The 111,581-nt window shown below is 68.9% G+C and carries 106 protein-coding genes, 1 tRNA gene, 1 other RNA gene and 2 riboswitches (2 of these 110 cut by a window edge); of the genes, 50 read left to right on the top strand and 58 right to left on the bottom strand.

The window, feature by feature from the left end; all coding sequences use genetic code 11:
• The 3 genes from ACTIEF_RS08625 to ACTIEF_RS08615 form a co-directional block, all read left to right on the top strand.
• On the top strand, positions 1 to 382 hold the 3' portion of the coding sequence (locus tag ACTIEF_RS08625; protein WP_439471722.1) for a tryptophan-rich sensory protein. The gene continues 173 nt to the left of window position 1, outside the view; 382 of the gene's 555 nt are visible here — the last part of the coding sequence; the start codon falls outside the window, past its left edge; its stop codon occupies positions 380 to 382.
• A gap of 186 nt (positions 383 to 568) precedes the next feature.
• Positions 569 to 1,138 (top strand): elongation factor P, encoded by a 570-nt coding sequence (efp, locus tag ACTIEF_RS08620; protein WP_439471721.1) that lies wholly within the window; start codon positions 569 to 571, stop codon positions 1,136 to 1,138.
• A 175-nt stretch (positions 1,139 to 1,313) separates the two neighbouring features.
• Positions 1,314 to 2,120, top strand: a complete 807-nt coding sequence (locus ACTIEF_RS08615) for an inositol monophosphatase family protein (protein WP_439471720.1) — start codon at positions 1,314 to 1,316, stop codon at positions 2,118 to 2,120.
• A gap of 198 nt (positions 2,121 to 2,318) precedes the next feature.
• Here ACTIEF_RS08615 and recN read toward each other — a convergent pair whose 3' ends face one another.
• A complete protein-coding gene (gene recN / locus ACTIEF_RS08610; RefSeq protein WP_439471719.1) occupies positions 2,319 to 4,019 on the bottom strand; it encodes a DNA repair protein RecN in 1,701 nt (566 codons plus the stop codon).
• Between the two features lie 144 nt (positions 4,020 to 4,163).
• The gene (locus ACTIEF_RS08605; RefSeq protein WP_439471910.1) at positions 4,164 to 5,021 is read right to left on the bottom strand and encodes an outer membrane protein assembly factor BamD; all 858 of its coding nucleotides are present in this window, start codon (positions 5,019 to 5,021) and stop codon (positions 4,164 to 4,166) included.
• A 207-nt stretch (positions 5,022 to 5,228) separates the two neighbouring features.
• Here ACTIEF_RS08605 and ACTIEF_RS08600 point away from each other — a divergent pair, with 207 nt between their 5' ends.
• The 10 genes from ACTIEF_RS08600 to ychF all read left to right on the top strand — a co-directional run bounded on the left by ACTIEF_RS08600 (position 5,229) and on the right by ychF (position 15,818).
• Positions 5,229 to 6,164, top strand: coding sequence for a ribose-phosphate pyrophosphokinase (locus ACTIEF_RS08600; RefSeq protein ID WP_439471718.1), 936 nt, complete (start codon positions 5,229 to 5,231; stop codon positions 6,162 to 6,164).
• An 86-nt stretch (positions 6,165 to 6,250) separates the two neighbouring features.
• On the top strand, positions 6,251 to 7,450 hold the full coding sequence (locus ACTIEF_RS08595; protein ID WP_439471717.1) for a hypothetical protein: 1,200 nt from the start codon (positions 6,251 to 6,253) through the stop codon (positions 7,448 to 7,450).
• Between the two features lie 162 nt (positions 7,451 to 7,612).
• Positions 7,613 to 8,692: a hypothetical protein gene (locus tag ACTIEF_RS08590; protein WP_439471716.1), complete on the top strand. Its 1,080-nt coding sequence runs from the start codon at positions 7,613 to 7,615 to the stop codon at positions 8,690 to 8,692.
• A 139-nt stretch (positions 8,693 to 8,831) separates the two neighbouring features.
• The gene (locus ACTIEF_RS08585) at positions 8,832 to 9,509 is read left to right on the top strand and encodes a 50S ribosomal protein L25/general stress protein Ctc (protein WP_439471715.1); all 678 of its coding nucleotides are present in this window, start codon (positions 8,832 to 8,834) and stop codon (positions 9,507 to 9,509) included.
• Between the two features lie 77 nt (positions 9,510 to 9,586).
• On the top strand, positions 9,587 to 10,204 hold the full coding sequence (gene pth, locus ACTIEF_RS08580; protein ID WP_439471714.1) for an aminoacyl-tRNA hydrolase: 618 nt from the start codon (positions 9,587 to 9,589) through the stop codon (positions 10,202 to 10,204).
• 41 nt (positions 10,205 to 10,245) lie between these two features.
• Positions 10,246 to 10,632 (top strand): hypothetical protein, encoded by a 387-nt coding sequence (locus ACTIEF_RS08575; protein WP_439471713.1) that lies wholly within the window; start codon positions 10,246 to 10,248, stop codon positions 10,630 to 10,632.
• Positions 10,633 to 10,714: 82 nt separating this feature from the next.
• Positions 10,715 to 12,793, top strand: a complete 2,079-nt coding sequence (locus ACTIEF_RS08570; RefSeq protein WP_439471712.1) for a TonB-dependent receptor family protein — start codon at positions 10,715 to 10,717, stop codon at positions 12,791 to 12,793.
• Positions 12,793 to 14,148 carry a PepSY-associated TM helix domain-containing protein gene (locus ACTIEF_RS08565; protein ID WP_439471711.1) on the top strand — a complete coding sequence of 452 codons (1,356 nt, stop codon included), beginning with the start codon at positions 12,793 to 12,795 and terminating at the stop codon, positions 14,146 to 14,148. The genes ACTIEF_RS08570 and ACTIEF_RS08565 overlap by 1 nt, the downstream gene beginning before the upstream one ends.
• A gap of 14 nt (positions 14,149 to 14,162) precedes the next feature.
• Positions 14,163 to 14,645: a copper chaperone PCu(A)C gene (locus ACTIEF_RS08560; protein ID WP_439471710.1), complete on the top strand. Its 483-nt coding sequence runs from the start codon at positions 14,163 to 14,165 to the stop codon at positions 14,643 to 14,645.
• Positions 14,646 to 14,723: 78 nt separating this feature from the next.
• Positions 14,724 to 15,818 (top strand): redox-regulated ATPase YchF, encoded by a 1,095-nt coding sequence (ychF, locus tag ACTIEF_RS08555; protein ID WP_439471709.1) that lies wholly within the window; start codon positions 14,724 to 14,726, stop codon positions 15,816 to 15,818.
• On the opposite strand, the gene ACTIEF_RS08550 is transcribed toward ychF, so the two are convergent.
• Positions 15,815 to 16,303 carry a hypothetical protein gene (locus ACTIEF_RS08550; RefSeq protein ID WP_439471708.1) on the bottom strand — a complete coding sequence of 163 codons (489 nt, stop codon included), beginning with the start codon at positions 16,301 to 16,303 and terminating at the stop codon, positions 15,815 to 15,817. The genes ychF and ACTIEF_RS08550 overlap by 4 nt on opposite strands.
• Positions 16,304 to 16,432: 129 nt before the next feature.
• Here ACTIEF_RS08550 and ACTIEF_RS08545 point away from each other — a divergent pair, with 129 nt between their 5' ends.
• Positions 16,433 to 16,696: a hypothetical protein gene (locus tag ACTIEF_RS08545; protein ID WP_439471707.1), complete on the top strand. Its 264-nt coding sequence runs from the start codon at positions 16,433 to 16,435 to the stop codon at positions 16,694 to 16,696.
• 71 nt (positions 16,697 to 16,767) lie between these two features.
• Here ACTIEF_RS08545 and ACTIEF_RS08540 read toward each other — a convergent pair whose 3' ends face one another.
• Both ACTIEF_RS08540 and ppdK read right to left on the bottom strand, forming a co-directional pair.
• Positions 16,768 to 17,295, bottom strand: coding sequence for a porin family protein (locus ACTIEF_RS08540; protein WP_439471706.1), 528 nt, complete (start codon positions 17,293 to 17,295; stop codon positions 16,768 to 16,770).
• 188 nt (positions 17,296 to 17,483) lie between these two features.
• Complete coding sequence (gene ppdK, locus ACTIEF_RS08535; RefSeq protein WP_439471705.1) at positions 17,484 to 20,174, bottom strand: pyruvate, phosphate dikinase; 2,691 nt, start codon at positions 20,172 to 20,174, stop codon at positions 17,484 to 17,486.
• 255 nt (positions 20,175 to 20,429) lie between these two features.
• On the opposite strand from ppdK, the gene ACTIEF_RS08530 reads away from it, so the two are divergent.
• The 3 genes from ACTIEF_RS08530 to ACTIEF_RS08520 all read left to right on the top strand — a co-directional run bounded on the left by ACTIEF_RS08530 (position 20,430) and on the right by ACTIEF_RS08520 (position 25,055).
• Positions 20,430 to 21,509 (top strand): site-specific DNA-methyltransferase, encoded by a 1,080-nt coding sequence (locus ACTIEF_RS08530; protein ID WP_439471704.1) that lies wholly within the window; start codon positions 20,430 to 20,432, stop codon positions 21,507 to 21,509.
• A gap of 181 nt (positions 21,510 to 21,690) precedes the next feature.
• Entirely contained in the window at positions 21,691 to 22,806 is a 1,116-nt protein-coding gene (locus ACTIEF_RS08525) for a glycosyltransferase family 4 protein (RefSeq protein WP_439471703.1), read from the top strand.
• Between the two features lie 101 nt (positions 22,807 to 22,907).
• Complete coding sequence (locus tag ACTIEF_RS08520; protein ID WP_439471702.1) at positions 22,908 to 25,055, top strand: amylo-alpha-1,6-glucosidase; 2,148 nt, start codon at positions 22,908 to 22,910, stop codon at positions 25,053 to 25,055.
• A 223-nt stretch (positions 25,056 to 25,278) separates the two neighbouring features.
• Here the strand turns inward: ACTIEF_RS08520 and ACTIEF_RS08515 are convergent, their stop codons facing one another.
• Complete coding sequence (locus ACTIEF_RS08515; protein ID WP_439471701.1) at positions 25,279 to 26,307, bottom strand: A/G-specific adenine glycosylase; 1,029 nt, start codon at positions 26,305 to 26,307, stop codon at positions 25,279 to 25,281.
• A gap of 21 nt (positions 26,308 to 26,328) precedes the next feature.
• On the opposite strand from ACTIEF_RS08515, the gene ACTIEF_RS08510 reads away from it, so the two are divergent.
• The 4 genes from ACTIEF_RS08510 to smc all read left to right on the top strand — a co-directional run bounded on the left by ACTIEF_RS08510 (position 26,329) and on the right by smc (position 31,717).
• Complete coding sequence (locus tag ACTIEF_RS08510) at positions 26,329 to 26,883, top strand: DUF721 domain-containing protein (protein WP_439471700.1); 555 nt, start codon at positions 26,329 to 26,331, stop codon at positions 26,881 to 26,883.
• Between the two features lie 96 nt (positions 26,884 to 26,979).
• A complete protein-coding gene (locus tag ACTIEF_RS08505; protein ID WP_439471699.1) occupies positions 26,980 to 27,621 on the top strand; it encodes a thioredoxin domain-containing protein in 642 nt (213 codons plus the stop codon).
• 9 nt (positions 27,622 to 27,630) lie between these two features.
• Positions 27,631 to 28,263, top strand: coding sequence for a thioredoxin domain-containing protein (locus tag ACTIEF_RS08500; protein WP_439471698.1), 633 nt, complete (start codon positions 27,631 to 27,633; stop codon positions 28,261 to 28,263).
• A gap of 13 nt (positions 28,264 to 28,276) precedes the next feature.
• Positions 28,277 to 31,717: a chromosome segregation protein SMC gene (smc, locus tag ACTIEF_RS08495; RefSeq protein WP_439471697.1), complete on the top strand. Its 3,441-nt coding sequence runs from the start codon at positions 28,277 to 28,279 to the stop codon at positions 31,715 to 31,717.
• A gap of 32 nt (positions 31,718 to 31,749) precedes the next feature.
• Here the strand turns inward: smc and ACTIEF_RS08490 are convergent, their stop codons facing one another.
• Entirely contained in the window at positions 31,750 to 32,469 is a 720-nt protein-coding gene (locus tag ACTIEF_RS08490) for a WecB/TagA/CpsF family glycosyltransferase (RefSeq protein WP_439471696.1), read from the bottom strand.
• A 49-nt stretch (positions 32,470 to 32,518) separates the two neighbouring features.
• Between ACTIEF_RS08490 and ACTIEF_RS08485 the strand changes: the two genes are divergently transcribed.
• Positions 32,519 to 32,995 carry a hypothetical protein gene (locus ACTIEF_RS08485; RefSeq protein WP_439471695.1) on the top strand — a complete coding sequence of 159 codons (477 nt, stop codon included), beginning with the start codon at positions 32,519 to 32,521 and terminating at the stop codon, positions 32,993 to 32,995.
• A gap of 43 nt (positions 32,996 to 33,038) precedes the next feature.
• Here the strand turns inward: ACTIEF_RS08485 and ACTIEF_RS08480 are convergent, their stop codons facing one another.
• The 13 genes from ACTIEF_RS08480 to rnpB form a co-directional block, all read right to left on the bottom strand.
• Entirely contained in the window at positions 33,039 to 33,440 is a 402-nt protein-coding gene (locus tag ACTIEF_RS08480) for a hypothetical protein (RefSeq protein WP_439471694.1), read from the bottom strand.
• A gap of 374 nt (positions 33,441 to 33,814) precedes the next feature.
• Positions 33,815 to 34,927, bottom strand: a complete 1,113-nt coding sequence (locus ACTIEF_RS08475) for a mechanosensitive ion channel family protein (RefSeq protein ID WP_439471693.1) — start codon at positions 34,925 to 34,927, stop codon at positions 33,815 to 33,817.
• 52 nt (positions 34,928 to 34,979) lie between these two features.
• Positions 34,980 to 36,068: an undecaprenyldiphospho-muramoylpentapeptide beta-N-acetylglucosaminyltransferase gene (gene murG / locus ACTIEF_RS08470; protein WP_439471692.1), complete on the bottom strand. Its 1,089-nt coding sequence runs from the start codon at positions 36,066 to 36,068 to the stop codon at positions 34,980 to 34,982.
• 9 nt (positions 36,069 to 36,077) lie between these two features.
• On the bottom strand, positions 36,078 to 37,259 hold the full coding sequence (gene ftsW, locus ACTIEF_RS08465; RefSeq protein WP_439471691.1) for a putative lipid II flippase FtsW: 1,182 nt from the start codon (positions 37,257 to 37,259) through the stop codon (positions 36,078 to 36,080).
• Entirely contained in the window at positions 37,256 to 38,695 is a 1,440-nt protein-coding gene (gene murD / locus ACTIEF_RS08460; protein ID WP_439471690.1) for a UDP-N-acetylmuramoyl-L-alanine--D-glutamate ligase, read from the bottom strand. The genes ftsW and murD overlap by 4 nt, the downstream gene beginning before the upstream one ends.
• Before the next feature lie 222 nt (positions 38,696 to 38,917).
• Entirely contained in the window at positions 38,918 to 40,027 is a 1,110-nt protein-coding gene (mraY, locus tag ACTIEF_RS08455) for a phospho-N-acetylmuramoyl-pentapeptide-transferase (protein ID WP_439471689.1), read from the bottom strand.
• A gap of 8 nt (positions 40,028 to 40,035) precedes the next feature.
• Positions 40,036 to 41,460 carry a UDP-N-acetylmuramoyl-tripeptide--D-alanyl-D-alanine ligase gene (locus tag ACTIEF_RS08450; RefSeq protein ID WP_439471688.1) on the bottom strand — a complete coding sequence of 475 codons (1,425 nt, stop codon included), beginning with the start codon at positions 41,458 to 41,460 and terminating at the stop codon, positions 40,036 to 40,038.
• Positions 41,453 to 42,910 (bottom strand): UDP-N-acetylmuramoyl-L-alanyl-D-glutamate--2,6-diaminopimelate ligase, encoded by a 1,458-nt coding sequence (locus ACTIEF_RS08445; protein ID WP_439471687.1) that lies wholly within the window; start codon positions 42,908 to 42,910, stop codon positions 41,453 to 41,455. The genes ACTIEF_RS08450 and ACTIEF_RS08445 overlap by 8 nt, the downstream gene beginning before the upstream one ends.
• Positions 42,907 to 44,514, bottom strand: a complete 1,608-nt coding sequence (locus tag ACTIEF_RS08440; RefSeq protein WP_439471909.1) for a peptidoglycan D,D-transpeptidase FtsI family protein — start codon at positions 44,512 to 44,514, stop codon at positions 42,907 to 42,909. Before ACTIEF_RS08440 ends, ACTIEF_RS08445 begins: the two co-directional genes overlap by 4 nt.
• Before the next feature lie 110 nt (positions 44,515 to 44,624).
• Positions 44,625 to 45,062 carry a cell division protein FtsL gene (gene ftsL / locus ACTIEF_RS08435; protein WP_439471686.1) on the bottom strand — a complete coding sequence of 146 codons (438 nt, stop codon included), beginning with the start codon at positions 45,060 to 45,062 and terminating at the stop codon, positions 44,625 to 44,627.
• Positions 45,059 to 46,012 carry a 16S rRNA (cytosine(1402)-N(4))-methyltransferase RsmH gene (gene rsmH / locus ACTIEF_RS08430; protein ID WP_439471685.1) on the bottom strand — a complete coding sequence of 318 codons (954 nt, stop codon included), beginning with the start codon at positions 46,010 to 46,012 and terminating at the stop codon, positions 45,059 to 45,061. The genes ftsL and rsmH overlap by 4 nt, the downstream gene beginning before the upstream one ends.
• Positions 46,009 to 46,491, bottom strand: a complete 483-nt coding sequence (locus tag ACTIEF_RS08425) for a division/cell wall cluster transcriptional repressor MraZ (RefSeq protein WP_439471684.1) — start codon at positions 46,489 to 46,491, stop codon at positions 46,009 to 46,011. The genes rsmH and ACTIEF_RS08425 overlap by 4 nt, the downstream gene beginning before the upstream one ends.
• Before the next feature lie 415 nt (positions 46,492 to 46,906).
• Positions 46,907 to 47,286, bottom strand: an RNA gene (rnpB, locus tag ACTIEF_RS08420) — RNase P RNA component class A.
• Between the two features lie 80 nt (positions 47,287 to 47,366).
• Between rnpB and ACTIEF_RS08415 the strand changes: the two genes are divergently transcribed.
• Positions 47,367 to 47,573 (top strand): hypothetical protein, encoded by a 207-nt coding sequence (locus ACTIEF_RS08415; RefSeq protein WP_439471683.1) that lies wholly within the window; start codon positions 47,367 to 47,369, stop codon positions 47,571 to 47,573.
• Between the two features lie 83 nt (positions 47,574 to 47,656).
• Here the strand turns inward: ACTIEF_RS08415 and ACTIEF_RS08410 are convergent, their stop codons facing one another.
• From ACTIEF_RS08410 to sppA, 3 genes are all read right to left on the bottom strand, one after another.
• The gene (locus ACTIEF_RS08410) at positions 47,657 to 48,418 is read right to left on the bottom strand and encodes an N-acetylmuramoyl-L-alanine amidase (RefSeq protein WP_439471682.1); all 762 of its coding nucleotides are present in this window, start codon (positions 48,416 to 48,418) and stop codon (positions 47,657 to 47,659) included.
• 13 nt (positions 48,419 to 48,431) lie between these two features.
• Complete coding sequence (locus tag ACTIEF_RS08405) at positions 48,432 to 48,752, bottom strand: hypothetical protein (protein WP_439471681.1); 321 nt, start codon at positions 48,750 to 48,752, stop codon at positions 48,432 to 48,434.
• 105 nt (positions 48,753 to 48,857) lie between these two features.
• Positions 48,858 to 50,639, bottom strand: coding sequence for a signal peptide peptidase SppA (sppA, locus tag ACTIEF_RS08400; RefSeq protein ID WP_439471680.1), 1,782 nt, complete (start codon positions 50,637 to 50,639; stop codon positions 48,858 to 48,860).
• A 224-nt stretch (positions 50,640 to 50,863) separates the two neighbouring features.
• Here sppA and panD point away from each other — a divergent pair, with 224 nt between their 5' ends.
• Both panD and ACTIEF_RS08390 read left to right on the top strand, forming a co-directional pair.
• Positions 50,864 to 51,220: an aspartate 1-decarboxylase gene (gene panD, locus ACTIEF_RS08395; RefSeq protein WP_439471679.1), complete on the top strand. Its 357-nt coding sequence runs from the start codon at positions 50,864 to 50,866 to the stop codon at positions 51,218 to 51,220.
• 56 nt (positions 51,221 to 51,276) lie between these two features.
• Positions 51,277 to 51,552, top strand: coding sequence for a hypothetical protein (locus ACTIEF_RS08390; protein WP_439471678.1), 276 nt, complete (start codon positions 51,277 to 51,279; stop codon positions 51,550 to 51,552).
• 186 nt (positions 51,553 to 51,738) lie between these two features.
• Here ACTIEF_RS08390 and ACTIEF_RS08385 read toward each other — a convergent pair whose 3' ends face one another.
• Positions 51,739 to 52,548: an SIMPL domain-containing protein gene (locus tag ACTIEF_RS08385; RefSeq protein WP_439471677.1), complete on the bottom strand. Its 810-nt coding sequence runs from the start codon at positions 52,546 to 52,548 to the stop codon at positions 51,739 to 51,741.
• A 219-nt stretch (positions 52,549 to 52,767) separates the two neighbouring features.
• Between ACTIEF_RS08385 and ACTIEF_RS08380 the strand changes: the two genes are divergently transcribed.
• Positions 52,768 to 52,840: transfer RNA gene (locus ACTIEF_RS08380), tRNA-Ile, on the top strand.
• 661 nt (positions 52,841 to 53,501) lie between these two features.
• On the opposite strand, the gene ACTIEF_RS08375 is transcribed toward ACTIEF_RS08380, so the two are convergent.
• Both ACTIEF_RS08375 and ACTIEF_RS08370 read right to left on the bottom strand, forming a co-directional pair.
• Complete coding sequence (locus tag ACTIEF_RS08375) at positions 53,502 to 54,989, bottom strand: hypothetical protein (RefSeq protein WP_439471676.1); 1,488 nt, start codon at positions 54,987 to 54,989, stop codon at positions 53,502 to 53,504.
• Between the two features lie 15 nt (positions 54,990 to 55,004).
• Positions 55,005 to 56,489, bottom strand: coding sequence for a tetratricopeptide repeat protein (locus ACTIEF_RS08370; RefSeq protein ID WP_439471675.1), 1,485 nt, complete (start codon positions 56,487 to 56,489; stop codon positions 55,005 to 55,007).
• Positions 56,490 to 56,766: 277 nt separating this feature from the next.
• On the opposite strand from ACTIEF_RS08370, the gene ACTIEF_RS08365 reads away from it, so the two are divergent.
• From ACTIEF_RS08365 to ACTIEF_RS08340, 6 genes are all read left to right on the top strand, one after another.
• Entirely contained in the window at positions 56,767 to 57,267 is a 501-nt protein-coding gene (locus ACTIEF_RS08365; RefSeq protein ID WP_439471674.1) for a GAF domain-containing protein, read from the top strand.
• 182 nt (positions 57,268 to 57,449) lie between these two features.
• Positions 57,450 to 58,127: an SDR family NAD(P)-dependent oxidoreductase gene (locus tag ACTIEF_RS08360; protein ID WP_439471673.1), complete on the top strand. Its 678-nt coding sequence runs from the start codon at positions 57,450 to 57,452 to the stop codon at positions 58,125 to 58,127.
• A 10-nt stretch (positions 58,128 to 58,137) separates the two neighbouring features.
• Positions 58,138 to 58,959: an HpcH/HpaI aldolase/citrate lyase family protein gene (locus ACTIEF_RS08355; protein ID WP_439471672.1), complete on the top strand. Its 822-nt coding sequence runs from the start codon at positions 58,138 to 58,140 to the stop codon at positions 58,957 to 58,959.
• Positions 58,960 to 59,050: 91 nt separating this feature from the next.
• Positions 59,051 to 60,169 carry a beta-ketoacyl-ACP synthase III gene (locus ACTIEF_RS08350; RefSeq protein WP_439471671.1) on the top strand — a complete coding sequence of 373 codons (1,119 nt, stop codon included), beginning with the start codon at positions 59,051 to 59,053 and terminating at the stop codon, positions 60,167 to 60,169.
• A gap of 116 nt (positions 60,170 to 60,285) precedes the next feature.
• A complete protein-coding gene (locus tag ACTIEF_RS08345) occupies positions 60,286 to 62,490 on the top strand; it encodes a TonB-dependent hemoglobin/transferrin/lactoferrin family receptor (protein ID WP_439471670.1) in 2,205 nt (734 codons plus the stop codon).
• Between the two features lie 48 nt (positions 62,491 to 62,538).
• Positions 62,539 to 63,552: a DUF6607 family protein gene (locus tag ACTIEF_RS08340; protein WP_439471669.1), complete on the top strand. Its 1,014-nt coding sequence runs from the start codon at positions 62,539 to 62,541 to the stop codon at positions 63,550 to 63,552.
• A 52-nt stretch (positions 63,553 to 63,604) separates the two neighbouring features.
• On the opposite strand, the gene ACTIEF_RS08335 is transcribed toward ACTIEF_RS08340, so the two are convergent.
• The 9 genes from ACTIEF_RS08335 to petA form a co-directional block, all read right to left on the bottom strand.
• On the bottom strand, positions 63,605 to 65,239 hold the full coding sequence (locus ACTIEF_RS08335; RefSeq protein WP_439471668.1) for a DUF4166 domain-containing protein: 1,635 nt from the start codon (positions 65,237 to 65,239) through the stop codon (positions 63,605 to 63,607).
• Complete coding sequence (locus ACTIEF_RS08330; RefSeq protein ID WP_439471667.1) at positions 65,236 to 65,664, bottom strand: thiol-disulfide oxidoreductase DCC family protein; 429 nt, start codon at positions 65,662 to 65,664, stop codon at positions 65,236 to 65,238. Before ACTIEF_RS08330 ends, ACTIEF_RS08335 begins: the two co-directional genes overlap by 4 nt.
• A gap of 70 nt (positions 65,665 to 65,734) precedes the next feature.
• On the bottom strand, positions 65,735 to 66,124 hold the full coding sequence (locus tag ACTIEF_RS08325; RefSeq protein ID WP_439471666.1) for a RidA family protein: 390 nt from the start codon (positions 66,122 to 66,124) through the stop codon (positions 65,735 to 65,737).
• A complete protein-coding gene (locus ACTIEF_RS08320; RefSeq protein WP_439471665.1) occupies positions 66,121 to 67,743 on the bottom strand; it encodes a M28 family peptidase in 1,623 nt (540 codons plus the stop codon). Before ACTIEF_RS08320 ends, ACTIEF_RS08325 begins: the two co-directional genes overlap by 4 nt.
• A 91-nt stretch (positions 67,744 to 67,834) precedes the next feature.
• Positions 67,835 to 69,484 (bottom strand): M28 family metallopeptidase, encoded by a 1,650-nt coding sequence (locus ACTIEF_RS08315; RefSeq protein WP_439471664.1) that lies wholly within the window; start codon positions 69,482 to 69,484, stop codon positions 67,835 to 67,837.
• Positions 69,485 to 69,560: 76 nt separating this feature from the next.
• A complete protein-coding gene (locus ACTIEF_RS08310; RefSeq protein ID WP_439471663.1) occupies positions 69,561 to 70,148 on the bottom strand; it encodes a DUF1579 domain-containing protein in 588 nt (195 codons plus the stop codon).
• A gap of 142 nt (positions 70,149 to 70,290) precedes the next feature.
• Positions 70,291 to 71,169, bottom strand: a complete 879-nt coding sequence (locus ACTIEF_RS08305) for a cytochrome c1 (RefSeq protein ID WP_439471662.1) — start codon at positions 71,167 to 71,169, stop codon at positions 70,291 to 70,293.
• An 8-nt stretch (positions 71,170 to 71,177) separates the two neighbouring features.
• Positions 71,178 to 72,476, bottom strand: a complete 1,299-nt coding sequence (locus tag ACTIEF_RS08300) for a cytochrome b (RefSeq protein ID WP_439471661.1) — start codon at positions 72,474 to 72,476, stop codon at positions 71,178 to 71,180.
• A 17-nt stretch (positions 72,477 to 72,493) separates the two neighbouring features.
• The gene (gene petA, locus ACTIEF_RS08295; RefSeq protein WP_439471660.1) at positions 72,494 to 73,033 is read right to left on the bottom strand and encodes a ubiquinol-cytochrome c reductase iron-sulfur subunit; all 540 of its coding nucleotides are present in this window, start codon (positions 73,031 to 73,033) and stop codon (positions 72,494 to 72,496) included.
• A gap of 196 nt (positions 73,034 to 73,229) precedes the next feature.
• Here petA and ACTIEF_RS08290 point away from each other — a divergent pair, with 196 nt between their 5' ends.
• From ACTIEF_RS08290 to ACTIEF_RS08280, 3 genes are read left to right on the top strand one after another with little or no spacing between them, the layout of a single operon-like run.
• A complete protein-coding gene (locus ACTIEF_RS08290; protein WP_439471659.1) occupies positions 73,230 to 73,679 on the top strand; it encodes a tRNA (cytidine(34)-2'-O)-methyltransferase in 450 nt (149 codons plus the stop codon).
• A gap of 45 nt (positions 73,680 to 73,724) precedes the next feature.
• Positions 73,725 to 74,525 carry an aspartyl/asparaginyl beta-hydroxylase domain-containing protein gene (locus ACTIEF_RS08285; protein WP_439471658.1) on the top strand — a complete coding sequence of 267 codons (801 nt, stop codon included), beginning with the start codon at positions 73,725 to 73,727 and terminating at the stop codon, positions 74,523 to 74,525.
• Positions 74,513 to 75,478, top strand: a complete 966-nt coding sequence (locus tag ACTIEF_RS08280) for an aspartyl beta-hydroxylase (RefSeq protein ID WP_439471657.1) — start codon at positions 74,513 to 74,515, stop codon at positions 75,476 to 75,478. Before ACTIEF_RS08285 ends, ACTIEF_RS08280 begins: the two co-directional genes overlap by 13 nt.
• On the opposite strand, the gene ACTIEF_RS08275 is transcribed toward ACTIEF_RS08280, so the two are convergent.
• Positions 75,479 to 76,735 carry a dipeptidase gene (locus ACTIEF_RS08275; protein ID WP_439471656.1) on the bottom strand — a complete coding sequence of 419 codons (1,257 nt, stop codon included), beginning with the start codon at positions 76,733 to 76,735 and terminating at the stop codon, positions 75,479 to 75,481.
• Positions 76,736 to 76,834: 99 nt separating this feature from the next.
• On the opposite strand from ACTIEF_RS08275, the gene hemF reads away from it, so the two are divergent.
• Complete coding sequence (gene hemF, locus ACTIEF_RS08270; protein ID WP_439471655.1) at positions 76,835 to 77,722, top strand: oxygen-dependent coproporphyrinogen oxidase; 888 nt, start codon at positions 76,835 to 76,837, stop codon at positions 77,720 to 77,722.
• Here hemF and ACTIEF_RS08265 read toward each other — a convergent pair whose 3' ends face one another.
• Both ACTIEF_RS08265 and ACTIEF_RS08260 read right to left on the bottom strand, forming a co-directional pair.
• Positions 77,723 to 80,203, bottom strand: coding sequence for an ATP-binding protein (locus tag ACTIEF_RS08265; protein ID WP_439471654.1), 2,481 nt, complete (start codon positions 80,201 to 80,203; stop codon positions 77,723 to 77,725).
• Between the two features lie 36 nt (positions 80,204 to 80,239).
• Entirely contained in the window at positions 80,240 to 80,929 is a 690-nt protein-coding gene (locus ACTIEF_RS08260) for a glutamine amidotransferase-related protein (RefSeq protein ID WP_439471653.1), read from the bottom strand.
• A 131-nt stretch (positions 80,930 to 81,060) separates the two neighbouring features.
• Between ACTIEF_RS08260 and ACTIEF_RS08255 the strand changes: the two genes are divergently transcribed.
• On the top strand, positions 81,061 to 81,363 hold the full coding sequence (locus ACTIEF_RS08255) for an antibiotic biosynthesis monooxygenase family protein (protein WP_439471652.1): 303 nt from the start codon (positions 81,061 to 81,063) through the stop codon (positions 81,361 to 81,363).
• On the opposite strand, the gene rlmJ is transcribed toward ACTIEF_RS08255, so the two are convergent.
• Positions 81,360 to 82,178, bottom strand: a complete 819-nt coding sequence (rlmJ, locus tag ACTIEF_RS08250) for a 23S rRNA (adenine(2030)-N(6))-methyltransferase RlmJ (RefSeq protein ID WP_439471651.1) — start codon at positions 82,176 to 82,178, stop codon at positions 81,360 to 81,362. The genes ACTIEF_RS08255 and rlmJ overlap by 4 nt on opposite strands.
• Before the next feature lie 72 nt (positions 82,179 to 82,250).
• Here rlmJ and ACTIEF_RS08245 point away from each other — a divergent pair, with 72 nt between their 5' ends.
• From ACTIEF_RS08245 to ACTIEF_RS08235, 3 genes are all read left to right on the top strand, one after another.
• On the top strand, positions 82,251 to 82,595 hold the full coding sequence (locus ACTIEF_RS08245) for a hypothetical protein (protein ID WP_439471650.1): 345 nt from the start codon (positions 82,251 to 82,253) through the stop codon (positions 82,593 to 82,595).
• Positions 82,592 to 83,581 carry a DNA topoisomerase IB gene (locus tag ACTIEF_RS08240; RefSeq protein ID WP_439471649.1) on the top strand — a complete coding sequence of 330 codons (990 nt, stop codon included), beginning with the start codon at positions 82,592 to 82,594 and terminating at the stop codon, positions 83,579 to 83,581. The genes ACTIEF_RS08245 and ACTIEF_RS08240 overlap by 4 nt, the downstream gene beginning before the upstream one ends.
• A gap of 75 nt (positions 83,582 to 83,656) precedes the next feature.
• A complete protein-coding gene (locus ACTIEF_RS08235; protein ID WP_439471648.1) occupies positions 83,657 to 84,052 on the top strand; it encodes a hypothetical protein in 396 nt (131 codons plus the stop codon).
• Here the strand turns inward: ACTIEF_RS08235 and ACTIEF_RS08230 are convergent.
• The 6 genes from ACTIEF_RS08230 to ispH all read right to left on the bottom strand — a co-directional run bounded on the left by ACTIEF_RS08230 (position 84,049) and on the right by ispH (position 91,018).
• On the bottom strand, positions 84,049 to 84,429 hold the full coding sequence (locus ACTIEF_RS08230) for an opioid growth factor receptor-related protein (RefSeq protein ID WP_439471647.1): 381 nt from the start codon (positions 84,427 to 84,429) through the stop codon (positions 84,049 to 84,051). The genes ACTIEF_RS08235 and ACTIEF_RS08230 overlap by 4 nt on opposite strands.
• Before the next feature lie 88 nt (positions 84,430 to 84,517).
• A complete protein-coding gene (tdh, locus tag ACTIEF_RS08225) occupies positions 84,518 to 85,570 on the bottom strand; it encodes an L-threonine 3-dehydrogenase (RefSeq protein ID WP_439471646.1) in 1,053 nt (350 codons plus the stop codon).
• Positions 85,570 to 86,760: a glycine C-acetyltransferase gene (locus ACTIEF_RS08220; RefSeq protein ID WP_439471645.1), complete on the bottom strand. Its 1,191-nt coding sequence runs from the start codon at positions 86,758 to 86,760 to the stop codon at positions 85,570 to 85,572. The genes tdh and ACTIEF_RS08220 overlap by 1 nt, the downstream gene beginning before the upstream one ends.
• A gap of 94 nt (positions 86,761 to 86,854) precedes the next feature.
• Complete coding sequence (locus ACTIEF_RS08215; protein WP_439471644.1) at positions 86,855 to 87,772, bottom strand: DUF4232 domain-containing protein; 918 nt, start codon at positions 87,770 to 87,772, stop codon at positions 86,855 to 86,857.
• A gap of 84 nt (positions 87,773 to 87,856) precedes the next feature.
• A complete protein-coding gene (locus ACTIEF_RS08210; RefSeq protein ID WP_439471643.1) occupies positions 87,857 to 89,971 on the bottom strand; it encodes a phosphocholine-specific phospholipase C in 2,115 nt (704 codons plus the stop codon).
• 75 nt (positions 89,972 to 90,046) lie between these two features.
• Entirely contained in the window at positions 90,047 to 91,018 is a 972-nt protein-coding gene (gene ispH, locus ACTIEF_RS08205; RefSeq protein ID WP_439471642.1) for a 4-hydroxy-3-methylbut-2-enyl diphosphate reductase, read from the bottom strand.
• A gap of 149 nt (positions 91,019 to 91,167) precedes the next feature.
• Here ispH and ACTIEF_RS08200 point away from each other — a divergent pair, with 149 nt between their 5' ends.
• From ACTIEF_RS08200 to gcvPB, 7 genes are all read left to right on the top strand, one after another.
• Positions 91,168 to 91,857: a Tat pathway signal sequence domain protein gene (locus ACTIEF_RS08200; protein WP_439471641.1), complete on the top strand. Its 690-nt coding sequence runs from the start codon at positions 91,168 to 91,170 to the stop codon at positions 91,855 to 91,857.
• Positions 91,858 to 93,660: an arginine--tRNA ligase gene (argS, locus tag ACTIEF_RS08195; protein ID WP_439471640.1), complete on the top strand. Its 1,803-nt coding sequence runs from the start codon at positions 91,858 to 91,860 to the stop codon at positions 93,658 to 93,660. It begins immediately after the preceding gene.
• A 33-nt stretch (positions 93,661 to 93,693) separates the two neighbouring features.
• Complete coding sequence (locus ACTIEF_RS08190) at positions 93,694 to 94,701, top strand: adenosine deaminase (protein WP_439471639.1); 1,008 nt, start codon at positions 93,694 to 93,696, stop codon at positions 94,699 to 94,701.
• A 36-nt stretch (positions 94,702 to 94,737) separates the two neighbouring features.
• Positions 94,738 to 94,834, top strand: a riboswitch (glycine riboswitch).
• 4 nt (positions 94,835 to 94,838) lie between these two features.
• Positions 94,839 to 94,918, top strand: a riboswitch (glycine riboswitch).
• 57 nt (positions 94,919 to 94,975) lie between these two features.
• Positions 94,976 to 96,091, top strand: a complete 1,116-nt coding sequence (gene gcvT / locus ACTIEF_RS08185; protein WP_439471638.1) for a glycine cleavage system aminomethyltransferase GcvT — start codon at positions 94,976 to 94,978, stop codon at positions 96,089 to 96,091.
• Positions 96,092 to 96,100: 9 nt separating this feature from the next.
• Complete coding sequence (gcvH, locus tag ACTIEF_RS08180) at positions 96,101 to 96,466, top strand: glycine cleavage system protein GcvH (protein WP_439471637.1); 366 nt, start codon at positions 96,101 to 96,103, stop codon at positions 96,464 to 96,466.
• A 71-nt stretch (positions 96,467 to 96,537) separates the two neighbouring features.
• Positions 96,538 to 97,884, top strand: coding sequence for an aminomethyl-transferring glycine dehydrogenase subunit GcvPA (gene gcvPA / locus ACTIEF_RS08175; protein WP_439471636.1), 1,347 nt, complete (start codon positions 96,538 to 96,540; stop codon positions 97,882 to 97,884).
• 14 nt (positions 97,885 to 97,898) lie between these two features.
• Entirely contained in the window at positions 97,899 to 99,467 is a 1,569-nt protein-coding gene (gene gcvPB / locus ACTIEF_RS08170) for an aminomethyl-transferring glycine dehydrogenase subunit GcvPB (protein WP_439471635.1), read from the top strand.
• Between the two features lie 36 nt (positions 99,468 to 99,503).
• Here the strand turns inward: gcvPB and ACTIEF_RS08165 are convergent, their stop codons facing one another.
• Positions 99,504 to 100,109 (bottom strand): TetR/AcrR family transcriptional regulator, encoded by a 606-nt coding sequence (locus tag ACTIEF_RS08165; RefSeq protein ID WP_439471634.1) that lies wholly within the window; start codon positions 100,107 to 100,109, stop codon positions 99,504 to 99,506.
• A gap of 71 nt (positions 100,110 to 100,180) precedes the next feature.
• On the opposite strand from ACTIEF_RS08165, the gene ACTIEF_RS08160 reads away from it, so the two are divergent.
• Both ACTIEF_RS08160 and ACTIEF_RS08155 read left to right on the top strand, forming a co-directional pair.
• Positions 100,181 to 101,104, top strand: coding sequence for an SDR family oxidoreductase (locus tag ACTIEF_RS08160; protein ID WP_439471633.1), 924 nt, complete (start codon positions 100,181 to 100,183; stop codon positions 101,102 to 101,104).
• A 126-nt stretch (positions 101,105 to 101,230) separates the two neighbouring features.
• Positions 101,231 to 101,701, top strand: coding sequence for a DUF6789 family protein (locus ACTIEF_RS08155; RefSeq protein WP_439471632.1), 471 nt, complete (start codon positions 101,231 to 101,233; stop codon positions 101,699 to 101,701).
• Between the two features lie 60 nt (positions 101,702 to 101,761).
• On the opposite strand, the gene ACTIEF_RS08150 is transcribed toward ACTIEF_RS08155, so the two are convergent.
• From ACTIEF_RS08150 to ACTIEF_RS08095, 12 genes are all read right to left on the bottom strand, one after another.
• Entirely contained in the window at positions 101,762 to 102,280 is a 519-nt protein-coding gene (locus tag ACTIEF_RS08150; protein ID WP_439471631.1) for a F0F1 ATP synthase subunit B, read from the bottom strand.
• A 1-nt stretch (position 102,281) separates the two neighbouring features.
• On the bottom strand, positions 102,282 to 102,839 hold the full coding sequence (locus ACTIEF_RS08145; RefSeq protein ID WP_439471630.1) for a F0F1 ATP synthase subunit B family protein: 558 nt from the start codon (positions 102,837 to 102,839) through the stop codon (positions 102,282 to 102,284).
• Between the two features lie 88 nt (positions 102,840 to 102,927).
• Entirely contained in the window at positions 102,928 to 103,152 is a 225-nt protein-coding gene (locus ACTIEF_RS08140; RefSeq protein WP_029416762.1) for a F0F1 ATP synthase subunit C, read from the bottom strand.
• Between the two features lie 53 nt (positions 103,153 to 103,205).
• Entirely contained in the window at positions 103,206 to 103,991 is a 786-nt protein-coding gene (locus tag ACTIEF_RS08135; RefSeq protein ID WP_439471629.1) for a F0F1 ATP synthase subunit A, read from the bottom strand.
• Positions 103,992 to 103,994: 3 nt separating this feature from the next.
• The gene (locus ACTIEF_RS08130; protein ID WP_439471628.1) at positions 103,995 to 104,249 is read right to left on the bottom strand and encodes an AtpZ/AtpI family protein; all 255 of its coding nucleotides are present in this window, start codon (positions 104,247 to 104,249) and stop codon (positions 103,995 to 103,997) included.
• A gap of 691 nt (positions 104,250 to 104,940) precedes the next feature.
• Positions 104,941 to 105,795 (bottom strand): class I SAM-dependent methyltransferase, encoded by an 855-nt coding sequence (locus tag ACTIEF_RS08125; RefSeq protein WP_439471627.1) that lies wholly within the window; start codon positions 105,793 to 105,795, stop codon positions 104,941 to 104,943.
• Between the two features lie 57 nt (positions 105,796 to 105,852).
• Positions 105,853 to 106,320 (bottom strand): hypothetical protein, encoded by a 468-nt coding sequence (locus tag ACTIEF_RS08120; protein ID WP_439471626.1) that lies wholly within the window; start codon positions 106,318 to 106,320, stop codon positions 105,853 to 105,855.
• 79 nt (positions 106,321 to 106,399) lie between these two features.
• Positions 106,400 to 108,310 (bottom strand): 1-deoxy-D-xylulose-5-phosphate synthase, encoded by a 1,911-nt coding sequence (gene dxs / locus ACTIEF_RS08115; RefSeq protein ID WP_439471625.1) that lies wholly within the window; start codon positions 108,308 to 108,310, stop codon positions 106,400 to 106,402.
• 166 nt (positions 108,311 to 108,476) lie between these two features.
• Positions 108,477 to 109,031, bottom strand: a complete 555-nt coding sequence (locus ACTIEF_RS08110) for a demethoxyubiquinone hydroxylase family protein (RefSeq protein WP_439471624.1) — start codon at positions 109,029 to 109,031, stop codon at positions 108,477 to 108,479.
• A gap of 3 nt (positions 109,032 to 109,034) precedes the next feature.
• Complete coding sequence (locus tag ACTIEF_RS08105; RefSeq protein ID WP_331046552.1) at positions 109,035 to 109,904, bottom strand: polyprenyl synthetase family protein; 870 nt, start codon at positions 109,902 to 109,904, stop codon at positions 109,035 to 109,037.
• A 41-nt stretch (positions 109,905 to 109,945) separates the two neighbouring features.
• Entirely contained in the window at positions 109,946 to 110,296 is a 351-nt protein-coding gene (locus ACTIEF_RS08100) for a tRNA-binding protein (protein WP_439471623.1), read from the bottom strand.
• Positions 110,296 to 110,541, bottom strand: a complete 246-nt coding sequence (locus tag ACTIEF_RS08095) for an exodeoxyribonuclease VII small subunit (protein WP_439471622.1) — start codon at positions 110,539 to 110,541, stop codon at positions 110,296 to 110,298. The genes ACTIEF_RS08100 and ACTIEF_RS08095 overlap by 1 nt, the downstream gene beginning before the upstream one ends.
• Positions 110,542 to 110,667: 126 nt before the next feature.
• Here ACTIEF_RS08095 and ACTIEF_RS08090 point away from each other — a divergent pair, with 126 nt between their 5' ends.
• On the top strand, positions 110,668 to 111,581 hold the 5' portion of the coding sequence (locus ACTIEF_RS08090) for a hypothetical protein (protein WP_439471621.1). The gene runs 58 nt beyond the window's last position; only the first 914 of its 972 coding nucleotides appear in the window; the start codon lies at positions 110,668 to 110,670; its stop codon lies beyond the right edge, outside the window.

The following is a 111,581-nucleotide window of genomic DNA, read 5'->3' as shown; positions in this document are numbered from 1 at the left end:
AGACCTGCGCAGCGGCGCCCGACCGGTGACCGACCGTCCGCGCGGGGCCATGAGCATGATTGTGCCGGCCGTCTTCTCCGCCACCAGCCTGTCGGCGGTGCGGGTATGGAACGCCCCGTCCCAGCCTCGCCGCAACGCCGCCCTGACCCTGTGGGCCGCGACCCAGGCTGTGAACGCCCTGTGGCTGGCCGCGCGGCCAGCCGGGCGGGTCCTGCAGATCGGAGCGGCCATGGCTTCGGCCGGGCTCGCCGCCGCCTTCGCCCACGAGGCGCGCCGTCTGGACCCCGACGCCGGCAAGCTGGCCGCCCCCATCGGCGGCGGCACCCGGGTGCTGAACGCCATCGACCGCAAGGTCGATGAGAACCGGGCGACGGTGCATTAGCCGCGAGGGGTGGTTGAAGAGTGAGTAGTGAGCGGTGAGTAGACGGAGTGGCGGAGGCCGCGTCCCTTTTCCTACTCCCTCTTCACTCCCCGACCGCCCCAGCTTGCCGTAAGCCCCGGCTTCCTTTACGGACTGCGCCCGCTCGCGCGCGCCGCAAGGGCTGCGCCTCAAACCCTTCGAGACAACATGGCCAAGATTAACGGCAACACCATCAAGCCCGGCATGGTCCTGCAGCACAACGGCGGCCTGTGGGTCGTCACCAAGGCCAGCCACGTCAAGCCCGGCAAGGGCGGCGCCTTCGCCAACGTCGAGGCCAAGAACCTCGAGACCGGCAACAAGCTGAACGAACGCTTCCGCTCGGAAGACAAGGTCGAGCGCGTGACCCTCGAACAGAAGGACTTCTCCTACCTGTTCGACGGCGGCGACAACCTCGTCTTCATGAACGACGAGAACTACGAGCAGATCGAACTGCAGAAGGACTGGGTCGGCGACGAACGCATCCCCTACCTGCAGGAAGGCATGAAGGTCGTCATCGAAATGCACGAGGACCGTCCGATCGGTCTGTCGCTGCCGGAACAGGTGACGCTGGAAGTCGTCGAGACCGAGCCCACCGTGAAGGGCCAGACCGCCTCGTCGTCCTACAAGCCCGCGATCGCCAACAACGGCGTCCGCATCATGATCCCGCCGTACATGTCGGCCGGCGAGAAGATCGTCGTCGATACCTCGACCGGCGAATACGTCCGCCGCGCGGACTAAGGCGTGGCGAGTGGCTAGTGGCGAGTGACTAGAGTGTTCGCGCCCGTAGCACTCGCCAGCGCCTCAGGCGTTGAAACTAACCACTAGCCACTAGTCACTTTGCCCCGCAGGGGCCCCACTTCTCCGCTTGTCCGGGCCGCGGCCTTTTCAGGACAACCGGACCAGGAGATTCCCGATGGCCCTCGCCTCCGCCCTGCTCACCGTCATGATGGACGCGGTTCGCAAGACCGCTCGCCCGATGCTGCGCGACTTCGGGGAGGTCGCAAACCTCCAGACCTCGCGCAAGGGCCCCGGCGACTTCGTCACCGCCGCCGACATCAAGGCCGAAGAGACCCTGTTCGAGCTGCTGACCAAGGCCCGTCCGGGCTATGGCTTCCTCGGCGAGGAACGCGGCTTCATCGAGGGCACCGACAAGTCGCACCGCTGGATCGTCGATCCGATCGACGGCACGACCAACTTCATCCACGCCATGCCGCATTTCGCGATCACGGTCGGCCTGGAGCGCTTCGCGCCGGACGGCTCGTCCGAGATCGTCGCCGCCGTGACCTACAACCCGGTCATGAACGAGATGTTCTGGGCCGAGAAGGGCAAGGGCTGCTACCTGAACGACGGTCGCATCCGCGTGGCGGGCCGCAAGGATCTGTCGGAAAGCCTGATCGGCACCGGCCTGCCCTTCATCGGCAAACAGGGCCACGCCCAGTCGATCAAGGACATCCACGCCGTCGGCCAGCGCGTCGCGGGCGTCCGCCGCCTCGGCTCGGCCGCCCTGGACTTCGCCTGGGTCGCCGCGGGCCGCTACGACGCCTTCTTCGAGCGCAACCTGCAGGCCTGGGACGTGGCGGCGGGCATTCTGCTGGTCACCGAGGCCGGCGGTCTGGTGACGACCATCGACATCGACGGCGATCCGAAGAACGGCAAGCAGGTGCTGGCCGCCAACCCGGACATCCACACCGCCCTGCGCAAGGTGCTGCAGGGGGCTTGAGGCCTGTTTCCTTCTCCCGATGGGAGAAGGTGGCCCGAAGGGCCGGATGAGGGTCGGCTGTTGAAGTCGGCGTGAGCCGGCAGATCGGGACGGTGACGCGGCTTTCGCCGAATGCCGATAGTCGACCCTCACCCTTTCGCGCAGCCACTCGCTACGCTCGCGGGCGCTCAAGCCCTCTTCCATCGGGAGAGGGAGCAGCTACCCGATCAGCGCCCGCGCCGCGGCTCGCGCTTCATCGGTGATCATCGCGCCGGACAGCATCCGCGCGATCTCTTCCAGCCGTTGGGCCTCATCCAGCGTGTCCACCGTCGTGGCGGTCAGGCCGCCGATGTCGGACTTGCGGACCTTCCAGTGGGCGTGGCCGCGGGCGGCGACCTGCGGGCTGTGGGTGACGACCAGCACCTGGGCGCCCTGCGACAGGCGTTTCAGGCGGGCGCCCACGGCCGAAGCGACCGCGCCGCCCACGCCCTGATCGACCTCGTCGAAGATCATCACCGGCTGGCGCTGGTCCTCGCGGCCCGCCAGAGCCGCCTTCATGGCCAGGGCGAAGCGGGCCAGTTCGCCGCCTGACGCGATGGCGTCGAGCGGGCCGAAGGGGGTTCCGGCATTGGTGGCGATCTCGAAGCGGACAGTCTCGACGCCCAGAGGGCCGCGACGGCCGTCAGCCACCGGTTCGAAGGCGACGCGGAAGCGGGCGCGCTCCAGCTTCAGCGGGCCAAGCTCCTCCATCACCGACGCCGTCAGCCGCTCGGCGGCGGCTTCCCGCGCCGAGGTCAGCAGGGTGGCGGCGATATCGTAGGACTCGCGGGCGGCGGAGGCCTCGCGCTCGGCGGCGGTGATGGCGTCGGCGCCATCCTCGATCAGGCGCAGCTGCTCGCGGAAGCGTTCGCGCAGGACCGGCAGCAGCTCGACGGAGGTGTTGAGCTTGCGGGCGGCGGCGCGCAGGGCGAACAGCCGCTCCTCGGTCTTGTCCAGACGGCCCGGCTCGAAGTCGAAGGCGTTTGCGGCGGCGTCGACGCAGGCCAGGGCCTCCTCAGCCTCCACCAGGGTGCGGTCGATGGCCTCTGCGGCGGCGGTCAGCTTGAGCAGCAGCGGGTGGTCGCCCTCGGCGCCCGACTGGGCCGCGCGGGTGCGGGCATGCTCGACCGCGCGCAGGGCCGCCGACAGGTTGCGGGACAGCTTGTCCCCGCCCAGCGAGGCGCGGGCGTCGGTCAGGTCGGCCATGGCCTTTTCCGCCGCGCCCAGCAGGGCCCGCTCGCCCGCCAGCTCGGTCTCTTCCTCAGCGCGGGGATCCAGGGCGTCGAGGTCGGCGAGGTTGAGGGTCAGTTCCTCGGTATGGGCGGCGGCGTCAGCAGCGGCGGCGCGCAGCTCCGAGACCTTGCGCTCGGCGGTCTTCAGGGCCTCGGCGGCGCGGGCCACGCCGTCCAGCTGCGGCGACAGGCCGCCGTAGGCGTCCAGCAGGGCGCGGTGGGTCTTCCAGTCCAGCAGGCCGACCGTCTCGTGCTGGCCGTGCACCTCGACCAGGGCCTGGCCGATCTCGCGCAGGGCGGTGACGCCCGCGGGCTGGTCGTTGACGAAGGCGCGGCTGCGGCCGTCGGCGGCGACGGTGCGGCGCAGGATCAGGTCCTCGCCCGGCGCGACCTCGAAGCCCTTGTCGGCGATCAGCTCGATCAGGGCGGGATCATCGGGGGCGGTGAAGACGGCGGTGGCGCTGGCCTGCTTGGCCCCGGCGCGGACCAGCCCGGCGTCGCCGCGCGCGCCCAGCGCCAGACCCAGAGCGTCCAGGATGATCGACTTGCCCGCCCCGGTCTCACCGGTCAGCACGGTCAGGCCGTCGCGGACCTCTAGGTCCAGCACGTCCACCAGAACGATGTCGCGAATCGATAGCGCGGTCAGCACGACGGGGCTCCTTGCGGAGACAACAGGCCGGAAACGCGGTCAGACATCTGGGGCAAGGCGAATCGTTTTCTCAGGCGACGCCGGAGAATGCGGAGCAACCACCCCCGGGGACAACCCCGGGAATAGCGGAACAAATCGAAAACGTCAGCCCGGGATCAGACGACGCAGCCAGCTTTCGCGCTGGCCGGTCGGGGCGACGGTCGGCTGCGAGCCTTCGTCCGACAGCAGGGCGTAGGCTTCGGCGTACCAGGGGCTGCCCGGATAGTTGAAGCCGAGCACCGAGCCGTTGCGCATGGCCTCGTCCTTCAGGCCCAGCATCAGATTGACCTCGACCATGCGGTAGAGGGCTTCCGGCGTGTGCGAGGTGCGCTGGAAGGCCGGGCTGTCGATGACGGTCTTGTAGCGGTTCAGGGCCGCCAGCGGCTGGTTGGCGCGCTGGTAGTAGCGGCCGATGGCCATTTCCTTGCCGGCCAGCTGGTCGTTGACCATGTCGATCTTGACCGTGGCGTCGATGGCGTAGGACGTGCCCGGATAGCGCCGGGCGACGTCACGCAGGCCGTCCAGCGCCGCCTGGGCGTAACCCTGGTCGCGGCCCACGTCGGTGATCTGTTCGAAATTGCAGATGGCCTTCATGTAGAAGGCGTAGGGCGCGCTCGGATTGCCCGGGAACAGGGCGATGAAGCGGTCCGCGGCGGCGACCGCCTCCTGATAGTGGTTATCCTGATAGTAGGCGTAGATCTGCATCAGGATCGCGCGGCGCGACCATTCCGAATACGGGTGCTGACGCTCCACTTCCTGGAAGTAGTCGACGGCGTCGGCCCAGCGCTTGGACTGCAGGCGCTGATAGCCGGTGTTGTAGAGCGCCTCGACCGGGCGTTCCTCATAGGCCAGACGCGGGCGATTGCCGCCGCGGTTACAGCTGGCGACGACCATGGCGGACAGGGCGACGGTCGCCAGAACAAGTCCGGTGCGAATCTTCGAAGCAGGCAAGGACGACCTCAACATGACAGGCCGGCGGGCGCTCACCCGTCGGCACCCCCGGAATTCAGACGCGATCTCTACACCAGCGGATCGGTGTGCGCCAATGCAGCACGAACGGTCGAGAAATTCGTCCGCGCGCCTTGTGGCTGAGCCGTCCCCTGATATGTAGCGCGCCAACGCGACGGCGGCATTGTCAGCCGCGCGATGACGGCGAAAGGATGACCGGACATGAAGCTGCTCTCTGGCAACTCGAACCGGACCCTGTCTGCGGCCATTGCGGCCCACCTGGACATGCCCCTGACCAAGGCCCAGGTGAAGCGGTTCGCCGACAATGAGGTCTTCGCCATGATCGAGGAGAACGTCCGCGGCGAGGACGTCTTCATCCTTCAGTCGACCAGCTATCCGGCCAACGACAACCTGATGGAAATGCTGATCATGACCGACGCGCTGGTGCGCGCCTCGGCCCGGCGCATCACGGCGGTGGTCCCCTACTTCGGCTACGCCCGGCAGGACCGGAAGACGGACGGTCGGACCCCGATCTCGGCCAAGCTGGTCGCCAATCTGATCACCCGCGCCGGCGCCGACCGGGTCCTGACCATGGACCTGCACGCCGGCCAGATTCAGGGCTTCTTCGACATCCCGACCGACAATCTGGTGGCGACGCCGGTGCTGGCCCGGGACATCAAGGAAAACTACCCCAAGGGCGACGATCTGATGATCATCTCGCCCGACGTCGGCGGCGTGGTGCGCGCCCGCTCGCTGGCCAAGCGCCTCGACGCCGATCTGGCCATCGTCGACAAGCGCCGCCCCAAGGCGGGCGAGAGCGAGGTCATGAACATCATCGGTGATGTCGAAGGCCGCCGCTGCATCCTGTTCGACGACATCGTCGATTCGGGCGGCACCCTGGTGAACGCCGCCAAGGCGCTGATCGACAAGGGCGCAACCGAGGTCTCGGCCTACATCAGCCACGGCGTCCTGTCGGGCCCGGCGGTCCAGCGCGTCAACGACGGCCCGCTGAAGGAACTGGTCATCACCGATTCGATCGAGCAGCCGGACGAGGTTCTGGCCTGCTCCAAGATCCGCCGCGTGTCGGTCGCGCCGCTGATCGGCGAGGCCATCCGGCGCATCGCCAACGAAGAGTCGGTCTCGAAACTGTTCGACTGATCCGGACGGATCGCGGGAACGTCCTTGGTCCGGCCTCATTAGGCCCTGAAGATTCGGCGCGGGGCGTCGATGCTGAAGGAGACCTGATGAGTTCGGCCAACCGGAGCCGCGGCCTTGCCGTGGCCGCCCTCGCTGTCGCCGCCCTGCTGGCGGGCTGCGCCTCCCAATCCGCCGCCGAAAAGGCCGCCGAGGCCGAGGCCGCGCGCGTCGCCGCCGAACTGGCCGCCCGCACGCCGCCGCCGATCAGCCTGAACCAGAGCGTCGCCGAGGCGGCCTCCATCTATGTCAGCTTCACCCGCGACATGGCGGCGATGGAAGGCGGCTTCCAGAACGCCGAGGCCATTCAGGCCGCCATCCGCCAGGGCACGGCCTACGATCCGGTCCAGCTGTCGCGCGGTCTGGTCGCCTATGCCTCCATCGTGGCGCTGCAGTCGCCGGAGTTCGTGCAGGGGGTGCGCCAGTACGCCGTGGACCGGACCACGCGCGAGCAGCTGGCCGCCAATATCGCCGCCGATCCCCGCTGGGCGTCGCACCTGCCGGGCGCCGACGCCGCGGCGGGGATGATCATCACCACCCTGCGCGGCGACATCGACGCCCTGTCGCGGGCCGCCAATCTTATCGAGAACGACGCCTACGCCATTCAGGCCCGCTATGACGTGCGCCGCCCGTGGGGCGTGGCCCCGGTCGCCAATCGCGAGGCGCGGCTGGCCGAGGCCAAGGCGCGCTCGACGCAGGCCATGCTGCCTTCCGCCGAGGACGCCGCCCGCCTGCTGCGCGCCGCGCACAGCGGGACCGGGCTGACCGTGTCGAGCACCCGGCTGCGCGAGCCGCCCTATCCGCCCGTGGTCGAGCAAGCTCTGGCCCTGGCCGCCCTGGCGGCGCTGGGCGAGGCGGGCGACGCCGCGCGCGGGCGCACCGACGCCCTGCAGAACGAGACCGTCAGCCAGACCTGCCTGACGGAATCCAAGCTGAACCTGTTCCAGTGCCTGGCCGCCTCGCGCCCCAGCTATGAGGACATGTTCTGTCTGGGCCGCCACATCGTGCGCGATCTGGCCACGTGCACCCGCGGCGCCGCCCAGCCCGCCGCACTGATCATGGTCACCGCCCCGGAGGTCAGCGCCGTGCAGCCGCCGCAGATCACCGTCGCACCGCTTGAACAGCCCGCTCCGCCGGTACGGACGCCGGTGACGACGGCCCCCACGCCGACGCCCGCGCAGCCCCCGGTCCACTCCCCTGCCCGACCCGCCCCCAGCGCCACCGAGCGGCTGAATACCGGTCCTGGTTAAAACTCCCGAACCGGGAGAATCATCTCCTTGTGATGTCCAACTTCCGGCAACGCTGGGATTAACGCTCGGCGAACCCTTTTCGCCGCGATATAGATGGCAGTCTGTGGTCAGCGCCCTGCCGGAGGGGCGCGAGGGTCGGGGTTTTCCATGTTCAAAGCTCAAATGCGCCGCGGGCTTACGCTTGCCGCCGTCGCCGCAGCCGCCGTGCTCGCCAGCTGCGCCACCGATGAGCCTGCGGCTCCGCCCGCGCCGCCGCCCCCTCCGCCGCCGCCGCCCGCCGTCTCGCTGAACGAGGGCGTGGCTCAGGCCGCCTCGATCTATGTCGCCTTCATGCGCGACGTCGGCACCATCCCGCCCGGCGGCTTCACCGACGCCGAGGCCATCCAGGCCGCCATCCGCAAGGGCGCGGCCTATGAGCCCTCCCAACTGTCGCGCGGCATGATCGCCTATGGCTCGATCCTGGCGCTGCAGTCGCCGGAGTTCGTGCAGGGCGTCCGCACCTACGCCGTCGAACCGGCGATCCGTCAGGAAATGATCGCCCGCCTTATCGCCGATCCGGCCGCCGCCGCGACCCTGCCGGGCGCCGACGCCGCCGCCGGCCTGATCGTCGAGACCCTGGGCCGCGACGTCGCCGCCATGCACGCCATCGCCGAGGGCGTGGAGGGCGACGCCTACACCATCCAGGAGCGCCGCGACCCCCGCCGCCGCTGGGCCACGACTCATATTCCGAACCGCGAGGCCCGCCTGCAGGGCGCCAAGACCCTGTCGGTGGCGCAGATGCTGCCCTCGGCGGAAGAATCGGCCCGCCTGTTCACCGCCGCCAATACCGGTTCGGGCCTGGGCCTGAGCTCGGGCCGTTCCGGTCCGCCCTATACGCCCGCCGTGGTCCGTTCGCTGGCCCTGGCCGCCCTGGCCGCCCTGGGCGCCGGCGGCGAGGATTCGCGCGCCAGCACCGAAGCCATGACGGTGGATCAGAACAGCGAGTTCTGCCTCAACATGTCCAAGCTGATGCTGTTCCAGTGCCTGGCGGCCTCGCGCCCCAGCTATGAGGACATGTTCTGCGTCGGTCGCCACATCGCCCGCGACCTGTCGACCTGCACGGCCCAGAACATCACGCCGCCCCCGGCTGAACTGGCTCCGACGGCCGTCGCCGGGACCGAGGGCCCGGTCCAGTCCCCGGTCGCCGCGGAGGCCGCCGCGGCCTCCACCTCGGCCACGGCGTCGCTGAACAGCGGCCGCTGATCCGACTAAGAGTCCGACAGCGGTTGCGTCCCGGGGCGCTTGCGTGTAATAGCCCCCGCTCCTGATTTCGAGGGTTCATACCCCCGCCGCGCAGGCCACGGTTGGCGCGGCGTTTCTGTTGTTATTTGAGGCGAGCCAGATGGCCGAGATCATCCTGAACGTGGACGTCCGCGACGGCGTCGGCACCGGTGGCGCCCGCGCCGCCCGTCGCGCCGGCATGGTGCCCGGCATCCTGTACGGCGGCGACAAGGCCCCCGTCGCCATTTCGGTGAACGAGAAGGACTTCCGCAAGTCGCTCTACACCGGCAAGCTGCTGGGCCACCTGGTGACCCTGAAGTACGGCGAAGAGACCCAGCCGGTCATCGCCCGTGACGTGCAGTTCGACCCGGTGTCGGACCGCCCGCTGCACTTCGACCTGATGCGCGTCGACGCCAAGCAAACGATCAAGATCGAAGTGCCGGTGCACTTCATCAACGAAGATCAGTGCAAGGCCTTCCGTCAGGGCGGTTCGCTCGAGATCGTCCGTCACTCGGTCGAGATTTCGGTGCAGGCCGACCACATCCCGGAAGACCTGGTGGTCGATCTGGCCGGTCACAAGCTGGGCGACACCATCCGCTTCTCGGACATCAAGGTCCCGAAGGGCGTCGAGCCGACCATCACCGACCGCGATTTCGTGATCGCCTCGATCAAGACCTCGTCGGCCGCCATCTCGGCCGCCGCTGACGAAGCCCACGACGCTGAAGTGGCCGCTGAAGCCGCCGCTGACGAAGTCCCCGCCTCCGAGCAATCGGAAGAAGGCGAAACGACCGAAGGCTAAACCGCCCTCGATCGACTGTTTCTGGAGCGGCCCCTTCCGTTTACGGATGGGGCCGTTTCCTTGTCTGGACCACAGCCATGATCATCATCGCCGGCCTGGGCAACCCCGGCCCGAAATACGAGAAGAACCGCCACAACATCGGCTTCATGGCCGTCGACGAGATCGCGCGCCGCTGGTCGTTCGGTCCCGAGAAGGCCAAGTTCCAGTCGGTCATCCGCGACGGCGAGGTCCAGACCGCGAATGGGACGGTGAAGGTGCTTCTGATGAAGCCCCAGACCTATATGAACGAGAGCGGCCGGGCCGTGGGCGAGGCGGCGCGCTTCTACAAGATCAAGCCGTCCGAGGTGATCGTCTTCCACGACGAGATCGACCTGGCTCCCGGCCGCTTCCGCATGAAGACCGGCGGCGGCGCGGCGGGCCAGAACGGCGTGCGCAGCCTGATCAGCCATGTGGGCGCCGACTTCCGCCGGGGCCGCATGGGCGTGGGCCATCCGGGCGAGAGCCATCTGGTCATGCCGCATGTGCTGGGCGACTTCGCCAAGGCCGATCAGGCGTGGCTGCAGGCCATGCTGGACGCCTGCGCCGACGCCCTGCCCTTCGCCCTGGCCGGTGACGACGAACGCTATCAGGGCGAGGTCATGCGCCTGGCCCCCGCGCCGAAATTCAGCCCGCGTCAGACGGCGAGAGGCGAATAGCCACGCTTCCCGTCCGGGCCGATCTCCGCTAGAGCCGTCCCGTGACCCGTCCTCAGACCGAAAACTGGTCGATCTGGCGCGCGCTGGCCCTCATGGCCGCGACGTTCGCCATCGTGCTCGGGACCCTGCTGCCCTACGCCGCCATGGCCGCCGCCCGTCCGGGCGACACCCTGGTGCTGTGCTCCAGCGAGGGACCGCAGACCATACGGATGGATGCGGACGGCCAGCCGGACCGCTCGGTGCCGCCGCCCAAATGCGCCGCCTGCGTCATGGCTCCGGCGGCGGTTCTGCCGACCCCGCCCCTGCCCCAGCCCTGCGCCGCGCCCACGGTCACACCGGCCTCGACCTTCACCGCCCTGATCGCCAGCCCGCCGCCGCCCGCGCGCGGCCCGCCGCGACCGCCCTCGACCGCCCCACCCCTCGCCTGAACCAGACCCGGCGCTGACCCGCGCCTGACCCCGCGCGCCGTCCGGCGACGCGGGCCGTTTCTCTGTTTCAGGATTTCAGTTCATGTCCCTTCGGACCACCGCGGTGCCCTGCGCCCTGCTGCTCGCCGCTATCTCGGCTCCCGCCCATGCCCAGACTGTTGATCAGGACGCCGCCGTCCTCGACACGGTCATCGTCACCGCCCGTCGCAACCCGGAAGACCCCGCCGTCGTCGCCCAGGCCCGCGACCAGCTGTCCCGCACCCCCGGCGCCGTGGCCGTGGTCTCGGCGGAAAGCTACGCCAACCGCTTCGCCCAGACCTTCGCCGACACCCTGCGCAACGTCCCCGGCGTGCTGGCGCAGAAGCGCTATGGCGAGGAGGCCCGCCTATCGATCCGGGGCTCGGGCCTCGCTCAGGGCTTCCACCAGCGCGGCGTGCTGTTCGCCCAGGACGGCGTGCCGTTCGCCGACGCCGACGGGTTTTCCGACTTCCAGGGCGTTGACCCGCTGAGCGCCCGCTACATCGAGATCTATAAGGGCGCCAACACCCTGCGCTTCGGCGGGGCCCAGTTGGGCGGGGCCATCAACCAGATCACGCCGACCGGAAACACCGCCGTCGACGATACGGTGCTGCAGCTGGAAGGCGGGTCCTTCGACAGCCTGCGCGGCAGCGTGCAGCTGGCGCGCAGGTCCGGCGACTGGGATGTGTTCGCGGCCGTCTCGGCGATGGAATCCGAAGGCTATCGTGACCACAGCGAACAGAGCCAGGCCCGCCTGACCCTGAACCTCGGTCGGTCCTTCGGCGAGGACCGCGAGGTGCGGCTGATCTATCAGGCCGCCGACATCAAGCAGGACATCCCCGGCTCGCTCTCGCTGAGCGACGCCCTGAACGACCCGGAGAAGGCCAATCCCGGCGCGATCAGCGGTGATCAGGCGCGTGACCTGACCCTGAAGCGGCTGACCCTCCAGACCCGCTGGCGGCTGAACGAGTCCACCGTCTTCGAAGGCGCGGTCTGGGGCTGGGAGAAGGAGCTGTGGCACCCAATCTTCCAGGTGCTGAACACCAACAGCGAGACGGTCGGCCTGTTCGGTCGCTTCGACTGGGCCGGTCAGGTGGCCGGCATGCGCGCCGACCTCTTCTATGGCCTCAGCTATCGCGACGGTCAGGTCGACGGCCAGCGCTACGTCAACAGCGGCGGCCAGGCGGGCGCCCTGACGGCGAACAATCTGCAGAAGGCGACCGGTCTGGACGTCTTCGCCGAGGGCCGTCTGTTCGTCACGGACCGGTTGGCGCTGGTGGCGGGCGGCTCGTTTGGTCGGGCGACGCGAGACTATGTGGATCGCGTCAACGCCGCCAACAACGACGGCATCGACTATGAGTGGTTCTCGCCCCGTCTGGGCCTGCTGTGGGAATCCGAAGACGGCGCGCAGGTGTTCGCCAACGTGACGCGGTCGGTCGAGCCCCCGGCCTATGGCGCTCTGGTTCAGGCCCCGCTGGTCGGCTTCACCCCGGTGAAGGTGCAGGACGCCTGGACCGCCGAGATCGGCACACGCGGCCGTCGTGGGGCTCTGGCGTGGGACGTGACCGCCTATCGCAGCGAGATCGACGGCGAACTGCTGAACTTCGTCACCGGCCCGAACATCCCCGCCGCGACCTTCAACGCGGGCGAGACGGTGCACCAGGGCATCGAGGCCGGTCTGGACTGGCGCCTGCCGTTGGAACTAGCCGAGGGCTCGCTGCTGCTGCGCCAGACCTATGCGTGGAGCGACTTCCGCTTCGTCAATGATCCCCGCTGGGGCGACAACCGCCTGCCGGTCGCGCCGGAGCATGCCTATCGGGCAGAGCTGGCCTGGCGTCATCCGTCCGGCGTGACCGTGACCCCCTCCGTCGAATGGCGGATCAGCGACGCCTGGGTCGACTATCAGAACACGCTGAAGGCGCCCGGCTATACGCTGCTGGGCCTGAACGCGAGCTGGGCGGTCAAGGACGGCATCACCCTGTTCGTGGATGGCCGGAACCTGACGGACGAGCGGCATGTGAACGAGTTCTCGGCCATCACGGACGCCCGGGTTCCCCCACTCCCCGCGACGCCGGTCTCGACCGTCGTGTTCAACCCCGGCGAGGGACGCGCTGTCTTCCTCGGCCTGCGCCTGGCCCTCTGATGGGCGCGAAGCAATCGAAAGGGGCGTCGGACATCCTGTCCGGCGCCTATCGCGCAGTCTGGCGCTGGCATTTCTACGCGGGCCTGCTGGTCCTGCCGGTGCTGATGCTGCTGGCCCTGACCGGCGCCGCCTATCTGTTCAAGGATGAGATCGATCAGGCCGTCTACGGCCGGATGATCGATGTGCCGGTGGCGGCGCAACAAGCCTCTCCGGACGTCTGGCTCGCCGCGGCGGCCGAGGCCGGCGGCGGACGCGCCGCCAGCCTCCTGATGCCCGAGCGTCCGGACCAGGCCATCCGCGTCCGCGTGGACCAGCCGGACGGCCAGCGCCGCACCGTCTTCGTCGATCCCTACACCGCCCGGGTCACCGGGGTGACCGGCTTCGGCGGGGTGATGGAGACGGTCAAGGGCCTGCACTCCCTGACCCTGTTCGGTCCGGCGATGAACATCCTGGTCGAGATCGTGGCGGGCTGGACCATCGTCCTGTTCGCCACGGGGCTGTACCTGTGGTGGCCGCGTCGGCGGGCGGCGGGCGTGGTCCGCCTGACCTCCACCGATGCGCGCCGCCGTCCCTTCTGGCGCGACCTGCACGCCCTGACCGGCTTCTATGTCGGCGGGGTGGTGCTGTTCCTGGCCGTCACCGGCCTGTTCTGGTCGGCGGTCTGGGGCGACCGGATTATGGATGCGGTCAAGGCCGGGGGCCTGGGCCGTCCCGCCGCCCCGGTCGCGGGCGCCTGGCAGAGGGCCGAGCACGCCGACCATCCGGACGGCGCGGGCTGGACGATGCAGGGCATGGTCCTGCACGCCGACGGCCATCACACGCAGGGGCCGCTGTCCGGCGTCCTCGCCCGCGTCGAGGCCGAGCAACTGGCCCGTCCCTACACCCTGGCCATCCCCGCCGATCCGACCACGACCTGGACCGCCACGGCCCAGGTCCGGCGGGTTCAGGACAGCCGCGCCCTCTACATCGATCCCGCGCAGGACACGGTCGTGGCCGACATCGGCTTCGACCAGTTCGGCGCGGGGGCCAAGGCCGTCGAATGGGGCGTCTACACCCACCAGGGCACGCAGTTCGGCCAGATCAACCGCTGGATCATGCTGCTGGGCTGTATCGGCGTCTGGGTGCTGGCGATCAGCGGGGTGGTGATGTGGTGGAAGCGTCGTCCGCCGAAACTGTCCGCCCGCCGCCTCGGCGCCCCTCCCGCCCCGACCGGCCTGCGCGCCCGGATCGCGGTTCTGGCCATCGTCATTCCGCTGTGCATCCTCTATCCGTTGACCGGACTGAGCCTTATCGCGGCTCTCCTGATCGACCTGACCTTCCGCCGGCTGACCCGCGTTCAGCCCGCGCTTTCGTGAAAGCGACCTCCGCCGTGAGACTCCTCCCCCTGACCACCATGGCCGCCCTGACCTCGCTGGGCGCACTGGCCGCGCTGGCCGCCTGCGGGCCTTCCACCGCGCCGCAGACCGGCCCGGCGGCCACCGTCGCCGTCGCCGACGCCCTGTGCCGCCCCACGCCCAACGGACGGCACGCCACCGCCTGCTATGTCACCCTGACCGCCAATACCGACGACCGCCTGGTCTCGGTCTCCAGCCCGCGCGGCGACCGGGTCGAGATCCACGAGAGCAAGCTGGAGAACGGCATGATGGTCATGACCGAGCTGCGCGCGGGTCAGCCCCTGCCCGCCGGCCAGAAGGTCGAGCTGAAGCCCGGCGGCAACCACATCATGCTGCTGGGCCTGACCGAGCCTTTGGCCACCGGCCAGACCGTAGACCTGACCCTGAGCTTCGCCAACGCCCCCGCGGTCGAGGTCACCGCCCCGGTCGCCCACCCGCCGGTCGAGGGCGCCAACTGACATCGTTCGACGCGCGAGCCTGACAAACCGGTCCGGACCGGTTAAAGGCTCGCGCTCACTCGAAAGCTCCAGAAGACCATGGCCCTGAAAGTCGCGATCGTCGGCCTGCCCAACGTCGGCAAGTCCACCCTGTTCAACGCCCTGACCAAGACGGCGGCGGCCCAGGCGGCCAACTATCCGTTCTGCACCATCGAGCCGAACACCGGCGACGTGGCCGTGCCGGAGCCGCGCCTGAACGCCCTGGCCGAGATCGCGGGCTCCAAGGAAATCATTCCGTCGCGCATCACCTTCGTGGACATCGCCGGCCTGGTGCGCGGCGCGTCCAAGGGCGAGGGTCTGGGCAACCAGTTCCTGGCCAACATCCGCGACTGTGACGCCGTGGCCTTCGTCGCCCGCTGCTTCATCGACGACGACATCACCCACGTCGAAAACCGCATCGACCCGATCAGCGACCTCGAGATCATCGAGACCGAGCTGATGCTGGCCGACCTCGAAAGCCTCGAGAAGCGCTACGCCAACGTCGAGAAGCGCGCCAAGGGCGGCGACAAGGAGATGCAGACCACCCTGCGCCTGATCAACCTGGCCCTCGAACAGCTGCGCGCCGGCAAGCCCGCCCGCGTCGCCGAGGTGTCCAAGGAGGACGAGAAGGCCTGGCACATGCTGCAGCTGCTGACCTCGCTTCCGGCCCTCTATGTCGCCAACGTCGACGAAGGCTCGGCCGACAAGGGCAATGAGCTGTCCGATCTGGTCGCCAAGCGCGCCGCCGCCGACAACGCCAAGTCGGTCGTCATCTCGGCCAAGATCGATTCCGAACTGGCGGTGCTGGACGCCGAGGAACAGGCCGAGTTCCTGGAGGGTCTGGGTCTGGAAGAGCCGGGCCTGAACCGCCTGATCCGCGAGGCCTACGCCCTGCTGGGCCTGCAGTCCTATTTCACGGTCGGCCCGAAGGAAGCGCGCGCCTGGACCATCCACATCGGCGACACGGCCCCGCAGGCCGCCGGCGTGATCCACACCGACTTCGAGAAGGGCTTCATCCGCGCCGAGACCATCGCCTTCGAGGACTATGTGGCCTTCAAGGGCGAGGCCAAGGCCCGCGAAGCCGGCAAGCTGCGCGCCGAAGGCAAGGCCTACGTCGTCAAGGACGGCGACGTGATGAACTTCCTGTTCAACTAACGGGACGCCGGCTCGGCACTCGGCTCGGTCTTCACTGGGCAACGGGCCAGCAGCACCACCGCCTCATTGCGGTTCAGCCAAGTCAGGCGCAGCACGTCGTCCTGCACCGACAGGCGCACAAGCTCGCTCGCCGTCTCGCCCTCGGCGGTGCAGGACAGGGCGACGTCATAGCCGTCGACCACCTGGGTGATGCGGTTGATGTCGCAGCTGTTCTCATAGCCCTCGAAGCGGAAGGGCGTGATGGTGATCGGCTGCTCCGCCCCGGTCGTGTTCGCGCACCAGTCAGCCTTTCCGGCCCAGCGGCCGACGAAGGTGGCCGGACCCGCGCCGGGCATGGCGGGGCCGATGCCCGGCGGCGACGGCGCGGGCGGGGCCACCTCGGAACTCTCCACGGGGGCGGCGGGCTCGGTCGGCGGATTGACGGCCTGCCGCTCGCAGGCGGCGACCAGCAGCACGACGGACAAGGGGATCAGGGCGCGGATCATGCCGGGTGAACGCCGTGCATCCACAGAGGGCTCCACACTCGCGTCGATCACGAAATCGCGGTCACGCTTGCATCGCGCCCGTGTTTTTGCGACCGGTTCGCCAGTGTCGAGAACAAGGGGGCGTCCCGCATGGCTCAGAACACCAATCCGTGGAGCAAGGCCATCGATCCGTTGGCCGAAGATATCGCGACCGTGCTCAAGAGCATGGGCGGATCCGCGCACCAGAAGGACGTGGTCCAGTGCGTGGCCGCGATGAAGCGCCAGCGCGGCGAAACCGTCGCCCAGGACCTGGCCTCGCGGATCGTCGAAGTGTTCGAACGCTATCGCGACCTGTTCTTCCGCCCCTTCGGCGAAGGCTCGATGCGGTGGGCGCTGCAGCCCGGCGTCGCCTGATCTGACCCTCCGGATATGAGAAAGGCCCGCCGGTCTCCCGGCGGGCCTTCTTGTCGGCGGCCAGGGCGCGCTTAGAAGCGACGCACGAAGCTCACGCCGTAGGTGTCGGCTTCACCCCCGTTGTCACCGCGGAAGTCGCGGCGCGTCCAGTCGGCGCGGACGCCGTTCTGACCATCGAAGAAGTAGTTGGCGCCGACGCCGTAGTTGACGCTCTCACCGTCGTTGGTGGCCTGCACGCCGGCGACGTCAGCCTTCACCTGGGTGGTGCCGTAGCCGAGGCGGCCGAACAGTTCGAAATTCTCGTTCACCGGCAGCTTGGCGACGCCATAGACGGCGGCGTCATACTGGTGCTCCAGCGAGCCTTCCAGACCGGCGACGGTGATGTGGTCATCCTTGACGCCGAACGAGGCTTCGCCTTCGACGCCGAGGTTACGGGTGAAATCGTAGCCGACCCGGCCCGTGATGGCGCCGAGGTTGCCGTTGTCGCCGTCGAAATAGGTGTAGCCGGCCGAACCGGTGATCCGCGAAGCGGGTTCCTGAGCCATCGCCGGAGCGGCGATCAGAGTAACGGCGGCGGTCGCGAGAAGAATGTTACGCATGGTTTCTGTATCCTCTAGATGCGGTGACTTCTGCGGTCACCGGCCCCATCCAGCGGACTACAAAATGGGTCGGGATCGGGCGAGTTCCAGAGCCGCCCGATGACTTCCCAAAGACTGTGCGATTGCAGGCACAGACAGCGATATGCCAATCTTGGCCTTATCGTGTTCTCATTCTGGCAGTTCGAAAACTATCGATCCTTTTCACGCTCGGTCCCGGCCCGCGCGTGCAGGGCGGCCTGGGCCGCGGCCAGACGGGCGATCGGCACGCGATAGGGCGAGCAGCTGACATAGGTCAGGCCCACCTCTTCGCAGAAGGCGATGGACGACGGGTCGCCGCCGTGTTCGCCGCAGATGCCCATCTTGATGTCGGCGCGCACCGCCCCGCCCCGCTCCTTGGCGATGCGGATCAGGTCACCGACGCCGTCGCGGTCCAGCCGGACGAACGGGTCGGTCTCGAAGATGCCCTTGTCCATATAGGCCTGCAGGAAGCGGCCGGAGTCGTCGCGGCTGATGCCGAACGTGGTCTGGGTCAGGTCATTGGTGCCGAAGCTGAAGAACTGGGCGTGTTCGGCCAGGTCCCCGGCGCGCAGGGCGGCGCGGGGCAGTTCGATCATGGTGCCGACCAGATAGTCGACCGTGTCGCCCGCCTCCTCGAAGACGGTCTTTGCCGTCCGGTCGGTCAGCTCGCGCAGGTATTTCATCTCCAGACCCAGAGCGACCAGCGGGTGCATGATCTCCGGGATCGGGGCCAGACCAGATGCTTGCTTCACGTCCAGCGCGGCTTCCAGCACCGCCCGGACCTGCATCTCGTAGATTTCCGGATAGGCCACCCCCAGACGGCAGCCGCGGTGGCCCAGCATCGGGTTGGTCTCGTGCAATTCCTTGGCCCGGCGCTTCAGCTTGGCCGCATCCAGCCCCGAGGCGTCGGCGAGGGCGTCGATGTCCTCTTCCGTGTGCGGGATGAACTCGTGCAGGGGCGGATCAAGCAGGCGCACCGTCACCGGCAGGCCCGACATGATGGTGAACAGCTCGACGAAGTCCGCCTTCTGGAACGGGGCGATCTTGGCCAGGGCCGCGCGACGGCCCTTCTCGTCGTCGGCCAGGATCATCTCGCGCACGGCGGCGATCCGGGTGTCGTCGAAGAACATGTGCTCGGTCCGGCACAGGCCGATGCCCTCGGCGCCGAAGCCGCGCGCGGTGCGGGCGTCCAGCGGGGTCTCGGCGTTGGCGCGGACGTTCAGGCGACGGACCTTGTCGGCCCAGGCCATCAGGGTCTGGAAGTCGCCGGTCAGTTCCGGCTCGATCATAGCCACGGCGCCGTCGAGGACTTCGCCCTTCGAGCCGTCGATGGTGATGATCTCGCCGGCCTTGAAGGTGCGGCCACGCGCGGTGAAGGTCTCGGCCCTGTCGTTGATCGACATCTCGTTGATGCCACAGACGCAGGGGCGGCCCATGCCGCGCGCGACCACCGCCGCGTGGCTGGTCATGCCGCCGCGCGCCGTGACGATGCCCTTGGCGGCGTGCATGCCGTGGATGTCTTCCGGGCTGGTCTCCTCGCGCACCAGGATGACCGCCTCGCCCAGCTGGGCCAGACGCTCGGCCTCATCGGCGTCGAAGACGATCTTGCCAGTCGCCGCGCCGGGGCTGGCGGGCAGGCCCGCGGCCACCACGGTGCGGCTGGCGTTCGGGTCCAGCGTCGGGTGCAGCAGCTGATCCAGGGCGGCGGGCTCGACGCGGCTGACCGCCTCTTCCTCGCTGATCACGCCCTCGGCGGCCAGCTCGACCGCGATCTTCAGCGCCGACTTGGCCGTACGCTTGCCGTTGCGGGTCTGCAGCATCCAGAGCCGGCCCTGTTCGACCGTGAACTCGATGTCCTGCATGTCGCGGTAGTGGCTCTCCAGCCGGTTCACGACCTCGACGAACTGGCCGAAAACCTCCGGCATGGCCTCTTCCATCGAGAGGGCCGTCTCGCCCATCTCCTCGCGGCCCGCCCTGGTCAGCGACTGCGGCGTGCGGATGCCCGCCACCACGTCCTCGCCCTGGGCGTTGATCAGGAACTCGCCGTACAGCTTGGCCTCGCCGGTCGACGGGTTGCGCGTGAAGGCCACGCCGGTCGCCGAGGTCTCGCCCATGTTGCCGAACACCATCGACTGGATGTTCACGGCCGTGCCCCAGCTCTCGGGGATGTCGTGCATGCGGCGATAGAATTTGGCCCGGTCGTTCATCCAGCTGGCGAAGACGGCGCCGACGGCGCCCCACAGCTGGTCATGCGGGTCCTGCGGGAAGGGGTGGCCCAGACGATCCTCGACCACGGCCTTGTAGTCGGCGACGACCTTTTCCCAGTCCCTGGCGGTCAGGTCGGTGTCGACGGTGACGCCCAGACGATCCTTGTGATCGTCCAGCACGCCCTCGAAATCATCGTGGCCCAGGCCCAGCACCACGTTCGAATACATGGTGATGAAGCGGCGGTAGCTGTCGAAGGCGAAGCGGCGGTCGCCCGACAGGGCCGCCAGACCTTCGACCGTCTCGTCGTTCAGGCCCAGGTTCAGGACCGTGTCCATCATCCCCGGCATCGAGGCGCGGGCGCCCGAGCGGACCGAAACCAGCAGCGGGTTCTTCGCGTCGCCGAAGATCTTGCCGACAATGCCCTCGACCTTGGCCAACCCGGCCTTCACCTGATCGGCGAGGTCGGCGGGATAGCTCTGGCCCTGCGCATAATAGTGGTTGCAGGCCTCGGTGGTGATGGTGAAACCGGGCGGCACCGGCAGCCCCAGCGCCGACATCTCGGCCAGGTTCGCGCCCTTGCCGCCGAGAAGATTCTTCATCGAAGCGTCGCCGTCGGCCGAACCGCCGCCGAAGCCGTACACCCACTGTGTCATCAGTAGCCCCTGAACCGTGGTGATTGCGCGGCGGATTCGCTCCGCTCGCTGTGTATCCGCCCCGCTTACCTCTCTCGGAGCGGCAAGGCGACCCTGAGCGCGTAACAAAACGTGAGCAGGTGTGACGGTTCCACCTCCCTTGGCGAGCCGAGCCTCATTTTCAGGAGACCGACGACGAAGGCGCGAGGCCAGTTACCCCGCCTTAACCGTAAGGATTCACCATGCCCGCTCTCATCTGTGCGGGGCCGCGTTTCCATGTCCGAACTGAAGACCGACGTCATCCACCGGGGCGATTGCATCGAGGTGCTGCGTTCGCTGCCCGACGCCTCGGTCGACATGGTCTTCGCCGACCCGCCCTATAACCTCCAGCTGGGCGGCGACCTGCTGCGTCCCGACAATTCCAAGGTCGACGCGGTCGATGACGACTGGGACAAGTTCGGCAGCTTCGCCGAGTATGACGCCTTCACCCGCGCCTGGCTGAAGGAATGCCGCCGCGTGCTGAAGCCGGAAGGTTCGATCTGGGTGATCGGCAGCTATCACAACGTCTTCCGCCTCGGCACGGCGATCCAGGACCTCGGCTTCTGGGTCCTGAACGACATCATCTGGCGCAAGTCGAACCCGATGCCGAACTTCAAGGGCACCCGGTTCACCAATGCCCATGAGACCCTGATCTGGGCCGCCCGCAGCCGCGAGCAGAAGCGCTACACCTTCAACTACGACGCCCTGAAGGCCTTCAACGAAGACACCCAGATGCGCTCGGACTGGACGCTGGCGCTTTGCACCGGCGAGGAGCGCATCAAGGACGCCGACGGCAAGAAGGCCCACCCGACCCAGAAGCCCGAGGCCCTGCTGCACCGGGTGCTGCTGTCGGCGACCAAGCCGGGCGATGTGGTGCTGGATCCCTTCTTCGGCACCGGCACCACCGGCGCCGCCGCCAAGCGTCTGGGCCGCCACTACGTCGGCATCGAGCGCGACGAGACCTACGCCAAGGTCGCCGAGAAGCGCATCAAGGCCGTCATCCCCGCCGCGCCGGAAGACCTGGCCGTCATGGGCTCCAAGCGCAGCGAGCCCAAGGTGCCGTTCGGCGCCCTGGTCGAGGCCGGCCTGCTGCGCCCGGGAGACCGCCTGTACTGCCCCAGGGGCGAGCGCGAGGCCCGCGTCCGCGCCGACGGCTCTCTGGTCTCCGGCTCGCTCAGCGGCTCGATCCACAAGCTCGGCGCCCTGTTCGAGAACGCCCCGGCCTGCAACGGCTGGACCTACTGGCGCTTCAAGTCGGACCAAGGCCTGCGCAGCATCGACGCCCTGCGCGCCGAAATCCGCGCCGGGATGCAATAAGCCTCGGCCTCCGGGCCGACGTTAACAAATTCAATGCGATGCAGCCGCTCATGTCGGCCAGCCGACACACTGTCGCAGCTGTAACCGCCTAGATTTCAAAATGAAATTCCGCTTTCGCGGAACTTCGCACCTGCAGCAATGTTAGCGAGTCCGACGTCGAATGGGCGTACGGAGCATCGCCATGAAGATCGCGCAGGTCACCCCTCTGTACGAGGCCGTTCCCCCTCGGCTCTATGGAGGCACGGAGCGGGTCGTGGCGCATCTGACCGACGCCCTGGTCGATCTGGGCCATGACGTCACCCTGTTCGCCTCCGCCGAGGCCGAGACCCGCGCCCGCCTGATCCCGGTGCGCGATCAGGCGATCCGGCTGGACCCCGCGCCGCTGAAGTCCGACCTGGCCGCCCACATGACGATGCTGTCCGAGGTGCTGAAGCGCGCCGACGACTTCGACATCATCCATTTCCACACCGACATGATCCACTTCCCGTTCTTCGAGCGGTTCGCGGACAAGACCCTGACCACCCTGCACGGGCGGCTCGACCTGAAGGACCTGCCCGGGGTCTATGAGCGCTGGCCGCAGTTCGGGCTGGTGTCGATCTCGGACGACCAGCGCCGCCCCCTGCCCTTCGCGGGCTGGAAGGCGACCGTGCACCACGGCATGCCGTCGGACCTCTATACGTTCAGCCCGAAGTCGGAGGGCTACCTCGCCTTCCTAGGCCGCATCTCCCCGGAGAAGCGGCCGGATCGGGCCATCGAGATCGCCACCAAGCTGGGCAAACCCCTCAAGATGGCGGCCAAGGTCGATGCGGCGGACAAGGCCTATTGGGAAACCGTCATCAAGCCCATGGTCGACGGCAACCCGCTGGTCGAGTTCGTCGGCGAGATCGGCGACCACCAGAAGTCCGCCTTCCTGGGCGGCGCCGAGGCCCTGCTCTTCCCCATCGACTGGCCCGAGCCCTTCGGCCTGGTGATGATCGAGGCCATGGCCTGCGGCACGCCCGTCGTCGCCTTCCGCTGCGGCTCGACGCCCGAGGTCATCGAGGACGGCGAGACCGGCTTCCTGGTCGAGACCATGGAGCAGGCCGTTGCCGCCGCCGGCCGCGCCCACCTGCTGGACCGCGAAGCCATCCGCGCCCGCTTCGAGCTGCGCTTCTCGGCCACCGCCATGGCCCGCCGCTATCTGGACGTCTACGGCGACCTGCTGGCCCGCCGCCCCTTCGCCGAAGCCCCGCTGGCCGATGTGGTGACGCCGCTGCGCCCGCTGGAAGAGGAACGCAGTTTCGCGGCCACAGCCTGAACCCGCGCCGGGTTCGTCCATTACCGTACCAAGCGGGCCATCAAGCGTCCGCATTCGGGAGGAAGGCTCAGGACTGACCTGAACCGCCGTCGAGGAGCCTCATGGACGACGCCTATTCGGTGCAAACGACCGCGGCTGACAGCGGCGAGGTCGACGGCCTCGAGCAGCTGATGGCGCTGAAGGACGCCGACACCTTCTGTGTCGCGGACCACTGGGGCGACCTCAGGGGCGGGGCTGACGGCCTGTTCGACCATGACACCCGCCTGCTGTCCCGGTTCGTCATGACCGTGGGCGGGGCCCGGCCCTCGCGTCTCAGCTCCGGCGTCAGCCAGGACAACGTCTTCTTCATCTGCCACACGACCAACCGCCCCCTGCCCCCGATGGGCGGGCGCTCGGCTCCGGCGGGGGTGCTGCATATCGAGCGGCGGCGCTTCATCCGCGACCGGCGGCTGTTCGAGCGGGTGCGGATGGTCAACCACGGCGTCGAGGACGTGCTGCTGCCGCTGTCCTTCGATTTCGCCGCCGACTTCGCCGACATCTTCCAGGTGCGCGGCACGCCCCGGCTGAAGCACGGGACCGTCGCCCCGCCGACGAACGACGGCCGCCGCGTCACCTTCACCTACACGGGGCTGGACGGGGTCCAGCGCAACACCTGCCTGGCCTTCTCCGAGCCCCCGGCGCGGCTGACCGGGTCAAAGGCCGACTTCATGTTCAGCCTGCCAAAGGGCCGGCGGGTCGATCTCTATATCGAGTGCGGTCCGGACCGCTGCGACCAGCCGGATGAGTTGCGCTTCCGCCTGAACGCCATCGAGGCGCGGCTGTCGATGCGTCGCCGCCGTCGCCGGGGGGCCTCTCTCAGGGGGCCGCGCAGCCCGCGCTTCAACGACTGGCTGGACCAGAGCCGCGCCGACGTCGCCCTGCTGACCACCGACCTGCCGACCGGCCCCTACCCCTACGCGGGGGTTCCTTGGTTCTCGACGCCGTTCGGACGGGACGGGATCATCACCGCCTGGCAGATGCTGTGGCTCGATCCGTCGCTGGCCAAGGGCGTCCTGACCTATCTGGCGAAACGGCAGGCCACCGAGGTCTCGGCCTTCCAGGACAGCGCCCCCGGCAAGATCATGCACGAGACGCGCGGCGGCGAGATGAGCGCGCTCGGCGAGGTGCCTTTCGGCCTCTACTACGGCGGGGTCGACACCACTTGCCTGTTCGTGGCCTTGGCCGGCGCCTACGCCCGGCGCACCGGCGACTTCGGCCTGATCCGCGAGTTGTGGCCCAATCTGATCGCCGCCACCCGCTGGATGACCGACTATGGCGACATCCGGAAGGACGGGCTGATCAGCTATCAGCGCGGCGCCGACACCGGCCTGTCCAACCAAGGCTGGAAGGATTCCGAGGACTCCATCTTCCACGCCGACGGCCGCTTCCCGAAAGGCCCCGTCGCCCTGCTGGAGGTTCAGGGCTACGCCTTCGCCGCCTGGCGGGCGATGGCCGATCTGGCGAGCGCGCTGGGCGATGACCGACAGGCCGAATGGGCCGACCGCGCCGAGGCCACCCGCGCCCTGGTCGAGGACCGGTTCTGGATGGAGGACGAGGGCTTCTACGCGATCGCGCTCGATGGCGACGGCGACCCGTGCCGCGCCATCGGCTCCAACGCCGGCCACCTGCTGTTCACTGGCCTGCCCTCACGCGAGCGGGCGCTGCGGGTGACGAAGCGGATGCTGTCGGCCGAGTTCCGCTCCGGCTGGGGCGTGCGGACCCTGGCCACCGGACAGGCCCGGTTCAACCCGATGAGCTATCACGACGGCTCGGTCTGGCCCCACGACACCGCCATGGCTGCGGCGGGCATGGCGAAATACGGCGAACGCCGTGCGGTCGCCCTGCTCCTGAGCGAGATCTACGACGCCGCCGCCCATTTCCGCATGCGCCTGCCCGAACTGTTCTGCGGCTTCGAGCGCATGACCGGCGAGCCGCCCATCGCCTATCCGGTCGCCTGCCTCCCGCAGGCCTGGGCGGCGGGCTCGGTCTTCCTGATGCTGCAGTCGGCGCTGGGCGTGAACATCGACGCCGTCGAGGGCGTGGTCGAGATCGACGATCCCGTCCTGCCCGCCGGCATCGACCGGCTGAACGTGACGGAATTACGGGTCGGCGAGGGCGTCGTGGACCTGACCTTCCAGCAGATGGGAACCCACACCGTCGCCATCCCGAAACGACGCGAAGGCGAGGTGAAGGTGCGGACGCTGGGGTAGCGCCCTGCCCTTGTCATCCCGGACGCCGCAACGCGGCGATCCGGGACGCCAGCCCGGCCCAAATTATCGCTCCCGGAAATCGCGGAGCGATTGTCCGGGAGACGGGTGGATGCCGCTGCCCTGCTCCCGGCTCGGCCCTGACGGCCCGTCCGGGAGATTTCCGGGAAAACTCCAACGTCCCGGATAGCCGCTGGCGCGGCTTCCGGGATGACAAGATCCAGCGTCAGCCCAATCCCCGCTCCAGCGCCTTCCTGAACACCGTCGGCAGCGCAGCAAGCGCCTCCTCGACCGGTGTCCAGATGAAATCCCCTGCCCCCTCGGCCACCCTTACCTCCAGCGTCAGGCTGAAGTGGGTGAACACATGCTCGACGAACCCGGCCTCGCGCCAATCGGCATCCACCGGCGGCTCCACGTCCGGCGCGGCGCTCCAGTCCGAGGTCGGCAGGCCGAGCATGCCGCCCAGCAGGCCCTTGTCCGGCCGCCGGACCAGCGCCACCCGACCCTGTCCGTCGCGCAGCAGCCAGGCGATGCCCGCCCGGTGCGGGCGCTCGGCCTTCTTCAGCTTCAGCGGATAGCGCTCCGGCTGTCCTCCGGCGTAGCCCCCGCACCAGGTCGTCAGCGGACAGTCCCCGCACAGCGGCGACTTCGGGCGGCAAACGGTGGCCCCAAGATCCATGAGCGCCTGCGCCCAGTCGCCGGGCCGGTCGTCCCGCACCAGCAATCCCGCCAGCGCCCGCAACTCGGGCCGAGCGGCGGGCACGGGCGTCTCGACCGCGAACAGCCGGGCCATCACGCGCTCGACATTGCCGTCCACGACATTGGCCGCCTCGCCGAAGGCGATGCTGGCCACGGCGGCGGCGGTGTAGGCGCCCACGCCCGGCAGGGCCAGGAGCCCCGCCTCGGTGTCCGGGAAGACGCCGCCATGCTGTCCCGCCACCGCTCGCGCGCAGGCCAGCAGGTTGCGGGCGCGGGCGTAGTAGCCCAGCCCCGCCCAGGCGGCCATGACGTCGGCGTCCTCCGCCGCCGCCAGATCGGAGACCGTCGGCCAGCGCGCGGTGAAGCTCAGGAAGTAGGGCGTGGCGTGCGGCGTCGTGGTCTGCTGCAGCATCACCTCGGACAGCCAGACCCGATACGGATCAGGCCTTCCCTTCGTTCCCGGCGGCGCGCGCCACGCAAGCGTCCGCGCATGGACGTCGTACCAGTCCAGCAGGGCGCGGCGGATTGAGGGAACGTCTACGGGGACGGAAGGCATCGCTCGCGCTATAACCCGGAAATGCGCCGCACGCTGCCCACCGAAGACGAAGCCCGGGAAATCCTGTCCCGCAGCCGCACGCGCCCGGCTCCCCGCCCCGCGCCCCGCGCCGGTCGCGCCCTGCAGGGGCTGATCAAGGAGCTGGACGCCAAGCTGGGTCGCGGCGCCGGGGCGCTGGAGCCGCGCTGGCGCGAGATCGTCGGCGAGCGGCTGGCCCGCGTCACCCGCCCGCAGAAGCTGACCAAGGGCCGCGCGGGCGCCGGGGGCACGCTGGAGCTCCGCGTCGCCGGCCCCGCCGCCCTGCTGGTCCAGCACCAGTCCGAGGAAATCCTGCAACGGGTGAACCTCTTCCTCGGCCCGGGCGCGGTCGAGAAGCTGCGCATCGCCCAGGGTCCGGTGAAGCCGCTGGCCGACGCCCCGGCCGCGCCCAAGCGCAAAGCCGTCGCGCCGCCCCTGCCCGCCCATCAGGAAGCTGAACTGAAAGCCTCCGTCGCCGACGCGCCGGAAGAACTCCGGGGCATGCTGGAGAAGCTCGGACGGGCGGTTCTTGGGGATCGCGACCACCCGCGACGTTGACAAAACTTCGCCGCACCTGTTCTCGAAAACCATGGCTGCGCGACTTTGCGGGGAATCGCGCGATGCTCCGGAATCCCGTCGAGTGAGGACCACCCCATGAAGTTCCGATACGCCGACATGAGCCGGCGCGCGGCCCTGTCCGCCGCCGCCCTCGCCGCCATGGCCACCCTGACCGGCTGCGGCGGCAATTCGAACGGCCCGGCCGCCGGCGACATGGCCCTGGGCGCCGCCGAAGGCGCCAAGGTGACCGTCGTCGAGTACGCCTCGATCACCTGCCCGCACTGCGCGGCCTGGAACGAGGAAACCTGGCCCGCCTTCAAGGCCAAATACGTCGACAACAACAAGGTCCGCTTCGTCTTCCGCGAACTGCGCACCCCGCCCGCCAACGTCGCCGCCGCCGGCTTCTCGGTCGCCCGCTGCGCCGGCGAGGACAAGTATTTCGACGTCGTCCACGAGCTGATGTCGAACATCCAGGAACTGCACGGCCCGGATCCCCGCTCGACCCTGTACCGCATCGGCAACGGCGCGGGCCTGTCGAACCAGCAGATCGAGGCCTGCATCAAGGACCCGGAAAACCTCAAGGCCAGCGACGAGCGCGACCGCGCCGCCGTGCGCAATGGCGTGACCGGCACCCCGACCTTCCTGGTCAACGGCGAGCAGGTCATCACCCCGGGTTCGAACAGCGGCGCCTCGCTGGCCGACCTCTCGACGGCGATCGACGCCGCCCTGGCCAAGTAAGGCCGACTGGTGACGGCGTTTCGGCCCCTGATCCTGATCCTCACGCTGGCCCTGTTGGGGCCGGCGATGACGATGTCCGCGCCGACGCGAGCGGTGGCGACCGAGCCGGTCGCCCCCGTCACCTCGGCGGACCGCGTCATGGGTCGGGCCGACGCGCCGGTCACGGTGATCGAATACGCCTCCTTCTCGTGCCACCACTGCGCGGACTGGCACCAGTTCGTCTTCCCGCTGTTCAAGCAGCGGCTGATCGACACCGGCCAGGTGCGCTTCGTGTTCCGCAATCTGCCGACCGACCCGGCGCAGATGTCCATGCCCGCCGCCGCCCTGGCCCGCTGCGCCGCGCCGGAGAAATTCTTCGACGTCGCCTCGATCCTGATGCGCGGTCAGGAGGCGGTGTTCCGCGGCGGCGATCAGGAAGACTGGTACAACCCGGCCATCGCCGCCAGCGGGCGGACCAAGGCCCAGATCGACGCCTGCGTGGCCCTGCCCGCCACCCGCGCGGCGATCCAGCGGGACATCGACAGCGCCGTCGCCGCCGACGCCACCACCACCCCGGCCTTCTTCGTCAACGGACGCCGCGTGACCGACCGCTCTCTGGGCGGTCTGGAGGTCGCCGTCCGGGCGGCCGCCGCGGCCCGCTGAGGCGCCGCCTCCGGTGCATTTCCAGCGCCTCAGGCTCGTCGGCTTCAAGTCCTTCGTCGATGCGTCGGAGTTCCACATCGAACCCGGCCTGACCGGGATCGTCGGCCCCAACGGCTGCGGCAAGTCCAACGTCCTTGAAAGCCTGCGCTGGGTCATGGGCGCCAACTCGGCCAAGGCCATGCGCGGCCAAGGCATGGACGACGTCATCTTCGCCGGCGCCGCCAACCGCCCGCCGCGCAGCCACGCCGAAGTCCAGCTGACCATCGACAACGCGCAACGCCGCGCGCCCCAGCCCTTCACCGACAGCCCGATCCTTGAGGTGTCGCGCCGCATCGACCGGGGCCAGGGCTCGACCTACCGGATCAACGGCAAGGAGGTCCGGGCCCGCGACGTCCAGCTGCTGTTCGCCGACGCCTCGACCGGCGCCAACTCGCCGGCCCTCGTCCGGCAGGGCCAGATCAGCGAACTGATCGCCGCCAAGCCCCAGAACCGTCGCCGCATCCTTGAGGAGGCGGGCGGGGTCGCGGGCCTGCACACCCGCCGTCACGAGGCCGAGCTGCGCCTCAAGGCCGCCGAGACCAACCTCGAACGCCTCGACGACATCGGGCGCGAGCTGGAGACCACCCTGACCCGGCTGAAGCGCGAGGCGCGGCAGGCCGAGAAGTACAAGAAAATCTCCGCCGAGATCCGCGCCCTGCAGGCGTCGCTGGTCTACGTCCGCTGGAACGACGCCCGGCTGGCGGCGGAGGCGGCCGCGCGGGAGCTGGCCGACGCCGACCGCGCCGTGGCCGAGGCGACCAGCGCCTCCAGCCGCGCCCAGACCGCCGCCCTGACCGCCCAGGAGGCGCTGAAACCCGCGCGTGAGGAAGACGCCGTCGCCGGCGCTCTGCTGCATCGCGCCAGCCTGGAGCGCGACCGCCTCGACATGGCCGAACAGGCCGCCCGCGCCGAGGTCGACCGCCTGAAGGCCGAGGGCGTCCGCATCGCCGCCGACATCGAGCGTGAGACCGGCATGGCCGGGGACGCGCAGAGCGAGCTGGCCCGGCTGACCGAACTGTTCGAAACCCTGACCGCCGAGATCGCCGCCGCTCCGGCGCGTGGCCCCCAGCTGGACGCCGCCCTGCTGGCCGCCGAGGACGCCCGCCGCGCCGCCGACGCCGAGGTCGAGCGCGTGGCCGGGGCCGTCGCCGCCGTCGAGGCCCGCGTCTCCGCCGAGAACGCCCGCAAACGCGACGCTGAGGCCCGGGTTGAACGCGCCAGGGCCCAGCTGACCAACGCCCAACGCGAGCGCGAGGCTCTCGGTCCGCTCGAGACGCCCGAGATCGAGGCCGCCAAGGCCGCGCTCGAACAGGCTCAGCAAGCGCTGACCGCCGCCCGCGCCGCCGTCGAGACCGCCGAGGCCGACCGGGGCGACAAGGCCCGCGTCGAACAGGAGGCCCGCCAGACCGCCCGCGCCGCCGAGGACCGTCTGGGCCGCCTGCAGACCGAGGCCCGCGGGCTCGCCCAGCTGCTGGTGCAGGGCAAGCGCGAGCACGCCCCCGCACTGGACAAGGTGCAGGCCGACAAGGGCTATGAGGCCGCCCTCGCCGCTGCGCTCGGTGACGATCTGGACGCCGCCCTGGACGCCCGCGCCGCCGCCTACTGGGCTGGGGCCGAGGTCCCGACGCCGTCCTGGCCCAAGGGGGTGACGCCGCTGGCCGACCACGTCTCGGCCCCCGACCAGTTGAAGGCCCGCCTGGCCCTGTGCGGCGTGGCGGCCACGGATCAGATCGCGGCGCTGGCCAAGGCCCTGCCGGTCGGCGCCCGTCTGGTCACCACCGATGGCGACCTGTGGCGCTGGGACGGCTTCGTCCAGCGCGCCGAGGCCCCCCGCCCTGCTGCGGTCCGTCTGGAGCAACGAGGGCGGCTGTCCGAGCTGGAAGCCGAGATCGACCAGGGCAAGCCCGCGCTGGAGGCCGCCCAGACCGCGCTGAAGACCGCCACCGACGCCTTCCGCGCGGCCGAGGAGCTGGTGAAGACCGCCCGCGCCGCCCCCTTCCCGCTGGACAAGGCCGTCACCGCCGCCCGCGACCGCGTCGAGGCTCTGGGCCGCGAACAGGCGCGCAAGGAGGCCCGCGCGCAGGCGCTGGACGAGACCCTGACCCGCCTGACCGCCGAGGTCGAAGCCGCCGAAGCCGCCCTGCTGGAAGCACAGGGAACCGAGGCCCCGTCCGAGACCCTGGCCGCCCTGCGCGAGGAGCTCACCGCCGCCCGCGCCGCCGCTGACGCCGCCCGCACCGCATCGGCCACCGCCCGCGTCGAGCGCGACAGCGAGGCCCGCGAGGTGGCCGCCCGTCAGGCGCGTATCGAGGGCGTCAAGCGCGAGCGCGAGGGCTGGTCCGGCCGGGCCAAGGACGCCACCGTCCGGGTCGCGGCGCTGGAGAAGGACGCCGCCACCACCGCCGCCAGGCTGAAGCAGGCCTCCGACGCCCCCGAGCAGCTCGCGGCCCAGCGCTCGACCCTGCTGGACGCCCTGACCGTGGCCGAGACCCGCCGCAAGGCCGCCGCCGACGCACTCTCCGTGGCCGAAGGAGCCGCGGGCGAGGCCGACCGCGCCTCCCGCGCCGCGGAGACAGTCGCCTCACAGGCCCGCGAGGCCCGCGCCGGTCTGGCCGCCCGCGCCGAGGCCGCCGCCGAGAAGCTGGCCGACGCCACCGCCAATGTTCGCGAGACGGCGCAGATGTCGCCCGAAGAGCTGGGTCAGAAGCTGACCGACGACGCCATCGCCCGCCCGCCCGACGCCGCCGGCGCCGAAAGCCTGCTGTTCGGTCTGGAGCGCGAGCGCGAGCAGCTGGGCGCGGTCAACCTGTTGGCCGAGGAAGAGGCCAACGAATACGGCGACCGCCTGCAGACGATGAAGGTCGAGCGCTCGGACCTGACCAGCGCCATCGCCAAATTACGGGATGGCATCGACGAGTTGAACGCCGAGGGCCGCGAGCGCCTGATCGCCGCCTTCGACGTGATCAACGGGAACTTCAAGGCCCTGTTCGAGGCCCTGTTCGGCGGCGGTCAGGCCGAGCTGAAACTGGTCGAGAGCGACGACCCGCTGGAGGCCGGTCTGGAGATCTTCGCCTGCCCGCCCGGCAAGCGTCTGGCGGTCATGAGCCTGATGTCCGGCGGCGAGCAGGCCCTGACCGCGGCGGCCCTGATCTTCGCCGTCTTCCTGGCCAATCCGGCGCCCGTCTGCGTGCTCGACGAGGTCGACGCCCCGCTGGACGACGCCAACGTCGACCGCTTCTGCCGCATGCTCAACGAGATGCGCAACCGCACCGACACCCGCTTCATCGTCATCACCCACAACCCGGTCACCATGAGCCGCATGGACCGGCTGTATGGGGTGACCATGCCGGAACGCGGGGTCTCGCAACTGGTCAGCGTGGACCTGACGCAGGCGGAAGAGATCGTGGCGGCATAGCCACGACAGTTCCTCACCCACAGGGGGAGGAACTATCGCCCGCCCAGCACTTCCGTCCTGACGAACCACCCGAAGATCGCCGGTCCCTCGATCACATATCTCCGGAACATCCGCTTCGGCTGGCTCAGCAGGCGATGCAGCCATTCCAGCGACAGCTGCTGGAAGATTTTCGGCGCCCGGTGCTGTCTGCCGGTCAGGAAGTCCACCGACGCCCCGACGCACAGGGTCACGCCGAACGGCCGTCCGGCGGCGCGCAGGGCGTGGGCGAAGCGCTCCTGCTTGGGGAAGGAGACGCAGGCCAGCAGCACGTCCCATTCGGCGGCGGCGGCGGTCTTCACCACCGCGTCCCACTCCGGCGTGCCGGGCGTCAGCATCGGCGCTTCGATGAAAGTGAACCGACGCCCCGGATAGCGCGCGACCAGATCGTCGAACGCCGCCCGGTCGGGACCGAACACGCCGAAGGTCAGATCGTGATCCGAGGCCAGCAGATCCGCCGTCATGTCCGAGCCCGGATAGACCGACAGCCGCTTGCCCCTCAGCTTCGCCAGATGCGCCAGAATCCGGCTGTCGCAGATCATGAGCGCCGCGCCGCGATAGACGTCCTCGACCACCCGCCCGTCCATCAGCTTGATCACATGGTCCACGTTCGGCGTGACCACATAGCCGTAAGGCTTGCGCGCCATGGCGGCGACCTGCCCCAGCAGTTCGGCCCGATCCCCGTCGGCGAAGTCCAGCGTCATGAAGCGCGTCATGGCAAGGAGCCTACTCGCGGCGCGGTCAACGTCCGGTTACGATGGCCGGATGAAACGCGCGATCCCCGCCCTGCTCCTCTGCGCCCTGTTCGCGGCCCCCGCGATAGCTGGACCGCAGGACGAGCGTGACGGCGAGCATCGCTTCGTCCTGATCAGCGTCGGCCGCTTCGCCGTGCTGGCCGACATGGTTTCGCTGGAACGCAACGGCGACGGCGTCCGGCTACGCGCCTTCCAGGTGACTGAGCAAGACTTCCAAATTGGCGATCAGGCCTATTGGGGCGGCTGGTCGTGGTGGCGGTTCGACTGCGCGGCCCGCACGGCGGACCGGCTGGACTTCGCGGCGGTGAAGGCCGGTGGCGCGGAAGGTCCGGCGACGCCCGATCCCGCCCCGCCCTATGACGCCGCGCCCGGCGGAGACGCCGCCGAGCTCCTCGCCGCCGCCTGCGACCCCGCCTCGGTCGGCCCCTACGGCGTCAGCACCCTGGAAGACGCGGTATTCGTCGGGCGTGAGGCGTTGAGCCAGTAACTTCGTTGCTATCGTCATCCCGGACAAGCGCTCGCGTGAGCGCTCACCGCGGATGAACCAGCTCCTGAATGGTATAGCGATCCTCATCATTGGCGGCGCCACACAGGATCCGAAGCTGCTCCGCCACGCCTGTACGGGTCACTCTGGCCGGCTCGAAATTGGTCTGCACCGGATCCCGGTTCGCGCTGTATTCCGTCCTTGCCCGAACCGAACGCGTTCGGCTTTCGCAATCGTAGTCGGCGATCAACACCGAGTAGGAAGTCCGTCCCGAATTCCGTCTGGGAACAAGAACGACTTCGCCCTGAACAATCCCGTCCAACGGTCGCAATCGCTGACTGACCGCTACCCTCGCATCACCTTCTGTTCCGGCTCGAACATAGGTTTGAGCGTGTGCGAAAGGCGCCATGAGTCCCGCCATGACAGCCGCGAGAATACCGATACGCATAGCCTCTCCTATTCCGGACAGGGCGTTGCATCCGGATTGACCCACTCCGGCACATAGTCGGGAGACTGGCTAGCCTCCTTATCGGCATCAGGGGTGCGAGACACGCCATATGGATTGGCAGCGGGTGCTCCGGTTTGGGCCGCCACCACGTACACACTCATAGCCGCCAAGTTGGCCCTGGTCTGGGAGGCGAGCCATTCCAAATACTCCACGTCTGCCACAGACGGCAGAGCATTTGATGAGTTGTGGCAGTGCACAAATCCAACAGGTGTACCCGTTCCGCAATCGGTAACCGGAATATCGACGCCACCGCGCCCGCCAGTCCTCTCGCGCCTGGGGTGAAGGAACGAGCCACCATATGGGCGGCATGCACCTCACCGGACCGTCTGCTCCTCCCCCATCCCCGCATTCAGCTGCCTCTGCCTCGGCAGGGCCTCTGGGCACTGGTCGCGCATGAAGGCCAGCATCTTCTCGCGGATCTCGCAGCGCAGGTCGAAGGCCGTCGGGGCATTCCGCGCGCTGGCCAGGCAACGGATTTGGGCCACCCGGTCGGTGATGTCCGTCACCTGCAGATTGACCACGTCGCGGTCCCAATGCGGACTCTCGCGGCAGATGCGCTCCAACTCGGCCCGCAGCCGATCCATCGGCGCCTCATAGTCCACATACAGGAAGGCCGTGCCGATCAGCCGGGCCGTCTCCCGCGTCCAGTTCTGGAAGGGCGTCGAGATGAAGTAGCTGAGCGGCAGGATCATCCGCCGCCAGTCCCACAACTTCACCACCACATAGGTCGAGGTGATCTCCTCCACCTGCCCCCATTCGCCTTCGACGATGACAGCGTCGTCCAGCCGGATCGGCTGGGCGGTGGCGATCTGGACGCCGGCGATCAGATTGGTCAGCAGCGGCTGCAGGGCCAGACCGGCGATGATGCCGACCACGCCCGCCGAGGCCAGCAGGCTCATGCCCCACTGACGCACCGCCCCGATGGTCATCAGCGCCAGCCCCAGGGTGATCAGGGCGATCAACAGGGCCGCCACCCGCTGCAGGATGCGGGTCTGGGTCACATGCTTGCGGGCGACGAGGTTGTCTTCCTCCGCCAGGTTGAACCGCCGCATATAGATGATGGCCCACATGTCCGAGGCGCCGACGGCCATCCAGCCCACCGTCAGGATGAAGGCGAAGCCCAGGAACTGGCGGATCGCGGCGGACGGCCCGGGGTCCATCGGCGACACGGTCACGGCCAAGGCCACGGCGATGATCATCACCATGATCCGCACCTTCAGCCGCGCCCGGCCCACCAGCCCGCGCCAGAACAGGTCGCGCTTGCGCACCGCCAGCTTCAGCAGGGCGAACACCAGCTGGTTCGCCGCCCAGCCGATCAGCACGAAGACGCCCACGATCAGGGCGATCACCGCCCATTCGGGCAGCCAGTTGAACTCCCGCCAAAGGGTGGAGATGTCGCGGGACAGGTCGGTGACGAAATTCGGCATGGCCAAGCTAACGCGCGACCGGACGATCAGAGCCCTGAAAACCTCCGGTGCGTCAGCCCGCCGCCGCTTCCACCATGTCCGCCAGCCGCGCCGTGGCGTCCGGCAGGGCGGCGGAGCGGGCGCCGGCGCTCATGGCCGACAGGCGCGCCGGGTCGGCCAGGATGGCGTGCAGAGAGGCGGTCATGGCTTCCACCGTCACCGCATCCTCCAGCATCACCTCGGCCCCGCCCGCCTCGGCCAGGCTGGCGGCGTTGAAACGCTGGTGGTCGTCCATGGCGATCTTCAGCGGGATCAGCAACGACGGCAGGGCCGCCACCGCCAGCTCCGAACAGGTCGAGGCCCCGGCCCGGCCGATCACCAGATGCGCCGCCGACAGGCGAGCCGCCATGTCGCGGAAGAAGGGGGCCACCTCGGCCTCGATCCCGGCCTCCAGATAGATCTGGCGCGCGGCCTCCAGCGTCTCGGGTCGCGACTGCTGCTGCACCTTCAAACGGCTCCGGATCGCGTCCGGCAGGGCGGCCAGCGCGCGCGGCGCGGTCTCGGACAGGATGCGGGCGCCTTGGCTGCCGCCGGTGACCAGCACATGGATCGGCCCCCCGTCCACCGGGGCGACGAAGGGGCGCTCATACAGGGCGCGGATGTCCGGACGCACCGGATTGCCGATCAGGCTGACCCGCGCGCCCACCGCCTGCGGGACCTTCTGCAGGTTCGGGAAGGACGAGGCGATGGCGCCGACATAGGGCGCCAGCCAGCGGTTGGTGCGGCCCAGCACCGCATTCTGTTCATGAACCAGCGTCGGGCGCTTCTGGCTCAGCGCCGCCAGCAGGGCGGGCGCCGACGGATAGCCGCCGAAGCCGACCACCACCGCCGCGTCCAGCCGGGTCAGGGCCGCGCGCGCCTGCATGACGCCCTTCAGGATCGCCACCCCCGCCTTGGCCATGCCGATGGGGCCGCTGCCCGTGGCCGCGTCCAGCGCCAGCCGCTCCTCGGCGGGGAAGCTGTGCGCGTACTGCTCGCCCCGGTGATCGGTGGCCAGCACGATGCGCCAGCCGCGCCGGGCCAGCTCACGCGACAGAGCCTCGGCGGGGAACATATGCCCGCCGGTCCCCCCGGCGGCGACGACACAGACTTTGGACGACATGGCGGCTTCTTACGGCAGGATGCGGCGGCGTTCGCCGAGCGTTGCGCCCGGCTCATAGGCGCCCGGACGACGGCGGGTCAGGCTGAGTGCGAAGCCCATGGTCAGGCCCATGGCCAGCATGGACGACCCGCCATAGCTGATGAAGGGCAGGGTCATCCCCTTGGTCGGGATCAGGTTCAGGTTCACCGCGATGTTGATGCAGGCCTGCAGGCCGATCAGCATGAACAGACCCGCGGCGGCCACCTGCTCGAACGGGTCGTTCAGCTTCATCGCCCGGCGCATGCCCCGGATGACGATGAAGGCGTACAGGCCGATCATGATCAGGCTCAGCACCAGGCCGAACTCCTCGGCGCCGACAGAGTAGATGAAGTCGGTGTGCAGGTCGGGCACCGAGCGCTTCATCACCCCCTCGCCGACGCCGCGTCCGACCAGCCCGCCCGCGCGGATGGCCTCGGACGCCCGGTCGATCTGATAGGTCGCGCCCGCGTCGTCCGAACCGAAGCGGCTCAGGCGATCACGCATGTGGCTGAAGGTGAAGAACAGGCCGACCACGCCCACGGCCCCGGCCCCGGCCAGCGCCATCACCCACTTCAGCGGCACCCCGGCCATGAAGAAGACGGCCATGAAGGTGGTGGTGATCAGCAGGGTCTGGCCGATGTCCGGCTGGATCAGCAGCAGGCCCACGGTCACGGCCCAGACCCCGAAGGCGATGCTGACGCCGGGCACGCCCTTGCCCTTCTGCGCCTCGGCGAACATCCAGGCGGCGAAGACGATCAGGCTGGGCTTCACGAACTCGGACGGCTGCAGGCTGAACGGCCCCAGATTGATCCAGCGCGCCGCGCCCTTCACCGTGTCGCCGATGAAGGGCAGCAGGGCCATCACGCAGATGGCGCCCAGCAGGGCCAGCACCGCGATCCGTCGCACGCCGCGCGGCGACAGGAAGGACATGGTCAGCATGACCGCCAGCCCCGCCCCCGCGAACACGATCATCCGCCAAGAATAGTGGAAGGGGTCCGAAATCGACTGGTCGGCCAGGATGGCGGCGGGCGAGGAGGCGAAGCTCAGCGCCACCCCCAGCCCCATCAGGGTCAGGGCGGCGGCCAGCAGGCCGCGATCCACGGTCCAGAACCACTGGGCCAGCAGGCTCTGGTCGTTGCGCGAGAAGGCGGGGCTGTAGCTCTGGTGGGTCATGAGGCGCTCGCAGGCGTGGCGCCGAGGGCGAGCACTGCGGCGCGGAACGCCTCTCCCCTCGCCTCGAAGTCGGGATATTGATCGAAGCTGGCGGCGGCGGGGCTCAGCAGCACCACCTCGTCACGACCGGTCGCGGCGGCGGCGTCGTAGGCGGCCTGCACGGCCGTGGCCATGTCGCCGCTGATCCGGTGCGGGGTCTCGCCCAGCCGCGCCGCGAACGGGCCGGCCGCCTCGCCGATCAGGAAGGCCTCGACCACCCGGGGGAACAGGTCCTCCAGATCATCGATCCCCCCCGCCTTGGCGCGCCCGCCCGCGATCCAGAAGCTGCGGTCGTAGGAGGCCAGCGCCTGCCGCGCCGCATCGGCGTTGGTCGCCTTGGAGTCGTTGACGAACCGCACCTTGCCCAGTTGGCCCACGGTCTCCATCCGGTGCGCGAGGCCGGGGAAGGAGAGCAGGCCTTGAACCACATCGTCGTACCCCAGACCGAGGAAGCGAGCGGCGAGATAGGCAAAGGCTGCGTTCTGGGCATTATGCCTCCCCGGAAGCGAACGCGCCGGGGTCAGATCGAACAGCTCGATCTCGTCGAAAATAACCTTTCGACCGTAGGCGTTCACGCGCCCGCCGGGCACCCAATGTCTGGGATGGTCTTCATCGTACAAGTGGCCCGGACGCAGTTCGACCTCGTGCTCCGAAGTCTCGACCTCCCGGACCTCCCGCTTGGCGTTCTGAAGGGACGCAGCGAGCGTCCGTCCCCAGCTCTCATCAACACCGATCAGCGACACATCGGCATGGGCGAATATCCGCTTCTTCGCCGCGACATACCCCTCCATCCCGCCATGCCGATCCAGATGGTCCGGCGAGATATTGGTCAGGATCGCCACGTCCGGCGCGAAGGTCGTCGTCAGGTCCAGCTGATAGCTCGACACCTCGATCACATAGACGGCGTCCCTATTCGGCTCCGGCAGGGCCAGCACGCCGATGCCGATATTGCCGCCGACATGCACCGCCAGCCCGGCCTGTTTCAGCACCCAGCCGATCAGGGCCGTCGTGGTCGACTTGCCGTTGGTGCCGGTGATCGCCACCACCCCGGGCCGCTCACCTTCCGGCATCGCCGCCAGCGCGCGGGCGAACAGCTCGATGTCGCCGATCACCTCGACGCCCGCCGCCTTCGCCTTCTCGACCGTCCAGTGGGGCTTGGGATGGGTCAGCGGCGCGCCCGGCGACAGCACAAGTGCGGCGAAGCCCGACCAATCGGCGACCGTCAGGTCCTCGACCGCGAACCCTTCCGCCTCCGCCTGCAACCGGCTGGAGACGCTGTCGTCCCACAGCACCGGCAGCGCCCCGCCCGCCTTCAGCGCGCGCGCCGCCGTCAGCCCCGACCGTCCAAGGCCGAAGACCGCGATCCTCCGCCCTTCAAAGCCGGGGACGGGGATCATGACTGGAGCGTCCGAAACATCTCCCTTCCCCCTCGATGGGGGAAGGGTCGGGGATGGGGGTGCGCGCGCCGGGCTTGCCGGAGAAGCACAGGAGGCGTCGTCGAGACAGCCTCATGCGCCCGTCCCGACACAGCCTGCACGCACCCCCACCCAACCCTCCCCCGTCGAGGGGGAGGGCTCAGGGAAACGTCAGACCGTGCGTGATGCTGGGCCAATCCGCTCTCACCGCAGCTTCAGCGTCGCCAGACCGGCGAGCGCCAGCATGGCGGCGACGATCCAGAAGCGGATCACCACGGTCGATTCCGGCCAGCCCATCTTCTCGAAGTGATGGTGGATCGGGGCCATCAGGAAGATGCGCTTTCCGGTGGCCTTGAAGTAGGCGACCTGGATCATGACCGAGGCGGCCTCGATGACGAACAGGCCGCCGACGATGCCGAGCACCAGCTCATGCTTGGTGGCCACGGCGATGGAGCCCAGCGCGCCGCCCAGGGCCAGCGAACCGGTGTCGCCCATGAAGATCTTGGCCGGCGGCGCGTTGTACCAGAGGAAGCCCACGCCCCCGCCTATGATGGCCGCGCAGAAGATGGCCAGCTCGCCCGAGCCCGGCACGTGATGCACGCCCAGATACTGGGAGAAGATGAAGTTGCCGACGAGGTAGGCGATCAGGCCGAAGGCGGCCGAGGCCATCATCACCGGCACGATGGCCAGACCGTCCAGTCCATCCGTCAGGTTCACCGCATTGGAGAAGCCCACGATCGTGAAGGCGGCGAAGGCCACATAGAACCAGCCGATGTTCAACAGCACCGCCTTGAAGAACGGGAAGGCGATGGAGGTCTCCAGCCCCGGGGACGTCGGCGACACCGTCATCCACAGCACCGTCATCACGCCCGCGATCACCGCGATGACCGTCTGGGCCAGCAGCTTCTGCTTCGAGGTCAGGCCCGCCGAGGTCTGTTTGGTCACCTTGGCGTAGTCGTCGATGAAGCCCAGCACGCCGAAGGCGGCCGTCACGAAGGACACGATCCAGATGTAGGGGTTGGTCAGGTCGCCCCACAGCAGCACCGCCACCGCGATGCCCGCCAAGATCATCAGCCCGCCCATGGTCGGGGTGCCGACCTTGGACAGGTGCGACACCGGGCCGTCGTCGCGGATCGGCTGGCCCTTGCCCTGCTTGGTCCGGATCCAGTTGATGAAGCGGCTGCCCATGGCCACCGCCACGATCATCGCCGTGGCCATGGCCAGGGCCACACGCACCGTCTGGTACTGGACCAGGTTCAGCAGCGGGTAATCCTGCGCCACGTCCTGGAAGTAGAGATACAGCAGATAAAACATAGCTTCCCCTATCGCTCCCCGCGCGGCGTGTCGCTGCTTGAGGGGGCGCCCAGCGCCGCGAGAGCCTTCGCGACCAGCGAAGCCTTCGACCCGTTCGAACCCTTGACCATCACGATGTCGCCCGGTCCTGCAAGCGTGGCCGCGTCGGCCGCCAGCTCGGCGGCGGTCTCGCGCCACTCGCCGCGACGGGCGGCGGGCAGGACGTCATACAGCCGCTTCATCTCGGGCCCGGCGGCGTGGACCAGGTCCAGCCCGGCGGCGTCGATGGGGGCGGCCAGCCCCTCGTGCAGGGCACGCGACTGCTCGCCCAGCTCCAGCATGTCGGTCAGCACCACGATCCGCCGCCCGCCCGCGCTGACCGGCCTGGCGCCGAGGCTGCGGAAACCCGCCGCCATCGACAGCGGATTGGCGTTGTAGCTTTCGTCGATCAGGGTGAAGGCCCCGCCCGGCGCACGCACCGTGGTCGTCTCGCCCCGCCCGGCCAGCGGACGGAAATGCGCCAGCGCCTCCAGCCCGGTGTCCAGCGACACATCCAGCGCATCCAGCATCAGCAGGACGCACAGGCTGTTCAGGCCCCAGTGGAAGCCCGACTGCGCCAGTTGGTAGTCCAGCGCCTGGCCATACAGCTCGGCCTTGACCCGCGCCCCGCCGTCGAACGGCTGGAAATCGAGCAGGCGGGCGTCATGGCCGGCGTCGCTGCCGAACGTCGCCAGTCGCGCGCCCACGGCCTTGGCCCGGTCGCACAGCACGGCGGAGAAGGCCACGTCACCATTGGCCACCGCGACCCCGCCGGGGATCAACCCGTCGAAGATCGACGCCTTCTCGGCCGCCACCCCCGCCTCGCCATCGCTGAAGGCCTCGATATGCACCGGCCCGACCGTGGTCACGCAGGCGGCGTGCGGCTGGACGAATTTGGACAGCGGCGCGATCTCGCCCGGCGCGTTCATGCCGATCTCGAACACCGCCCGCTCGACCGTACGCGGCATCCGCGCGAGGGTCAGCGGCACGCCGATATGGTTGTTGTAGCTCTTGATCGAGGCGTGGGCCGGACCGGCCAGATCCAGGCCCGCCTTGATCGCCTGGGTCACGCTGGTCTTGCCGACCGAGCCGGTGACCGCGCCGCGCTTCACATGCGGCGCCCGATCCCGGGAAAAGACGCCCAGCCCCTCCAGCGCGCGCAGGGTGTCGACGGTGATCACGGCCGGGCCGTTGACCGCCCGCTCGGTGATCGCGCCCGTCGCGCCATTGGCGAAGGCCATGTCCGCGAAGTCGTGCCCGTCGCGCGCGCCCTTCAGGGCGATGAACAGGTCGCCGGGGACGATCTCACGGCTGTTGTAAGTGATGCCGGTCGCCTCGAACGGGGCGCCGGACAGGCTTCCTCCGGTCGCGGCCTCGATCTCGGCGGACGTCCAGAGGGGTTCGAAATCAGGCATGGATACGCAGGGCTTCGGCGGCTTCGGTGGCGTCGTCGAAGGGATGGGTCACCCCGGCGACGATCTGGCCCTGTTCATGCCCTTTTCCGGCGATGACCACCACATCTCCTTCACGCATCAGGCCGATGGCGTGCTGGATGGCGCGGCGGCGGTCGCCGATCTCCTGCGCGTCGGGACAGCCCGCGCGCACCGCCGTGCGGATCGAGGCCGGGTCTTCCGAGCGGGGGTTGTCGTCGGTGACGATGGCGATGTCGGCCAGACGGCCCGCGATCTCGCCCATCAGCGGGCGCTTGGCCCGGTCCCGGTCGCCGCCGGCGCCGAACACCACGATCAGCCGACCGGTCGCATGCGGACGCAGCGCCTTCAGCACCGTCGCCAGACCGTCCGGGGTGTGGGCGTAGTCGACATAGACCTCGCCCTGCCCGGCGCCGCCCGGAATGCGCTCCAGACGCCCCTGCGCGCCCTCGATCTTCTCCATGGCCGCCAGAACCCGTCCGGCGTCCTCGCCCGCGGCGATGCACAGCCCCGCCGCCACCAGGGCGTTCGAGGCCTGGAAGGCGCCGGCCAGCGGCAGCAGGATTTCGTGCAGTTGGCCCTGCACGTCGATGGTCAGGCGCTGGCCTTCCGGCGTGGCGCGGCGCTCGATCAGCGCCAGGTCGCGCCCGCGCTCGCCCACCCCCATCACGCCGAGACCCGACATGATGCTGGCGGCGGCGAAGGCCGAATAGGCGTCGCTGTCGGCGTTCAGCACCGCTGTCCGGCCCCGCGGCAGCAGGGTCTCGAACAGGCGCAGCTTGGCGGCGCGATAGCCCTCCATGTCGCCGTGATAGTCGAGGTGGTCCTGCGTCAGGTTGGTGAAGGCGGCTGCCCGCAGCGTCACCCCGTCCAGACGGCGCTGGTCAATGCCGTGCGACGAGGCCTCCAGCGCCAGATGGGTCACCCCTTCCTGCGCCAGCTGGGCCAGCATCCGCGCCGCGTCGGCGGCGTCGGGGCTGGTCAGGCCGGGGCCGGTCAACGCCTGATTAACGTTACCTGTCTGTTTCAAAACCCCCAGCGTGCCCATGCTCGCGGCGGTCAGGTCCATGGCCGCCCAGATCTGGCGGCAGAAGGCGGCGACCGAGGTCTTGCCGTTGGTCCCGGTCACGGCCACGCAGGTCTGGGGCTGGGCGCCGTAGAAGCTGCGCGCGGCGATGGCGTAGGCCCGGCGCACATCGCCCGAGGTCACCAGCACCGGAGCGAGAGCGGCGTCCGTGTCCGAAGGGGCCAGCACGGCGGCGGCGCCCTGCGAGAGGGCCTGCGGGATGAAGGCGCGGCCGTCGGCGGCGGTCCCCGGCAGGGCCACGAACAGCGAACCGGGCGCAACCTTGCGGCTGTCGGCGGTGACGCCGGTGATCACCGGGTCGGACGACACGTCGCGGCGCAGCAGTTCGGACAGGCGAACCGCGCTCATTGGGCGAACACCGGAGGGATGACGGGATCGGCGACCCGGCTCACGCCCAGGAAGCCCGCCACGCGATCAATCACGCGACCGGCGACCGGCGCGGCGACGGCGCCGCCCAGTTGCGAGCCCTGCGCCGGCTCGTCGATCAGCACGAAGACGACAAAGCGGCGGGCGTTGTCCGGGCCGTCCGCCGGGAAGACCGAGGCGAAGGAGCCGACACCGTGGCGGGCGTCATAGCGACCGTTGACCAGCTTGTTGGCCGAGCCCGTCTTGCCGCCGACGCGCAGGCCCTGCGCATTGGCCGACCGGCCCGAGCCGCGCAGGACGTTGGCCCGCATCAGGTCGCGGATGGCGCGCGAGGTCTCGACGCTGACCACGCGACGGCCTTCAGCGCCCGTGCCGCCCCTCTGCAGGGTCAGCGGGCGATAGACGCCGCCGTTGACCAGGGCCACCGTCGCCGCCGCCATCTGCAGCGGCGAGATCATGATGCCGTAGCCGAACGACATCGAGGCGCGGGTCGAGTCTTCCCAGTTCACCGGACGACGGGGGCGCACCGACTCGCGCAGCTCGATGGGCGCGCGATCCAGCAGGCCCAGCCGGTTGAAGTAGTCCTCCATCACCTTCGGCCCCAGCTCCACCGCCATGCGCGAGGTGCCGATGTTGGACGAGTGCAGATAGACCTCCTCCAGCGACAGGATCTTGTTGGTCGCGTGGAAGTCGGTGATCCGGCGGTTGCCGATCATATAGGGCTGGGACGCGTCGAACATGGTGTTCATGTCGACCTTGCCGGTGTCCAGGCTGGCGGCGATGGTGAAGGTCTTGAAGACCGAGCCCATCTCATAGTTGCCGGTCGCGGCCAGGTTCTTGCGGTCGGTGAACGGCCAGCTGGCCATGGCCATGACCTCGCCGGTCGAGGCGTCCACGACCACGCCGACCGCGCCCTTGGCCTGCACCGCCGAAGCGGCGGCGGACAGTTCGTTCTCCAGCACGCCCTGCACCCGCAGGTCGATCGACAGCTGCACATTGCCGCCGTCGGCGCCGGCGGCGCGGATCACGTCATTGAAGGCCAGTTCCGAGCCCGAGATGCCCTGACCGCCGGTGTCGACCACGCCCAGGATGTGGCGCGCCGTGCCGCCCAGCGGATAGACGCGGCGGTCCTCCGGCTCGAACGTCACCCCGCCCAGCGCCAGGGCGTGGACGGCCGACTTCTCCTGCGGCGTCAGGCTCTCCAGCACCATCTTGCGCGTGTCGCCGTTCAGGATGGCGCGCAGCTTGGTCACCGGCACACGCGGCAGAGCGCGGCGGATCTGCCGCTCGGCCAGGGGCTTGTTCCAGACTTCCTTGGGATTCACATACAGGGTGTAGTGGGTGATGTTCGTCGCCAGCAGGGCGCCGTTGCGGTCCACGATATCGCCGCGCGACACGGCGTTCGGATTGGAGGCCGCGCCCGTCACGCCCTTGGGCGTCAGCAGGGCCGCGTGGGCCGCGCCCAGCGCCAGGCAGCAGAACACCGCCGAGAAGGTGATCAGGATCACGAAGATGCGGACGCGGGTGTCCTCGTCGGGCCGGGCGTCGGCGCGGGCGCGGCCGAACGAATGCTCGACCCACCACATGGCCTCGGCCAGCCAGCGCCACGACGGCAGCAGGCGGCGCAGGCCATAGACGACCGGGCGCGGCGCGCGCGGCGCCGGACGATGGTCCCAGGCGTGGGGATCGTGCACGCTCATCGGGCGCCCTCCCCTTCCGGAGCGGCGTCGTCTTCAGTGGCGGCGGTCGCGGACTCGGCGGGCGTGGGGGCGACGATCACCACCGGGCGCGGCTCGGGCACGGGCGCCAGATTGTTCAGCCGGTCCTCACTGGCCTGCCGCTTCATGTCGACCGGCCCCAGACCCGCGCCGCGCGACAGGGCCTCCAGCCGCGCGGGCTGCTCCAGCTGGGCCACTTGAGCCTTCAGCAGGCGGACGCGCTGGCCGTTCTCGCCGATTTCGCGCTCCAGCGAGGCGATCTGCGCGCTCTCGCGCGCCGCGGCGGCCTTGGCCAGATAGACCGAGAAGATCATGGCCGCGACCATCAGCACGCCGATGATCTCGATCCAGCGGATGCCGCGGACCTTCCAGGCGAACAGGCGATCCAGCGCGCGGCGGGCGACGGCGGCGTTCATGCGGCGATCCTCCCCCACGGAGCCGCATCCGTACGGACGGCGGCGCGCAGCTTGGCGGAACGGGCGCGCGGGTTGGCGGCCAGCTCGGCCTCGCCCGCCTCGACCGCGCCCTTGAAGCTCAGGGTGAAGCTCGGCTTGCGGGTCTCCACCGCGACCGGCGCATGACGCGAGCCGCCCGGCGCATTGCCCGTCCGCTCGGTCAGGAAGGCCTTCACGATCCGGTCTTCCAGCGAGTGGAAGGTCACCACGGCCAGACGCCCGCCCGGCGCCAGCGTCGCCTCGGCGGCTTCCAGCCCCGCGCGCAGCTCGCCCAGTTCGTCATTGACCGCGATGCGCAGCGCCTGGAACACCCGCGTGGCCGGATGGATCGCAGCGCCGCGACGGCCGCCCAGCGCCTTCTCGACCACCTCGGCCAGATCCAGCGTGCGGCTGAACGGCTGCTCGACGCGGCGGCGCAGGATGGCCGTGGCGACCCGCCCCGACTGACGCTCATCGCCGTACAGTTTGAAGATATGGGCCAGCGGGCCATGGTCCCAACTGTTGACGATGTCGGCGGCGGTCACGCCCTCATCGGACATCCGCATATCCAGCGGCCCGTCGCGCATGAAGGAGAAGCCGCGCTCAGCCTGATCCAGCTGCATCGACGACACGCCGATATCGAACACCACCCCGTCCAGCTTCACCTCGCCCGACTGCGCGAAGGCGTCGGACAGACCCGAAAATGGAGTGCGAATTAGACGGAAAGTCTCGGGATAGTCATTGGCCACCGCGTCGGCATGGACCTGCACCGTCGGGTCGCGATCCAGCGCCACCACCGTCGCACCCGTCTTCAGGATGGCGCGCGTATAGCCGCCGGCGCCGAAGGTGGCGTCGATGATGACGTCGCCCTTCCGCGGAGCCAGCGCGTCCAGCACTTCCGCGATCAGGACCGGCGCATGCGGAGAGGTCATGCGCCCTCCCCTTGCGGACGACGGGCGCGCAGGGCCAGACGCCCGGCCTCGCCGCGTTCGCGCACCGCTTGGCGGGCCAGCGCGCGGCGCTCCTCGCGACGGGCGTTCCAGCGCGCCCGATCCCAGATCTGGAAGCGCGAACCCAGGCCGACAATGACCACGTCTTCGCCCAGCCCCGCTTCCTGGCACAGGCCTTCCGGCAGGGTGATGCGGCCGCCGCCGTCGTACGACAGCGGGCGCTGGCCGGCGAAGAAGGTCTCTTCCAGGGCGGTGCGCAGATCGTCGCCGAAGGGCAGCTCTTCGATCATGGCCACATACTCGGCCATCAGCTTGTCGCCGCCGGCCTCGAGGCAGTCGGACTCGATCGAGAAGAAGCAGAACACGCCGTGCTCGGCGCCGTTGTCGGCGGTGCGGAACTCCTGCGGGATCAGCAGGCGGCGCTTGCCGTCCAGTTGTTTCTCATAGGTCGAGAGAAACACGCCCTGCCCAATCGAGCCCCTGAAGGCCCGCTCCCCTGAAATCCCGATGAAACGCCAGCCGGCGCGAACAACCCCTACTGAAGATATGGGATAGCATGGGACTGAGTGGGTCTCAATGGGATTAGTTGACGATTATTAACCGTCAAGCTGGTCCAAAACCCAGCGAAAACCGGAACATACAGTGAACTATGAACATGTGGACGGACGGTGGATCGATCCTGACAGGCCATTCGAACCAAGCGGTTAATCGGGCGTGGGTCCGCGCAGAGCACATCCCGTCCCACTCATCCCATCGAACAAGGAAATTTTGAGCACCCGGCCGCTTCGCGGCCCGCCCCCAAGCAGCGAACGCCAGGGCCAAAAACAATGTCCTCAAGCAGCGAAGCCCCGCGGGCCGAGCGATAGGACAAGAAAAATGGTCAGACGGCCTGTAAGCCGGGTTCTGTTCCGCTCCGAAGAACGGCGACGATCATTCCTCTGGACCGGCCATTGCTGACCGGTTCTCGCGACCTACCCGGATGCTCTCGGGCGGTGAGCCCTGCAGGCCGAAGCCTACGCGACATCCCTATTCGGTCTTGCTCCAGGCGGGGCTTGCCATGCCGGTCCTGTTGCCAGTCCCGCGGTGGGCTCTTACCCCACCCTTTCACCCTTCCCCCCCTCGCGAGGGAGGAGGTTTGCTTTCTGTGGCGCTATCCCTCGGGTCGCCCCGGGCGGGCGTTACCCGCCGCCTTTTCACCGTGGAGCCCGGACTTTCCTCGACGGAGCAAGCCCCGCCGCGACCGCCCGGCCGTCTGACGCGCGGACTGATGCCCCTCCCGGCGCTGGGGGTCAACCGAATGATACCCGCGACGCCCGGTTGCGCTAGCCATCCGGCGATGGCCCAGCCCACCCCGACCGCACCCGTCGATCCCGCGACCGAGACCCCGGCCGAACGCGAAGCGCGTCTGGCATGGGGGCGGGCGCGGATCGCGGAAGCGGAAGAGGATATCGCCGCCGGGCGCGTGATTGGCGGTCAGGAAGCGCTGGACTGGCTGGACGGCTGGACCGCCGGCGAAAATCTTGAAGACCCGGACATCGGCTAGATGACCGACCACAAGCTGGACGAACAGGCCCTGGAGGTCACGGTCATGCGCGTCTTCGGCCTCCGTCAGAACAGCCCTGAACCCTAGTTCAGCACACCCGTCGCACTTTCCGCCGTCGCCAGTTGCAGCACCCCCATCAGGGTCGCGCGCGTCTCGCCGTCGGCGATCCCGTCCACCTGACCCGGCCGCCAGTGCCGCTGGAAGGCCTCAACGGTCGCCCTGGTCGGCGCATCGTATTCGCCGCCCGGCTGCAGGGCGTAGCCCAGCCGATGCAGGCCGGCGCGCAGCACGATGACGCCCAGCCCTTCATCGCCCGGCCCCAGCGGCGCGCCCAGGGCGGCGATCCGCTCCTGCGCCGGTTCGAACCACAGGCCGTGGCCGACCGCCGCCAGCCGCCTCCACGGGAAGCGCTCGCCCGGATCCTGCTTGCGCTCGGGCGCGAGGTCCGAGTGGCCGATGATGCGGGCGTCCGGAATGGTCCAGCGGGTGCGGATGTCCGAGATCAGGCTGATCACCGCGTCGACCTGCGCCTCGGGGAAGTCGCGATAGCCGAACTCGTGGCCCGGATTGACGATCTCGATGCCGATGGAGGCCGAGTTGCAGTCGGTCTCGCCCTGCCAGGCGCCGCGTCCGGCGTGCCAGGCCCGGCGCGCCTCGTCGACCAGCCGCACGATGCCGCCGTCCTCGGTCACCAGATAGTGGGCCGAGACCTCGGCGTTCGGATCACACAGGCGCGTCAGCGCGGCCGCGCCCGTCTGCATGCCGGTGTAGTGCAGCACCAGCATGTCCGGCGGCGACCGGCGACTGTCGAAATTGGGGGACGGAACGTCCTTGACGACCAGCATGGCGGCGATGGCCTCAGCGGCCCGTTCGCTCCCAGCCGTAGGCGACCCAGGCGTCGCCTTCCTTGCGGGCCTCGATGATCCCGTCGTCGGCGCGACGGTTGCGGCGGGTCATGGTGCGGCGGGCGCGCATGGCCAGACCGGCGAAGAAGACCAGAACGGCGGCGATCACGGCGATCACGGCCACGGCGGCGGCGGTCACCACCGCCAGCACAGCGCCCACGGCCATGGCGACCAAGGTCGCGACAAGGCCGAACAGCCACACCACCGGCGCAAGCAGGCCGTTGGACGGGCGCCGGGCGGCGGCGCCGAAGATCAGGCGTTCGGACTGGGTCATGACTTCACCTTCAAGGGCGCTGCGAACAACGCCGAACCCACAATGTCGGTCCGCGAACCCTCCGGGTCAATGCGCGACCGCTTCACAGGCGAGTGTCTGATCGCCTCAGTACGGCTGCTCGGCCAGCACGGACGCGCCCGCGGCCCGCGCCCGGTCGGTCTCGATGCGACGAACCGCCGCCTCAGCCTGCGGGTCGTTCATGACCCCGCCGATGCCGATCAGCACCCGCGCCGCCTCGCTGGACACGCCGAAGGCCTTGGACAGGGCCTCGAACGGCGAGCTCGGCTCCGGATAGCGTTTGAAGCGGACCTCGGTCCCGGCCGAAATGTTCGCCAGCGCCCTCGCCTTGGCGATGGCCTCTTCCAGACCGCCCAGCTGGTCGACCAGGCCGATGCCGTGCGCCTGGGCGCCGGTCCACACGCGGCCGCGCGCGATCTCGCGCACCCGGGCGGGCGGCAAGCGGCGACCCGTCGAGACGCGGGCGATGAACTCCTCATAGGTCCGGTCGATCTGGGCCGAGAAGGCGGCGCGCTGGGCCGGGGTGAATTCTTCCGAGGGCGAGAAGGCGTCGGCGTATTCGCCGCCGACCGACAGATGGCGCATGTCGATGCCGAAACGGCCCAGAGCGTCGGCCAGCACGAACTTGCCGCCGAACACGCCGATGGAGCCGGTCAGGGTCGTCGGCTGGGCCACGATCCAGCTGGCTTCCGAGCTGATCCAGTATCCGCCCGACGCGGCGTAGTCGCCCATCGACACCACCACCGGCTTGCCCGCCGCCTTGGCCGCGCGCACGGCGGCCAGGATCTGTTCCGAGGCTTCCGGCGAGCCGCCCGGCGACGAGACCCGGAAGACGATGGCCTTCACGTCCTTGTCCTCGATGGCGTCATGGATGGCCTTTGCCGTGTCGTCCGAGGTGATGGACGAGCTGTCGCCGAACGGGCTTCCGCCGCCGCCGCGACCGGTCACGATGGCCCCCTCGCCGCCGACGATCGCGATGGCGTCGCGGCCCGATCCGGCGCGCTCGCCGATCGAGGCCGCATAGTCGGCGAAGTCCATGATCTCGGCGCTGCTGCCGGCGCGGCGCTTGATTTCGGTCTGCGCCTCCTCGACCTGGCCGATCTTGTCGATCAGGCGGCGTTGCAGGGCGTCCTGCGCCGAGTACGGTCCGGCCTCGATGGCGGCCTTCAGCTGCGGCAGGGTCTGTTTGCGGTCCTGCGCGGCGGCGCCCAGGGCGCTGTCATAGATGGACGTCATCCACGCCGTCATCGCCTCGCGGTGGGCGGCGGTGAAGTCGCTCTGCGTATATTCGTTGACCGCGTTCTTGTACTCGTAGCGCTGCTCGAACTGGGCGTTGACCCCGTACTTCTCGAACGCCCGGCCCAGGAAGATGCTGTCCGCCGAGAAGCCCGCCAGCTGGAAGCTCGCGGTGTTCTGCATCCACAGCTCCGTGGCCGAGGCGCCGACCATATAGCTCGACACCGTCGTTCCGACCGGCTGGAAGCCCTGGCTGTGGGCGATGACCTGCTTGCCCGCGCGACGGAAGCGACGCACCGCCTGACGGATCTCATCCGCCGCCGCCGGGGTGATCCCGGCTTCCGGCAGGCGGATCAGCAGGGCCTTCACCTTGTCGTCCTTTTCGGCCTGCGCCAGCGTGTCCACGATCTGCATCGTGGACAGCCCGCCCCCGCCGAACACGGCGAAGGCGTTGGTCGGCGCCTGGTCGGTCAGCCCGTCGCGCAGGTCCAGTTCCAGCACCGTCTGCGCCGGCGTCGGCTCCTTGGAGCTGACGGAGGCGACGACGACCATCAGGAAGACGAACGGGATCACCACGAAGAACAGCAGCAGCCCGGCGAACACGCCGGCCATGGTCAGGAAGAATTGCTTCATGGGGCGACAGGTCGTCCGGGGCGCGGGCCGGGTCATGGCCACATTTTGACCATAGAGGGGCAGGCGTTTCGGTCAAATGAACGTCGCGTAACGGGCGAATGCGCCGCAGCATGCACATGGTGCGCTGCCGAAAGCCGTGATTGATGCGGCTCTCCGAAATCACTATATCAGCCGCCTGCGAGCGGGGGCCGATCGCCCCGCGTCATGTTCGGACCGCACTCCCTATGCTGGTCACGCTTATGAAGGCCAAACTTCACCGCGCCACGGTGACCCAGGCCGACCTCGACTACGAGGGCTCCATCGCCATCGACATGGACCTGCTGGATGCGGCGGGCATCTTCCCGCACGAGCAGGTCGATGTCCTGAACATCACCAACGGCGCCCGCTTCACCACCTACGCCATCGAGGCGCCGCGCGGCTCCAAGGTCATCGGCGTCAACGGCGCCGCCGCCCGTCTGGTGCAGAAGAACGACAAGGTCATCGTCGTGACCTACGGCCAGCTGCCCTCGGAAGAAGCCCGCCAGTGGTCGCCCAACGTCGTCCTGCTCGACGACGACAACAACATCAAACACGCCTCCTGATCGCGGCTTGACGCCGACCCGTTCGCGGCCTTCCCTCCCCTTTCGGAGGACCGGCCATGACGCGTGCGATCTCGAACCTGCGCTGGGCGCTGTACGGCGGCTATCTGCTGGCGGTCGTCATCGCCATGATGATGGCCTTCACGCCCGGCCTTGAGCTGCTGGGCCTGCCGCCCGAGCGCGTGACCTTCATCCCCGCCATGATCACCGGCGCGCCCTGGAGCCTGCCGCTGCTGCTGATCAAGCTCGACTCGGTCACCACCCTGGCCATCGTCATGGTCGCCAACCTGCTGAACGTCGCCATCGGGCTGATGCTGGTGAAGGCGCAGGACTGACGCGTGGCTAGTGGCTAGTGGCTAGTGGCTAGTGGCTAGTGGCTAGTGGCTCAGGTGAAGCACGATCCAGACAGAAAGAAGCCCCGCCCGGCGAACCGGACGGGGCCTTTTCTTCGAAGCTCGAGAGCGGCGACGGCAAACTAGCCACTAGCCACTAGTCACTAGCCACTCCCCAACCTCCAGCGCTTACCGCGCCAGATCATAAACCCCCGTGATATCGATCCGCACGGTCAGCTCGCCGGCGGCGATCGGGGTCGAGTCGGCCGCCATCTCCATGCGCGCCGCCATGGCGTACATCGGGCGAGGCGGTTGCGGGGCGTAGCCGCCGCCTTCGGTCAGCGAGCGGATGCCGCCCAGCGGCGTGCCCAGGGCCTGCGAATACAGGGCCGCCTTGGCCTGCAGGTTGCGCACCGCGATCTGGCGCGCCTGGTTCTCGGCCGCCGACGGATCCTTCAGGCCGAAGCTGATGCCGTTGATCTGGTTGACCCCGGCGGCGACCACGGCGTCCGCCGTCGAGCCGACCTTGGTCAGGTCGTTGATGACCACGGTCACCTGGTTCGAGGCCTGATAGCCCCGCAGACGCGGCGGGTTGTTCTCGACGTAGTCATACTGGGCCGACAGGTTCAGGCCCGAAGTCTGCACGTCGCGCTCGCTGATCCCGGCGCGACGCAGGGCGGCGATCACCTGGTTCATCCTGGTGGCGTTCTGGGCCATGGCCTCGGCGGCGGTCGGGGCTTCATTGACCACGGCGAAGGTGATGGTCGCCATGTCCGGCGTCGCCTTGACCTCGCCATAGGCCGAGAGGTTCAGGCTCGGACGCTCGGTCACCGCCTGGATGGTCAGGGGCGCGCCGCCGTTCGGCTGCGACTGGGCGTGGGCGGCCGGGGCGGCGACCGTCAGGGCGACCGCGGCCATCAGCGCGCCGCCGATCATCAGGGCGCGGTTGGAGACGGCGGGCGTCGCGGCGGCGGCGACAGCGGCGGGACGGCGGATCATCGGAGAGGCTCCATGAGAGACGAGTTGTCGTTGCGAACACCGTCGTCGGCGTTCGTGTTCCAACCATGGCCGTTCCCGCCTGAACGCGCGGTCAGGGTCCGCTGGCAGAATCCATTCATCTGCGTGAAATCGCCGACAGATCGACGGCGAAGGCGCGGCGTTGAACCGGGGCGCTTGGCAACCCGCCGTTGCTCCTGCTAGGCCGTTCCTCCGCTCCGGGGGCCCGTAGCTCAATGGTTAGAGCCGACCGCTCATAACGGTCTGGTTGGGGGTTCGAGTCCCTCCGGGCCTACTGGGCGTCGCCGGTCGGGGCGTCAACGCGACCGCAAGCGCCAGAAGACCGCCGAAGATCAGGACGCCCTGCCAAGTGTCGGCTAACAGCCGTTCGGGCGGCAGACCGTCGATCAAGGTCATCGCGAAGTTGAAGCCCGCGACGACAATCATCGATCCCATGAACCACAAGCCCGCTTCGACCCACCGCGTCCGGGGCCGCGCGGACCAGCCGGCGTATCGCGTAACAACCTGCTGCACAGCGAGCAGCAGGATTCCGGAGACGGCGGCGTTGACCACCGCGTAGCGCGCGATCCAGCCCATATCACTCAGGCTAACAGGCCAGCGCCAAACGGCTTCCCCCAGGACCCGCACCATCAGGATCGCCAGCGCCCAGCCGCCCAAGGCCAGCAGCAGCAGCTCAAGACCGCCTGAGCGGCTCGGGAATCTCCCACGGAGCCCGGCGACGGCGAACACCGACATGAGCAAGCCCGTCAGCAGGTAGGGCAGGGTCAAGGCTACAAGCTGCGGCCAGAACGGCCCGTATATATCCATCCCGACGTAATCGATCTGGGGCGATCCGACGTAGGGAACGAGATCAATTGCTGTCCCGACGACGTGCAACCCGGTCAGCAACAGGAAAAGGTAGAAGCCCTTTCCGGCCACCCGCATGGCGGGACCGATCACCGCCCCCAGAATCCACCCCCGCCGCCCCGGCTCCAGCGATCCTCGCCGCGATAGCGGTCGTCCTGCACATAGCGGCCGTCGCGGTCGTACCAGCCGTCGCCGTTCTGGTAGTCGTCGTAGCCGTCCAGCCGGTAGCCGTCGTCATAGTAGTCGACGCCCAGCATCCCGTCCTCCTGGCTCCACCAGTCGCGCGGGTAGGAGCCGCGGGCGCACTCCCAGCCGTCGCCCGGACGCCAGTAGGGCTCGTAACGGCCACGATAGCGGTCGCGGAACTGCGGGCGGCAGACATATTGCGACCAGACCCGGTTGCCGCTGGCCTGCACATTGGCGCGGCTCTCGCGATAGATGACCTCGCGCATGCCGGCGAAGACGTTGTTCACGATCACCGCATTGCCCGCAGCCGCCGCCACGCCGACCGTGGTCGCGCGCACCCGGCTGTCGGCCAGGCGCAGCTCGCCGCTGTACAGCACGACGCCCTTGTCCGAACGGCAGACGCGGCTGTTCTCGATGGAGACCGAGGCCCCCTCGACCACCACGCCCTCGACGAAGCCGCAGACGGCGGTGTTGTCGATTTCAACCCGGCCATAGTCGCGGCCGGCGCGCACGATCACGCCGATGCTGCGCGGGCCGAAGGCGTTCGGCGCATTGGTCCCCTTAAGCGTGGTCGCCGACAGGCGCGAGGCCGGTCCGGCGGCGGGGGTGATCTCGATGCCCGACTGCGACCCCGACACCACGGTCTCCCAGGTGTTCAGCACCGCGCCGTCCGCGACGATGGCGGGGGCGATGGTCTGGGCCTCGATCACGGCGTTGCGGATGTCCAGCAGGCCGCCGTCGGCATAGATCGCCGCCTCATCGCCCGCGTGGCGGAAGCCGACGCGGTTCATGACGATCTCGGCGCCGTAGCCGACGATGCAGGCGGCGTCGCCCGCGCGCGGCGAGGCGAAGACCATGTCACGGATCTCGACACGAACACCCTGGGCGACCGTCATGCACGGGAAGCCGTCCGGCGCCTGCAGGGTCGGCTCGCCCGTCCGGGCCCAGTCGCGCGGATCAAAGCCGCCCTCGCCGATGATGGTCATGGGCTTTTCGATGTTCAGCCAGCCGACGCAGGCGCCCGCCCGCGAGCGGATCACCAGCGTCCCGCCCGGCCGCACCCGGCGCACGGCGTCCTCGACGGCGCCCGTCCCCGGATTGCCGCCACAGTCGACCAGCACGATCTCCTCCCCGCCCGGACGCAGCGGCGGATAGCCGGGACGCCCCCAGTCGGGCCGGTGACGACCATAGTCATAGCGGTTGCGGTCGCGCCGGTGGCGCACCGTCCGGGTCGGCGGGTCCAGCAGGACGCCGAAATTCGGACGCGTCTGGCTCTCCACCTGCGCCGCCGTCTGGGCGTGCACGGGCTCGGGCGCCATCGTGAAGGCCAGCACCCCGGCGGCTGCCGCCGCCATGCCGCCGATCAGGCTGAAGGATTTGCGGGTCGTCATGGGTTCACGCCCTCCTTAGCGGCGCTGCGAACGGGAAACCTGGGCCAGCACGGCCTGCAGGCGGCCCGCCGACGGGCCGAAGCCCGACAGGGCCGAGTCGATGCGGAAGGCCACGGCCTGCGCCTTGTCCTGATCCGCCACCCCGGCGACGCCCAGGGCGAAGTAGCTGGACATGGCGAACTTGGCCTCGGGGCTGCCCTGACGCGCCGCCTCCTCGAACCATTTGAAGGCGCGGGCGTAGTCGGCGGGCAGGCCGATGCCCTCGGCGTACATCACCGCAAGCACCAGCTGCGCCTCGGACGAGCCGTTCACCGCCGCCAGCTGGATCGCGCGCACCCGCTCCAGATAGGACAGGCGTCCCTCCATCGGGTGGCCCAGCATGGCCTCCAGCGTCTCGACCTGCCGCTTCGACAGGTCCTCGGGCCGCTGGGCCGCCGTCTCGGTCACGCCCAGATAGCGCAGCGCGCGGCCCACATGAATGAAGGGCAGCTCGGTCGCCATCCGGCCCAGCGCATATTCATAGGCGTCGCCGCGCGGGCGGCTTTCATCCGAGAAGGGCACGCCCGACTGCGGCGCGGTGTTCGGATAGAACTCGAATGGCGGCGTCCACTGGCGCGCCTTCACCTCGACGAAGCGCTGGTACTGGGCCCGGCTCGGCGCCGAGCGCTCGAAGTCGCGCATCAGCACATAGGCGCCCACGTCGCCGGTCTGCACCGCAAGATAGTTGTAGAGATAGGCGTCCACGTCATTGCGCTGGAACAGGCTGGTCGCCGCCGGATAGCCGCGACGGTTCCGCTCACGGCCCTGCCCCCGGTCGGGGCTGCCCCGACCCCAGGCCTCGCGCGCCTCGCGATTGTCCTCGGGCTCGCCGAACGGGCCGTAGAGTCCGTCATGCAGGCGGGCCAGGGTCCGGTAACCGCCCGCATCCTGCGTCGACAGGATGTAGATCACCCTGTCGCGCACCGCCTCCTGCTCGTCCAGCGTCATCGCCGACAGGGTGCGGTCCAGCTTGCGATAGGCCTCGTGCCGCTCGAACGCCCGGCAGTCGTCATAGCGCGACAGCGGACGCCAGCCGCCCCAGCCGCCCCGGCTCACGCGGTTGATCGGGGCGTAGCCCTGGTCATTGGCCAGGGCCATGGCCAGCCAGGTGGCCGACTCGATCGGGTCCTCGATGTTCTTGTCGGTCGCCCGCACGGCGGAATAGCGCGCGCCCAGCTCCAGCTGGGCGAAGAAGTCGTTCTGGAAGGCCGCGCGGCGCAGGGCGCGCAGGCCGGTTTCCTGGGCGTTGAACTCGCTGCCGGTCATCGAGGCCGGGCGCGGACAGCTGTTGGCTGCCGCGTCGTCGCGGCCCTGCCAGAAGCGCACGCCGTTTCCACGATCGCCGCACGACGCCATGCCCAGCGCGGTCAGGGCCAACACGCCCGCGACGGCGGCCACGGCGATGGGGCCCCGCGAATTGGAACGCGAGCGTCTTCCGTGATCGCCTTCGCCGTCAGCCATAACCCCTCACACCCCGATCAGGCGTCCCCGCCCGCACCCGTTAACCACGTTCGTTAACCCTTGCGGGACTGCGACAGTCCGGTCCGGTTAAGAACCTGTCAAGGTTAACGCCGTTTCGCGACAAAGCGTTGCCGCATAGCGGCCATTTTGTGCCCGAACGCGAGTTGTCCACGGGAATCAGCGGCTTGAGAACTCGCCTGACAGGCGAAAACGCGCGGTCTCGCTTCCCGCCGGGCATCCTCCTATATGCGACGGACCCCGCCGGAGTTCCTGCCTGATGTCCTACGTCGCCCGCGATGACCGCCCCGCCGACAAGGCCGCCCGCTATGCGGAGGTGGAGGCGGAAATCCTCGCCGTGCTGGACGGAGAGCCCAACCGCACCGCCCGCATGGCCACCGTCGCCTCCATGCTGGCCGACGCCTTCCCGGCCTTCTTCTGGACCGGTTTCTACGTCGTGGACGAGGACAAGACCGAGGAACTGGTGGTCGGCCCCTATCAGGGCACCCTCGGCTGCCTGCGAATCGCCTTCAGCCGGGGCGTCTGCGGCGCCGCCGCCCGCACCCGCACGACCCAGATCGTCGAGGACGTCCACGCCTTCCCCGGCCACATCGCCTGCGACCCCCGCTCGGCCAGCGAGATCGTGGTCCCCGTCTTCGACGCCTCGGGCGCCCTGATCGCGGTTTTCGACGTCGACGCGACCGTTACGTCCGCTTTTGACGCATCGGACGCCTATGCTCTGGAAGCCCTGATGGCCAAGGTCTTCGCGGGCGCCGCCTGACCGTCTCGACCGTCTATCCATCTGATAGACGATCACCCGGATGATATTTTCCGGTTTCGTTGTTTTTACTGAGTTTTCCCGGATCCCGATAGACGGGATAGACGGATTAGACTGTTTTTCAAAACCGTCTATCGGTCGCCCATCCGGGGTCTTCGCACCCGCTTTTTCCGTCGGAGGTTTTCATGTCTGACCGCGTTGTTCTGGTGACCGGCGGCCACGGCGCCCTCGGCGCCGCCGTCGTCGAGGCCGCTCTCGCCCAGGGGCTCAAGGTCGCCATCATCGACCACGCCCGGGGCCATGCCGTGCCCGAGGGCGTGCTGGAACTCGGCGGCGTGGACCTGACCGACCCGGCCTCGGCCCAGCAGGCGGTGGACGCCGCGGGCGACCATTTCGGCCGCATCGACGCCCTGCTGAACATCGCGGGCGGCTTCGTCTGGCAGACAACAGAAGACGCTTCTCCGGCCTGGGACAGGATGTTCGCCCTGAACCTCTCCACCGCCCTCAACGCCAGCCGCGCCGCCCTGCCCTGGCTCAAGGCCTCGGACGAGGGCCGCATCGTCAACGTCGGCGCCAACGCCGCCATCAAGTCCGCCGCGGGCATGGGCGCCTACGCCGCCTCCAAGTCCGGCGTCCACCGCCTGACCGAAAGCCTGGCCGAGGAGCTGAAATCGACCTCGGTCACCGTCAACGCCGTCCTGCCCTCGATCCTCGACACCGAGCAGAACCGCGCCGACATGCCCGACGCCGACCCGTCCAAATGGGTCGCCCCCGCCGACCTCGCACGCGTGATGCTGTTCCTCGCCTCCCCCGAAGCGCGGGCGGTGACGGGCGCGCTGGTGCCGGTGGTCGGAAAGGTTTGAGCTCAAGGGCATGAGATCCGCCCTCTTCCTCCCCGCCACCAACCCGCGCGCCATCGAGAAGGCCCGCACACTGGACTGCGACGTCGCCATCCTCGACCTCGAGGACGCCGTCGCGCCGGAGATGAAGGCTCAGGCCCGCGCCGCCGCCGTTCAGGCCGTCCGCGAGGGCGGCTTCGGCCCGCGCCTCGGCGTCCGGATCAACCGGCTCGACACCCCGTGGGGCGCCGACGACCTCAAGGCCCTGACCGGGGCGGGCGCCGGCCTGATCGTCGCGCCCAAGGTCAGTGACGCCGAGGCCGCCCGCGCCCTCGCCGAGGCCCTGCCGCTGGGCGCCGTCCTCTGGGCCATGATCGAGACGCCCCGCGCGCTGCTGAACCTCAACGCCATCGCCGAGGTCGAACGGCTCGAGGCCCTGATGTTGGGCGTCAACGACCTGGCCGTGGCCCTGCGCACCGGCCCGTCGCCGGACCGCGAACCGCTCAAGCCCTGGCTGGCCGCCGCCGTCGCCGCCGCCCGCGCCAACGGCCTGCTCGCCCTCGACGGCGTCTACAACGCCTTCAGCGACCTCGAGGGCTTCGCCGCCGAATGCGCCCAGGGCCGCCTCTACGGCTTTGACGGCAAGAGCCTGATCCACCCCTCCCAGATCGCGCCCGCCAACGCCGCCTTCGGTCCCTCGGAGGCCGAGATCGCCCACGCCCGCGCTATCGTCGCCGCCTTCGCCGCGCCCGAGGCGGACGGCAGGGGCGCCATCCCGATCGACGGCCAGATGGTCGAGCGTCTGCATCTTTCGGAAGCCGAACGTGTCCTCAGCCATCTCGACCGGAGACATTGAGAGGCCTATCTAGTCCGTCCAGAAACAGTACGCGCGCCCCTCAAGTAGCGAGGCGCCGCGCGCCGAGCGTTAGGGGCGCTTAAGGAAACCTATGACCAACGCCGTCATCGCCGCCACCGGGCTGTTCACGCCTGACCAGTCCATCTCCAACGAAGAACTGGTGGCCGCCTACAATGCCTACGCCGACCGCTTCAACGAGCGCCACAGCGCCGAGATCACCGAGGGCGACGTCGCCCCCCTGACCCACTCCTCGGTCGAGTTCATCGAGAAGGCCTCCGGCATCAAGTCGCGCTTCGTGCTCGACAAGGCCGGCGTCCTCGACCCCGAGCGCATGGCGCCGAACATTCCCGAGCGCTCCAATGACGAGATCTCGGTCCTCGCCGAAATGGCCGTGAAGGCCGCTCAGGAAGCCATCGCCGCCTGGGGCAAGCCGGTCAGCGAGATCGGCGCTGTCCTGTGCGCCGCCTCCAACATGCAGCGTGCCTATCCGGCCATGGCCATCGAGGTCCAGCAGGCGCTGGGCATCGAGGGCTTCGCCTTCGACATGAACGTCGCCTGCTCCTCGGCCACCTTCGGCCTGAAGACCGCCGCCGACTTCATCGCCTCCGGCTCGGTCAAGGCGGTGCTGATGGTCAATCCGGAAGTCTGTTCGGCCCACCTGAACTTCAAGGATCGCGACAGCCACTTCATCTTCGGCGACGTCGCCACCGCCGTGATCATCGAATCCGCCGACACCGCCGCTCCGGGCGGCTGGGACATCCTCGGCGCCCGACTAAAAACGAGCTTCTCGAACAACATCCGCAACAATTTCGGCTTCCTGAATAACGCCGCCCCCGAAGGCATCGGCGCCCCGGACAAGCTCTTCGTCCAGCAGGGCCGCAAGGTCTTTAAAGACGTCGTGCCGATGGTCTCCGACATGATCGTCGACCACGCGGGCGAGCTCGGCATCGACCCCACCGGCCTGAAGCGGATGTGGCTCCACCAGGCCAACATCAACATGAACCAGTTCATCGGCCGCAAGGTCCTGGGTCGTGAGCCCGAGGCGGACGAGAACGTCATCATCCTCGACGAATACGCCAACACCTCCTCGGCCGGCTCGATCATCGCCTTCCACCTGCACCACGACGGCTTCGCCCCCGGCGACACCGGCCTGATCTGCAGCTTCGGCGCGGGCTATTCGGCGGGCACGGTCTTCGTCCGGAAGCGCTGAGGGTCCAACCGCCACTGCGACTTATTCGCATCACGTCACAACTCCGTCGCAGTCGCGATTGATTGTGAGAGTCGTTCGCATTAATTGCCGCGCCACCTCTTCAAGCGGGACAATACATGCGCACGCTCCTCCTTTCCGCCGGGCTCGCCGCCCTCACCGTCGCCGCCGCAGCCCCGGCCATGGCCCAGAACGCCCAGCAGGAGCCCACCGAGCTGGCCCCAGTCAGCGTCCTGGCGACCCGCACCGAAGTCCGCCCCGACGAGGCTCCCGCCACCGTCTCGGTCTACACCTCGCGCCAGATCGAGGGCGAGCTGGCCACCGACATCAAGGACCTGATCCGCTTCGAGCCGGGCGTCAGCGTCATCAGCCAGCCCCAGCGCTTCGGCGCCGCGCTCGGCGCCACGGGCCGTGGCGGCAATGAGGGCTTCACCATCCGCGGCATGGGCGGCGACCGCGTCCTGATGATCGTGGACGGCGTCCGCGTCCCGGACGGCTTCGTCTTCGGCGCCCAGAGCGTCGGCCGCGGCGGCTACGCCGACCTCGACCTGATGCGCTCGGTCGAGATAATGCGCGGCCCGGCCTCGGCCCTGTACGGCTCGGACGGCCTCGCCGGCGCTGTCGCCTTCAACACCAAGGATCCGACCGACCTGCTGCGTCAGGGCCAGGACTTCGGCGCCCGCGCCCGCGTCGGCTACAACTCGTCGGATCAGGGCCTGACCAAATCGGGCATGTTCGCCGGTCGCCGCGGCGCCTTCTCGGGCCTGCTGGCCTGGACCGGTCGTGACGCCCAGGAGACCCGCACCGCCGGAACCGTCGGCGGCGCCGGCGCGGCCCGCACCGAAGCCAACCCGATGACCACCAGCTCGGACGCCTTCCTGGCCAAGGGCGTGTGGGACTTCGCGCCGGGCCAGAGCCTGCGCGTCACCTATGACTACTTCGACAGCCAGATGAGCGCCGACGTGCTCAGCGGCCGCTCGGCCACCGTCACCGGTCTGTTCGCCGACGACACCACCACCCGCGAGGGCTGGAGCGTGGGCTGGCGCGGCAAGGACGTCTTCGGCTTCGACAGCGGCCGCCTGACCATCTACGGCCAGACCGCCGAGACCCGCCAGTACACCTTCGAGGACCGCACCCCGGCGGTGGATCGCAGCCGCGACAACACCTTCGACAACGAGGTCTTCGGCTTCTCGACCGACTTCACCCGCACCTTCGGCCTCAACCGCATCACCGTCGGCGGCGACTGGTCCGAGACCACCCAGCAGGGCGTCCGCTCGGGCACCGTCCCGCCCGCCGGCGAGACCTTCCCGACCAGCGCCTTCCCCAAGACCGACTTCACCCTGGGCGGCGTCTTCCTGCAGGACGAGATCGCCCTGCTGGGCGGCGACCTGCGCATCGTCCCGGCCGTCCGCTGGGACAGCTATGAGCTGAACACCGCCAACGACCCGCTGTACCCCGGCCCGCGCGCCGACCAGTCGGACGACCACATCTCGCCCAAGCTCGGGGTGGTCTGGTGGGGTCACGACAATTTCGGCCTGTTCGCCAACTGGGCTGAAGGCTTCAAGGCCCCGACCCCGAGCCAGGTGAACAACTACTTCGCCAACCTGGCCTTCGGTTACACCTCGGCCCCGAACCCCAACCTGAAGCCGGAAACCAGCCAGGCCATCGAGTTCGGCGTCCGCATGCGTGACGTCTCCCTGTTCGGCGCCGAGGTCTCGGGTCAGGCCGTGGTCTTCAAGTCGGACTACAAGGACTTCATCAGCCAGCAGGTCGTCTCCGGCGCCGGCACCCCGACCAACCCGCTGGTCTACCAGTGGATCAACTTCACCGACGTCGAGATCCAGGGCTTCGAAGCCCGCGCCAACGCCTACTGGGACAACGGCTTCAGCACCCGCTTCGCCTTCGCCTATGCGGACGGCGAGACGACCAGCGCCGGCGTCACCCGCCAGCTGCCCAGCATCGACCCGATCAAGGTCGTGTTCGGCGTCGGCTATGACGAGCCGCAGGGCCGCTTCGGCGGTCAGGCCGTGCTGACCTGGTCCGAAGCCAAGGACGCCGCCGACACCGACGGCCTGACCTCCTGCTACAACGCGACCAACCCGGCCCTGGGCTGCGCCACCGGCGACGACTTCGCCCTGGTCGACCTGACCGCCTACTGGAACATCAACGACAAGGTCACGGCTCGCGCGGGCGTCTTCAACGTCTTCGACGAGACCTACAGCTGGTGGAGCGACATCCGTGGCGTGGCCGCCAGCTCGGCGGTCAAGGACGCCTACACCCAGCCGGGCCGCAACTTCGGCGTTTCGCTGGCCTTGCGGTACTGATCACGCCAGACGATAACGCGACTGACTCGCATTCGAAGGACCTGTCACATGCGCCAAGCCCTGATGCTCACCACCGTTCTGGCCGCCGCCCTCGCGGCGTCCGCCCCGGCCTTCGCCGAGACCGCCCCAATGGCGATCTCGGGGGCGACCCCGGTGGACGCCCCGGCGATCAGCCAGTTCGAGCGGGATCGCCAGTCGATCCTGGCTCAGGCCGGCCAGTGGCGGGTCCGCTTCGACATGCGCGAGAACGTCAGCTTCCGCGCCGGCTATGAGCCGCTGGAAGAGAAGCTGTCGGCGGGCGACGAGATCGTCCGCGTCGTCTACGACGACGGCAATCGCATCAGCCTGCAGCACATCCTCGTCATGAGCGATGATGCGGGCAACCACATGGTCATCAAGCACTGGCGTCAGGACTGGGTGTACGAGCCCGAGACTGTCCTGACCTACGCCGGTCCGAACCGCTGGACCGTCACCCCGGTGTCGGCCGAGGACCGTCGCGGCGCCTGGTCGCAAACCGTCTGGCAGACCGACGACAGCCCGCGTTACGGCGGCGTCGGCCACTGGGCCTATGACCACGGCCAGTCGGAGTGGACCTCCAACCCGACCTGGCGTCCGCTGGCCCGCCGCGACGCGGTCCGCAACCCGATCTACGACCGCTATCTGGGCACCAACCGCCACGCCCTGACGCCGCAGGGCTGGGTCCACATCCAGGACAACGTCAAGATGGGCCAGGCCGAGGGTGACGGGGGCGATCCCGTCGCCATCGTCCAGGAGGACGTGATCAACACCTACCGCCGGGTCGACAACTACGACCCCGCGCCGGGCGACGCCTACTGGACCGCCACCAAGGACTACTGGGCCGGCGTCCGCGCCGCCTGGGACGAGGTCGCCGCCCGCAACGGCGGCATCTACCTCGAGGAAGAAGCCAACCGCGGCGCCGTCACCGGCAAGCCGCTGATGGACTGGGCCGAAGAGATCCAGGCCGGAACCCTGACCACGGAAGCGGGCATCGCCCAGGCTCGTGACCTGATCGGCCGCGCGACGGTGGCCCCGGCTTCCTGAGCCGATCACTGGCGCGAGTGGGTAAAGGGGGCGTCGGGGGGACGCCCCCTTTTCATGCCCGCTCCAGCCAACCCCGATACCGCACCAGCCGCCCCAGCAGGGGCGCGGTGATGGTCACGTCGAAGACGAAGCGGCCCTCGGCGTCCACCTCCTCGAAGGCCTCGGTGGCCGGGCACAGGAAACGCGGCAACGGGATCGGCCCGGCGCGCCAGCCCTCCACCCGATAAACCAGACGCCCGCCCTCGGGGGTCAGCCTCAGGCCCATGCTCAGCGGCCCGAACCGCTCGCTGATCCGCCCGCCCTCGCGCGGCCGCGACAGGCGGCTGGCGAAGCCGTGGCCGCCGATGCGCCGCCGCCAGATCGAGCGCTCGCCGTCGGCGTCGATGGCTACCTCGGCCTCGCAGTCCGCCTGCGCCCTGGGGAAACCGATCACCCATGCGGCCAGCGCCGCCAGCGGCCCGGACGCCCCCTCGGTCATCGCCCGGCCCCGCCACAGCGACCGTCCCGGCGTCTCATGCAGCGCCCGGATCGGCTCCGGCAGGCTGTCAAAGGCCGAACCGATGGCGCGGGGATAGAGACCACGCTCCGTCATGGCTTCGGTCGCCAGCCCATGGGGCGCCATCTCCTCGGTGATCGCCTCCAGCGGCAGGACGCCGACGCAGGCCCGCGCACCCGGCGCCACCCGTCCGGCGTCGATGGCGCGGATGGCGGCCAGCGCGGGCAGGCTGGGCGTCACCGGCCCCTCCCCCGGCTCGGCGACCAGCCGCCAGACGGCCCGCGCCGCCCGGCCCTGCCCGTCCACGCCCAGCGCCTGCACCCGCATGGCGCCGCGATCCGACCCGCTCACGGACTGCAGGCTCGCCAGCGTCAGCAGCGTCCTGGCCAGCGGCACGGGATTGAACCGAAACAGGCTGACCAGACGGCCCAGCAGCCAGCCTTCCAGATGCAGGGTCCACGGCTCCATCCCGGCCAGGAACAGGGCCCGGTCCCTCGGCGCGAACCGGGCCGGGAACAGGTCGAGGTCCGGGGTCTCGCACAGCGACACCCGCCGCACGCCCGCCGCGCCGAAGTCGCGCCGGTACAGGCCGCTCCAGCCCCGCCGCATCGTCCATACGCCGTCGTCGAAGACCATGACCGGGCGGCCCATCCACGACAGGATGGCCTGCATGACCGACAGTCCCTTGGGCGCCCGCGCGCCCGGCGAAATGGCGGCCTCGACCGAGACCACCTCGCGCCAGCCTTCAGTCAGTCGATCCAGCACGGCGTTGGACAGGGCGGGCGTCGAACTGCAGCCGGTCAGGGCGACCACGCCCGCGGCCCGCGCCGCCTCATCCAGCGCCGGGAAGGCGGCGACGAAGTCCCGCCCGTCGGCCAGGTCGACATAGTGCAGGCCCGCCGCGATGGCCGCCCGCGCCGTCGTCGGCTCCGCGCCCTGGAACGGCCCGGCCATGTCGGCGACGATGGCGGCTCCGGTGGCCTTGAGTTGCTCCGGCGTCAGGGTGGCGGTGTCCAGCGCCGCGACCGCGACGTCACCGCCCGGAAAGGCCGCCCGCAGCCGCCCGGCCACGTCCTCAGCCCGCGCCCGGCTACGCCCCGCCACGACCACGCCCAAGCCATGCCGCAGCAGCCCCTCCGCCAGCCGCGATCCGAACACCCCGCCCGCACCGATCACCAGAACTGTGGTCATGCGAGGAAGCGCGCCCGATCTTCCGGCGACGGGACCATGCAGGCGTCGGTGCGCCCGAAGATCGCGTACCGGTTCTTCGCGATCAGGTCATAGGCCGGGTCCCGCAGCCACCGGGGCGCGGCCTTCAGCGCCGCCAACGCACGGGTCTTCGGTAAAGCGCCCAGCACGCTCAGGGCGGCGTCCGATTTGAAATGGATGCGGCGGTTCAGGATCAAAGCGTTGGTTTCGGGTTCATCCGGATTGATCCCGTATCGCACCGCCAGCGCCCGCCCTGCCTCAGACTGGATGGGCAGGAAGCGGAAGCGGCCCTCGCGGTCATGCGCGATCACGAACCGCACCCACCGTGAGCAGAAGACGCAGACCCCGTCGAACAGGATCAGGCCGTCGGGTTCATCCGGTGCAGGCTGCGGCGACCAACGGCTCATGGGCGGATTGTGGGCGGGTTGCCGAACCGGAGCAATGCGGCATTCCTCCCCTTCAGGGGAGGAACTGCGATCAGGCCGCCGCCACCGCCTCGATCTCGACCAGCCAGCCTTCCTCGAACAGGCCCGTCACGATCACCGTCAAGGCCATCTGCCGCCCGCCCAGCCGACGCAGGCGCACCTCCCGGTTCGGCAACGCATAAGTCCGATCCGACAGGTAGGTCGTCACCTTCACGAGGTTGTCCAGCGTCATGCCGGCGGCGCGCAGTTGGGTCTCGACATTGTCCCAGACCTGTTCGCACTGGCCGGTGAAGTCCGTGGCCAGCGAGCCGTCCGGGGCGACCGGAATCTGGCCGGACAGGTAGAGCCAGCGGGTCGCCCCGCTGACTTCACACGCCTGAGCGTATTCGCCCTCCGCCGGCGGCGAGCCGTCGCCGGTCAGAGGGCGGATCGACAGGGTCACTGGCGCGCGTTGTCCGAGCGGGCGCGGACCTGGGCGAACTCCGAGGTCGGCTTCCACTGCGGCCAGTCCGAGCTGTTCGCGAGGTCCAGACCCAGGTGATACAGCAGGGTCAGGTTCTCGACCGCCGAGGTCAGGTCCCAGTCCGCCGACCATTCGTCCGACGGCTTGTGGTAGTCGGCGGCGAAGCGGGCGCGCCACGCGGCTTCGCCGGCTTCACGCCCGCCCTCGACCCAGTCCCAGCCGTGCCAAGGCATGATCGCCGGCACGCCCATGCGGGCGAACGGGAAGTGGTCCGAGCGGTAATAGAAGCCCTGCTCCGGCTGGTTGTCGTCCGAGACATAGCGGCCCAGCGGGGCGGCCAGCGCCTCCAGACGATCTTCCAGATCATTCTGGCCCTTGCCGAAGATCGGGATGTCGCGGGTCGAACCGGACAGCGGCAGCATGTCGATGTTGATGTCGGCGACCGTGGTCTCCAGCGGATAGACCGGGTTGGCGGCGTAGCCATAGGCGCCCAGCAGGCCCATTTCCTCGGCCGCCATGTGGGCGAAGACGATGGTGCGCTTGGGACGCGGGGCGGCGCTCAGCTGACGCGCCATCTCCAGCACGCCGATGGTGCCCGAGGCGTTGTCCCAGGCGCCGTTCCAGATGTTGTCGCCGGTCACGCCCGGGTGTTGGTCGGCGCCGCCGACGTGGTCCCAGTGGGCCGAGTAGATGATGGTCTCGTCCGGGTGCTCGGTACCGGGGATCTTGGCCAGCAGGTTGTGGGTGACCAGGGTGTCGATGGTCTCGGAGATGTCCAGCGACAGGGTGACGCCGTTCAGCGCCACGGCCTTGAAGGTCCCGCTGGCGGTGTTGGCGAAGCTGTCCATGCCCAGGCCGGCGGCCGAGGCCATGGCGCCCGCCACGTCGTGGTTGATCGCGCCCGAGAACTCCAGGTCCGCCGCGCCCGGGGTCAGGGTGCGGGTGCGGTTGGCGCCGCGGGTCAGGCCCTGCCACTGGGGCGAGCTGGCGGGGGCGGCGATCAGGGTGATCACGCCGACCGCGCCACGGCGGAAGGCCTCATCGGCCTTGTAGGCGCCCGACTGGTAGTTGGTGGCGTAGTCGCCGTTGAACACGGGGCCGTCCGGCTCGCCCGCGATGACCACCACGACCTTGCCGCGCACGTCGAGGCTGCCGTAATCGTCCCAATTCCGCTCGGGAGCGGTGATGCCGTAGCCGGCGAAGACCACGCCCGCATTGCGGATCGAGGCGCGGCCGTCGTTGGTCGCGGCGCGCAGGGTGATGTCGGTTCCGACCGTCAGGGCGTGGCTCTGGCCATCCGGGCCGGTCCAGCTGGCCGTGCCGCCCGCGACGGGGGTGTAGCGCTTCAGCTCGACCGGCTGTAGCCACTGGCCGTTCGGCCCGCCCGGTTGCAAGCCCATGGCCTCGTACTGGGCCTGCAGGAAGGCCAGCACCATCCGCTCGCCCTCGGTGCCGGGATAGCGGCCTTGGTACTCATCGGCGCTGATGGTGCGGATGTCATTGCTGATGCGCTCGGCCGAGAAGCTCTGGGCGTTGGCGGCGCCGGCGGCCAGCAGGACGGCGGCAAGGGCGATGCCGCCCGTCAGTTTGCGAAACATAGTGGGAAGCTCCATCCCCCGAAGTCGATGGCGCGCACCTTAGGGCGGCCCCGAAAGACCGCCCCTTACATTTTTGTCATGTGCCGGAAGGTTAGTCCCGCTGGTCCGCCGTCGCCGCGCGGGCGGGGCCGAACTCGGAGCCGTCCTTCCACTGCGGCCACTCACGGCTGTTCGCGAGGCCCGAGCCGACCGCGTAGAGCACCTGCAGGTCCTCGACCTGGCCGCTCAGGTCCCAGTTCGGCGACCACTCGTCCGCCGCCTGGTGATAGCGGCTGCGGCCATACTCGGCCCGGTTGGCCTGACGCTCGGCGATCGGCTCGTCGCGGAAATCGCCGGTCGAGCCGCCGTAGGTCATCGGCACGCCGCGCTTGGCCAGCGGGAAGTGGTCCGAACGGAAATAGCCGCCCGAGGCCGGGTTGGCGTCCGGCTGAATGGTGCGGCCCTGGCTCTCGACCACGGCGCCGATGCGCTCGTCCAGATCGGACTGGCCGTAGCCGGTGATGCCGTAGCGCTGGACCCGGCCATAGACGTTCATCGAATCGACGTTGAAGCCGCCCACCGTGGTGGCCAGCGGGTAGACCGGGTTGGAGGCGTAGTATTCCGAGCCCAGCAGGCCGCTTTCCTCGGCGGTAAAACTGATCATCACGATCGAGCGCTCGGGACGCGGACCCGAACCGAACGCGCGGGCCATCTCCAGCAGGCCGGCGGTGCCGGTGGCGTTGTCGACGGCGCCGTTGAAGATGGTGTCGCCTTCCGCGTCTGGCGCGCCGACGCCGATGTGGTCCCAGTGGGCCGTGTACAGGACGGTCTCGTCCGGATGGGTCGTGCCCGGCAGGCGGGCGATGACGTTGTGCGTCGTCACCTGGGTCGAGGCGACGTCGAACATGGCGCTGATCGTGGCGCCGGACAGTTCGACCGGGCGGAAGTCGGGGCTGCGGGCGGCGACCTTGAGGGCCTCGAAGTCCTGACCGGCGGCGCGGAACAGCTCGACGGCGACGTCACGCTGGATCCACGATTCCATCTGCACCCGCTCGGCGGCGGCGTTCTGGCGAACGATGTCGAACTGCGGGCCCGACCAGCTGTTGGTCACCGTGGCCCAGCCGTAGGAGGCCGGGGCGGTCTCGTGGACGATGATCACGCCCGCCGCGCCCTTCCGGGCCGCCTCTTCGTACTTGTAGGTCCAGCGACCGTAGTAGGTCATGGCGCGGCCGCCGAAGGTGTTCAGCTCGGGCTGTTCGAAGTCGGCGTCATTGACCAGCACGACGATGACCTTGCCGCGGACGTCCACGTCCTTGAAGTCGTTCCACTGGCGCTCGGGCGCGTCGATGCCGTAGCCGACGAAGACCAGCGGCGCGTTCGCCAGCATGACATGGTCGCCCGGCAGGCGCGTCGAGATGACGATCTGTTCGCCCTGCGTCAGCGGCACGGTGGTCCCGCCGACATTGAAGCGGGCGCGGATGTTCGAGGCGGTAAAGCGGTTCAGCGTCACGTCCTGCGTCCACTGGCCGTTCGGTCCGCCCGGCTCGAAGCCCGCCGCGCCGTACTGGGCGCTGAGGTATTCGATGACCTTGGCCTCGGCGGGCGTGGCGATGCCCCGGCCCTCGAAGCTGTCGTCGGACAGGATGCGGACGTGCTCGGACAGGCGGGCCGTATCGAAGGTCGGGGTCTGGGCGCTCGCGGCCCCCGCGACGGACAGGAGCGCGCCGGCGACCAGCGCGGCGACGGAGACGGACAAACGCATGCTCGGGACACCCTCAGCCTTTTGAACAGGGTGCGGACCGTAGGGCGCCCGATCCGGGCTGTCGATCAGCCCCGCCCTACTGCGGCGACACGGCCCCCGCGCCCGGCCAGTTGGTGTCGCCGACGCGGGTCAGGCGCAGTTCGATGAAGCGGCGGGGCGGCTGGCCGTCGGCGACATAATCCCCGACCTCGTGCCAGGTCCCGTCACGGACGGTGGCGACGTACAGGATCCTGGCGTTCGGCCCGGCCGGGGTCTCCCAGCGGAAGCCGTCCTCGGTGCGCTCAAACGGGAAGTCGCCGCTGAAGCCATTGGCGTAGCTGCGGAAGGCGTAGCGCCCGGCCCGCTCATCCCACGAGATCAGGGCCAGGGCGTTGAATTGGGTCGAGCCGTCGGCGGCGTAGCCCCGGCCCTCGATCACCTTGACCGAGCCGCCCAGCAGCGAACCGATCCGCTCGGTCTGGGTCAGGACCATGCGGCCGCCAGGGCCGGTGACGACCGCCTCCCCGCGCCACTCGCCGTCCATGAAGTCGAGCGCGCCGACGGCGGTGCGCTGGGCCGGGGTCCCCGCGGGCTGGGCCGGGATCTGGGCGACGACGGGCGCCGCGATGGAGACGGCGATCACGGCCAGGGCCGCGGCGGACACAGAGCGAAGACGGCGGATCATCGAGACCTCCCTGATTTCGCTTTGCGTTATAAAGTTCTTTTGTTCTGTTAGCAACACGCCGTTCGACACGGACACCGAAACGAAAAACCCGCCGGAGCGGGGCTCCGGCGGGTCAATCGTTCTGCCTTGGAAAGCGGAGGCCTTAGTGGGCCACGCCCTTCCAGATGCGGCGGTAGGACAGGTAGGTCACGCCGGCGAACAGGATCAGGAAGATCAAGGCGCCGACGCCGGCGCGCTTGCGGGCGACCTGCTTGGGATCCGAGGCCCAGGCGATGTAGGCCGCGACGTCCTTGGCGTAGTTGTCCACGGTCTGGGCGGTGCCGTCATCGTAGGTCACCTGACCCGCCTGCAGCGGGTTCGGCATGGCGATGAAGCCGCCGGGCGGGACGTGACCCGCTTCGCCGGTCCAGAACGGGGTCAGATCGCCGGCCATATAGGCGTTGTAGTTCTGGCCCGGACGGATCTGCAGGCCGGCCGGAGCGGCGTGGTAGCCGGTCAGCAGCGAGTAGATGTAGTTTGCGCCGCCGTGACGGGCCTTGGCCATCACCGACAGGTCGGGCGGAGCCGCGCCCCCGTTCGCCGCGGCCGCAGCCGTCGCGTTCGGGTACGGGTTGGGGAAGCGGTCGGCGGCGGTGCCGTCGCGCATCACCGGCTCGCCGGTCTCAGTGTCGATATCCGCGATCTGCACTTCCTTGGCCAAAGCCTTCACGAAGCGGTTCTCGGCCGGGTTTTCCTGGTCCACGTCGTAGAACGGGCCACCCGGCTCAGCGAGCGTGCGGAAGTGCATGAGGTTCATGCTGTGGCACGAGGCGCAGACCTCCCGGTAGACCTTGTAGCCGCGTTGCAGCTGGCCCTGGTTGAAGGTCCCGAAGGGACCATCGAACGAGAAGCCGCCGTCACGCAGGGCGTGGCCGCCGCCGCCCGCCGCGAGGGCGGGACCGGCGGACAGGGTCAGGCCGGCCGCCGCGGCGATCAGGACCAGGGTCTTCTTCATGGAGCGCATCGAAGTCTTGAGGGTCATGGTCGCGATCAGCCCTTTTGCTCTTCGGCGCCCGACAGGACGGGTTCCGAGATGGTCGCGGGGACCGGCAGCGGCTTCTCCTTCAGACCCACCAGCGGCAGGATCACGAGGAAGAAGGCGAAGTAGTAGAGCGTGGCGAAGCGGGTCAGCCAGAGGTAGCTGTTCAGCTGGCCGTCGATCAGGTTGAAGCTGGGCATGCCCGGAACAACCGGGGCGTCCGGCAGTTGGGCGCCGCACCAGCCGAGCAGCAGGCCGACGACGACGAAGATCACGAAGAAGGTCCGCATGGTCGGGCGGTAGCGCATCGAGCGCACCTTCGAGGTGTCCAGCCACGGCAGGACGAACAGGACGCCGATGGCGCCGAACATCGCCAGCACGCCGCCGAACTTGTCCGGAACAGCCCGCAGGATCGCGTAGAAGGGCAGCATGTACCATTCGGGCACGATGTGCGCCGGGGTCTGCAGCGGGTTGGCCGGGATGTAGTTGTCGGCGTGACCCAGGGCGTTCGGCATGAAGAAGACGAACAGCGCGAACAGGATCAGGAACAGGATGATGGCGAAGCCGTCCTTGACCGTGAAGTACGGGTGGAACGGAACCATGTCCTTCTTGGCCCGGTCCTTCGGGATCAGGATGCCGACCGGGTTGTTCTGACCGGCGTGGTGCAGGGCCCACAGGTGGAGAACCACGCAGCCCGCGATGACGAACGGCAGCAGGTAGTGCAGCGAGAAGAAGCGGTTCAGCGTCGCGTTGTCGATCGCCGGGCCGCCGCGCAGCCAGATCAGGATCGGCTCGCCGATGCCGGGGATCGCCCCGATCAGGTTGGTGATCACCTCAGCGCCCCAGTAGGACATCTGGCCCCACGGCAGGACGTAGCCGAGGAAGGCGGTGGCGATCATCAGGAAGAAGATCACGCAGCCGACGATCCAGATCATTTCCCGCGGCGCCTTGTAGGAGCCGTAGTAGAGGCCCCGCAGCATGTGCAGGTAGACCGCGATGAAGAACATCGAGGCGCCGTTGGCGTGGGTGTAGCGGATCAGGTCGCCGCCGTTGACGTCGCGCATGATGCGCTCGACCGAGGCGAAGGCCAGTTCAGTGTTGGGCACATAGTGCATGGCCAGCACGATGCCGGTCGCGATCTGCGTGACCAGGCAGAGGGCCAGGATGCCGCCGAAGGTCCACCAGTAGTTGAGGTTCTTCGGGGTGGGCAGCGACATGTAGTCGGCGCCGAAACGGACGATCGGAAGACGGGTGTCGAGCCACTTCTCGACGGCGGTCTTCGGGACGTAGGTGGATTCGTGATCGCTCATGGGTCTCTTGTCCGTCCTCAGCCGATCTTCACGCGCGTGTCGGACACGAACTCGTATTCCGGAACCACCAGGTTGGCGGGCGCCGGGCCCTTACGGATGCGGCCCGAGGCGTCGTAGTGCGAACCGTGGCAGGGGCAGAACCAGCCACCGAAGTCGCCGGTGCCGAAGGTGGGGACGCAGCCCAGGTGGGTGCAGTTGCCCAGCACGACGAGATATTTCTCGTGGCCCGGCTTGGTGCGCTCGGCGTCCGTCTGCGGTTCCTTCAGGTCGCTGGCGTGGTCGTCGGCGATCACGCGCTGCAGCTCGGCCGGGGTGCGGTAACGCACGAACACCGGCTTGCCCTGCCACTTGATCACGACCTGCTGGCCTTCCTGGACCTTGGTCATGTCGAATTCGATCGACGCCAGGGCCAGCGTATCCGCCGCAGGGTTCATCTGGTTGATCAGCGGCCAGACGACCATGCCGACAGCGCCCACAGCCGCCGCACCGGCGGCAATGTGGATGAAGTCCCGGCGGGTGGCGTCGCCGCCTTCACCTTCAACGACCGATTCGGCCACGTCTCACTCCGTCGTACGCCGCTTCCCACGCCCTTCATGGAGCGCGGTCGTCACGGCATGGATGCTTTAGCGGAAACCCGTTCTCCCGCCCCGGCCCGGTTTGCAGCGGTTTGACGCAAGTGGCTGACGCCACTTGCGAAACGGTCGCAAATTGGACCGCGACAAGCCCCCGGGCCGCGCGTATGAGGGCTCTAGAATGCGTCTCGCCCTTTTTCAACCAGCCATTCCGCAGAACGTCGGCGCTTGCATCAGGCTGAGCGCCTGTTTTGGCGTGGAACTGAACATCATCGAACCCACCGGCTTCCGTCTGGATGACCGGGCCATGAAGCGCGCCGCGCTGGACTACGGCCCGCTGGGCCACATGACCCGACACGCCGGATGGGAGGAATTTCAGCGGAATCGCGGGACCGGACGCCTAGTCCTGTTTACGACAAAGGGGGCGACGCCCCTGCCCGGCTTCGCGTTCAGACCCGACGATGTGTTGCTGTTCGGCAGCGAACCCACGGGCGCCCCCGACTATGTCCACGCCGCCGCGAATGAGCGGGTTGTCATCCCGCTGCGCCCCGAGGCCCGGTCGCTGAACCTGTCGGTGTCGGCGGGTATCGCCCTGTTCGAGGCCCTCCGGCAGACCGACGGCCTGCCCTGAACACTCTGGACGCGCGAGGCGGAACGTCCAATACAATCTGCGGGCATGATCGACCGTTTCCGGCTGCCCCTGACCTTTGACGCCGCGGCCTTGCTGGCGGACCTTCGGACCCTGTCCGCCGAGGGCTGGATTCCGCATTTCAACAGCGGCTTCTATGACGGCGACTGGAGCGGCCTGGTGCTGCGCGGACCGACTGAGGGCGGCGACAGCCTGCTGGCGACCGGCGAGGCCTTCGCCGACACGCCCCTGCTGGACCTGTGTCCCGGTGTCCGCGAGGTGCTGGCGACACTGGACTGCCCCTTGCGCGCGGTGCGGCTGCTGCGGCTGGGGCCGGGCGGGATGATCCACGAGCACCGTGACTATGACCTGGGCTACGACCGGGGCGAGGCGCGACTGCATGTGCCCGTCGCGACCAATCCGGACGTCGCCTTCCACCTGCGGAACCGCCGGGTGGACATGGCGCCGGGCGAGACCTGGTATCTGGATCTCAGCCAGCCGCACCGGGTGTTGAACGGAGGCGCGACCGACCGTATCCATCTGGTGATCGATGTCGGGGTCAATGACTGGCTGCGCGGCCTGATCCCGTTCGAGGCGGACGACCCCTTCCGGCCGACGTCGCCGCAGGTGGAGCCCGAGGTCGCCGCCGCCAACCTGTCGGCCTTCCGCGCGCTGGTGGCGATGAGGCCGGATCTGCACGCGGCCCTGCGCGACACCACCGACCGGGACCTGTTCATCGAGGAGACGATGCGGCTGGCGCTGGAACACCACCTGCCCCTGAGCGCCGCGATGGTGCGCGACGCCATGGCCGAGGAGCGCGGCCGCTGGAACGAACAATGGATGAAGTAGGCGCGCTGGACGGCTGGTTGCCCGGCCGCATCTTCTGGGACGAGACGGATGTCGAGGCCTCGGTCGTCGAGTGGATCTGGTGCGACCTGCCCCGGTTCACCGAAGCCTTTCTGGACGACACCTTCGCCCGGCTGATGCGCCACCCAGCCAACAGCCTGTTCCGGCGACGGACGACGCTGGCGGAACTGGAGGCGTGTGCGGCGCGCAATCCTGGCATCCCGCCGACCGGCTTCATCTTCCACGTCTCGCGCTGCGGCTCGACCCTGCTGGCGCATCTTCTGGGCCGACTGGATGGGGCGCTGGTCCTGTCGGAGCCGGGGCCGGTCGACAGCCTGATCCGCGCGGGCCACCGGATGGGGCGTGACCGGCAGGTCGCCCTGCTGCGCGCCATGGTCGGGGCGCTGGGTCAGGCGCGAGCGCCGGGCCAGGACCGGCTGTTCGTCAAATTCGACGCCTGGAACACCCCGCAGCACGACCTGATCCGGGAGGCCTTCCCCGAGACGCCCTGGGTCTTCCTGTACCGGGACCCGGTGGAGGTGCTGGTCAGCGCCCTGAATCAGCGCGGGGTGCACACCTCGCCGGGCCTGCTGCCCGCCGCCCTGTTCGGGCTGGAAGGCCATCCGCCGGGCGATGAATACGCCGCGCGGGTGCTGGGCGTGATCCATGCGGCTGGGCTGGAGGCGCACCGCGCCGCGCCGGGCCTGCTGCTGGACTACATCCAGTTGCCCGAGGCGACGTGGACCCTGGTCGCCCCGCATTTCGGCATCGCGCCCACGCCGGAGGAGGTCGCCCGCCTGATCGCCGCCTCGAGCCGCAATCCGAAGCAGGGCGACCGCCCGTTCGAAAGTGACAGCGAGGCCAAGCGCGCCGCCGCGCCGGAGGCGGTGCGGGCGCTGGCCGACCGCTGGATGCGGCCCCTGTACGATCAGCTGGAGGCCGCGCGGACGGGGTGACTACTCCGGCGCGCCGCCGCCCAGCGGCAGGGCCAGGCTGGGACGTTCCGCCTGCTTGCTGTCGGCCACGGCCTGAACCTGACGCATGACGCGCAGGACGTTCTCGCCCGCCAGCTTGCGGATATCCGCCTCGGTCCAGCCGTTCGCCATCAGGGCGGCGAGGATGCGGGGATAGGCGTCCACGCCATCGATGCCCTCCGGCAGGGCGCCGACGCCGTCGAAGTCCCCGCCCAGACCGACGTGATCAATGCCCGCCACGTCGCGGACGTGCTGGATGTGGGCGACGACGTCGGCGATGGTGGCGCGGGGGCGCGGATTGGCCTCGGCCCAGGCGCGCAGGCGCGGGTCCGGGGTCTCGGCGCGCGGATCAACGCCCAGCCGGTCGGCCTCCGCGGCGAGCTGCTGGTTCCAGGCCACCTGGGCGGCGCTGACGAAGCCGGGCACGAAGGTGACCATCACCACGCCGCCGTCCTCCGCAATCAGGCGCAGGACGTTGTCGGGCACATTGCGCGCGCTGTTGGTCACGGCCTTGGCCGAGGAGTGGGAGAAGATCACCGGCGCCTCGCTGACCCGCATGGCGTCCAGCATGGTCTCCTCCGAGACGTGGCTGAGATCGACCATCATGCCGATGCGGTTCATCTCCTTGACCACCTGCTCGCCGAAGGGCGACAGGCCGCCCCACTTCGGCGCGTCGGTGGCGCTGTCGGCCCAGGTGGTGGTCTTGGAGTGGGTCAGGGTCATGTAGCGCACCCCGGCCTCGTGGAACTCACGCAGCAGGCCGAGCGAGTCATCGATGGAGTAGCCGCCCTCGATGCCGATCAGGCTGGCGATGCGGCCCGCGCGATGGATGCGGACGACGTCATCCGCCGTGGTGGCCAGTTCGAAGACATCAGGGTGGGCCGCGACGATGCGGCGAACGGTGTCGATCTGTTCCCAGGTCTCGCGCGCGGCTTCGGTCGGGCTGAGATCGGCGGGGACATAGACCGACCAGAACTGGCCGCCGACGCCGCCCGCACGGAGGCGGGGGATGTCGGTGTGCAGCTTGGTGGTCGCCGCGAGGTTCGCCGTCAGGTCCACCGCATAGGGGTCGTTGCCGTGCCCCTCGCGCAGGGCCCAGGGCAGGTCATTGTGCCCGTCGATCAGCGGCGTGCTCTCAAGGATGCGGCGCGCCTGCGCTTCGCGGGCGGCATCCTGGGCGAGCGCGGGACCGGCGAAGGCCGCCAGGACGGCGGCGGCCAGAAGGGCGGTGCGGAACATCGGCGAACTCCCGTGAAGCGAGGCTGTGGACACTGGCATGAAATCAACAGGACCACGGTTACACTTTCGTCACGCGTCGCCACAGCCTAGGAAGCGGCCATGACCGACGCCGCCGATCCCCTCTCGCAGAAGAAGACCGACGCCCGCCAGTGGTTCGAGACCCTGCGCGACCGCATCCACGCCGGCTTCGAGGCGCTGGAGGACGCGGCGCCCGCTGATCTGTTCCCCGGCGAGCCGGGCCGGTTCGTGCGCACCCCGTGGGACCGCCAGGAAGGCGGCGGCGGCGTGATGGGCATGATGCACGGCCGCCTGTTCGAGAAGGTGGGCGTCCACTGCTCGACCGTGCATGGCAGCTTCCCCGCCGATTATGCCAAGTCGGTGCCGGGCGCGGTCGAGGACCCGCGCTTCTTCGCCACCGGCATCAGCCTGATCTGCCACCCGGTCAGCCCGCGCGTGCCGGCGGTGCACATGAACACCCGCTTCATCGCCACGACGAAGAGCTGGTTCGGCGGCGGCGGCGACCTGACGCCGGTGCTGGATGCGGATCGCCGCGATGACCACCCGGACACCCTCGCCTTCCACGCCGCGATGAAGGCCGCCTGCGACGCCCACGATCCCGCCCAAGACGGTTCATGGCATGCGAAATACAAGGCGTGGTGCGACGAGTATTTCTTCCTGCCCCACCGCAATGAGTCGCGCGGCACCGGCGGCATCTTCTACGACCACCACGACAGCGGCGACTGGGACCGGGACTTCACCTTCACCCAGGACGTGGGGACGGCCTTCCTGGACGTCTATTCGCGGATCGTCTCGGGTCGGATGAGCGAGGCGTGGACGGCGGAGGAGCGCGAGGAGCAGTTGGTCCGGCGCGGGCGCTACGTCGAGTTCAACCTTCTGTACGATCGCGGGACGATGTTCGGACTGAAGACCGGCGGCAACGTAGACTCGATCCTGAGCTCCATGCCGCCCGTGGTGAAGTGGCCCTGATCAGGCCGCCTCGGTCCGCTCGGGATCCAGCGCGCCGCTGATCGCCTCGAACAGGCTCGCCAGGGTGACCGGCTTGGTCAGATGACCGTCGGCCCCGGCGGCGCGCCCGGCCTCGACGTGTTCAGCCATGGCGTTGGCGGTCAACATCAGGACAGGGGTGCGCGGCAGGCCCTGCTCGGCCTCCAGCTCGCGGATGGCGCGGGTGGCGGTCAGGCCGTCCATGACCGGCATCTGCATGTCCATCAGGATCAGGTCGAAACCACCGCCCCCGAAGGCGTCCAGCGCCTGCCGCCCGTCCTCGACGGCGGTCAGGTCCATGGCGGTGGCGGCCAGCATGATCTCGACCACCTTGCGGTTGGCCGGATGGTCGTCGGCCAGCAGGATGCGCAACGGGATGGCGGCCACATCGACCAGATCGCCCTCGGGCGCCGGCTCGGGCGCCACCGGCTCGGCGACCGGCAGGGCGATGCTGAACCAGAAGGCCGAGCCCTCGCCCGGCGTGCTCTCGCAATCCAGCGTCCCGCCCATCAGATCGACCAGCGCCGTCGAGATGGCGAGCCCCAGACCGGTGCCGCCGAAGCGGCGGGTGATGGAGCCGTCGGCCTGCTGGAAGCGGGTGAAGATGCGACCCTTCTGCTCGGCGTCGAAGCCCACGCCGGTGTCGCTGACCCGGAAGACGGCGCGTCCGTCCGGATCGGTCTCAACCGAGATCGACACTGCGCCCTCGGCGGTGAACTTCAGGGCGTTGGAGACCAGGTTGTTCAACACCTGACGCAGGCGCACGGCGTCGCCCTCGACGAAGCCGGACAGGGCTGGATCGAAGTCGACATTCAGGGCCACGCCCTTGTCCTCGGCCTTGACCCGCCACAGGGCGGCGACATCGCTGACCGCCTGCTCCAGATTGAAGGCGACGGGCTCCAGCGTGACCTGACCAGACTCGATCTTGGCGGTGTCGAGGATGTCGGACAGCAGCCGCTCCAGCGTCGCGCCGGACGAGCGGATCAGATCGACCATCTCCCGCTCCTGCGCATCCAGATCGCGGCGAGCGAGGGAGTCCGCCATGGAGACCACCCCGTTCAGGGGCGTGCGGATCTCGTGGCTCATATTGGCCAGGAACTCGGACTTGGCGCGGTTGGCGTCCTCAGCCCGGGCGCGGGCGTCGCGCAGATAGCGGGTCAGGCGCCATTGCCAGGCGAGGGCCGCCGCGGCGCAGAGCAGGAACAGGACGACGATCACCGTCACGATCAGCTGCAGCCGGTCGTTGGCTCGGGCGGTGTCCAGCTGGTTACGGCGCTCGGTCAGCTGCTGCTGCATATTGCCGGTGACCTGATGGATGCCCGCGCTGAAGTTCCGGGCCGCCTCCGTCTCTTCATCCAGCATGTGACCGCGCAGGACGCGGTAGGCCTCGGTCGGGCGGCCTTCTGCGAACAGGATTTCAGCCTCGACGTGATCCAGCTCGGACTGGTCGCCGACGTCGGCCTCAAGTCCGCGAAGGATCGTCAGATCGCGACGGGCGGCGGCGAGTTGGCCGGCGTGAGCCCGGGCGATGGCGCGCAACGGCAGGGCGTCCCGCCTCAGGAAGGCGGCGGCGCCCAGGTCCTCGCCATAGGGCGCCAGGCAATCCAGCACCGCCTGCGCCATCCGGCGGGCGTTGGCGACCGTGGCGCACAGGCTGGCGTCATAGATCTTGAGCGTCGGCAGGTCCGACCGCCGCGCCATGCGGTTGTGGGCGGCGTAGAAGATGGCCGCGCGGTCCGTCTCGCCGATCTTCACCGCCATCATGGTCAGGTTGTAGAGGCTGTCGAAGTCCGGGCGGGGATAGTTCGGGTTGGAGTATTCGATCTCGAACTTGCGGAAGGCGTCGGCGGCGCCCTGGACGTCGTTCAGATCCTTCAGCCCCATGCCCGCCACTTCCCAGATGCCGGCGTGGGCGGTGCGGGCGAAGCGGTCATTGGCCGGAATGTCGGCCTCGGCGCGGGTGAGCAGTTGCAGGCCCTCGCCGACGCGGGCGTTGTCGATCAGCCAGAGCGCGGTCAGGCGGGCGGCGTGAGCGCGCACGAACCAGTCACGACCGGTATTCGCCATCTGCTGCATCTCGCGGGCGACCCCGCTCTCGCCCTTGTCGTAGCGGATGGTCAGGGCGTTCAGATGGGCGATGTCGCGATAGCGGGCGTCGTTCTGGCGTCGGGCGGCGGCGGCCAGACGGCCGTTCCACACGGCGGCGCGGTCGAACTCGCCCTGGTTCAGGATGGTCCAGGCGACATGATAGAGCCGGTTCAGCCCCTCGCGGTCGTCGCGGTTCATCGCGTCGCGACCGAAGGCCTCCAGAGCGGCGAATGAGGTCGAGGCGGCGCGGGCTTCGACAAAGGCCGCCAGTTGCATCCCCTCATCGGCGCGGCCGGACGTGGGTTGCGCCGAGGCCGTGGCTCCGCCGAGCGCGAACGCAAAAAAGATTGCGAGTACGAAACGGAACGGCGACATGCCCATCCCTCTTCGCACCTATTCCTTGAGCAAGGCTTACGGCGTGAGAAAACCGCGAATCCAATCTGTTACCAGCGCCCGGTCGTTGGGCTGGGCGAGAGTCTCCAAGGCCCGATCGACCAGCGCCGGATCGATCCGGCCCCGTCGTCCAGCGGTCAGGTCGGAGGCATAGGCCGGAGAGAACTCAGGATGGCCCTGGAAGCTGATGGCATCATCGCCCCACGCCAGACCGGCGAAGGGGGTGAAGTCGCTGCGCAGCATGACGCGGGCCTGATCAGGGATGGCGACCACCTGATCCTGATGCGAGACGGGGATGGCGACGGTCTGGGCGCGCGGGGCCATCCACGGCGTCTCGAGCGCCACGTCATAACGATGCAGGCCGACGCCCCAGCCGCGCTCGGATTTCTCGACACGGCCACCGAGGGCCTGGGCCATGGCCTGATGGCCGAAACAGACGCCGACCAGCTTCGTCTGGCCCCGCGCCGCGCGGATCCAGTCCAGCAGGGCGGCGATCCAGGCTTCGTCCTCATAGACCCCGGCGGCGGAACCCGTGACGATGGCGCCGTCGAAGGCGACGGGATCGGGCCATTCGCCCTGCTGCACGTCGAAGGTCGTGGTGGCGAAGGCGTCGCCCAGCAGGGTCCCGAACATGGCGGGATAGTCGCCGTGCGCCTCGGCCAGGGCCGGCGGCGGGGCGCCGGTCTTCAGGATGGCGATACGGGTCATGCGACTCTCCGGAGCGGCGGATATGGCGTTCCGACCGAGGCTCGCAAGGCGGGTGCGACCGATGCGGCGTATGAACGCTTTTTAAGCCGGACGGTACAAAGCTGCCGCAAAACTCCTCTAGAGGGCGCGCCATGTCCGACGCCGAACCCGTGGTCCTGATCAACGTCTATCGCTGCGCGCCCGAGAAGCAGGCGCTGCTGATGGAGCATCTGGCGGTGATGGTCGCCGCCCAGCGCGGGGCCGAGGGCTTCGTCTCCGCCACCCTGCACCGGGGCCTGAACGGCAAGGTCGCCGCTGTCCACGCCGTCTGGCGCTCGCAGGACGATTGGAAGGCGATGGCCCGCCTGCCCGGCGTCGCCGCCGCCATGGAGCCGATCATGGCCCTCGCGACCTTCGAGCCCAACCTCTACGAGGCGGGCGAGGTCATCGACTAGGCCGTCCAGACCTCGGCCTTGGCTCCCGCTTCGCCGAGGGTGTCGGCGACCCAGCCACAGACCTGACGCGCCGCCTCTTCCGCTCCGGCGGGCGGGTTCAGGATGACCATGGCGCAGCCGTTCATCTTCATCGGATTGGTCAGCGGCCGTAGGCGCGCCTCGGCGACCAACACCCGCTTGGCGCCCGCCTCGTCCAGACGACGCAGGAAGCCGTCGAAGGTCTCCATGTCCTTCAGCGGGGTCCAGATCGCGACCATGGCGCGCGGGTCGGCGCGGACGATGGCGGCGGCGGTATCGGCGGCGCGCTGGTAGTCATCGGGCCGTTCGAACGGCGGGTCGATCAGGACGAAGGCGCCCGGCGACCGGGTCGCGTCCGCCCGCGCCTGATCATAGCCGTCGCCGCCCCGGGCCGTGGCCTGCGGGAAGGGCCCCATCGCCTCGGTCAGCAGCTCCAGCACCGGCGGGTTCAGCTCAAAGCCGACATAGCGGTCCTCGCGGCCGAGCCGCCGGGCGACCAGCAGGGGCGATCCCGGATAGAGGCGGGCGCCGCCGTGGGGGTTCAGCTCGCCGACCGCCTTGGCGAGCGCCTCGATCAGCGGCGGGCGATGGGTCGCGACCATCAGACGCTCGATCCCGGCCTCGGCCTCCTTCGACCGGACAGCGTCGCCGCTGAGGTCGTAGACCCCGGCTCCCGCATGGGTGTCGATCACGGTCACCGGGCCGGTCGCGCGACGGCGGTCCAGCAGCCAGAGCACGAGCGCGTGCTTGACCAGATCAGCGAAATTTCCAGCGTGGAAGCTATGGCGGTAGTTCATGCCCCTGCCTCCTCTCCCACGCCCGCGCGGTCAAGAGGAACCGCCTCAACTCATGCATCGTTGGAGTTCGCCATGATCGATCACCCCGTCCTGTCCGACGAACAACGCACCCCGCCGCAGGCGGTGGCCGATGCGGCGGAGCGGGGGCTGGAGCTGCGGCGGGAGCACAAGCGCGGCGGCGCCGAGGTCGGAATCCGCCGGGCCGGACAGTTGATGAGCCAGGAGGTCCTGAGCGACCGGGACATCAAGTCGATGTACAGGTATTCAGCCCGCCACGTCGTCGACAAGCACGGCAAGGACTGGAACAACAAGGACAAGCCGTCGGCGGGCTATATCGCCTGGCAGCTGTGGGGCGGAGACGCCGCGCGCGACTGGATCCACGACCTGCGGCAGACCCTGCGCGAGGTCGGGGTGTGACAGACGTCGAGGTTCCCGCCGGGCTGACCTGGTGCAGCGACGAGAATGCCGGCCTGTCACGCCGGAGGTCGGGGACCGGCTTCCGCTATCTGGACACGACCGGCAAGACCATCGGCGATGCGAAGGTGCTGGACCGCATCCGGGGCCTGGCCATTCCGCCCGCCTGGACCGACGTCTGGATATGTCCTCGCGCCACCGGCCATATCCAGGCGACCGGACGTGACGCCAAAGGGCGAAAGCAGTACCGCTACCACCCCGACTGGAGCCGACACGCCTCGGAGAGCAAGTTCGACCGCCTGCCCGCCTTTGCCCGCAGGCTGCCGAAGCTGCGCGAGCGGGTCGAGGCGGATCTGGCCAAGCGCGGCGTGACCCGCGACAAGGTGCTGGCCACCGCCGTGCGCCTGCTGGAGATCACCCTGATCCGGGTCGGCAATGCCGAGTACGCCAGACAGAACCGGTCGTATGGCCTGACCACCCTGCACAAGCGGCATCTGGAGGTGGACGGGGCGGCGCTGAACTTCGCCTTCAAGGGCAAGAGCCGGGTCGAGCATGAGGTGCGGGTGCGCGACCGGCGACTGGCCACCGTGGTCCGGTCCCTGCGCGAGCTGCCGGGCCAGCAGTTGTTCAAGTACCGCGACGCCGACGGCGACCTGTGCCCGATCACCTCGGACGATGTGAACGCCTACATCCGCGAGGCCATGGGCGAGCAGTTCTCGGCCAAGGACTTCCGCACCTGGGCCGGGACAGTGTCGGCGGCGCGCGCGCTGCGGGATATCGACGTCCCGACCTCGCCCACCGACGCGAAACGCAAGGTCACGGTCTGCGTGAAGGCGGTGGCAGGCCTGCTGGGCAATACGCCGACCGTCTGCCGGTCGTCCTACGTCCACCCCAAGGTTTTCAGCATGTTCGAGACCGGCGAGCTACGCGCCCTACCCGGCCCGGACGCCAAGGGGTTCGAGATCGCCCTGATCCGGTCCCTGACCTGACGCCGATGTAACTTGCCCCGCACGAAGAACGACGGTTTACGACCCGCCCGTCAAATCGTCGGAGGGACGAAATCGATGTCCAGTATCTTTCTGCGTATGAGTGTTCTGTTCGTCGTGCTGGGCGTGTCGCTCGGCTACTGGATGGGCATGACCCACAATTTCATCATCTCGCCCGTGCACGCGCACATTAACCTGCTCGGGTGGGTGTCGATGTTCCTGTATGGCCTGTTCTACCGCGCCTTCCCTGATGCGGCGCAGGGCTGGCTGGCCAAGACCCATCTGGTGCTTGCCGCTGTCGGCCTGCCGCTGATGATGATCGGCCTGACCATCCAGCTTATGCAGGCCCAGAGCCTGATGGCCTTCGTGCCCGCGCTGATGATCAGCGGCCCGACCATGGTCGTTCTGGGCATGGCCGTCTTCGCCGTGATCGTCTTCCGGGCGACGGGCGCAAAGGCCGCCGTGGCCGCCTAGGCGGTCAGCCAGTAGCCGCGACTGCGGGCGCTGATCGGCGCCCCGGTCGCGTCGACCCGGGCCAATATCCAGGCCTTGAAGCCTTCCGCCGCCTCGTCGCCCCGCAGGAGGCGCAGCGAGCGGATGATGCGGGTGATCCGCAGGTGGTTGTGATCCTCGGCCCGCAGCCAGTGATCGGTGTCCCGGTAGAAGGCCGCCATACGGTCGGTCGCGCCCGCCAGCACGATCTGGCCGATGCTGGAGCGGCCGATGGCCTGGACTTCTTCCGGAGACAGGACCGGGGCGTCCGGCACGGCGCCGGACGGCTCGGTCAGCGGGAACAGCCACTGGATATAGTCATGGTGCTGCTCCAGCGCGGCGTTGTTGAACGCCAGCACATCAAAGATCAGCCGCCCCCGGCCGTCGGTCCCCGCCCCTTCAAGGAAGGCGAGGACCGGAAACGACGTCTCGCTCAGCCTCGCCTCCTCAGGCCGCCTTGTCCCAGTTCAGCACCACCTTGCCGGACTGGCCGGAGCGCATGGCCTCGAAGCCCTCGCGGTAGTTCTCGTAGGACATCTGGTGGGTGATCAGCGGCTGCAAATCCAGGCCGGCCTTCAGCAGGCCCAGCATCTTGCGCCAGGTGGTGAACATCTCACGCCCGTAGACGCCCTTGATGGTCAGGGCCTTGAGGATGATCTGGCCCCAGTCGGTCTCCATCGGCTTGGACGGAATGCCCAGCAGGGCCATGCCGCCGCCCATGATCAGGGTGTCGACGCACTGCTTGAAGGCGATGGGCGAGCCCGACATTTCCAGCGCCACGTCGAAGCCGACCTTCAGACCCAGCTCGTGCATGACGTCGCGCAGGTCTTCCTTGGTGGTGTTCACCGTCCGCACGCCGGGGGCGACCTTCTGGGCCAGCTCGAGGCGGAAGTCGTTGATGTCGGTCAGGACGACGGTGCGGGCGCCGGCGTGGCGGGCGACGGCGGCGGCCATCATGCCGATGGGACCGGCGCCGGTGACCAGCACGTCCTCACCCAGCAGGTCGAACTGCTGTGCGGTGTGCACGGCGTTACCGAACGGATCGAGGATCGAGCCGATCTCATAAGGCACGTCGTCCGGCAGCTCGATCACGTTGAAGGCCGGGGCCACGACGTATTCGGCGAAGGCGCCCTGGCGGTTCACGCCGATGCCGCGGGTGTCCGGGTCCAGATGGAAGTGACCGGCGCGGGCGGCTTCGGAGTTCAGGTCGATGACGTGGCCTTCGGCCGAGACGCGCTGGCCGACCTTCAGGCGGCGATCCACGTCCTTGCCGATGGCGACGATCTCGCCGGCGAACTCGTGGCCGGTGATCATCGGGACCGGCACATTCTTCTGCGACCACTCATCCCAGTTCCAGATGTGGATGTCGGTGCCGCAGACGGCGGTGCGCTTGACCTTGATCAGCACGTCCTCGTCGCCCGGGGTCGGGATCGGCGCGTCGATCAGCTCAAGGCCGACTTCGGGCTTGGTCTTGGCCAGGGCCTTCATCATGTCAGTCATCAGATCACTCCCAGTTCCTTGCCGGCCGTCGTGAACGCCGCGACCGCTTGATCAATCTGTTCGAAGGTGTGCGCCGCCGACATCTGGGTGCGGATGCGGGCCTGGCCGCGCGGCACCACCGGGAAGCTGAAGCCGATGACGTAGATGCCCAGCTCCAACAGGCGGGCGGCCATGTCCTGGGCCAGCTTGGCGTCGCCCAGCATGACCGGAATGATCGGGTGCTCGCCGGGCTGCAGGGTGAAGCCCGCCTCGGTCATGGCCTTGCGATAGCGGGCGGCGTTGGCGAACAGCTGCTCGCGCAGCTTGTCGCCTTCCCCGCCGGCGGCGATGCGGATGGCCTCCAGCGACGAACCGCACACGGCGGGGCTGAGGGCGTTCGAGAACAGGTAGGGCCGCGCGCGCTGCTTCAGCAGGGCGACGACATTGGCCCTGGCGCAGATGAAGCCGCCCATGGCCCCGCCCAGCGCCTTGCCGAACGTGCCGGTGACGAAATCGACCTCGACGCCGTGGTGAGCATAGGAGCCGCGCCCCTGCGGCCCGAGGAAGCCGGTGGCATGGCAATCGTCGACCATGACCAGGGCGCTGTATTTGTCGGCCAACGCCCGGATGTCCTTCAGCTTGGCGATGTAGCCGTCCATCGAGAAGGCGCCGTCGGTAGCGATGATGATCTCTTTGGCGCCGTCGGCCCGGGCCTGCTTCAGCTGGGCCTCCAGATCGTCCATGTCAGAGGTAGCGAAGCGATAGCGCTTGGCCTTGCACAGGCGCACGCCGTCGATGATCGAGGCGTGGTTCAGGCTGTCGGAGATGATGGCGTCGTCGGCGCCGAACAGGGGCTCGAAGATGCCGCCGTTGGCGTCGAAGGCCGCCGCGAACAGGATCGAATCCTCGAAGCCGAGATAGTCGGCGATGGCGCGTTCCAGCGTCTTGTGGATCTCCATCGTGCCGCAGATGAAGCGGACGGAGGCGGTGCCCGCGCCATAGGCCTCGGCTGCGTTGGCGCCCGCGGCCACGACCCGCTCGTCGCCGGCCAGACCCAGATAGTTGTTGGCGCAGAAATTCAGGACATCGCGCCCGCCGACCCGGATGACCGGTCCCTGACGGGAATGGATCACGCGCTCGGGCTTGGTCAGCCCCTGAGCGTCGATGTCGGCGAGTTCCGCGGAGACGCGGTCGTAGAAGGTCGCTGTCATGCGCGCTCCGCTACGCCGAATCCGTGACGGATTGAACCCCCACGACCGAAATCGGTCGGGTTCTCAGGCCCGGCTCAGATTTCGGTCAGCAATATCAGACGGTCGGTTCCGGCGCCGCCGGTGTCGCAGCGGTCAGCGAACGGATCGGGCTGACCCGCACGCGGCCGCTGCAGGGGCTGAAGGCGAGGTCCAGCGACACCGCGGAGGTGTCGCCCGGGGCGGTCACCCGGATGCGGGCCACGTTGGGGCAGGTCGTCTGGCCCTGCGCCTCGTTCGGCACGACGTTCCAGGCCAGTTCGAAGGCGGCCTTGGCCTGCGGGGCCAGGGTGACGGGCGCGGGCGCCTGACCGGCGGCGAAGTAGCTGCCGGGGCTCTGCTCGCTGCGGATGGCGGTCAGGTTGCGGCCCTGACGGTCCTGCAGGACGACGCCAGGGTAGCCGGTCAGGGTGCAGGCGCTGCTGCCGATGTTCTGGACGCCGATGTTCTGGACGCGGTTGCCCGCTCCAGCGTCGCCGCCCTCGGTGGACAGCTTGAGTTGCGGGCCGCGGCAGAGCGCGGCGGCGGGCAGCACGCCGCCGGGCGCGGGCTGGGGCGTCGGGATGGGGCCGGGCGCGACCGGGCCGGACGACGGACGGCTGCAGCGTTCCAGCACGGCGGTGCCGACTTCCTCGTTCGGGCCGAGGCGGCTGAGGGTGGCGCTTTCGACGCCGTCGCGGTTGGCGGTCCACCACTCGATGTCTGAACCAACGTAGCGGGCGCCCGAGGCCGATTGGGTCGTGCGCAGGGCGTAGGCCTGGCCCTTGTAGGACAGCTGGGCGGTCGAAGTGTCGGGATAGGCGACGGTGATCGACTGGCCGCTCTCACAGGCATAGCTGACCGGCGGGGCGGTCGGCGCGGCGGGGGCAGGAGACGCGGGAAGCGGCGCCGGCGGCTGCTCGGATTCCGGCGAACAGGCCGAGACGGCCAGGGCCAGAACGGAAACGGCGGTGGTGCAGGCGGCAGTCAGGCGCATGGAGGGTCCCTTTCCCGGTCGCAGCGTTAACGCCAACGAACGGCAAAGGCTCCGCTTGTGCAAGGACCGGCGCGCGTCGGGCCGTCAGACCTGATCGAGCAGGGCCGGGCCGCCCATGGCCGGATCGCTGATCGAGGGTGCGCCAGTCTCCAGCCGCCCGGCCAGCCGACGGCTGTAGCCCTCCAGCGTCGGACAGCGGATCGAGACGTCGTACCAGCCGCGGGTGACGCCGACCGGCCAGGGGACGGAGGCGGTCTTGCCCGGCGCGATGCGGACCGACCGGGGCGCCGCATCCTGCCCATAGGCGTTTGCGATCAGGTCCAGCCGCAGCACGGCCTCGCCCGGATTGGTCAGGCGCAGGATCAGGTCGCCCTGTTCGGGACGGCCTTCGACAGCCAGCACCGGTTCGATCCGCTCGGCGTCGCCGGTGAAGTGGCGATGGAAGCCGTTTGGCCCCAGCACCCACAGGTCATAGGCGCCCACCTCCCAGACCCCGTCGAGGCTGTCGCCTGCGCCGATGGTGTAGCGCCGGGGCGTCCGGTCCAGTCGCAGCCGGTCATAGACATGGAAGACCGCGCCGACCGCGCCCCGGTTGTCGAAGATCAGCCCTTGCGCGCCGTCGTGACGTGTTTCCCCAACCCCAAGCCGGTAAGGCAGGCCCCGCGACAGGCGCACACCGGGCGTCTGTATGGGCGCCTCCGGCAGGGCGGGCGTGATCGGCGCCGTGCGCCCCGGAAGGGCGACCGCCCGGTCCGCCGTCTCACGGGTCGCGGGCAGAACGTCCGGGAAGGGCGCATTGGGCGTGCGGAAGTCGAAGGCGCTGGTCAGGTCACCGCACACCGCCCGCCGCCACAGCGAGATGTTGGGCTCCATTACCCCGAAGCGGGTCTCAAGGAAGCGGATTACCGAGGTGTGGTCGAACACCTGCGAATTGACCCAGCCGCCCCGGCTCCACGGCGAGATGACGTACATCGGCACGCGCGGGCCGAGACCATAGGGGCGACCGACGAACTCGGTGCGCTCGGCCCGCTCCTCGCTGGGCGTGGTCTCGAGGTGGTATTCGCCGACCGTCGAGACGGTGGAGCCGCCCAGCCCGACCTGCGGCTCGCGCCCCACCATCGACGACGGCGCGGGCGGCGGCATGTGGTCGAAGAAGCCGTCGTTCTCGTCGAAGGTGACGAACAGGGCCGTCCGCGCCCAGACGGCGGGGTCGGCGGTCAGGGCTTCGATCACGCGGGCGGTGTAGTCCGCGCCCTGCGCCGGGCTGGACGGGCTGGGGTGTTCGGAGTCGGCGGCTGGGGCGACGATCCACGACACCTTCGGTAGGGCGCCGGTCAGCACATCCTCGCGCAGACCGTCGAGGTGGCGGGTGCTGAGGCCCAGCGCCGCCAACCGCGGGTCACCGCCCGGCGCGCCCGCGTGGCTATCGCGGAAGGTCTGGAACCCGGCGGTGGGGTTGTCGGTGAAGTTGTCCGCCATGTCCTGATAGATGCGCCAGCTGATCCCGGCCTCCAGCAGCCGCTCCGGATAGGTGGTCCAGCGGTAGCCGTCCGGATGCCCGCCGTCGGCGACCAGGGCGTCGTGCGAGTTGGAGATCGACGGCCCGCCGCGCGTTCCCGACGGATCATTGGTCCCGCTCCACAGGAAGAGCCGGTTCGAGTTGGTGCCGGTCTGGATCGAGCAGTGATAGGCGTCGCAGATCGTGAAGGCGTCGGCGAGGACGTACTGCCAGGGGATATCCTCCTGACGGTAGTAGCCCATCGAATGTTCCTGCTTGGCCACGGGCCAGGCGCTCATCCGGCCTTCGTCCCAGGCGGCCTGGGCGTCAGGCCAGCTGTGGGGCGTGCCCTCCACCCGCATCAGGCGGAAGTCGTCGGCGGTGTTGAGCGCGAACGGTGCGACCAGGGCGGGTCGCCCCTCTCCGTTCGGATTGGCCTGCACCCAGCAGGTCTTGCCCTTGCGCTGATCGGTGTCGGCCACCGGGATCGGGAAACGGTCGCCGAAGCCACGCACGCCGGGGAAAGCACCGAAATAGTGATCGAACGACCGGTTCTCCTGCATCAGGATCACCACGTGATCGACGTCGGCGATGGTCCCCGAGCGGACGTCGGCGTCGATGGTCATGGCCCGCGCGAGGGCGGGAGCCATCAGCGCGCCCGCGCCGGTGGTCAGCAGGAGGCGTCGACGATCCAGATCCATGACCGGCTCCGTCAGACTGTGGGCGGGAAGCCCGCTAACAAGCACAGGCGTGCGAAGCCGGGATGACGGCAGGCATCAGGTGGTCAGGACACGCGGCAGCTTGAAGGTGACGGTCTCGCGCTCACCGTCGTCCTCGACGACATGGGCGTCGAAGCGGTCGCGGACGGCCTGGACCAGTTCCTCAATCAGCCGCTCGGGCGCCGAGGCGCCGGCGGTGATGCCCAGCGTCGAAACGCCGTCCAGCCAGCTCCAGTCGACATGGCTGGCGTCATCCACCAGACGGGCTTCGCGGGCGCCGGCCTTGATCGCCACCTCGACCAGACGGACCGAGTTGGACGAGTTCTTGGACCCGACCACCAGCACCAGATCGCAGCCATCGCCCAGCCGCTTCACAGCCTCCTGACGGTTGGTGGTGGCGTAGCAGATGTCTTCCTTGTGCGGGTCCGGCAGTTCCGGGAACCGACGCTTCAGGGCGGCGAGGATTTCGGCGGTGTCGTCCACCGACAGGGTGGTCTGGGTCGCGTAGGCCAGGGGCGCGTCGCCGGGCCGTTCGAACGCCTCGGCGTCCTCCACCGTCTCGACCAGCGAAATGGCGCCGGACGGGAGCTGGCCCATGGTGCCGACCACCTCGGGGTGGCCGGCGTGGCCGATCAGGATGATGTGGCGACCGGCGACGTGGTGGCGCTCGGCCTCGACGTGGACCTTGGACACCAGCGGGCAGGTGGCGTCGAGGAACAGCATCTCGCGCGAACGGGCCGCGGCGGGCACCGACTTGGGCACCCCATGGGCCGAGAACACCACCGGCCGGTCGTCCGGGCAGTCGTCCAGCTCCTTGACGAAGATCGCGCCCATGGAGCGCAGACGCTCGACCACATGGCGATTGTGCACGATCTCGTGGCGCACATAGACGGGCGCGCCGTATTTCTCGATGGCCCGTTCGACGATCTGGATGGCCCGGTCCACGCCCGCGCAGAAGCCCCGGGGGGTGGCGAGACGCACGGTCAGCGGGGGCTTGTCGGCCGGTCGGATCGGCTGGTGAACGGTCATGCGGCGGAACCTAGTCGCTCGGGCCGTCCGCCGCCACCGTCGTTTCCGCGCGCGGCGGGTTTGCCGCGCCTCGGTTTAGCCGCTATCAGCGGCAAGCGTGCGGACGGCGTCGGGCTGTCGCCGCCTCCTCGTGATCTGGAAGAGCATTGATGCGTCGCGTCCTGAAGGTTTCCCTGGCCTCGGCTCTTGTCGCCGCCACCGTCGCGGCCATCGCGCCCATCGCCATCGCGCAATCGCGTCCTGGCGGGCAGGAGCGCGACCGCGCCGACCGCCCTGAAGCCGGTGACCAGGCCGGCGACCGCGCCCGTCGCGTCCGCATCGCGCCGCTGAGCCGTCGCTCCGCCGCCGGCCCCTGCCCCTATGTGAAGATTCTCTACGACGCCGCCCGCTACGTCGAACTGACCGGCGACCGGGTCGCGGCCGCCAACGTCGGCTACACCGGCGAGATCGAGGGCCTGACCTCGGACTGCGCCTATCAGAACGACGAGCCGATCGAGGTCCAGACCCGCGTCCTGTTCAACCTCGGCCGCGGGCCGCAGGCTGACGGTCAGGCCCGCACCTATCGCTACTGGATCGCCGTCACCGAGCGGAACCGGGCCGTGCTGGACAAGGTCTATTTCGACCTGCCGGTGACGTTCGAGAACGGCGCGACCACCGCCACGGTCACCCAAGACAACACCATCATGATCCCGCGCGCCGCGGCCAGCACCAGCGGCGATAATTTCGAGATCCTGGTCGGCTTCGACGTCACGCCGCAGATGGCCGAGTTCAACCGCTCCGGCAGCCGTTTCCGCGTCAACGCGGGCGCCGCCCCCGCAGCCCAGCCCGCAGCCCAGTAAATGACCGATCTCAAGACGGAACTGGGCGAAGCGGTCGCAGCCGCCTTCGCCGCCGAAGGCGTGGACGCGACCCTTGCGCGGGTCACCCCCTCTGACCGGCCCGATCTGGCCGACTTCCAGTCCAACGGGGCGCTGGCCGCCGCCAAGGCGCTGAAGGCCAATCCGCGCGAACTGGCCGCGAAAGTCGCCGCCCGTCTGGAAGGCGATCCGCGTCTGGCCTCGGTCGAGATCGCCGGACCGGGCTTCATCAACCTGAAGGTCGCCGACGCCGCGCTGGCGAAGCGCGCCCAGGATGTCGCCGCCGACGCCGAACATGCGGGCGCCGCCACCGTGGCCGAGCCGCGCAAGGTGGTGATCGACTACGGCGGCCCGAACGTGGCCAAGCCGATGCACGTCGGACACCTCCGTAGCGCCATCATCGGTGAAAGCCTGAAGCGGCTGTTCCGCTTCCGTGGCGATGAAGTCATCGGCGACGCCCACTTCGGCGACTGGGGCTTCCAGATGGGCCTCCTGATCGTCGCCTGCGGCGACGAGGGGCTGGCGGACGCCTTCATGGTCGAGGGCGACGGTCCCTTCCCGGCGGAAAGCCCCGTCACGCTGGCCGATCTGGACCGGCTGTACCCGCTGGCCGCCGGCAAGGCCAAGGAAGACCCCGACTTCCGCGACCGCGCCCGCAAGGCGACGGCGGAGCTGCAGAACGGCCGTCCCGGCTATCGCGCCCTGTGGCGGCATTTCGTGGCCGTCAGCCGCGAGGCGCTGAAGCGCGAGTACGGCGACCTGTCGGTCGACTTCGACCTGTGGAACGGCGAGAGCGACGCCGATCCCCTGATGCCCGAGATGCTGGAGCATCTGCAGGCGACCGGCCTGCTGGTCCCCGACGACGGCGCGCAGGTGGTGCACGTCGCCCGTCCCGGCGAGACCCGCAAGAAGAAGCTGGCCGACGGCTCGGTGGTCGAGGCCCCGTCGCCCCCGCCCCTGCTGGTGATCAGCTCGGAAGGCTCGGCCATGTACGGCACGACCGACCTGGCGACGATCCTCGACCGCAAGAAGGCCATCGGCCCGGACCTGGCCCTGTACGTCGTCGATGAACGGCAGGCCGAGCATTTCGAACAGGTGTTCCGCGCCGCCTATCTGGCCGGCTACGCCGCCGAGAAGTCGCTGGAGCACCTCGGCTTCGGCACCATGAACGGCCAGGACGGCAAGCCCTTCAAGACCCGCGCGGGCGGCGTGCTGAAGCTGCGCGACCTGATCGATCAGGCGACCGAGAAGGCGCGCGAACGCCTGCACGAAGCCAAGCTCGGCGATGACCTGTCGTCGGAAGAGTTCGAGGCCATCGCGCACAAGGTCGCCATCGCGGCGCTGAAATTCTCAGACCTGTCGAACGCCCGGACCACCAGCTACGTCTTCGACCTCGACCGCTTCATGAGCTTCGAGGGCAAGACCGGCCCCTATCTGCTGTATCAGGCGGTCCGCATCCGCTCCCTGCTGCGCAAGGCGGCGGATCAGGGTCTGGCGCCGGGCGCCATCGTCATCGGCGAACCAGCAGAGCGCGATCTGGCCCTGACGCTGGACGCCTTCTCGCAGGCGACAGTCGAGGCCTACGACAAGCGCATGCCGCACGTCGTGGCCGAGCACGCCTACAGGCTGGCCCAGTCGTTCTCGAAATTCTACGCGGCCTGCCCGGTGCTGATCGCGCCGGACGCCGAGACGAAGGCGTCGCGTCTGGCCCTGTCCAAGGCGGCGCTGGATCAACTGGTGATCGCCCTGACCCTGCTGGGCATCGACACGCCGGAGCGGATGTAGGCTAGACTGGCGGGACTTTCCGGAGACCCGCCTATGTCGCTCGACACCTATATCGCCGGCCTGCCCAAGGCCGAACTGCACCTGCACATCGAGGGCTCGCTGGAGCCCGAGCTGATGTTCGAGCTGGCGCAGCGCAACGGCGTCTCCATTCCGTTCGACAGCGTCGAGGCCGTGCGCGCGGCCTATGACTTTTCGAACCTGCAGGACTTCCTCGACATCTACTACGCCGGCGCCAATGTCCTGCTGACCCGCAAGGATTTCGAGGACCTGGCCTTCGCCTATTTCCAGCGCGCGGCGGCGGACAATGTGCGCCACGCCGAAATCTTCTTCGATCCCCAGACCCACACCGACCGTGGTGTGGAATTCGGCGTGGTGGTCGAGGGGCTGATCGCGGGCATGGACCGGGCGAAGGCCGAACTGGGCGTCACCTCCGGCCTGATCCTGTCTTTCCTGCGCCACCTGACCGAGGATGAGGCCTTCGCCACGCTGGAGATGGCCAAGCCCTATCTGCACCACTTCATCGGGGTCGGGCTGGACTCGTCCGAGGTCGGGCACCCGCCGTCCAAATTCCAGCGCGTCTTCGCCGCCGCCCGCGAGCTGGGTCTCAAGCTGTGCGCCCACGCCGGCGAGGAAGGCCCGCCCGCCTATGTGCATGAGGCGCTGGACCTGCTGCACATCGACCGCATGGACCACGGCAACCGCTCCATGGAGGACGAGAGCCTGATCCAGCGGCTGGCGCAGGAGCAGATGACCCTGACCGTCTGCCCGCTGTCGAACCTGAAGCTCTGCGTGGTTAAGGACCTGAAGGACCACCCCGTCCCCGAAATGCTGCGCCGGGGCCTGCACGTCACCCTGAACTCGGACGATCCGGCCTATTTCGGCGGCTATGTGAACGCCAACTACACGAAACTGGCCGAAGCGGTCGGCCTGAACCGTGAGCAGGTGACGCAGATCGCGATCAACAGCTTCGAGGGCAGCTTCCTGCCGGACGCCGAAAAGGCCGCCCGGATCGCGGAAGTGAAGGCGTACGCGGCCGCGTAGCGCTTGACTTGGCCCCGGAGTCGGGGCCTAGGTCCGCTCGCTCTCGCGGGAGAGATCGGAGCCCCTGAAAGGCCCCGGAGCCGAAGGCGCAACCGCCCCGGAAACGCTCAGGCAAAAGGACCGCGAGGGCGCACGGACGCTGGAAAGTCGCACGAGTTGCGCGCCGACGGAGCAAGGTGGCGAAGGCCGCCGGAATCTCTCAGGCTTCAGGACAGCGGGGGCGCGAGGACGGCGGAGCTTTCCGCTTCAACACGCGACCCCGAGAGTCTGGACCATGACCGATCAAGCCCTGAAGACTACCCCCCTGAACGCCGCGCACCGCGCCCTGGGCGCCCGCATGGTCGGCTTCGGCGGCTATGACATGCCGGTCCAGTACGAAGGCGTGCTGGCCGAGCACCGCTGGACCCGCGAGCACGCCGGCCTGTTCGACGTCTCCCACATGGGCCAGTGCAAGATCACCGGCGAGGACGCCATCGCCCAGTTCGAGCGCTTCGTGCCCGGCGACTATCAGATCCTGAAGGCCGGCAAGCAGAAGTACTCGCTGCTCCTGAACAAGGACGGCGGCATCATCGACGACCTGATGGCGGGCAAGCCCGATCACGACGGCCTGTTCGTCGTCGTCAACGCCGGCAACAAGGACGAGGACTTCGCCTTCTGGGAAGCCAACCTCGAGGGCGACGCCGAACTGACCGTTCTGGACCGCGCCCTGATCGCCATCCAGGGCCCCGAGGCCGCCGAGGTGATGCTGAAGCATGATCCGGTCTTCGGCGACTTCGGCTTCATGGACACCGCCCGCCTGATGATCTTCGGCGTGGACTGCTACGTCTCGCGCTCGGGCTACACCGGCGAGGACGGTTACGAGATCTCGGTCCCAGCCGCAGACGCCGAGCGCATCTGGAACCTGCTGCTGGAAGACGCCCGCGTGAAGCCGATCGGCCTGGGCGCCCGCGACAGCCTGCGTCTGGAAGCCGGCCTGCCCCTGCACGGCCACGACATCGACCCAACCACCAGCCCGGTGGAAGGCGCGCTGACCTTCGCTCTGTCGAAGTCGCGCAAGGAACGCGCGGACTTCAACGGCGCCGAGCGGGTCCTGAAGGAACTGGCTGACGGCCCGAGCCGCGTCCGCGTCGGCCTGAGCGTCAAGGAAGGCGCCCCGGCCCGTGAAGGCGCCGAGATCGCCGACGCCGACGGCAACGTTATCGGCAAGGTCACCTCGGGCGGCCCGTCGCCGACCCTGGGGCGCAACATCGCCATGGGCTACGTGCCCCCGGCCTTCGCCGAGCTGGGTACGGACCTGAAGGTCATCGTGCGCGGCAAGGCCGCCGCCGCCGAAGTCATCGCCACGCCGTTCGTGGCGCAACGCTACTACCGCAAACCCAAGACCGTCTGAGGATCAGCCATGAAGTTCACCAAGGATCACGAGTGGGTCAAAGTCGACGGCGACATCGCCACCGTCGGCATCTCCAAGCACGCTGCGGACGCCCTGGGCGACGTGGTGTTCGTCGAGACCCCGGAAGCCGGCAAGACCGTCTCGGTCGGCGACAGCTTCGCCGTCGTGGAATCGGTCAAGGCCGCCTCGGACGTCTACGCCCCGGTCGCCGGTGAAGTGGTCGAGGGCAACGCTGTCCTCGCCTCGGCTCCGGAAACCGTAAACGCCGATCCGGAAGGCGAAGGCTGGTTCGCCAAGATCAAGATCTCGGACGCCTCGCAGTTGGACGCCCTGATGGATCGCGCCGCCTACGACGCCTACCTCGCCACCCAGTGAATGATGTTTCGGCCCGCTGATTAAGAGTCAGCGGGCCGTCTCGGCCGCCTTCCCCCGGCCAGGAGCCACCGATGCGCTACCTCCCCCTGACGCCCGACGACCGATCCGCCATGCTGGCGGCGATCGGGGCCAAATCCATCGATGACCTGTTCGTCGACGTGCCCGAGGCGGCGCGCCGCGACGGCTTCGTCGATCTGCCGCGCGTCGCGGGCGAACTGGAGGTCGAACGCGCCCTCTCGGCCATGGCGGCCAAGAACGCCACCGCCGGGACCGTGCCCTTCTTCTGCGGCGCCGGCGCCTACAAGCACCACGTCCCGGCCACCGTGGACCACATCATCCAGCGGTCGGAGTTCCTGACCAGCTACACCCCCTATCAGCCGGAAATCGCGCAGGGCACGCTGCAGTACCTGTACGAGTTCCAGACCCAGGTCGCGAACCTGACCGGCATGCCGGTGGCCAACGCCTCGCTGTATGACGGCTCGACGGCCATGGCCGAGGGCGTGCTGATGGCGACCCGCGTGACCCGCCGCAACAAGGCGGTGATCTCGGGCGGCGTTCACCCGCACTACATCCGCGCCACCGAGACCGTGGTCCACGCCGTCGGCGTCGAGACCCTGGCCCTGCCCGCCGCCGTCGACGCCGAAGCCGCCGTGATCGACCAGATCGGTCCGGACACCGCCTGCGTGGTCGTCCAGACCCCGAACGTCTTCGGCACCGCCACGGACGTGACGAAGATCGCCGAGGCCGCCCACGCCGCCGGCGCCCTGCTGATCGTCGTGGTCACCGAGGCCGTGTCGATGGGCCTGCTGAAATCGCCCGGCGAAATGGGCGCCGATATCGTCGCGGCCGAGGGCCAGTCGATCGGCAACGCCCTAAACTTCGGCGGTCCCTATGTCGGCCTGTTCGCCACGCGCGAGAAGCTGATCCGCCAGATGCCCGGCCGCCTGACCGGCGAGACCGTGGACGCCGACGGCGAGCGCGGCTTCGTCCTGACCCTGTCGACCCGCGAGCAGCACATCCGCCGCGATAAGGCCACGTCGAACATCTGCACCAACTCGGGCCTGTGCACCCTGGCCTTCACCATCCACATGAGCCTGCTGGGCGAGACGGGTCTGCGCAAGCTGGCCCTGCTGAACCACGAGAAGGCCGTCGCCACCCGCGACGCCCTGGCCGCCATTCCCGGCGTGGAGATCCTGACCCCGCGCTTCTTCAACGAGTTTGCGATCAAGCTGCCCAAGAACGCCGCCGACGTGGTCGACACCCTAGCCGCGCACCACGTGCTGGCGGGCGTGCCCTACAGCCGACTGGCCCCGGACGCCGGCATGGACGACGTCCTGCTGGTCGCCGCGACCGAGACCACCCTGGACACTGACATCACCCTGCTGGCCAAGGCGCTCGGCAAGGTTCTGGCGGCCTGAGCGGAGACAAGACGATGAGCACCATGAACACCGTCGGCCGTCCGACCGCCCCGAACCAAGTGACCTCGAAGCCCGCCACCCTGACCGGCGGCCGCGGCCTGCTGCAGAACGAAGCCCTGATCTTCGAGGGCGAAGGCTGGGGCAAGACCGGCGTCGACCTGCCGGAGCCCAAGGGTTCGGCTTCGGACCTCGGCGAGTTGGTCCGCAAGGATCCGATCGGCCTGCCCGGTCTGTCGGAGCCGGAAGCGATGCGCCACTATGTGCGCCTGTCGCAGAAGAACCACGCCATCGACCTGGCCATCTATCCGCTGGGCTCGTGCACGATGAAGCACAACCCGCGCCTCAACGAGAAGATGGCCCGCCTTCCGGGCTTCTCGGACATTCACCCGCTGCAGCCGCAGTCGACAGTGCAGGGCGCGCTGGAGCTGATGGACAGCCTGGCCCACTGGCTGAAGACCCTGACCGGCATGCCCGCCGTCGCCCTGTCGCCCAAGGCGGGCGCCCACGGCGAACTGTGTGGCCTGATGGCCATCCGCGCCGCGCACGAGGCCTCGGGCCAGCATGAGAAGCGCCGCAAGGTGCTGGTGCCGACTTCGGCCCACGGCACCAACCCGGCCACCGCCGCCTTCGTCGGCTATTCGGTGGTCGAGGTGGCCCAGACCGATGACGGCCGCGTGGACGTCGCCGATCTGGCCGCCAAGCTGGGTGACGACGTGGCCGCCATCATGGTGACCAACCCCAACACCTGCGGCCTGTTCGAGCGCGACATCCTCGAGATCAGCCGCCTGACGCATGAGGCGGGCGCCTATTTCTACTGCGACGGCGCCAACTTCAACGCCATCGTCGGCCGAGTCCGTCCGGGCGACCTGGGCGTCGACGCCATGCACATCAACCTGCACAAGACCTTCTCGACGCCGCACGGCGGCGGCGGTCCGGGCGCCGGTCCGGTGGTGCTGTCGGAAGCCCTGGCACCCTTCGCCCCGGCCCCGTGGGTGGTGCACGACGCCGACGGCTACCGTCTGGTCGAACGCGAGGAAGACGAGGCCGCCCAGGCCTTCGGCCGCCTGTGCGCCTTCCAGGGCCAGATGGGCATGTATGTCCGCGCCCTCAGCTACATGATGAGCCATGGTTCGGATGGCCTGCGTCAGGTCGCCGAGGATGCCGTCCTGAACGCCAACTACATAAAGGCCCGCCTGTCGGACCTGATGAGCCCGGCCTTCCCGGAGGGCCCGTGCATGCACGAGGCCCTGTTCGACGACGAATGGCTGAAGGGCACGGACATCACCACGCTCGACTTCGCCAAGGCGATGATCGACGAGGGCTTCCACCCGATGACCATGTATTTCCCGCTGGTCGTCCACGGCGCGATGCTGATCGAGCCGACCGAGACCGAGTCCAAGGCCGAACTGGATCGTTTCATCGAGGCGATGCGTCTGCTGGCCGGCGCCGCCAAGGCCGGTGATGTGGACCGCTTCAAGGGCGCACCCTTCCACGCCCCGCTGCGTCGTCTGGACGAGACCCGCGCCGCCCGCTCGCCGGTGCTGCGCTGGACCGCCCCGGAAGGCTCCAACCAGGCGGCCTGAGCCTGCCCCCCTCCCCCGCCTCGCGCGGGGGAGGCTTCAGCCCGCGATACGCCTCAGCGCCGCAAAGGCTTCCCGACCGAACACCTCGGGCGACTGGTCCGGCCGCTTCAGCCATTCGGCGGTCGAAAGCTTCAGAATATTGACCGCCGCGCCCGCCACGATCCGGCAGGACACATCGTCCTCCGGCAGTCCCTTCTTCATCGCCAGCGTCTGGGCCAGCAGCCGCTCGATCCGCTCGTACTTGGCCTGATCCCCGGCCTGCAGCGACGGCGTCGCGCCGATCAGCACCGTGATCGCCCGCACCTGCTCGGTCTGATGCCGCCGCGCCAGATCCAGCAGGGCGTTCTCGACCATGTCCAGCAGCGACTCTTCCGCCGGACGCGCGGCCACGGCGTCGGCGATCATCTGCGGGATCTCGGCCTTGGCCGAGAAGACGATCTCTTCCTTCGATCCGAAATAGTTCAGCAGGGTGCGGCGCGAGACGTCCGCCGCCGCCGCGACCTCGTCCAGGGTCGTGGCCTCGAACCCCTTCTCGACGAACAGGCGGATGCCTTCGGACTGGATCCGGGCATGGGTCTCGGCGCGTTTGCGCTCACGCAGCCCCGGCGTCGGGGAGGAAATGTTATCTTGCACTTCTTGCATATTTGCACCGGATGCAGATATGCAAGCCGGAGCCCTTTGAGGCGACTCTTTTCAGAGACAGGATAACCCTGATGGCGAACTGGACCACAAACGATATTCCCGACCAGACCGGCAGGCTGGCGGTCGTGACCGGGGCCACCGGCGGCCTGGGGCTGGAGACCGCCCTGGCGCTGGCTGGAAAGGGCGCCGAGGTGGTTCTGGTGGGTCGCAATCCGGCCAAGGGCGCCGAGGCCCTTGCCGCCATCCGCAGCGCCTTCCCCGACGCCCTGCTCCGCTTCGAACAGGTCGACTTGGCCCGGCTGGGGGATGTGAACGCCTTCGCCGACCGGATGCTGGCCGAGGGCCGCCCCATCGACATCCTGATCAACAATGCGGGCGTGATGGCCCTAGCCAAGCGGCAGACCACGGCCGACGGGCATGAGATGCAGTTCGGGACCAACTACCTGTCCCATTTCGCCCTGACAGCCCGGCTGCTGCCCCTGCTGACGGCGGCGAAGGCCCGGGTGGTGCAACTGGCCAGCATCGCGCACAAGCCCGGGCGCATCCGGTTGGACGATCTGAACTACGAGCAGGGCTATCGCGCCTGGCCCGTCTATCAGCAGTCCAAGCTGGCCATGCTGATGTTCGCCATCGAGCTGCAGCGGCGCAGCGATTCGAACGGCTGGGGCCTGACCAGCGTTGCGGCTCACCCGGGCTATGCGCACACCGACTTGATCGCCAATGGGCCGGGACAGGGCGCGGGCGCCCTCTATCGCGGCGTCATCAGCGTGTTCGAGCGCCTGTTCGGCCACTCGTCCGCGGACGGCGCCCTGCCGACCCTGATGGCCGCCACGCTCCCGGAGGTCGCCCCCGGCGGCTACTATGGGCCGCAGGGCTGGCAAGACCTGAAGGGCCCGCCGGGCCCGGCGCAGGTCCGTCCGCAGGCGCTGGACGCCGATGTCGCGGCCCGGCTGTGGTCGGCGTCGGAGCAGCTGACCGGCGTCGCCTTCGGCTGATCGCTCCCGCGAACCGGGCGCCGCACCTGCGAAGCACGTCAAAGTGAACGCCGTTCCAGATCAGAGGCGTATGCTCCTCCCTGCGTTATCAGAACCGAAAACAGGCGTTGGGAGGCGCTGCTGGTCATGATGTCACGCGTACAAAAGGGTCTGGTCGCGGGTTTCGCGGCCACTGTCGTGGTCTCGGTGCTTGAGGCCATCAATATGACCGTCGGCCATTGGGCGGTCAGTTTCCCGCAGCTTCTGTCCTTCATGTTCGGCGTCCGGGACATTCCGGCCGTCGGCTGGATCGCCCATATCGCGGCGGGGACGCTAATCCTGGGGCCGCTGTTCGGCATCCTGTGCCCGAAGCTGCCGACGGATACGCCGGAGTCGAAGGGCATCCTGTTCGCCGTGGGCGCCTTCATCCTGATGGGCCTGTTCCTGGCCCCGCTGATGAACGCGGGCATGTTCTTCATGCGCGCCGGGTTCGGCACCCTGGCCTGGATGATCGCCAGCCACGCCGTCTTCGGCATCGTGCTGGGCAACGTCTACGGCCGTCTGGTGCGGCGCGAGAAGAAGCTGGCCCATCCGGTCGGCGTCGCTCCGGCCCATTGATCAGAAAAAGGCCCCGCCGGAGTCCGACGGGGCCTTTGTTCTTTTGCGCTGATCGACCGATCAGTTCAGCCGCGTACCCAGTTGGGCGATGGCGGCGTCGAGGAGCGGGTCGGTCTTCTGGCCGGCCACGCGAGCGGTCAGGATCTGCTCTGCGGCCTTGGCGGCCAAGTCGGCGGCGGCAGCCTTCACCTCTGCGGTGGCCTGGGCCTCAGCCTGTTCGATGCGACGCTCGGCCAGGGCCTGGCGGCGGGCGATCGACTCTTCCAGCTTGACCTTGGCTTCGGCTTCCAGACGACGGGCGTCGTCCTCGGCGGCCTTCAGCATGGCGGCGGCCTGGGCTTCAGCCTCGGCCTTCTCGGCGCGGATCTGGGCCAGCAGGGCCTCGGCCTCGGCGCGCAGGCGGGCGGCCTCGTCCAGTTCGGCCTGGATGGTGTTGGCCTTCAGATCCAGTTGGCTGGCGATCAGCTTGGGAACGCCGGCCCAGACGAGGATGCCGAAGAACAGGATCAGGCCGATGGCGACCCAGAGTTCAGGGTTCGAGAAGCTGTAGAAGTGACCGAAATCGAGGAAGGCGGGCATATCAGGCGGCTCCCTTGACGGCGGCGGCGACCTCGGCGGCCGTGGGGGCCTTGCCGGTCAGGCGCTCGACGATGGCCGAGGCGGTGTCGTTGGCGATCGTGCCGACATTCTGCATGGCGGCGTCACGGGTCTTGGCGATGGCGCTTTCGGCCTCGGCGATACGGGCCGAGACGGCGGCTTCCTCGGTCGCCTTGCGGGCGGCGGCTTCCTCGGCGATGCGGGTCGCGGCGGCCTGGGCGGTGGCGCGCGATTCAGCGCGGGCGCGGGCGACATCGGCCTTGGCGGCTTCAGCCTGCTCGGCGGCCTCGGCCTGCACCTGACGGGCGGTCGCGACGGCGCCGGAAATGGTTTCAGCCCGTTCGTCCATCACGCGGCGGATGCGCGGCGCGAAGACCTTGCTGATCAGCAGGTAGAGGACGAGGAACAGGACCAGCAGGTAGGCGATCTGCCCGAACCAGTGCTGGGTTTCGAACTGCGGCAGGCCGCCTCCGCCGCCGTGGCCTTCGGCCTCGGTCGTCGCGTGAGCGCCGGCGTGGGGGTCAGTCGGGGTGGTGGCCATCGGAAGTCCGTTCGGTCTGGAAAAGGCGACGACGGCGGAACAGGCTGAGCAGCCTGTTCACGCCGTCGTTTTCAGCGTGATCGCTGGATCAGCCCAGCCAGGCCAGGATGCCCAGAACGAAGGCCAGGATGCCCAGGGCTTCGACCAGGGCGGCGCCGACGAACAGGTTGCCGACTTGCGAGGCGGCGGCCGACGGGTTGCGCAGGGCGCCGGCCAGGAATTGGCCGAAGATGTTGCCCACGCCGATGCCGGCGCCGAGCATGCCCAGGGTGGCCAGGCCGATACCGAAGTACTTGAAGGATTCGGCTTCCATGATGAGTGTCCTATTCAGTCAGGGTTGGTTTGGAAGGAAGGCTGGGCGGGCTTTTAGTGGCCGTGGCCCAGGTTGACCACATCGTTGAGATAGATGCTGGCCAGAACGGCGAAGACGAAGGCCTGCAGGAAGGCCACGAGGAACTCGAGCGCGGTCAGGCCGATGACCATGCCCAGCGACAGGGCGGCGACCGGCAGACCCAGCAGGCCCAGACCGCCCGCGGCGGCCAGCGCGCCCATCGAGACGACGAAGCCGGCGAAGATCTTCAGCGCGATGTGGCCGCCCAGCATGTTGCCGAACAGACGAAGCGCGAGGGTGATCGGGCGCAGCAGGAAGGACAGGAACTCGATCAGGCCGACGACCGGGCGAATGGCGAACGGCGCGCTGGTCGGCCAGAACAGGGCGAAGAAGCCCAGGCCGTGCTTGGCGAAACCGATGCCGATGACCAGCAGGATGGTCAGCAGGGCGAAGGTGCCGGTGACCGCCAGCTGCGAGGTGGCGGTGAAGGTCAGGAACATGCCCAGCAGGTTCATGCCGAGGATCAGCATGAACAGGGTGAAGACGAACGGGAAATATTTGCGGCCCTCGTGGCCGATGATCGAGTCGGTCACGCCGTTGACCAGACCGAACAGCTGCTCGCCGGCGGCCTGCATACGGCCCGGAACGACCTTGGCGTTCGAGGTGACCAGCGTCAGGAAGCCGACGACCAGCACGAAGGCGAGGGTCATGGCGATGTGCGAATTCGTGATCGCCAGATCCACCGTCCCGACAAGCGGAAGGGTGACGTCGGGCAGGTCGACGACCTTAACGATCTGGAACTGGTGAATCGGATCGGCCAAGGCCTATCGCTCCTCGTCTTCATCGTCGAACGGGATGGATTTGGGTTCCACCCCGGCCGCCTTCGCCTGCGCCATCAGCCGGTTGGCTGTGCGACGCGCCATGTAAATCGACAAGGCGAAGCCCAGAAGGACTCCGCCGATAATCCCCCAGGGCCTGGTCCCGAAGAGCCAGTCCGCCCCGAACCCCGCCGCCAGACCCAGGAAAACGCCCCCGAACAGGTCGGCGACGATCTTCCAGGCCTGATTGGCCACAGCCATGCCCGCGATCTCCGAAGAGGTCGGCGGAGCATTCCGCGTCTCCAGTTCGGATGCGCTCTTGGTGAGACGAGCGATCGCCTCTTCGCGCGATTCCGGTGGTAGGGACATGGCGGCCTCAGCACTCCTTGATCCGCCTGTGGACGAACGCCGGAGGGGGTCTGAATTCGGCGCGGAACCTATAGGTGAGCCCCCCGCAGGTCAAGGCGGCGTGAGATTGGTTTAGATCATTGAAAATATGCACGTTTGTTTCTCCGCAGGGCGAGCGTGGCGAACGGTCGCTGCGCCGGGGCGGGATTCGGGGAAGCGTGGCTGGTGGAGCGTGGGGTGTTGGGGTGTGGGGCGTCGGGCGTCCCTCTCCTCTGGGGAGAGGGGGCGTGCGGGTTCGTCCCCACCGGTGTGATCCGGCGAGGGTGGGAAGGGCGCGGGACGCCGGGGGCTCGCCCGGTGTTTGAGTTAGTTGTTACCGTTTCGACGAGATCGACGTCCCGCGTGGCCGTTTTCCACACGCTCCTCCGGCTGGTGGCCCTGTACTCATGGCCTTACCGGATCATCCGCCGACGCCATTGCTGACGACCGACGCGGGGCGGACGTAACGATCAGGGTCGTCATCGGCCCGCTCCTCGAGCGCGCGGCGAGCACGCGGGCAGGATCCATCCCTGCCCTCGAGGCCCCCTGCACTCGAGGGGTGTGGCTATCCGTTCCGCGCCGTCACCATCCAGGCGGCGCCGGAGATGACGACGCCACCGGGGGTGAGGCGGGCGCGGTAGGCGGCGCGGACCGCGGCGATGGCGCGGGTGCGGGTGTCGTCGGAGACGGTCTTCAGGACGCGTTCGAGGGGGCCGACCTTGACGGCGTTGGCGACGGCGTCCTCGACCGCCTGGTCCGGGGTCGGGCCGACGCCGAAGAGGACCGGTTCGTCCACGGCGACGATGCGGATTTCGGTGAAGCCCGCCTCGGTCAGGATGCGCTCAACCCGGGCCGGATCGCCGAAGGAGAAGGGGCCGGGCGCCTCGGGATCGGCGGGCGGGGGCGGTGGGACGATGCCGCGGATGGCGGTCATCGGCAGGCGGGTCCAGTCGTTCTCCCCTGCCCCGCGCCAGCAGACGAAGGCCATGCGGCCGTCCGGCTTCAACGCCGTGCGCAGGTTGCGGAAGGCGGCCACGGGTTCATCGAAGAACATGACGCCGAAGCGCGAGACGATCAGGTCGTGGATCGGGTCGAACCGCCCGGCGGCGGCGTCAGCCAGCAGGAATTTGACCGGCAGTTCCTGTTCACCCGCGATCTCGCGCGCCCGACGGATCAGGGCGCCGGAGATGTCGACGCCGGTGACCCGGCCGTCCGGCGCAACGAGGGGCGCGAGATCGAGGGTGGTCACGCCCGCGCCGCAGCCGACATCCAGAACCCGCTCGCCCGGCTGAGCCTGGGCCGCGTCGCGCAGGGCGTCGCCATAGGCGGCGAGCATGCGGTCCAGCCGGACCTGGTTCTCGACCCAGCGGTCGCCGCTGTCGCCGTTCCAGTCGAAGGGGCGCGGGGGTTCAGCGGACATGACCGTCTCCGGGTCGATAAAGGACTGGGTCGGAGATATTGCGAACGGTTCGCAAGTTCAAGGGCGCGCGGGAGGAGGAATGACCACCGCAGGGGCAGGACCGGGCGCGGGCGCCGGAGCCGCCGGGGCCGAGACCGCAGCCTGCGGCTGGTTGCAGCGCAGGCCGGTGTAGAGGCCGTTGAGATAGTACCAGCGCTGTTCGAGGGCCTGTTCGCGCGCCTCGCGGCGTTCGCGGTCGGGCCGGGTCAGGGCGTCGGCCCCGGCGATAGCCAGACCGGCGCCAGGGATCAGCATGGAGGCGCCCGCGCGACCGACATTGACCACCGAGCTGAAAACGCCGCCGCCCTGTTCGCCGCCGAATTCCTGACTGAGCGCGGCGGCCTCGTCGGAAATCTGGACGCAGCTCATGGCCGCGTCGCCGTCGCGGAAGATCTGCAGGGGTTCGGGCGCGGGCCTCTCCGCCGCCTCCTGCGCGAAGGCGGGCCCGGCGGCGAGGGCGAGGACGACTGGCAGGATGAACTTCATGACGGCGCTCCGGATCAACAGCGCCCCCGGTCCGCAGCAGAACGGGGCGAGGGTCGATCCGGTTGCCTGTCAGGGCGTCCTAGGCGCGAACGGCGCGGCTGGCCTCGACGCCCAGCGCCTGAAGCGCGGCGGCGGCGATGTGGTCGGCGTTGAGACCGGCCTGATTGTACTGGGCGACCGGGCTGTCCTGATCCTGGAAGACGTCGGGCAGGTGCAGGGTGCGGATCTTGAGGCCGGCGTCGAGCGCGCCTTTCTCGGCCAGCATCTGGAGCACGAAGCCGCCGAAGCCGCCCATGGCGCCCTCCTCGACCGTGATCAGGCACTCATGCTCACGGGCCAGACGCAGGATCAGCTCCTCGTCCAGCGGCTTGGCGAAGCGGGCGTCGGCGACGGTGGCCGAGACGCCGCGCGCGGCGAGCGCATCGGCGGCCTTGAGCGATTCCTGCAGGCGGGTGCCCAGCGAGAGGATGGCGACGGTCGTGCCCTCGCGGACGACGCGGCCCTTGCCGATCTGCAGCGGAGCGGCCAGTTCCGGGATCTCGACGCCAACGCCGTCGCCGCGCGGATAGCGGAAGGCCGAGGGGCGGTCGTCGATCTCGAGGCTGGTGGCGATCATGGCGGCCAGTTCGGCCTCGTCCGAGGCGGCCATCAGGACCATGCCCGGAAGCGCGCCCATGAAGCCGATGTCGAAGGAACCGGCGTGGGTCGAGCCGTCGGCGCCGACCAGACCGGCGCGGTCCATGGCGAAGCGGACCGGCAGGGACTGGATGGCGACGTCGTGGACGACCTGGTCGTAGCCGCGCTGGAGGAAGGTCGAATAGATGGCGCAGACCGGCTTCATCCCGTCGGCGGCCAGACCGGCGGCGAAGGTGACGGCGTGCTGCTCAGCGATGCCGACGTCATAGGTGCGGTTCGGGAAGGCGGCGCCGAACAGGTCCAGCCCGGTGCCGGACGGCATGGCGGCGGTGATGGCGACGACGGTCGGATCGCGCTCGGCCCGCTTGATCAGCTCGGTCCCGAAGACCTTGGTGTAGCTGGGGGCGTTGGAGACGGCCTTGGACTGCTTGCCCGAGACGACGTCGAACTTGGTCACGGCGTGCAGCTTGTCGTTGCTGCTTTCGGCGGGGGCGTAGCCCTTGCCCTTCTGGGTGACGACGTGGACCAGCACCGGGCGGTCGGTGATGGCCGCCGCGTTCTTCAGGATGGGGACCAGGTTGTCCATGTCGTGCCCGTCGATGGGACCGACGTAGTAGAAGCCCAGCTCCTCGAAGAAGGTGCCGCCGACGACCATTCCGCGGGCGTATTCCTCGGCCTTGCGCGCGGCGTTGCGGAACGGGCGCGGCATGTGCTCGACGAATTTCTTGCCGATATTGCGGACCTGACGATAGGCGCCGCCCGAGACCTGACGGGCCAGATAGGCGCTCATCCCGCCCACCGGCGGGGCGATGGACATGTCGTTGTCGTTCAGGATCACCATCAGCTGGCCGTTGGTGGCCTCGACGGCGTTGTTCATGGCCTCATAGGCCATGCCCGCGGAGATGGAGCCGTCGCCGATGACGGCGACCACGCGGTTGCTCTCGCCCTTCTGGTCGCGGGCGGCGGCGAAGCCGAGGGCGGCGCTGATCGAGGTCGAGGCGTGGGCCGCGCCGAACGGGTCGTATTCGCTCTCGGCGCGTTTGGTGAAGCCCGACAGGCCGCCGCCCTGACGCAGGGTGCGGATGCGGTCGCGACGGCCGGTGATGATCTTGTGCGGATAGCACTGGTGACCGACGTCCCAGATCAGGATGTCCCTGGGCGTCTCGAAGACGTGGTGCAGGGCGACGGTCAGCTCGACCACGCCCAGGCCGGCGCCGAGGTGGCCGCCGGTGACCGAGACAGCGTCGATGGTCTCGGTGCGCACCTCGTCGGCCAGCTGCTTCAGCTGGGCGATGTCGAAGTCCCGCATATCGGCGGGGAACTTCACCTGATCGAGCAGAGGGGTGTCGGGCATTCGGGGAATTCGTACCTGGGCCTTTGATCTTCCAACACGCAGTAGAGCATTTCGCTGCGGTTCAGGTCGATGCGGTCTGAAAAATCCGTGCAGGAACGGTGCATCTAGCGCGCGGAAAGTCCCACGGCGAGAGCCCATGTTGTCACTGTGGGTTCTGGATTTCGGGTCACGCCACGGCAAGTTCACGCCCCAGCCGGGCGGAATCGCCTCGAGTGGAAATCCAGATCAGGGTCGCCGTCGCGGCGCTGATCAGTTGTTCCAGCCATTGAAATCCCCGACCGCGCCGGTTTGCTAAAGCCCAATCGATGTGAGCTGCCTCCTCCAGCCGGATATCCGAGATGACGCGGTACATCTCCGAGTCGCGCGGCTCGGCCCATCGAATCTGATCGTCGAGATGTTTGTGCACTGTTGTCTCGACGGCCTCGGTGCAGGCGAGGATGGCTTCCCGCCCTAATGCCGCTGTCACCAGCCCAAGAACCGCACCGCGGACACCCCATATCCACATCATCCGGCATGGCTTGCCGTCACGGGTCGGCATCAGTTCGCGGAAGCGGCGGCGATGCGACCGCTCGTGCTCCAACGCTTCCTGAAGGAAGGGCAGCAGGTCAGGCGCGCGCAAACGGGCGGCAACAATCTGGACGCTGTATATACTGATGGCGCCGTGCTCACCCCCGTGGTTCACCCGCAGAATACGCGCCGGGATGGAGGTGTTGAGCGCCAAGGTTCAGCTCCGGCGCTGAAGCACAAAGTCCACGCTGGCCTTGAGGATATCCGCGTCGGGGCCGAAGACGTCCAGATGGGCGCGGGCCTGGTCGGCGAGGTGCGCGACCCTGTGCCGCGCCTGGTCGACGCCCAGCAGGGTGACGAAATTGGTCTTGCCCTGGGCGGCGTCCTTGCCGGCGGCCTTGCCGAGGATGTCCTCGTCGCCTTCGGCGTCGAGCAGGTCGTCGACGATCTGGTAGGCCAGACCGATGTCGTGAGCGAAGCTGGTCAGGGCCTGACGGTGGACCTCGCGGGCGCCGGCGATGATCAGCGGGATCTCGAAGGCGAAGGTGAACAGGGCGCCGGTCTTGAGCCGCTGCATGCGGGCCACGCCGCCGAGGTCGTCGCGGACGCCCAGCAGGTCGATCATCTGGCCGCCGGCCATGCCGCGCGCGCCGGACGCCATCGACAGCCGCGCCGCCAGCTCGCAGCGGACGGCGGGATCGTCGTGGGTGTCCTCGTGCAGAATGATGTCGAAGGCCGCCGTCTGCAGCGCGTCGCCGGCGAGGATGGCCGTGGCCTCGTCATAGGCGATGTGCACCGTGGGGCGGCCCCGGCGCATGTCGTCATTGTCCATGGCCGGAAGGTCGTCGTGGACCAGGCTGTAGGCGTGGACGCACTCCAGGGCGCAGGCGGCGCGCAGGACGGGGCGTTCCTCGATATCGAACAGGGTCGCGGCCTCAAGGGCGAAGAAGGGGCGCAGCCGCTTGCCCGGTCCCAGCGCCGCATAGCGCATGGCCTCGGTCAGGCGGGACTCGGGGCCCTCGGCACGGGGCAGGAGCTCGTCGAGGGCGACGGTGACCAGATCGGCGATCTCGGCCACGCGATCGATGACGCCCTGCTCCGGCGAATTGGCGGCGTGCGGAATGGAGGTCAAAACAGCCTCCCGCCCACGGGGACTTCGCGATCCAACCCGACCAGCACCACGGCGCCGTTCTCGTCGGGGAAGCCGAGGGTCAGGACCTCGGACATGACCGGGCCGATCTGGCGCGGCGGGAAGTTGACCACCGCGGCGACCTTGCGGCCCTCGAGCTGTTCCAGCGTGTAGTGGACGGTGATCTGGGCCGAGGATTTCTTGATCCCGATCTCGGGACCGAAGTCGATGGTCAGCTTGTAGGCGGGCTTGCGCGCCTCCGGGAAGGGCTCGGCCTTGAGGACCTGGCCCACCCGGATGTCGACCTTCATGAAGTCGTCGAAGCCGATGGTTTCGGCGGAACCGGCCATCAGTCGAACGACGCGGGCTCGGCGCCGCGCGGCTGGCCGTCGGGGCCGACGACGATCTTCTCGACGCGCAGCTGGGCGGCCTTGAGCCGGGCCTCGCAGTGCGCCTTCAGGCGCGCGCCCTCCTCGTACAGGGCGATCGATTCCTCGAGCGGGGCCTGACCGGATTCCAGCTTCTGGACGATCTGTTCCAGACGCTGGAGGGCGTCTTCAAAGCTGAGGTCGGCGGGGATCGAGGTTTCGGTCATCGGGCTTCCAGGAACGAACCTCTTCCTTAGTCAGCGCACCGGGCCACCGCAATCCGTCGAAAGCCCGTTCCACATACCCTCGTTACGAGATACACCACCTGCGTTCGCGGATAACGGGGGTCGTTCATGGACAGGGTGCTGATCATCGGGCTGTGCGCTGCTTTGGGCGCCTGCGCCGCAGTGCCCCGCACCCAGGCGGTTCAACTGGCCCAGAGCGGGGCGACGGCTTCTGATCTGGCGGCCCAGGAAGTACGGGACCTGTCGGGACGGCTGGACCGACAGGAAGAGCTGATGGCCTTCACCACCACCTGGGAGACCTGCGTCGAACTGCCCGACCCGACCCAGTGCGAGCCGATGGAGCAGAGCGACGCCAATGCGCAGGAGGTCGGCAAGCTGATCCGGGCGATCAACCTGCGGGCCGAGGCGCTGACGGCGCTGGCAGACGCCTATCGGGCGCTGGGGCAGGAGGCGCAGTATAACGCCGAGGGCGCGATGGAGACCGTCGTCGGGCGGCTGACCCGCAGCGTCAACGCCTATGCCGATGTGATCGACCCGGGCGCCGGGACGCTGGTCAACGCGCCACTGGGCCAGGGGATCAGCATGGGCGCCGGCCTGCTGGCGCGGGACCGGCAGAGGACGCGGCTGCGCGACGGCAGCGCCCGCATCCGCGCGGCGGTCGTGCTGCTTCGCACCTCGCTGGGGGCAGAGGTGCGGCTGTTCGACGCCCTGTCCGGCAGCTTCGCCGAGCAGGAGGGCGCGACCATCGAGGCCCTGTATGCGGCGGGCCTGATCTCGCGCTCGCCGCTGCTGGCGCAAATGGCGACCGATCTGGGAGTCACCATGGCGCCCGAGGCCGAGCAGGTTCTGGCCACCGACCTGAGGGCGCGCGGCGCCTTGCAGGCCTATGTGCGCGGGCAGGCCAATGACCGGGTTCGACTGCAGGCGGCGCGCTATGACGCCATCCTGAACGCCCTGGCCAAGCTGGAAGCGGCCCATGCCGATTTCGAGACCGTCGGCGGCGCCGACATTGCCGACCTGAA

It is taken from the genome of Brevundimonas sp., assembly GCF_051858995.1.
Classification (GTDB): domain Bacteria; phylum Pseudomonadota; class Alphaproteobacteria; order Caulobacterales; family Caulobacteraceae; genus Brevundimonas.
The sequence above is the reverse complement of the archived record's forward strand: the minus strand, read 5'-3'. Positions and strand labels throughout refer to the sequence as shown.

Bases quoted from the DNA above. Each gene is read 5' to 3' on its own strand.
- efp (WP_439471721.1), top strand. From the start codon at position 569: ATGGCCAAGATTAACGGCAACACCATCAAGCCCGGCATGGTCCTGCAG.
- ACTIEF_RS08615 (WP_439471720.1), top strand. From the start codon at position 1,314: ATGGCCCTCGCCTCCGCCCTGCTCACCGTCATGATGGACGCGGTTCGC.
- ACTIEF_RS08600 (WP_439471718.1), top strand. From the start codon at position 5,229: ATGAAGCTGCTCTCTGGCAACTCGAACCGGACCCTGTCTGCGGCCATT.
- ACTIEF_RS08595 (WP_439471717.1), top strand. From the start codon at position 6,251: ATGAGTTCGGCCAACCGGAGCCGCGGCCTTGCCGTGGCCGCCCTCGCT.
- ACTIEF_RS08590 (WP_439471716.1), top strand. From the start codon at position 7,613: ATGCGCCGCGGGCTTACGCTTGCCGCCGTCGCCGCAGCCGCCGTGCTC.
- ACTIEF_RS08585 (WP_439471715.1), top strand. From the start codon at position 8,832: ATGGCCGAGATCATCCTGAACGTGGACGTCCGCGACGGCGTCGGCACC.
- pth (WP_439471714.1), top strand. From the start codon at position 9,587: ATGATCATCATCGCCGGCCTGGGCAACCCCGGCCCGAAATACGAGAAG.
- ACTIEF_RS08570 (WP_439471712.1), top strand. From the start codon at position 10,715: ATGTCCCTTCGGACCACCGCGGTGCCCTGCGCCCTGCTGCTCGCCGCT.
- ACTIEF_RS08565 (WP_439471711.1), top strand. From the start codon at position 12,793: ATGGGCGCGAAGCAATCGAAAGGGGCGTCGGACATCCTGTCCGGCGCC.
- ychF (WP_439471709.1), top strand. From the start codon at position 14,724: ATGGCCCTGAAAGTCGCGATCGTCGGCCTGCCCAACGTCGGCAAGTCC.
- ACTIEF_RS08550 (WP_439471708.1), bottom strand. From the start codon at position 16,303: ATGATCCGCGCCCTGATCCCCTTGTCCGTCGTGCTGCTGGTCGCCGCC.
- ACTIEF_RS08545 (WP_439471707.1), top strand. From the start codon at position 16,433: ATGGCTCAGAACACCAATCCGTGGAGCAAGGCCATCGATCCGTTGGCC.
- ACTIEF_RS08540 (WP_439471706.1), bottom strand. From the start codon at position 17,295: ATGCGTAACATTCTTCTCGCGACCGCCGCCGTTACTCTGATCGCCGCT.
- ppdK (WP_439471705.1), bottom strand. From the start codon at position 20,174: ATGACACAGTGGGTGTACGGCTTCGGCGGCGGTTCGGCCGACGGCGAC.
- ACTIEF_RS08530 (WP_439471704.1), top strand. From the start codon at position 20,430: ATGTCCGAACTGAAGACCGACGTCATCCACCGGGGCGATTGCATCGAG.
- ACTIEF_RS08525 (WP_439471703.1), top strand. From the start codon at position 21,691: ATGAAGATCGCGCAGGTCACCCCTCTGTACGAGGCCGTTCCCCCTCGG.
- ACTIEF_RS08520 (WP_439471702.1), top strand. From the start codon at position 22,908: ATGGACGACGCCTATTCGGTGCAAACGACCGCGGCTGACAGCGGCGAG.
- ACTIEF_RS08515 (WP_439471701.1), bottom strand. From the start codon at position 26,307: ATGCCTTCCGTCCCCGTAGACGTTCCCTCAATCCGCCGCGCCCTGCTG.
- ACTIEF_RS08510 (WP_439471700.1), top strand. From the start codon at position 26,329: ATGCGCCGCACGCTGCCCACCGAAGACGAAGCCCGGGAAATCCTGTCC.
- ACTIEF_RS08505 (WP_439471699.1), top strand. From the start codon at position 26,980: ATGAAGTTCCGATACGCCGACATGAGCCGGCGCGCGGCCCTGTCCGCC.
- ACTIEF_RS08490 (WP_439471696.1), bottom strand. From the start codon at position 32,469: ATGACGCGCTTCATGACGCTGGACTTCGCCGACGGGGATCGGGCCGAA.
- ACTIEF_RS08485 (WP_439471695.1), top strand. From the start codon at position 32,519: ATGAAACGCGCGATCCCCGCCCTGCTCCTCTGCGCCCTGTTCGCGGCC.
- ACTIEF_RS08480 (WP_439471694.1), bottom strand. From the start codon at position 33,440: ATGCGTATCGGTATTCTCGCGGCTGTCATGGCGGGACTCATGGCGCCT.
- ACTIEF_RS08475 (WP_439471693.1), bottom strand. From the start codon at position 34,927: ATGCCGAATTTCGTCACCGACCTGTCCCGCGACATCTCCACCCTTTGG.
- murG (WP_439471692.1), bottom strand. From the start codon at position 36,068: ATGTCGTCCAAAGTCTGTGTCGTCGCCGCCGGGGGGACCGGCGGGCAT.
- ftsW (WP_439471691.1), bottom strand. From the start codon at position 37,259: ATGACCCACCAGAGCTACAGCCCCGCCTTCTCGCGCAACGACCAGAGC.
- murD (WP_439471690.1), bottom strand. From the start codon at position 38,695: ATGATCCCCGTCCCCGGCTTTGAAGGGCGGAGGATCGCGGTCTTCGGC.
- mraY (WP_439471689.1), bottom strand. From the start codon at position 40,027: ATGTTTTATCTGCTGTATCTCTACTTCCAGGACGTGGCGCAGGATTAC.
- ACTIEF_RS08450 (WP_439471688.1), bottom strand. From the start codon at position 41,460: ATGCCTGATTTCGAACCCCTCTGGACGTCCGCCGAGATCGAGGCCGCG.
- ACTIEF_RS08445 (WP_439471687.1), bottom strand. From the start codon at position 42,910: ATGAGCGCGGTTCGCCTGTCCGAACTGCTGCGCCGCGACGTGTCGTCC.
- ACTIEF_RS08440 (WP_439471909.1), bottom strand. From the start codon at position 44,514: ATGTGGTGGGTCGAGCATTCGTTCGGCCGCGCCCGCGCCGACGCCCGG.
- ftsL (WP_439471686.1), bottom strand. From the start codon at position 45,062: ATGAACGCCGCCGTCGCCCGCCGCGCGCTGGATCGCCTGTTCGCCTGG.
- rsmH (WP_439471685.1), bottom strand. From the start codon at position 46,012: ATGACCTCTCCGCATGCGCCGGTCCTGATCGCGGAAGTGCTGGACGCG.
- ACTIEF_RS08415 (WP_439471683.1), top strand. From the start codon at position 47,367: ATGGCCCAGCCCACCCCGACCGCACCCGTCGATCCCGCGACCGAGACC.
- ACTIEF_RS08410 (WP_439471682.1), bottom strand. From the start codon at position 48,418: ATGCTGGTCGTCAAGGACGTTCCGTCCCCCAATTTCGACAGTCGCCGG.
- ACTIEF_RS08405 (WP_439471681.1), bottom strand. From the start codon at position 48,752: ATGACCCAGTCCGAACGCCTGATCTTCGGCGCCGCCGCCCGGCGCCCG.
- sppA (WP_439471680.1), bottom strand. From the start codon at position 50,639: ATGAAGCAATTCTTCCTGACCATGGCCGGCGTGTTCGCCGGGCTGCTG.
- panD (WP_439471679.1), top strand. From the start codon at position 50,864: ATGCTGGTCACGCTTATGAAGGCCAAACTTCACCGCGCCACGGTGACC.
- ACTIEF_RS08390 (WP_439471678.1), top strand. From the start codon at position 51,277: ATGACGCGTGCGATCTCGAACCTGCGCTGGGCGCTGTACGGCGGCTAT.
- ACTIEF_RS08385 (WP_439471677.1), bottom strand. From the start codon at position 52,548: ATGATCCGCCGTCCCGCCGCTGTCGCCGCCGCCGCGACGCCCGCCGTC.
- ACTIEF_RS08375 (WP_439471676.1), bottom strand. From the start codon at position 54,989: ATGACGACCCGCAAATCCTTCAGCCTGATCGGCGGCATGGCGGCGGCA.
- ACTIEF_RS08370 (WP_439471675.1), bottom strand. From the start codon at position 56,489: ATGGCTGACGGCGAAGGCGATCACGGAAGACGCTCGCGTTCCAATTCG.
- ACTIEF_RS08365 (WP_439471674.1), top strand. From the start codon at position 56,767: ATGTCCTACGTCGCCCGCGATGACCGCCCCGCCGACAAGGCCGCCCGC.
- ACTIEF_RS08360 (WP_439471673.1), top strand. From the start codon at position 57,450: ATGTCTGACCGCGTTGTTCTGGTGACCGGCGGCCACGGCGCCCTCGGC.
- ACTIEF_RS08355 (WP_439471672.1), top strand. From the start codon at position 58,138: ATGAGATCCGCCCTCTTCCTCCCCGCCACCAACCCGCGCGCCATCGAG.
- ACTIEF_RS08350 (WP_439471671.1), top strand. From the start codon at position 59,051: ATGACCAACGCCGTCATCGCCGCCACCGGGCTGTTCACGCCTGACCAG.
- ACTIEF_RS08345 (WP_439471670.1), top strand. From the start codon at position 60,286: ATGCGCACGCTCCTCCTTTCCGCCGGGCTCGCCGCCCTCACCGTCGCC.
- ACTIEF_RS08340 (WP_439471669.1), top strand. From the start codon at position 62,539: ATGCGCCAAGCCCTGATGCTCACCACCGTTCTGGCCGCCGCCCTCGCG.
- ACTIEF_RS08335 (WP_439471668.1), bottom strand. From the start codon at position 65,239: ATGACCACAGTTCTGGTGATCGGTGCGGGCGGGGTGTTCGGATCGCGG.
- ACTIEF_RS08330 (WP_439471667.1), bottom strand. From the start codon at position 65,664: ATGAGCCGTTGGTCGCCGCAGCCTGCACCGGATGAACCCGACGGCCTG.
- ACTIEF_RS08320 (WP_439471665.1), bottom strand. From the start codon at position 67,743: ATGTTTCGCAAACTGACGGGCGGCATCGCCCTTGCCGCCGTCCTGCTG.
- ACTIEF_RS08315 (WP_439471664.1), bottom strand. From the start codon at position 69,484: ATGCGTTTGTCCGTCTCCGTCGCCGCGCTGGTCGCCGGCGCGCTCCTG.
- ACTIEF_RS08310 (WP_439471663.1), bottom strand. From the start codon at position 70,148: ATGATCCGCCGTCTTCGCTCTGTGTCCGCCGCGGCCCTGGCCGTGATC.
- ACTIEF_RS08305 (WP_439471662.1), bottom strand. From the start codon at position 71,169: ATGACCCTCAAGACTTCGATGCGCTCCATGAAGAAGACCCTGGTCCTG.
- ACTIEF_RS08300 (WP_439471661.1), bottom strand. From the start codon at position 72,476: ATGAGCGATCACGAATCCACCTACGTCCCGAAGACCGCCGTCGAGAAG.
- ACTIEF_RS08290 (WP_439471659.1), top strand. From the start codon at position 73,230: ATGCGTCTCGCCCTTTTTCAACCAGCCATTCCGCAGAACGTCGGCGCT.
- ACTIEF_RS08285 (WP_439471658.1), top strand. From the start codon at position 73,725: ATGATCGACCGTTTCCGGCTGCCCCTGACCTTTGACGCCGCGGCCTTG.
- ACTIEF_RS08280 (WP_439471657.1), top strand. From the start codon at position 74,513: ATGGATGAAGTAGGCGCGCTGGACGGCTGGTTGCCCGGCCGCATCTTC.
- ACTIEF_RS08275 (WP_439471656.1), bottom strand. From the start codon at position 76,735: ATGTTCCGCACCGCCCTTCTGGCCGCCGCCGTCCTGGCGGCCTTCGCC.
- hemF (WP_439471655.1), top strand. From the start codon at position 76,835: ATGACCGACGCCGCCGATCCCCTCTCGCAGAAGAAGACCGACGCCCGC.
- ACTIEF_RS08265 (WP_439471654.1), bottom strand. From the start codon at position 80,203: ATGTCGCCGTTCCGTTTCGTACTCGCAATCTTTTTTGCGTTCGCGCTC.
- ACTIEF_RS08260 (WP_439471653.1), bottom strand. From the start codon at position 80,929: ATGACCCGTATCGCCATCCTGAAGACCGGCGCCCCGCCGCCGGCCCTG.
- ACTIEF_RS08255 (WP_439471652.1), top strand. From the start codon at position 81,061: ATGTCCGACGCCGAACCCGTGGTCCTGATCAACGTCTATCGCTGCGCG.
- rlmJ (WP_439471651.1), bottom strand. From the start codon at position 82,178: ATGAACTACCGCCATAGCTTCCACGCTGGAAATTTCGCTGATCTGGTC.
- ACTIEF_RS08245 (WP_439471650.1), top strand. From the start codon at position 82,251: ATGATCGATCACCCCGTCCTGTCCGACGAACAACGCACCCCGCCGCAG.
- ACTIEF_RS08235 (WP_439471648.1), top strand. From the start codon at position 83,657: ATGTCCAGTATCTTTCTGCGTATGAGTGTTCTGTTCGTCGTGCTGGGC.
- tdh (WP_439471646.1), bottom strand. From the start codon at position 85,570: ATGACTGACATGATGAAGGCCCTGGCCAAGACCAAGCCCGAAGTCGGC.
- ACTIEF_RS08220 (WP_439471645.1), bottom strand. From the start codon at position 86,760: ATGACAGCGACCTTCTACGACCGCGTCTCCGCGGAACTCGCCGACATC.
- ACTIEF_RS08215 (WP_439471644.1), bottom strand. From the start codon at position 87,772: ATGCGCCTGACTGCCGCCTGCACCACCGCCGTTTCCGTTCTGGCCCTG.
- ACTIEF_RS08210 (WP_439471643.1), bottom strand. From the start codon at position 89,971: ATGGATCTGGATCGTCGACGCCTCCTGCTGACCACCGGCGCGGGCGCG.
- ispH (WP_439471642.1), bottom strand. From the start codon at position 91,018: ATGACCGTTCACCAGCCGATCCGACCGGCCGACAAGCCCCCGCTGACC.
- ACTIEF_RS08200 (WP_439471641.1), top strand. From the start codon at position 91,168: ATGCGTCGCGTCCTGAAGGTTTCCCTGGCCTCGGCTCTTGTCGCCGCC.
- argS (WP_439471640.1), top strand. From the start codon at position 91,858: ATGACCGATCTCAAGACGGAACTGGGCGAAGCGGTCGCAGCCGCCTTC.
- ACTIEF_RS08190 (WP_439471639.1), top strand. From the start codon at position 93,694: ATGTCGCTCGACACCTATATCGCCGGCCTGCCCAAGGCCGAACTGCAC.
- gcvT (WP_439471638.1), top strand. From the start codon at position 94,976: ATGACCGATCAAGCCCTGAAGACTACCCCCCTGAACGCCGCGCACCGC.
- gcvH (WP_439471637.1), top strand. From the start codon at position 96,101: ATGAAGTTCACCAAGGATCACGAGTGGGTCAAAGTCGACGGCGACATC.
- gcvPA (WP_439471636.1), top strand. From the start codon at position 96,538: ATGCGCTACCTCCCCCTGACGCCCGACGACCGATCCGCCATGCTGGCG.
- gcvPB (WP_439471635.1), top strand. From the start codon at position 97,899: ATGAGCACCATGAACACCGTCGGCCGTCCGACCGCCCCGAACCAAGTG.
- ACTIEF_RS08165 (WP_439471634.1), bottom strand. From the start codon at position 100,109: ATGCAAGAAGTGCAAGATAACATTTCCTCCCCGACGCCGGGGCTGCGT.
- ACTIEF_RS08160 (WP_439471633.1), top strand. From the start codon at position 100,181: ATGGCGAACTGGACCACAAACGATATTCCCGACCAGACCGGCAGGCTG.
- ACTIEF_RS08155 (WP_439471632.1), top strand. From the start codon at position 101,231: ATGATGTCACGCGTACAAAAGGGTCTGGTCGCGGGTTTCGCGGCCACT.
- ACTIEF_RS08150 (WP_439471631.1), bottom strand. From the start codon at position 102,280: ATGCCCGCCTTCCTCGATTTCGGTCACTTCTACAGCTTCTCGAACCCT.
- ACTIEF_RS08145 (WP_439471630.1), bottom strand. From the start codon at position 102,839: ATGGCCACCACCCCGACTGACCCCCACGCCGGCGCTCACGCGACGACC.
- ACTIEF_RS08140 (WP_029416762.1), bottom strand. From the start codon at position 103,152: ATGGAAGCCGAATCCTTCAAGTACTTCGGTATCGGCCTGGCCACCCTG.
- ACTIEF_RS08130 (WP_439471628.1), bottom strand. From the start codon at position 104,249: ATGGCTGTGGCCAATCAGGCCTGGAAGATCGTCGCCGACCTGTTCGGG.
- ACTIEF_RS08125 (WP_439471627.1), bottom strand. From the start codon at position 105,795: ATGTCCGCTGAACCCCCGCGCCCCTTCGACTGGAACGGCGACAGCGGC.
- ACTIEF_RS08120 (WP_439471626.1), bottom strand. From the start codon at position 106,320: ATGAAGTTCATCCTGCCAGTCGTCCTCGCCCTCGCCGCCGGGCCCGCC.
- dxs (WP_439471625.1), bottom strand. From the start codon at position 108,310: ATGCCCGACACCCCTCTGCTCGATCAGGTGAAGTTCCCCGCCGATATG.
- ACTIEF_RS08100 (WP_439471623.1), bottom strand. From the start codon at position 110,296: ATGGCCGGTTCCGCCGAAACCATCGGCTTCGACGACTTCATGAAGGTC.
- ACTIEF_RS08095 (WP_439471622.1), bottom strand. From the start codon at position 110,541: ATGACCGAAACCTCGATCCCCGCCGACCTCAGCTTTGAAGACGCCCTC.